Genomic DNA, 115,343 nt, shown 5'->3' with positions numbered 1-115,343 from the left:
ATGGGCAGGAACATGATGGCCTGTGCAAAAATGATGGGCATTACACCTGCAGCATTGATCTTGAGCGGAATGTATTGCCTAACACCACCATACTGACGGTTGCCAACAATACGTTTTGCGTACTGAACCGGAACCTTACGGGTACCTTGCACAAGAAGGATCGTAAGCAGAATTACGATGACCAGGATCACGATTTCGACCAGGAAGAACACCAGTCCGCCTCCTGCTTGCTCCAGACGCGAAACCAGTTCGCCAAAGAGTGCAAATGGCAGGCGGGCAATGATACCGATCATGATGATGAGCGAGATACCATTGCCGATACCTTTGTCGGTGATGCGCTCACCAAGCCACATCACAAAGAGCGTACCTGCGATAAGGATGATGGTATTGCTGATCCAGAAGAACGCACCTGGACGGGCTACAGCCGGGTCGAAGGGTGCGATGGCCTCGTTGGGCAGTTGCGAGATGACGTTGGCAATGTATGCCGGTGCCTGCAATGCCACGATGGCTACGGTGAGGTAGCGGGTGATCTGGTTGATTTTTCGCCTGCCGCTTTCGCCTTCGCGCTGCAACCTCTGGAAATACGGCACGGCCATACCCAAAAGCTGAATCACGATCGAAGCAGAGATATAAGGCATGATACCCAGGGCAAAGATGGATGCGTTGCTGAAGGCGCCACCCGAGAACATATCGAGCAGACCAAGCAGGCCGCCACTGGCCTGAGCTTTCATATTGGCAAGCATGTTGGGATCGATTCCCGGCAGCACCACATACGAACCAAGGCGATAAATCAGGATGATGGCCAGGGTATAGAGAATACGCTGGCGCAATTCCTGAATCTTGTTGATATTGCGTAGGGTTTCGATAAGCTTCTTCATGCGGATCAGATTTTTACGGCATTACCACCTGCGGCTTCGATAGCGGCAGCTGCTTTGGCCGAAAATGCATGGGCTTTTACTTCAACCTTGGCGGTGAGCTCTCCGTTGGAGAGGATTTTCACCAGGTCTTTTTTACCAATCACCCCGTGCTCGTACATTTCGACAGGGCTGATGCTTTCCAGTTTATAGGTTTCGGCCAGTTGCTGGACAGTGCTCAGGTTGATGGCGCGGTATTCCTTACGGTTCGGGTTTTTGAATCCGAACTTGGGTACCCGGCGGATCAGGGGCATCTGGCCGCCTTCAAAGCCTTTTTTCTTCTTTGTTCCCGAGCGCTGTCCGGCGCCTTTGTGTCCGCGTGTCGAGGTACCGCCATGACCAGAACCCTGGCCGCGGCCGATACGCTTTTCCTTCTTGACGGAGCCTTTTGCCGGTTTTAGGTTACTCAAATCCATTGCTGTGTGAATTTCCAGTGATAAACTTATTCTATTTCTTCAATCTTAAGCAGATGTTTTACGGAATCTACCATGCCGGCCACCGAAGGCGAGAGTTCGACTTCGAGGGTTTGGTGCATGCGTTTGAAACCCAGTGCTTCAAGGGTACGTTTCTGACGGACTGGGTGTCCGATACCGCTTTTTACCTGCGTGATTCTTACCTTTTTCATGAGTTTCAATTGATTATCCGTTAAACACTGTGTCGAGTTCAACACCACGCACCTGGGCAATGGTGTAGGCATCGCGCATTTTTGAAAGTGCGTCGAAGGTGGCTTTTACCACTGAGTGGGGGTTCGAAGAACCTTTTGATTTGGCGAGCACGTCGTGAACGCCGACGCTCTCGAGCACGGCACGCATGGCACCTCCGGCGATCACACCTGTACCGGGAGCGGCAGGCTTCAGGTAAACAAGTGCACCACTATACTTGCCATATTGTTCGTGCGGGATTGTGCCTTTGCGAATGGGAACCTTGATAAGGTTCTTCTTTGCATCATCCACGCCCTTGGCGATTGCGGCGGTAACTTCCTTGGCTTTGCCCAGGCCATAGCCAACAATGCCATTTTCGTTGCCTACAACCACGATGGCGGAGAAGCTGAAAGTGCGGCCGCCCTTGGTTACTTTGGTGACGCGCTGGATGCTCACCAGGCGGTCTTTGAGCTCAATTTCGCTCGATTTTACGCGGGAAATATTCAGTTCTGCCATTTTAATTAGAATTTTAATCCGCCTTCGCGTGCAGCTTCGGCCAATGCTTTAACCCTTCCATGATAGAGATAACCGTTGCGGTCGAAAACCACAGCCTCGATACCGGCAGCCAATGCCTTTTCGGCCAGACGTTTACCGGTGATGCGAGCCTGCTCGGTCTTTGTAACCTTGGTCTCATCCAGCCCCTTGTCGCGCGACGAAACTGCCACGAGGGTGTGGCCGGCTTTGTCGTCGATAAGCTGGGCATAAATTTCCTTGTTGCTCCTGAACACACTCAGACGCGGACGTTCGGGCGTACCCGACACGATCTTGCGAATGCGTTTCTTGATCCCAAGCCTTCTTTTAAGTTTTGTATTCTTGATTGACATTGCTCTGATTTTTTACTTTTCTCAAAAAGGAGTCCTAAGCTTACTTGCCTTTGCCTGCAGTTTTGCCAGCCTTCCTGCGGAGCACCTCGTTCTGGAAGCGGATACCCTTGCCCTTGTAGGGTTCGGGCTTGCGCAGCGAACGAATCTTGGCAGCTACCTGCCCGAGAAGTTGCTTGTCGGCACACGACATCTTGATAATGGGGTTCTTACCGCGCTCGGTCACAGTTTCGATTTTGATTTCACTGGGTATCTCGAAAAATACGTTGTGCGAGAAGCCCAACGAGAGTTCGAGCACCTGACCTTTGGCTTCGGCTTTGTAGCCCACACCAACAAGCTCCTGAACTGTAGTAAAGCCTTCCGAAACACCTTTTACCATGTTGGCCAGCAATGCGCGGTACAAACCGTGCTTTGCACGGGGTTCCTTTTCGTCGGACGCGCGCTCGAGGATGAGCTGGTTGTTTTCGACTTTGAGGCTCACCGAGTCGTCGATTTTCTGCGAGAGTGTTCCGAGTTTACCTTTCACGGTGACCATGTTGTCTTTGACGTCGACGGTAACACCGGCAGGTAATGTGATGGGAAGTTTTCCTATGCGTGACATGAATCCTGATCTCCTATCTCGTTAGCTTACATAACATATTACTTCGCCACCAATATGTAGGTTGCGAGCCTCCTTGTCGGTCATCACACCCCTTGAGGTCGAAAGGATAGCGATGCCAAGTCCGTTGAGCACGCGGGGCAGCTCTTCGGCTCCGGCATACTTGCGCAAACCAGGGGTGGAAACGCGCTCGATGCTGGTGATGGCGGGCTGCTTTGTAACGGGGTGATATTTGAGGGCAATCTTAATGATGCCTTGTTTGTTGTCGTCCTCAAACTTGTAGTTGAGGATATAGCCTTTTTCGAAAAGGATTTTTGTGATCTCCTTTTTGATATTGCTGGCAGGTATTTCGACAACCCTGTGCCTTGCCATCACGGCATTTCTGATACGGGTCAGATAATCGGCAATTGGATCTGTATTCATCTTAGATATGCGGTGTTATGTTTACCAACTTGCTTTCTTTACACCTGGAATGAGGCCTTTGAGTGCCATTTCCCTAAAATTGATACGGGAAATACCAAACTGGCGCATATATCCTTTGGGGCGTCCTGTGAGCTGACAACGGTTGTGCAGCCTGACGGGCGATGCGTTGCGGGGGATGTGCTGCAAAGCCTGATAATCGCCGGCTTCTTTCAGCGCTGCACGCTTGGCTGCGTATTTTGCCACCATTTTTTGTCTTTTGCGCTCACGCGCTTTCATCGACTCTTTTGCCATGCTTTATGATTTTTTTTGATTCTTGAACGGAAGACCAAATGCTTTGAGCAAGGCCATTGCTTCCTTATCGGTACGGGCAGTGGTCACAAAAGTGATGTCCATACCGTTGATTTTGTTTACCTTGTCGATATCAATTTCCGGGAAGATGATTTGCTCGGTTATACCGAAGCTGTAATTTCCACGTCCGTCGAAGCCTTTGTCGTTGATGCCGCTGAAGTCGCGCACGCGAGGAAGTGCCACGGCAATCAGGCGTTCGAGGAATTCGTACATGCGGTCGCCGCGCAGTGTAACGCGCACGCCGATGGGGTTGCCACGACGCAGCTTAAAGTTCGACACGTCGCGTTTCGAGATGGTGGGAACGGCTTTCTGGCCGGTGATGGCCGTCATTTCCTCCACGCCATAGTCGATCAGCTTTTTGTCGGTGAGTGCTGCACCGATACCCTGGTTGAGCGAAATTTTTACCAATCGTGGAACCTGCATGATAGTCGTGTAGTTGAACTCTTTTGTGAGTGCAGGCACGATCTCGCTCTGGTAAAGCGTCTTAAGTCTGGGCTGATAACTCATTACTTGATAACCTCCCCTGTTTTAACTGAAATTCGGACTGATTTACCGGTTTTTTCATCCTTGCCACGTCTGATGCGGGTAGGATTGCCCTTTCCATCCAACAGCTTGAGGTTGGAGATGTGAATAGGGGCTTCTTTCTTGATGATTCCGCCTTTAGGATTTTCGGTGTTGGGACGGGTGTGTTTCGACACCAGGTTTACGCCTTCAACGATGGCGGTCTGCTTGCTGGTGTGCACCACAAGCACCTTACCTTTTTCGCCCTTGTGTTCTCCCGAAATCACAACAACGTTGTCACCTTTTTTGATATGGAACTTTGGCATAGTTTTCAAAGTTGTTTAGAGCACCTCAGGTGCCAGTGACACAATTTTCATATACTGCTTCTCGCGCAATTCGCGGGCTACCGGTCCGAAAATACGGGTTCCGATCATTTCGCCGGCATTGTTGAGAAGCACCACTGCGTTATCGTCGAAACGAATATACGAGCCATCGTTGCGGCGTGTTTCCTTTTTGGTACGCACAACCACTGCTTTCACAACCGAACCTTTTTTGATGGTTCCGCCGGGCAGGGCCGACTTCACAGTCACCACCACTTTATCTCCAATGCGGGCATAGCGTTTGCCCGAGCCGCCGAGTACCCTGATGCAGAGTACTTCTTTGGCGCCGCTGTTGTCAGCGACAATGCATCTTGTTTCTTGCTGTATCATTTTACTTGGCCCTTTCGATTATTTCAACCAGTCTCCAACATTTGTTTTTGCTCAACGGACGGGTCTCCATGATGCGCACGGTGTCGCCGATGTTGCAGCTGTTATTTTCGTCATGTGCCATGAATTTGGAGGTCTTCTTGACGAATTTTCCATAAATGGGGTGCTTCACGCGACGCTCAACCACAACAGTGATGGTCTTATTCATCTTGTTGCTGGCAACGACACCTATTCTTTCTTTACGTAACTTTCTGGTTTCCATCTTACTTACCTGTTATTTGTTATCGGCCTGGCTGAGTTCGCGGCGACGCAATTCGGTCAGAATGCGTGCAATGCTGCGACGGTATTCCTTGATTTTGTTGGGGTTTTCGAGCGGCGAAACTGCATGGTTCAGTTTCAGGCGCACCAACTGTTTGCGCTCCTCTTCGAGGCGCTCCAGAAGGTCTGCTGTGCTCAGTTCTCTGATTACTTCCTGCTTCATGGCTGATAACTATTGTGCTTCAACGTAATCTCTTCTGACTACAAACTTGGTGGTAATGGGCAGCTTTTGGGCAGCCAGGCGCAGTGCTTCGCGGGCTACTTCGAGCGGCACGCCTTCGGCCTCAAAGATGATGCGGCCGGGGGTAACAGGTGCAACAAAATATTCGGGAGCACCTTTACCTTTACCCATACGTACTTCGGCCGGTTTCTTGGTCACGGGCTTGTCGGGAAAAACGCGGATCCAGATCTGACCTTCACGTTTCATATGACGGGTCACGGCCTGACGTGCAGCTTCAATCTGACGTCCGGTGAGCCAGGCGCTCTCCAGAGCCTTGATTCCGAAGGTACCAAAGGCAAGCTGATGGCCACGCTGGGCATTGCCCTTCATCCTCCCTTTCTGTTGCCTCCTGAATTTAGTTTTCTTTGGCTGTAACATTGTTACTCAGGTATTTAATTTTTATTACTTGCGTTTCCTTCCGCCACGCGATCCGAAGGCCGGAGCTTTAGGCGCGGCAGGTTTTTTGGCTTGTCCGCCCACAGTGCTGGGCACAAGCTCAGGTTTGCCATAAATCTCGCCCTTGCAAATCCACACCTTGATGCCGATGCGGCCATAGGTGGTGTGGGCTTCTACGAGTGCATAGTCGATGTCGGCACGAAGGGTGTGCAACGGAATACGTCCTTCCTTGTAGGTTTCGCGACGAGCCATTTCGGCTCCGCCAACACGGCCGGAGATCATCACCTTGATGCCTTCGGCGCCAATGCGCATGCTCGAAGTGATGGCGGTTTTAATGGCCCGGCGGAACGATACCCTGCCTTCGATCTGCTTGGCAATGGTGCTGGCAACGATATAGGCATCCAGTTCAGGACGTTTGATCTCGCTGATGTTGATCTGAACCTCCTTACCGGTGAGTTTTTTGAGTTCTTCCTTGATCTTGTCCACTTCCTGACCGGCCTTGCCAATAATCATACCGGGGCGTGCAGTCGAGATGGTCACGGTGACCATTTTCAGCGAGCGCTCGATGTTGATCTTCGAAACGCCGGCTTTGCCCAGACGCGCCATCAGATACTTACGGATCTTGTCGTCTTCGACCAGCTTGTCGGCAAAATTGCGACCGCCATACCAGTTGGAATCCCATCCGCGGATGATTCCTAACCTAAGTCCTATTGGATTTGTCTTTTGTCCCATTCAATTGCCTCTTTAATTGTTCTGACTATTTTCCTGCACGCCGGGCTTGGTATCCAGGTAGATGGTGATGTGGTTTGAGCGTTTGCGGATACGATGTGCACGGCCTTGAGGTGCGGGCAGGATGCGCTTGAGCATACGGCCGCCGTCAACAAAGACGTTCTTCACATAGAGTTTATCGAAATCGGCTCTTGCGCCCTCATTTTTGGCTTCCCAGTTGGCAATGGCCGAACGCAACAGCTTCAGCATATCGATGGCTGCATGCTTTTTGGAGTATTCGAGCGCAAACATGGCGGTTTCCACATCTTTGCCACGAATCATATCGGCAACCAGCCTCATCTTGCGTGGCGAGGTGGGCACATTGCGAAGGCTGGCCATGTATTGCGATTTGCGGGCTTCCTTGCGCTCTTCAGCTTTCAGGTGTTTTCTAGCTCCCATGATATTTCAGCTTATTTTTTTCCTTTGTCCTTTTTTCCGGCGTGGCCCCTGAAGATACGGGTGGGCGCAAACTCGCCGAGTTTGTGGCCTACCATGTTCTCGGTGATGTAAACCGGAATGAATTTGTTGCCATTGTGCACAGCAATAGTCTGTCCTACAAACTCAGGGGCAATCATCGAAGCACGCGACCATGTTTTGATCACCGTCTTTTTGTTCGACTCGATGTTTTCCATCACCCGCTTTTCGAGCTTGTAGTGAATGTATGGTCCTTTTTTTAACGAACGGCTCATATTAAGGTAGTTTTCGGCTTAAGGTTATTTCTTTCTTCTTTCGATGATGTAGCGATCCGAAAGGTTTTTCTTGCTGCGAGTCTTGTAACCCTTGGCAGGAATACCCTTGCGCGAACGAGGATGACCTCCCGAAGCACGACCTTCGCCACCACCCATCGGGTGATCAACGGGGTTCATGGCCACACCCCTTACACGCGGACGACGACCGAGCCAGCGGCTGCGACCAGCTTTACCCGATTTCTCCAGGTTGTGGTCCACATTGCTTACCATGCCCACTGTAGCCTTGCAGGCTTGCAGGATCATGCGGGTTTCGCCCGAAGGCATCTTCAGAATGGCGTACTTACCATCGCGCGACATCAGTTGCGCATACGAGCCGGCGCTGCGGGCAATCTTGGCACCCTGTCCAGGACGCAGTTCAATGTTGTGAACAACGGTACCGAAAGGGATCTCGCTGAGATAGAGCGTGTTGCCCACATTCGGTGCAACACCCTTTCCGCTGAGCACCTGCTGCCCAACCTGAAGTCCGTGAGGAGCCACAATGTAACGCTTTTCGCCATCGGCATAGGTAACGAGGGCAATGCGTGCAGTGCGGTTCGGGTCGTACTCAATCGACTTTACCGTAGCAGGAATACCATCCTTATCGCGTTTGAAGTCGATGATACGATAGCGCTGTTTGTGACCACCACCCATGTGGCGCATGGTCATCTTACCCGTATTGTTGCGGCCACCCTTGCTTTTGTACGGAGCCAGAAGCGACTTTTCAGGTGTGCTGGTCGTAATATCGTCGAACGCACTAATCAGCTTGAAACGCTGACCAGGTGTTGTTGGTTTGTATTTCTTGAGAGCCATTTATCTTAGACTTAGATATTGCTGAAAAAATCAATAGTTTCACCTTCGGCCAGGGTCACCACAGCCTTCTTGAAAGCTGCAGTCTTGCCTGAAAGAATTCCAGTTTTGGTGTAACGCGTCTTGCGCTTGCCGGAGTAATTCATCGTATTTACCGAAACCACGTTGACGCCGTAGAGCTCCTTGATTGCCTTTTTGATCTGAATCTTGTTGGCACGCTTGTCAACAATAAAGGCGTACTGTGGCAGCTTCTCGGTGATTGTCGTCATTTTTTCGGTAATGACCGGTTTGTGGATGATCTGTATCATTTCAGTAAGTTTTTTCGGTTACGAAAGCAGCTGATCAATGGTGTTGAGTGCACTTTCGACTACAAACAGCCTGCTTGCATTAAGAATTTCATAGGTATTCAGGCTTTCGGCTGTCATCACTTTTACGTTCTGGAGGTTGCGGGCCGAGAGCACCACATTGCGGTCAGCTTTGTTCATCACAAACAATGCCCGCCTGCCATCGAATTTCAAATTCTTGAGTGCAGCCAGAACCTGCTTGGTTTTAGGTGCATCGAAGGTGAAGTCCTCAAGCACGGTGATTACCTGGTTCTGAGCCTTATAGGTGAGGGCCGAACGGCGTGCAAGTTGTTTCAGCTTTTTATTCAGCTTGAAGCTGTAATCGCGGGGTTTGGGACCGAAAACACGTCCGCCACCCACAAACAAAGGCGACTTGATGCTACCAGCCCTGGCTGTACCTGTGCCTTTCTGGCGTTTGAGCTTGCGGGTGCTACCCGAAACCTCGCTCTTTTCCTTGGCTTTGTGCGTTCCTTGACGCTGATTGGCAAGGTACTGCTTCACGTCGAGGTATATGGCATGGTCGTTCGGCTCAATACCGAAGATTGCTTCATTCAGGCGAACCTTACGCTCTGTGGCTTCGCCACTGATTTTATGAACTACTAGCTCCATCGCTCAATTTTTAAATATCCGTTTTTAGGACCGGGAACTGCACCTTTCACAAGAATGAGGTTCTTTTCCGGAATTATTTTCACAATCTGCAGGTTGAGTACCTTAACCTTTTTGCCTCCCATACGGCCGGCCATACGCAGACCTTTGACCACACGCGAGGGATAGGACGAAGCGCCGAGCGATCCGGGTGCACGCAACCTGTTGTGCTGACCATGGGTAGCCTGGCCGATTCCACCAAAGTGGTGACGCTTTACAACGCCCTGGAAGCCTTTACCCTTCGATACACCGCTTACGTCAACAAACTCGCCTTCCATAAATACATCTACGGTAAGCACATCTCCGAAGCTTTTGCGCTGCTCAAACCTAGTGAATTCCGACATGACTCGCTTCGGGGTGGTGCCGGCCTTTGCAAAATGGCCTTTAAGGGCATTGGTCGTATGCTTTTCTTTCTTTTCGTCGAAAGCGAGCTGGATGGCTTCGTAACCATCTTTTTCAAGTGTGCGGATCTGTGTTACCACACATGGACCAGCTTCGATGACCGTCACAGGAATATTCTTCCCGTTTCCGTCGTAGATGCTCGTCATTCCAATTTTCTTTCCTAGTAATCCTGACATTTCCCTGGACTTTTAATGGTCATTCAATCGTTTTATGCCTCCGGTCAAACCTTGATTTCAACTTCAACGCCACTGGGAAGTTCCAGTTTCATCAAAGCGTCGATGGTCTGCGAGGTGGAGCTGTAAATGTCGAGCAATCGCTTGTAGGACGAAAGCTCGAACTGCTCCCTTGATTTTTTGTGCACGAAAGTCGAACGCAGCACAGTGTATATTTTCTTGTCGGTCGGAAGCGGAATCGGGCCATTCACAACAGCACCGGTAGCTTTCACGGTCTTGACAATCTTTTCGGCTGACTTATCAACCAGGTTGTGGTCGTACGACTTCAGTTTGATTCTTATTCTCTGGCTCACTTTAGTAGATGATTAAGGTTACCTTTCTTATTTAATGATGCCTCTTGCTTTGTTGATTACTTCCTGCGCAATGTTGTCGGGTGCCTGGGCATAGTGGCTGAATTCCATGCTCGAGGTAGCGCGACCCGAGGTGAGTGTGCGCAGCGAAGTGACATAGCCAAACATTTCGGACAGCGGCACATCGGCTTTTATGACCTGCGCACCGATTTTGGCGGTTACTTCGCGCAGGATGGCACGGCGCTTGTTGAGGTCGCCGGTTACATCGCCCAGGTATTCGTCCGGGGTATTGACTTCCACCTTCATGATAGGCTCCAGGATCACCGAAGCAGCCTTGCGGCAGGCTTCCTTGAAACCGATCTTTGCAGCCATCTCAAACGAAAGTGAGTCGGAGTCGACAGGGTGGAATGAACCGTCGATCAGTCGCACCTTCATGCTGTCGAGCGGGAATCCAGCCAGTACACCATTAGTCATAGCTTCGCGGAATCCTTTCTGAACAGCAGGGATATACTCTTTCGGAATATTACCGCCCTTGACTTCGTCGATAAACTGCAAGCCGGCGGGCTGATCTGCATCGGCAGGTCCGATCTCGAATACGATATCGGCAAACTTACCACGGCCTCCGGTCTGTTTCTTATATACTTCGCGGTGCTGAGCCGAACCCACGAGGGCTTCCTTGTAGGCCACCTGCGGACGACCCTGGTTGCATTCCACCTTGAACTCGCGCCTCAGTCGGTCAACAATAATTTCCAGGTGAAGCTCACCCATACCCGAAATTACGGTCTGGCCGCTGTTTTCGTCGGTACGCACACGGAATGTGGGGTCTTCTTCGGCCAGTTTGGCAAGCGCAGCACCCAGCTTGTCGATGTCGCCCTGCGTTTTGGGCTCGATGGACACATGGATTACCGGCTCGGGGAACGACATGGACTCGAGCACAATGGGGTGCTTTTCGTCGCAAAGCGTGTCGCCTGTACGAATCACCTTAAATCCAACAGCTGCTCCGATATCACCGGCTTCGATGCGATCGAGCGGGTTTTGTTTGTTGGCATGCATCTGCATGATGCGCGAAATGCGCTCTTTCTTACCGGTTGAAGCGTTGAAAATATATGATCCCGACTCCAGGGTACCGCTGTAAACGCGGAAGAAGGCAATGCGACCAACAAAGGGGTCGGTGGCAATCTTGAAAGCCAGTGCTGCGAAAGGCTCATTGGGATCTACCTTGCGAATCTCTTCCTTTTCGGTGTCGGGATTGACGCCTTTTACTGCTTCGATATCGAGCGGGCTGGGCAGGTATTGGGCAATGCCGTTGAGGAGCAGCTGCACACCTTTGTTTTTGAACGAGGCGCCGCACAGCACCGGTGAAATGCGCATTTCTACCGTGGCTTTGCGGATCTGTGCAATCATCTCATCTTCGGTAATGGATTCCGGATCGTCCATAAACTTTTCGAGCAGCTCGTCGCTTTCTTCGGCAACATTCTCAATCAGTTTAAGGCGGTATTCCTCAACAGTATCCTTGATGTCTTCAGGAATATGAATTTCGACCATCACCATGCCCTTGGACGAATCGTCCCACACGTAAGCCTTGTTGGTGATCAGGTCAACCACACCACGGAAGTTTTCTTCTTCGCCAATAGGAATCTGCAATGGAATAGGGTTGGCACCAAGACGTTCTTTAATCTGGCGTACCACGCTGAAGAAATCGGCACCGCTGCGGTCCATCTTATTGACAAAGCACAGCCTTGGCACTTTGTATTTGTCGGCCTGACGCCACACAGTTTCCGATTGTGGTTCTACGCCTCCAACGGCACAGAACAAAGCCACGGCACCGTCGAGCACGCGCAGCGAGCGCTCTACCTCAACGGTAAAGTCAACGTGGCCGGGAGTATCAATGATATTGATCTTATATTTTTCGTTTCTGTAATCCCAGAAAACGGTCGTAGCAGCAGAGGTGATGGTGATGCCTCGCTCCTGCTCCTGCACCATCCAGTCCATGGTGGCAGCACCTTCGTGCACCTCACCGATTTTATGACTTTTACCAGTGTAATAGAGGATTCGCTCGGTAGTAGTGGTCTTACCCGCATCAATATGGGCCATAATGCCGATATTGCGGGTAAGACGGAGTTTATCTATGGTGTTTTTATCGAGTGACATTTCAGTGAATAGATTCGCTTGGTTTTCTAGGTATTAGAAACGGAAGTGCGAGAATGCCTTGTTGGCCTCGGCCATCCTGTGGGTATCCTCTTTCTTTTTAAAGGCTGCACCTTCTTCTTTGTAGGCTGCCAGAATTTCGCCGGCAAGCTTCTGACCCATAGATTTCTCGTGGCGTTTCTTCGAGAAGCCGATCAGGTTTTTCATGCCGATCGACATTTTACGGGCCGGCCTGATTTCGGAGGGAATCTGGAAAGTGGCACCACCAATACGGCGGCTGCGCACCTCTACCGAAGGCGTAACGTTGGCCAGAGCCTTTTTCCATACTTCCACGGGATCCTCGTTGGTTTTCTTGGCCACGATATCCAGTGCATCGTAGAAAATTTTGTAAGCTACATTCTTTTTGCCCCTGCGCATGATGTTGTTCACAAACTTCGACACCAATACGTCGTTGTATTTCGGATCGGGGAGAATGATTCTTTTCTTTGGTTTAGCTTTTCTCATTGCTTGTATGTGGTTGAGCTAAATGGACTTATTTTTTCTTTGCCGGAGCTTTTGCGGCATCAGCTTTGCCAGCCTTCGGACGTTTGGCGCCGTATTTCGACCTTCTCTGGCGGCGGCCATCCACACCCGAAGTATCGAGCGCTCCGCGAATAATGTGATACCTTACACCGGGAAGGTCCTTCACACGACCACCACGGATCAGCACGATCGAGTGTTCCTGAAGGTTGTGGCCTTCGCCCGGAATGTAGGCGTTGACTTCTTTCTGGTTCGTGAGACGTACCCTGGCCACTTTACGCATGGCCGAATTGGGTTTTTTGGGCGTTGTAGTGTAAACACGCACGCACACGCCACGGCGCTGCGGGCAGGAATCAAGCGCAGGTGACTTGCTCTTGTCTACCAGTTTCTGGCGTCCTTTGCGCACCAATTGCTGAATTGTTGGCATTTTGTAACGATTAATTTTGTTCTTTTCTTCCTTACCTGATAGGACTAAAAATCTTATTTAACTGATCTACAGTATCTTAAATCTTCAACTCTTGTTGGGAAATAGCTATCAGGAGGTGAAAAGCCTAATGGGGTTTTAGGCTGCTAACCCCGCAAAAGCCCTGTAAGAACGAGGATGCTTGGCTTTTGCGTCAGAACCTATAACGGTTAAGCTTTTCAGGTTCCTTCTAACTAAATCGTTTCCAGTTACTTCAAATGTCCCACTTCATTGGGGCTGCAAAATTACATCTTTTTTTTGTCTTTCAAATATTTCTGCACTTTTTTTTCAAACAACCTGCTGGTTTTTTCCGGAAGCATGGTCAGGAACTATGTTTTGTACAGCATTTCGCAAGGCAGATCAGTTGCTCTACCCGTCATAGTATTATTAAAGGTGTGCACGACAATGCTGCCATCCGTAGATTATTCAGCCATGCTACCCGGCGATTGCCCCGTGACAGAACTTATTCGTCAGGGTGAGCTACAAACCAAAACACCCCCTATTTTGACTAAATTTGCCCCTCAAAAATTCCCAAGCTTGACTGACATTCTCGCACATCTCAACGATGCACAGCGCAAAGCTGTGGAGCAAACCGAAGGCCCGGTGATGATCATAGCCGGTGCAGGCGCAGGTAAAACCCGTGTGCTTACCTACCGCATTGCTTACCTGCTGCAAAAAGGCGCCGACCCATTCCGCATCATGGCGCTCACTTTTACCAACAAAGCCGCCCGCGAGATGAAGGAACGCATCATCCAGCTCATCGGGCCGGCCAAAGGACGCAATGTGTGGATGGGCACCTTTCACAGCATATTTGCCCGAATCCTGCGCTCCGAAGGGCACCATCTCGGGTATCCGGATAATTTTACCATTTACGACACCGACGACAGCAAGCAGCTCATAAAAAAAATCCTGACCGAACTGCAGCTCGACCCCAAGGTGTATCACCCATCGTATCTGCTCAACAGGATTTCGAATGCCAAGTCGAACCTGTATGCACCGGAAGATTATCTGGCCGATACCGAAATCGTCAATGCCGACCACGCTGCCGGCAGGCCCCTCACCGGAGAGCTCTACCGTACCTACAACTCCAGGCTCAAAAGGGCCAACGCCATGGATTTCGACGACCTGTTGTTCAATACCAACCTGCTTTTCCGCGATTTTCCAGATGTGCTGTACAAATATCAGCACCGCTTCAGCTACATCCTTGTGGATGAATATCAGGACACCAACTTTGCCCAATACCATATAATACGGCAGATGGCAGCCGCACACGAGAACCTTACCGTGGTGGGCGACGATGCCCAGAGCATTTACGCATTTCGCGGGGCCAACATCCAAAACATCCTGAACTTTAAAAAAGATTACCCCGATTACCAGCTTTTCAGGCTCGAACAAAACTACCGCTCTACCAAAACCATCGTTAATGCAGCAAACTCGGTGATCGAAAACAACAAAGACCAGATCAAAAAAAAGGTCTGGACCGAGAATGAGGAGGGCGAACTGATCACAGTGTTGCGCGCAACCTCCGACACCGAAGAGGGCACATTGGTGGCAAACAGCATTTTCGGTTTGAAAATGTCGAAGCAGCTGCCAAACAAGGACTTTGCCATTCTTTACAGAACCAATGCACAATCGCGCACCCTGGAAGAAGCCCTGAGAAAACAAGGCATACCCTATAAAATTTATGGTGGGGTTTCGTTCTACAGCCGCAGGGAAGTCAAAGACCTGCTTGCCTATTTCCGCCTGGTAATCAATCCCAATGATGAAGAAGCCCTCCTGCGCGTCATCAATTATCCTGCCCGGGGAATAGGAAAAACTACCATCGAAAAGCTGCAGGTGCTTGCCAATGAGCGCAATATGAGCATCTTTGAGCTGATCGACCGTCATCCCGATGCGCTTTCGGGCTTTAACCGTGGCACTGTGAACAAGCTGCAGGAGTTTGTGACCATGATCCGCAGCTTTATTGTTCAGCTTGAAAGCAAAAATGCGTTCGAGCTTGCCAGTCATATTACCAAGTCGGTAGGTATCATCAATGCGCTCAAAGAGGAAGATGCCATTGAATCGGTGAACCGGATCGAGAACATCGAAGAGCTGCTCAATGCCATTCAGGAGTTCAGCGAACGCGAACCAGATCCCGACGAATTGGGCAAAGATGGCCGGCCCGCAAGGTCGCTTGGGCATTTCATGCAGCAGGTGGCTTTGCTGACGGATGCGGATAAAAAGGACGAAGAAGGAGGCGATTACGTCAGCCTGATGACCATTCACGCTGCCAAAGGACTCGAGTTTCCGTATGTTTATATTGTAGGACTGGAAGAAAACCTTTTTCCTTCCATTCAATCGCTCGGAACGCGTGCCGAGCTCGAGGAGGAACGCAGGCTGTTCTATGTTGCCCTCACCAGGGCCATGAAAAAAGTAACCGTGAGCCATGCCGAAACCCGCTACCGCTGGGGCAGCCTGAGCCTTTCGGAACCAAGCCGCTTTTTGGAAGAAATTGACCCTGCCTATCTGGAAACACCACGCAAACTGGCAAAAACCAGTCCTGAATCACACCGGACCACCACTTTCATCGCTCAACGGCAGCCTGCCCGGCCTTCCAGCGAGACCAGGGCAGAAAGCGGACAGGACTTCGAAGCTTCCGACACTTCGAACCTGAAAGAAGGCATGCAGGTGGAACACCAGAAGTTCGGTCGCGGAAAGGTGGTCAGCGTGGAAGGCACCGGAGCCAACATGAAAGCGACGGTACACTTCAACGGCATCGGCAACAAACAATTGTTGCTCAAGTTTGCCAAACTCCGGATTATTGGCTGAGGCAGAATTGCGACATTAATCGCAGAAAATTAAGCCTTTGGATATAAAAAGCGTAATTTTGCAACAAATTCCTCCCCGGAATCAAGAACATAAGGTTAGCATGGAATACAATACCTCGCGCGGCAAACTGGTCATTTCGGAATACGGACGCATCATCCAGGAAATGATCAACAAGTTGCTACAAATTGACGACAGGCTGCAACGCACCATGGCAGCCCACTACCTTGTGGGAGTGATGGCGCAGCTTAATCCGCATCTGAAAGAGTCGGAAGATTATCTGCACAAGTTGTGGGATCACCTGCACATCATGAGCGACTTCAAGCTCGATGTGGAAAGCCCCTACCCTGTGCCCGAGCGAAGCAGCATGCGGCTTCAACCGAAACATATCGGCTACGCCAAAAATGAACGGCGGCACGGACATTACGGTTCCATCGTGTTGAAAATGATTAACGAAGGCGTAGGCATTACTGATCCGGCCGAGCGTGAGGCTTTTGCCATCGCATTGGCCAACCAGATGAAACGGCTTTACCTGACCTACAACAAAGATGCCGTGAATGATGCAGTTATTTTGAAAGACCTGCACGACCTCTCAGGCGGCCAACTCACCCTTCCTGAAAACACTAAACTTCAGACCGCTGCTGAGCTGATCACCAAAACGGGTCCGCAGGCCGTTTCGACCCTCACAGGAATGAAAAAAAAGAAGCCCAACAAAAAACAACAACAGCAACAACAGTTTCAGGGCGGGCAAAAAAAGAAACATAAGTAAGGTGTCATCTTTGCTGATGCTATTGTATTGAACAACTCCTGCCGGACCTGCCAGCAGGCGGCTTTGGGCCGTTTGAACACTGTCCGGTTTTTTTATTTATTTGACGAAAACAAGAAAGCATGGAATCGTTTCGGATTGAGGGAGGTCACGAATTAAGCGGTTCGATTGAACCCCAGGGCGCAAAAAACGAGGCTTTGCAGGTGCTCTGTGCCTGCCTGCTCACCGATCAGCCTGTGGAGATTGATAACCTGCCCGACATTGTGGACGTCAACAACCTGATTGGTTTGCTGGCCGACATGGGTGTTGAGGTGGAGCGTCCGCAACGTAGTCGTGTGCGGCTGTGTGCCAGAAACATAGATTTCAGCTTTTTCGATACACCTGCATTTTATCAGACGGCCACCCGTCTGCGGGGCAGCATCATGATAGCCGGACCGCTGCTCGCGAGGTTCGGCCGGGCATACGCCCCATTCCCTGGCGGGGACAAGATTGGCCGGCGCCGGCTGGATACCCATTTTCACGGACTTGTCAGCCTGGGCGCCAAACTTAAAGCCCATGGCCATAATTATTACCAGCTTACGGGCAAGCTCACAGGCACCTATATCCTGCTCGACGAAGCCTCGGTGACAGGCACTGCCAATGTGCTTATGGCCGCCTGCCTGGCCGAAGGCACCACCACCATCTTTAACGCAGCCTGCGAGCCTTACCTGGTGCAACTCAGCCAGATGCTGGTGCGCATGGGCGCACATATTGAGGGTATCGGATCGAACCTGCTGCGCGTGCACGGAGTGAAACAGCTCAAAGGCACCACACATCGCCTGTTGCCCGACATGATCGAAGTGGGAAGCTTCATCGGTATGGCCGCCATGACAGCTTCGGAGATCACCATTAAAAATGCCGGCATTGCACATCTGGGCATCATTCCATTGGTATTCAGACGCTTAGGCATACACATTAAAACCATGGGTGACGACATCATCGTACCACGGCATGCACACTATGAAGTGGAAAGCTTCATGGATGGCAGCATCATGACAATAGCCGATGCGCCCTGGCCGGGATTTACGCCCGACCTGATCAGCATTGTGCTTGTAGTGGCCACCCAGGCCAAAGGCAGTGTGCTCATCCACCAGAAGATGTTCGAAAGCCGATTATTTTTTGTGGATAAACTCATCGACATGGGCGCCCAGATCATCCTGTGCGATCCGCACCGGGCAAACGTCATCGGCCTCGACCGCCGCATTCCTCTGCGAGGTATCCGCATGAGCTCGCCCGACATCAGAGCCGGTGTTGCCCTGCTCATTGCAGCGCTATCGGCCAATGGTGTGAGCATCATCGACAATATCGAGCAGATCGACCGCGGATATCAACATATCGAACAACGCCTCAAGGCACTCGGCGCACACATCGAACGAATTCACAACTGACAAATTGACAAGCTGCACACAGGATGGCAAAATATTTGCGTTACCAGGCACAAAAAAATATATGACAAAGCATAAGCAAGAAACCAAACAGGAAGAACCTAAAATAACAGAGCCGGTTGCCGACAACAGGGAGTCCGGCAATCAGGCCGGCGAAGCTGACATGCCCCAGGAAGAAAAAAAGGAAGATGTCAGCCAACAGCTCGAGGCATTGCAGGCAAACTACAACGAACTGAACGACAGATACCTCCGGTTGTTTTCGGAATTTGACAATTACCGCAAGCGCACCCTGAAGGAAAAAATTGAGCTCAGCAAAACTGCATCGGCGGATGTGATCAAAGCCATCCTGCCAGTGGTGGACGACTTTGAGCGTGCAATCAACAACTTCCCAACGGGCGATACAGACAGCAACCTGGAAGGTATCAAGTTGATTTACAACAACCTGAAACGGATACTCGAACAACAGGGGCTGGAAGAAATCAAGGCCCTGGGTGAGCAATTCGATACCGATTATCACGAGGCTGTGACACACATCCCCGTGAACGACGAACAACAAAAAGGAAGGGTGATCGACGTCATTAAAAAAGGTTACACCCTGCAAGGCAAGATCATTCGTTTTGCCCAGGTGATTGTGGGCAGCTGAAACGCTCGTCAAACTTAAACCCCTATGCACTGATGGCCAAACGCGACTACTACGAAATACTGGAAATTGACCGCAACGCCACCGAAGCCGACATCAAAAAGGCTTACCGGAAGATGGCCCTGAAGTACCATCCTGACCGCAATCCGGGCGACAAGGCTGCCGAGGACAAGTTTAAAGAAGCTGCCGAAGCATATGAGGTGCTGAGCGATCCGGACAAACGCGCCAGGTACGACAGGTATGGCCACGAAGGGCTTGGTGGAGGTGCTTCCGGTTTTGGCGGCGGCATGTCGATGGACGACATCTTCAGCCAGTTTGGCGATATTTTTGGCGGGGCATTCGGGTTTGGCGGCCGCAGCACCGGCCGGCGGGTAAACAAGGGCAGCAACCTGCGCATCAGGGTAAAGCTAAGCCTGCAGGAGATTGCCACCGGCGTGGAAAAGAAAGTGAAAGTGAACAAATACGTGGCATGCAACAGCTGCCACGGCACCGGTGCAAAGCACGGCAGCAGCTACAGCACCTGCAGCACCTGCCGGGGCAGCGGCCATGTAACCAGGGTGACGAGCACCTTCCTCGGGCAGATGCAAACCACCTCGACCTGTCCCACCTGCGGTGGCGAAGGCCGCATCATCACCCAGAAATGCGACGACTGCCAGGGCAATGGCGTTGTACGCGACGAGGAAGTAATCAACATCCGCATTCCGGCAGGCGTGGCCGAGGGTATGCAGCTCTCGCTCAGCGGAAAAGGCAATATGGGTGCACGGGGCGGCATTCCCGGCGACCTGATTGTACAAATCGAGGAAGAAAAGCACCCCGAACTGGAACGAGATGGCAACAACCTGATTCACAACCTCTTCATCAGTATCCCCGAAGCTGCACTGGGAGCAAGTGTCGAAGTGCCGACCGTGGACGGACGCGCACGGGTCAAAATTGCACCTGGTACACAACCCGGCAAAGTGCTGCGACTGAAAGGAAAAGGGCTGCCCTCGCTCAACGACCGCACCACAGGCGACCTGCTCATCAATATCAACGTCTGGATACCAACCGAACTCAGCAAAGAAGAGCGCCGGATCATGGAGCAGCTTCAGTCGTCGGACAACTTCAAACCCAACCCGACCGCAGCAGAAAAAAGCTTTTTTGGCAGGATGAAAGACCTTTTCGGTTAATTTAGCCGCTCAACAAACTGCCATGGGTTTTCTAGTCACCGAAGGCGTATGCAAACAATACGCCAACCACAAAGCGCTCGATAAGGTTAGCATAAGCGTCAGAGAGCAAAGCATTTACGGACTACTCGGTCCGAATGGTGCCGGCAAAACCACCCTTATCCGCATCATCAATCAGATCACGGCCCCCGACGAAGGAAGGGTATTGCTCAATGGCCTTCCGCTTCGCCCCGACGACACCGCAATCATTGGCTATCTGCCCGAAGAACGTGGTTTATACAAAAAAATGAAGGTGGGCGAGCAGGCACTCTACCTGGTGCGCCTGAAAGGACTGGATACGCCCACAGCCAAAAAACGCCTCAAAGATTGGTTCGAACGGTTCGAGATTATGGACTGGTGGAACCGCACCGTGGAGGAGCTTAGCAAAGGCATGCAGCAAAAAATTCAGTTTATCGTTACTGTGCTGCACCAGCCAAAGCTGCTCATATTCGACGAACCATTCAGCGGCTTCGACCCCATCAACGCCAACCTGCTTAAAGAAGAAATACTCAAACTCAGGCAACAGGGTGCCACCATCCTTTTTTCAACCCACAACATGGCTTCGGTGGAAGAGTTGTGCGACGACATTGCCCTGATCAATCGCAGCAAGAAGATTCTGGAAGGCAGGGTTGGCGATATTAAGCTAAAATATCGCGAACATATCTTTGAACTCGAAACCGGCCAACTGAGTCAGGCTCCCGAGACGCTCCTGCCCCCAGGCTATGAAGTGATTGAGCATCAACAGCTTAGCACGGGACTCATCCGCCTCAAAGTGAGAAACCCCCAAGCCCAGGACGGCAACAGCCTGCTGGCGGGCATCATGCAACATACCACCGTATTTTCCTTCAGGGAAGTTTTGCCCTCGATGAACGAGATTTTCATCCGTCAGGTGCAAGGTGTAAACGGAAACTCGCTGCTTTAATTAACCCTGCAAGAATGAACAAAACACTGCTTATCCTTCAGCGCGAATACCTCATCAGGGTGCGGAAGAAAAGTTTTATCATCATGACTTTTCTGGGGCCGCTGCTCATGGCAGGATTGATGGTGGTACCCATTTTGCTGGCAACCCTGCAGGATGTGGGCAAAAAAAGCGTGGCTGTGCTCGACGAAACGGGCTGGTTTGCCGGCAAGTTCGAATCGGGCGACCAGATGAGCTTTATCATTGTGGATGCCCCGCTCGACTCGCTCAAAGCTCAGGTGATTGACGGAAAGTTCGATTTTCTGGTGTATATCCCTGCTACCCAGTTCAATCTACCATCGAATGCTGAATTGTACAGCATCAAGCAACCATCGGTCACAGTACGCTCCTACGTACGCAATGTGATTAAAAATGAGGTTGAAAACAGAAAACTCCTGGCTTCCGGCATCGATCCCGACCTGATACGTCAGGCCCGCACCACGGTAAATGTGCTCACTTACCAGTTGGGGCAGGATGGCGAGCTGAAAAAGAGCTACACGGATGTGCAGGCCGCGTTGGGGTTTATAAGCGCCATACTGATCTATTTTTTCATCTTTCTGTTCGGCTCGCAGGTGATGCGGGGGGTGATCGAGGAAAAAACCAACCGCATTGTTGAAGTCATCATTTCGTCTGTCAAGCCTTTTCAGCTGATGCTTGGCAAGGTGCTGGGCATTGCCCTTGTGGGTCTCACACAGTTTCTGCTCTGGGTGTTACTGACGCTGGGGATTTACTTTGTGCTTGTGGCCATTTTCGGAGGCGATATGGTGCAGCAACAAACCACAATAAGCGGTGAAATGCTCTCGCAAATACCTGATGAACAAATAGATGCGGTTAATAAAGGCATGACCGAGGTTTTCGAGGTGGTGCGGAGCATCAACTTCCCACTCGTGCTGTTCAGCTTCGGATTTTACTTTCTTGGCGGATATCTGCTCTATGCGGCTTTGTTTGCAGCCATCGGTTCGGCGGTGGATAACGAAACCGACGTGCAGCAATTCATGCTGCCCGTGTCATTGCCCCTCATTCTGGGCATTGTAATGATTAACTTTCTGATAAACAATACCGACAGCAGCCTTGCCTTCTGGCTATCGGTTGTTCCCCTCACCTCGCCCATTGTCATGATGGTGCGCATACCCTTCGGTGTTCCCGTATGGGAGCTTGCACTTTCGATGGCAGTGTTGGTAGCCGGGTTTATATTTACCACCTGGCTGGCAGCAAAAATTTATCGCACCGGCATTCTGATGTATGGCAAAAAAGTGAGCTGGGGCGAACTCTGGAAGTGGTTACGTTACTGATTTCTTCTGTAAGCTAATCTTTCACAGGCGCTTGCATTGGTTTCGTCCTGGCGGGAGTGCAGCAGGAACCCTTTACTTTCATCTCTTTCTCAGGCGTGAGCATCTGCGTTTTCGGACTGATGTAAGGTATGCCCAACGCCATGCCGCGCAGGATGAACACAATGCCGAGCATAACGATGAACACAGGGACTACATTTGCCAGCCTGCTTCTGAGTCCGGCTCCTATCATATTGCCAACCAGCGACAAAGCCATCATCACCGGCAGGGTGCCAAGGCCAAAAACAATCATAAACAAGGCCCCATAGGCGACATCATTGGTGTTGACCGCCCCGGCAACAGCCACGTAAACCAACCCACAGGGCAATAAGCCGTTGAGCAATCCGATGATGAACAGGTTGCGGTGCGAGTGTTTGCCAAAAAGCTCACGGAAGCGGCTGATGAGCCGCACCGAGTAGCCCGATGTAAGGTTGGCCAGCTTGATTTTCTCGCGGAATACCACCGGAAACAAAACACTCACAATCATGACCACGCCCATGGCGATGGATGCCCACTGCTGCAGACCGGCAAAATGTAACCCTTTGCCCAGCAGGCCAAACAATGCGCCAATAATGCCATAGGTGAACGCGCGTCCGAAGTTGTATAATGTGCTCCCCAACACCTTATCAGCCCAGCTTTTGCGGCCCAGCGGCAGCGCAACGGCAATCGGCCCGCACATTCCGATACAGTGCAGACTCCCGACCAGGCCAATGGTGAGTGCGGTGAGCAAATGAAAGCTAAGGTTCATGGCAGCAGGAGCGATTTTTCCACATAGTATTCCCTGTCGCCAAACGACCAGGTAATCTTGGCCAGATACCGACCCTTCAGCCCGCCGGCCTCAAACACAAACACACTGTCGTTGTGGTATGCAAACTCGAATGACGCATCCCTTGTGTCGTCCATGCGATTATACATATACAGCTTGCCATTGAGCCCCTCCTTTAGAAATTCAGCTGGCAAAACCATCAGGAGCTGCCCGTCGGACACTTCCACATTCACTGCATCAACATATGGAAGCCCGTTGTCGCGACGCTCGATCTGCTTTTGAAACTCCTGCCCCTTCGGATAATAGTCGCGCTCCACAAGGGGAATCGACTCACGCATCATCAGCACGCCAAACACAATCAGCATGATCATAAACAAAGCAGCCCCGATAAATAACTTTGTCCCCCAGTTCCACTTCATAAGCTCAATTTTTGTCGATGTCATTAGGCCCGATAAATGTAACTTTATTTTTATCGATCAGCCTGTCGCCATGTTTTACACTGATAACCAGAGGAGTACTGCTCATGCGCAGGCTATCGCGCGGAATGACTACCAGGAAGTTGGCTTCAATGAGGCTTCCGCCGGGCACCTTGAGCGGGCCACCCATCAAGATGATTTCGCCGCTGTGGTTTTCGAGCTCAAGTGTTGCTTCCACATCATGCCGGGTTTTGTTCACCAGCTGCACCTTATAAACATTAGACAGTTTGTCGGGGCCGTATTCCTGAAACATGGTACCGGGAACGCGAAGCATAGTGGCTTCCACCTCGCTGCGGAAAAAGAACAACGATGTCATGAGGCTAACCAGAAGCAACAGCACAACGGTGTATGCAATGCTGCGGGCATTGATGAGCTTGTTGTGTCCTTCGGCTATTCCTTTTTCGGAAGCATAGCGAATCAGACCACGAGGAAGCTTTACCTTATCCATGATGGCATCGCAGGCATCCATGCAAGCCGTACAATTGACGCACTCGAGCTGTGTGCCATTGCGAATATCAATGCCTGTCGGACACACAGTTACACAGCTTTTGCAATCTATGCAATCGCCTTTGCCTGTAACTGACCGGTCTTCAAGCGGATTGTGTTTGGCACGGGGTTCGCCGCGCTTGTAATCGTAGGCCACCACCATCGAATTGCGGTCGAGCAAAACCCCTTGCAATCTCCCGTAAGGACAAACAATGATGCAGGCTTGCTCGCGGAAAAAGGCAAACACGAAATAGAATACCCCGGAAAAAATGACTAGGGGAATAAACGTACCCAGATGAGGCAGCGGGCCGTCGGCCACAAGCTGCACAAGCCTGTCGGAACCAATGAGGTAGGCCAGAAATGTATTGGATATCAAAAATGCAATCAGATAAAACACAGCGTGTTTGGTAGTCTTTTTCCATATCTTCTCGAAATCCCAGCCCTGGCGTGCCAGTTTCTTTTGTTTGTGGGCATCGCCTTCGATGAGGTATTCGATCTGCCGGAATACAAACTCCATAAAAATGGTTTGCGGGCAGGCCCAACCACAGAACAACCTTCCATAAACCACTGTAAATAAGATGATAAAGACAATCAAAGTGATCAGGCCAAGCACAATGAGGTGAAAATCCTGGGGCCAGAAGATTTGTCCAAACAAAATGAACTTACGCTGCAAAATGTTGAGCAGCAGAAATTGCTCGCCCTGATATTTCACCCAGGGGGCTATGAAAAAGAAAGCAAGCAGAATGATGGCTACAATCCATCTTTTTGTGTAAAATTTTCCTTTGGGTCTTTTGGGATATATCCATACCCGTTTACCGCCTTCGCCCACGGTTCCAAGCCTGTCGCGAAAGGTTTCCTGTTGGTTGTCGGTACTATTAGTTGTTGTCATGGCCTTAAAATATAAATCGGGTAACCCTCCTCGGCCGGGGAGAGTTACCCGAATTGCTGTTAATATTTAGTTTGAATAGTGATCACAGTATGAAAAGAATAAGGAGATCCGGACGAAATCATTCGTACAGCTCGCCTTGGGGCTCTTTGGGATTGGCAGGTGTGGTACCCTGCAACTTAAGCATGATGAAGCTGATGACTTCGAGACGCTGCCTGGGTGTGAGCTGGTCTTTGTAGGGAATCATTCCCTTCTCGATTACGCCGTTGGTAATCACATCAAACAGGTCTTCTACCCGGTTGCCATGGATCCAGTAGTTGTCGGTCATGTTGGGTCCAACCAATCCGCCGCCGTCTGCAAGGTGGCACACGGCGCAGATCTTGGTCCAGGTTTCTTTGCCGTTGTTGATCGAAAGGTCATCCTCGAGCAGTACCATTGCAAGCTCTTCAACCGGCCGGTTTACTTTCGGGGCAGCTGCCATCTCGCGCTGGAATTCTTTTTCCTGTATGAGGTCGTCGGCGCGAAACACCCACAGCCTCACCAGATATACCAGCGAGAAGACAATGGTGATGATGAACAACCACACCCACCACGAGGGCATGTCGTTATCCAGCTCCTTAATGCCATCGTATTCATGGCCCTTGATGAGGCGCACGTTGGTTGCACTGTCAACTTCGTGCTCCTGTCCGCTGTTGATATGTTTGTCTGTGTTGGTCATGTTTTAAATTTTTTGATGCGTTTGCACATTGTCGTCATTATTTTCCTCCTCGTCCAGCGGAAGGTGGCTGTATTCGTCCACTTGTTCGCGGCTCATCCTTGCCACATGCACGATCAAGCCCACGAACAAGGTGAAGAAAATAATCATCCCGATGATCGGAAATATCTGAATATCAGCCACTCCTTCCAGGACTTTGGTGACAATTTTCATAAGTCAGATTATTTCTGTCCGAGTGCGTTGTTTTCGTGGATATCCACACCAAGACGCATGATGTAGGCAATCAGGGCGATCACTTCCTTGTTTTCGTCCACTTCGATGCCACTCTGTTTGAGGTTGGCAGCAATTTCGCGGGCTTGTTTCATCAGGTCGTCATTGGCCTTTTGGTCATAACCTTCAGGATAGGGCACGCCCAGGGTTTGCATCACCCTGATCTTCTTTGGTGTGCTGCTGATATCCAGGTTGTTTTTGATCAGCCAGGGGTAAGGCGGCATGATCGACTGTGCAACCACCCGCTGCGGGTCGAGGAAGTGGTTGTAGTGCCATGAGGCAGGTTTGTACACCGGACTGGTTTTTACGCCTTCGCGGGCCAGGTCGGGACCGGTGCGCTTTGAGCCAAACTGGAACGGATGATCATACACTGTTTCGCCGGCTTTGGTATAATCGCCATAACGTTCAACCTCGGAGCGGAACGGACGGACCATCTGACTGTGGCACAGATAGCAACCTTCGCGCACATAGATATCCCGGCCTTGCAATTCTAGCGGGGTGTAGGGTTTGACGCTGGCAATGGTTGGCACATTCGACTTCACCATAAACATAGGCACAAATTCCACAATGCCACCGATGAGAATAGCCACCAGGGCCAGCACAGTGAAAAGTACCGGCTTTCCTTCGATGACACGATGGCCGCGGTCGACGCCATGCGACTGGCTCTCGAGGGCCGGTGCCTGGTCTTCTTCGAAAGGTACAAACTTGCCTGCCTGTGTGGTTTTGACCAGGTTATAAATCATGAGCAGAATACCAGTGATGTAGAGTGTTCCACCAAAGGCGCGGATATAGTACATGGGCAAAATCTGCACCACAGTTTCAATGAAGTTGGGGTATTTGAGAAAGCCTTCTTCTGTGAATTCCTTCCACATCAGGCTCTGGGTGAAGCCTGCAAAATAAAGCGGAATGGCAAAGAATAGCATACCGGTGGTAGAGAGCCAGAAATGTGCATTGGCAAGTCCTCTGCTGTAGAGCTTTACACTAAACAGACGAGGCCACAACCAGTAGAGCATCCCGAAGGTGAGCATGCCGTTCCAGCCCAGGGCGCCAATATGCACGTGGGCAATCGTCCAGTCGGTAAAGTGACTGAGGGCATTCACCGATTTGGTGGAGAGCATCGGCCCTTCGAAGGTAGACATCCCATAAGCTGTAACACCAACAACAAACATCTTCAGCACAGGATCCTCGCGCACTTTGTCCCAGGCGCCGCGCAATGTGAGCAAACCGTTGATCATCCCACCCCATGACGGCGCAATGAGCATTACAGAAAATACGACACCAAGCGCCTGAGCCCAGTCGGGCAAGGAAGAGTAAAGCAGATGGTGCGGGCCGGCCCAGATGTAAAGGAAAATGAGCGCCCAGAAGTGAATAATCGACAGACGATAAGAGTAAACAGGACGGTTGGCTGCCTTGGGGATAAAATAGTACATCAGCCCAAGGTAGGGTGTGGTGAGGAAAAATGCCACGGCATTGTGTCCGTACCACCATTGCACGAGTGCATCCTGTACGCCGGCATACACCGGATAGCTCTTTAAAAACGACACCGGAATGTTGATCGAGTTTACAACATGCAGCACAGCCACCGTGACAAAAGTGGCGATGTAGAACCAGATGGCCACATAAATATGCTTGGTTCGCCTGTTGACCATGGTCATTATCAGGTTGATACCAAATACTACCCAGATGACAGTAATGGCCAGGTCGATCGGCCACTCCAGTTCGGCATACTCTTTTCCGACCGTGTAGCCGAGCGGAAGCGTGAGGGCAGCGCTGACAATGATCAGTTGCCAGCCCCAGAAGTGGATCTTGCCCAGCAATTCGCTGTACATAGGTGTTTTGAGCAGCCTTGGCGTGCTGTAATAAACTGCCGTAAAAATCCCGTTGCCCACAAAGGCAAAAATCACGGCATTGGTGTGCAGGGGTCTCAGCCTGCCGAATGAGAGCCATGGAATGTTGGCGCTCAAATGCGGAAAGATAAGCTCAAGGGCAATGGTCAGCCCTACAAGCATGCCTACCAGACCCCATAAGATGGTGGCGTACATAAACATACGCACCAACCGGTTGTCGTAAGTAAACTTTTGCAGCTCCATGCGATGTTGGTTTTATTGGTTATTTGTGTTTGGTTTTTCGTTGTTCGGTTGGTCAGGCTGCTCGGTTGAAGGCTCTCCAAGGCCTGGTTTGCGCGGATCGAACAACATGCGCACCGATGGGGTGTAATCGTCGTCGTATTGCCCGCTTCGCACAGCCCAAATAAAAGCAACCACAAATCCGCCGGCCACCACTATACCAAGAAAAATCAGGAAAATTATTGCGCTCATTTTAGGTAATGGGGTGCTTGATTATGGTTATCACAAGCAAATTTATAAAAGTGTTAACGAAACTTAACACCTTTTAAGTTATTTGGAAAAATTCTAAATAAGACCCCCGAACCTTTTTATCTGGGCAAGTGTCTGTTTGCAAGCCACATTACGCAAAGGGTATCGAAGGCAACTACCGAAACCGAACTCACCGGCATAAGAATTGCCGCAACAATAGGTGATAGGTTTCCGCTGACTGCAAAACTCAGGCCGATAACATTGTAGAGAAATGAGATCACAAAACTCATTCGGATCACACGGAAACTCAGCCTGGAGAAGCGGAAAAAGCGGTGCAGGCTGCCAAAGCGCCCGGCATCGAGGATGGCATCGCAGGCAGGAGAAAAGCTGAACACGTCTTCAGCTATGCTGATCCCTGTGTGACTTTCGGCCAGGGCACCGGCATCATTGAGGCCGTCGCCAATCATGGCTACACGCTTGCCTTGTGCTTTGAGCCTGAGAATGTACTCCTTTTTATCGGTTGGCGACTGACCGAACCGCAAAGCTGTACGCTCGCCGAAAATCCCCCTGAGGTTTTGCGCTTCCGCATCATTATCCCCCGAAATGAGGTGGAGCTCGTAATGCTTCTCAAGCTCAGCCACGAGCGCTTTCAATCCCGGACGGTAAACGTTCGAAAAACGAAAATATCCGACAGGGCTGTTGTCGATAGCCACATAAACTCTTGTTTCGGAGGCACTTTCGTCAGATTCCTGACCAGTAACAAACTTCGACGAACCAAGGGTAATGCGTTTTCCTGATGCTTCGGCCATGATTCCTTGTCCCGGCAGCTCTTCGAAGCGGGAGACTTCCAGTTGTTCCTGGCCGGCCAGATGTTTGGCAATGGCCTGACTTAGTGGATGCGAGGAGTGCCGTACCACCGAATAAATCATTGTGAGTGTGGATTTGTCAGGCAATGTACCCTCCCAGTCCACATGCACACTGCGGTTGAGCGTCAAGGTACCGGTTTTGTCAAAAACGATGGTATTGGTTCGGTAAAGGTCTTCAACCACATCAGTCTTCTTCAGATAGAATCCCCTTCGGCCAAAGGCCCTGAGTGTGCTTCCGAATGTAAACGGCACTGTGAGTGCCAGCGCACACGGACATGCCACAATAAGCACCGACGCCAGCACATACACTGCTTTGCCAAAATCAATCCTCAGCCACCAAGCAAAAGCAGCGAATGCAATAACCAACACAACCACAGTAAAATACTTACTTACATTGTTGATGTGGTTGTTCAGGGTATGCAGCTCATCTTTCCGGCTGCTTTGGTTCCACAACTGCGTAAGGTAGCTTTGCTCCACCGGTTTTTCGACAACCAGATCGATGGAGCTTCCCACCTGGCGACCGCCGGCATAAATAAAATCGCCCTTTGCCCTTGCAACCGGAAGCGATTCGCCGGTAACAAAGGAATAATCGATGTTGCCCTGCCCCTCAACAAGTATGGCATCGGCCGGCACAAGTTCCTGGCTGTGGATGCGAATCCGGTCGCCTTTTTTCAGCGCTGCAATAGGGGTCTGCACCTCCTCATCACCCACCATAAGTGTAACAGCCACAGGGAAATAGCTCCGGTAATCGCGCTCGAACGATAAGGCTTCGTAGGTCTTGCCCTGATACCATTTGCCAATGAGCAGGAAAAACAATAACCCAGCCAGCGAGTCCATGTATCCGATCCCATTGCCGTTGAAAACCTCCCAGGAGCTTTGTAAGAATAGTGCAATGATGCCCAGGGTAATGGGCACATCAAGGCTTATCACCTTGTGCTTCAACCCTTTCCATGCAGCCAGATAGTAATCGCTTGCACTGTAGAACACTACCGGTAGGATGAGAACAAAACTAAGCCAACCAAAAACATGCTTAAAGTTTTCCTCCAGCAGGTGGCCCCCGGGGACATACTCCGGGAAGCTGTACATCATGATGTTGAGAAAACTAAAGGATGCGATGCCGAGTTTGAGCAACAGGCTTTTGTTGTTCCTGACCTTTTCGGGCGCATCAAGGTGGCTCAGGTTGATTTCGGGCACGTAATGAATGGCGGCAAGCAGTTCGGCCACCTGCCGCAGGCTGATTTTCTCGGGACGGAAGCTGATTGTAACTTCTTTGCGGGGGAAGTTGACCGAAGAAAAAACAATACCCTCATTGAGCGATTCGAGGTGTTCGAGCAGCCAGATGCATGAGGCGCAATGTATGGCAGGCACAAAAAACCTGACCCTCGCTGTTTGCCCATCGTTGAACAACAACAACCTCGAAGCGATGTCCTCATTGTCGAGGAAGGCAAACTTTTTGAGGGGCTGACCGGTTTCGATCTTCACCCCGGCCATGGGTTGTATTTCGTAATACTGGGTCAGCTCCTTTTCGTGCAGGATCTGATATACTGTACTGCATCCGTGGCAGCAAAAATTTTTTTCGTTCCACACCACAGGATGGCTGCCACAGTCGGCGCCGCAATGCACGCAGGCATTTTCGCTCATTGGTTGTTCCGGATAGATTTCTTAAAAGTAATCTTCCACATACCGCGCAGTTCCATTTCCCTGAAAGCGATGGCCTTGTCATCCGGATAGAGTGTCCGGATCAGGCTCATGGTTTGTGGCGCAATATCCGTTTCTGGCAGGCCGTGGCATTGCAGGCAGGCCGGCAAAGTAAGGATGGGTGCCAGGTACACAAATTGCCCGCTTGCGTTTTGCAAGAGCGTATCCGGCAGGCTGCCTTGCATAAGATTCATGCTTGCGAACTTCCGCATGATTTCTTCGTCATCAGGCTCCGGAGCATTCTCCGGGTTGCGGTAGCGCATGGCTGTGCGCCTGATGCTGACATCCATGGCCTGCGAGAGCGAGTCGGTGATGGGCAAGGCATGCACATTGCAGAATGCTATGGCGCCTTCGGTGCCTCGCTCACCTATAGCTTGTTGCAACCTGGCGCTGAGTGCCCCGAAGCTCAGCCTGACTACTTCCCTTCCCTGCTGCAAATGAGCCTGGTAAAGGCTGTCGGCTGCACGATCGCTCCCAGATGTTTCATGCCGATTGGCAGTGCGACAACCGCTGATCATCCACACTAAAACTGTGAGAAGCAAAATGTTTTTCATATGCCCGTATTTTTTCAAGGTTGAATGAATGCCTGAATTTCTTCGGTGGTGGCCTGCCGGCATTGAATAACCTTGCCTGTAAACAGCAGGTTGATCCCGGCGAGGTGATGGTTAAAATCCAGCTTTACCTTATCTGTTTGTACCTCAATCACTTTACCATAGTATCTGTTGCCTTGCGCATCCCCCATGGGGAAAATGTTGCCCACCTTTAATGCTTCAAAGTCAAGGTTTCCGTATTCATCAGCGAAATTTTCGATGGGCACAAACACCACAGCCTTCGGATTAACCTGCCCATAAGCTTCTTCGGCACTCAGCTCAAAACTGAATGCTTCACCCGAAGCGCGACCTTCCAGATTTTTCTCGAAGGCGTCCAACAAAAGTCCGTAGCCAAATAAGAGGTCCTGCTCGTTATACTCGCCTATCGTTTGACCGGTTGTGGCATTGCTTAAACTGTAGCTGAGGGTGGCTATGGTTCCTTTGGTAATTTTTGTTGATGTCATATTTATTTAGTGAGCAAAAAGCCTCCCAAGGGACTTCGGGAGGCTTTGACGTAGCTATAGTTTTGATTTACAATCACTTTTGCAGTGAACGAACGTAATGAATGATTTTCCATCTGTTCTCGGGCAAAATCTGTCCCGCGTGGGCGCCCATGAGGCCTGAGAGCGAACCCATGGTGATCACATGATAAATTTCGCCGTCGGGTTTATTTTTCACATAATCGTCCACCAGCGAGGTTGGCTTGGCTACAAAAAGCCCGCTGCTGTAAAGGTGACCGTCGCCTTTGCCCTTCTCGCCGTGGCAGATCTTGCAATAAATATCGTATTGTTCTTTTCCTTTGGCAAGCACCTGATCATCGAGTACGATGGGATTGGTCAGCTCAAGGCCGGCTCTTTGCTGATCTTCGAACGACTTAGGCTTGTAGGGGTAAGGCTCGGGGCCTCCACGAAAGATGGTGCCCTCCGCGGGCAGCCGGTTCGTTTTGCCCTCAGCAAATACAGGATTCTCGGAATAGGTTTCGTAGGCCACAGGATAATGCATATCCGGAAAATAAATATAGCCGGGATGATTCTTGTCCTTGTTGCATGCACTAGCAAGCAGGGCCAGCAATGCCAGCAGGCTGAGGTATTTCAGGTTTTTCATTTGTCGGATCTTGTTTACCATAACGAATCTGCTGTCATTAGTAATTTGTGTGATAATCAAGGCTTTCCTCGTAGTAAGGATGTTTCTCCGGCACGAGGGGAGCTTTGCTCATGGTGTAAAGCGCTACGAGCATAAACAAACCAGCATAACCAATCGTCATCCCAATTTCAAGCAGTCCGATTCCGGCTTTTTCACCACCAACCGCTCCGGGCATAATCATCTGATACAAATCCACCCAGTGACCGATGAAAACGACCAGTGAAACAGGCACCAGAACACTGAAGGTACGCTTCGAATTGCGGGTCATCAGGGCAAAGAAGGGCACCACAAACGAAAGCACAAGATTGAGATAAAATACCGTGGAGAAATCTTTCAAACGGTAATAGTAGTAAACGGTTTCCTCCGGGATGTTGGCATACCAGATGAGCAGGTACTGGGCAAACCAGAGATAGGCCCAGAAGATGCTGAAGCCAAAAAGGTATTTGCCGAGATCATGAAGATGTTCTTTATTGACGTGTTCCATGTAGCCCATCTGCTTCAACACAAAAAGTATGAGGATATACACTGCAATGCCTGAGGCAAGCATCGAGCTGAAGGCATACCAGCCATAAAGGGTGCTGAACCAGTGGGGATCGAGCGACATGAGCCAGTCCCAGGCCGAAACCACGCTCGTGAGGGCATACACCACCACAAAAATGGCCGACCTCACCCTCATCTGGCTGAAATATTTCATGTTCCCGCTGTCGAGACCAAGGGATGATTTGCGGATAAAATGGGCGAGCAGTGCCCAGGCAGTCAAAATGACTACGGCACGAATGTAAAAGAATGGTTCGTTGAGGTAGGGTTGCTTTTTGAGCAGCAATTCATCCAAATGGTCTTCGTGCGTCCAGACATAAATGCTGTGCAATCCGCCCAAAAGGAAGAACAACAACAGCAAAGCCGCACCTACCGGTATGAATGCCGACATGCCTTCGCCTATGCGTTGCACACTGGTATGCCAACCTGACTCGCTGATGGCGTGAACGGCCACGAAGAACAATCCGATCAGACCGAGATTTAGAAAATAGTAATTGTTGAGCAGAAAGTTGGCTGCGATGCGCTTGCCATCGGTGCCCATCACGAAGGCCATCAGGATCGATAAGAGGCCTATACCGATCATGGCCCCCAGGATGGTGTAGGTTTTTTTGCTGACGCTCAGTGTATTATTCATGGCTCAGGTCTTTTAGGGTTATACCTTCGGCTCCGGCCTCGGTCATGACTGTTTTAATTTGTTCCATTTGTTTCTCATCGTCTTCAGGCAAGGCAACGACCACCAGGAAATGGTCGTCGGTTGTGCGCTCGTCGTGGATGAGAGGTTTGGCGCCGGGGCCGATATTGTGGCTGATAAAATAGGCGATGACCATCGAGAATGCGGCAAACAATACAGTAAGCTCAAAGGTAACCGGCATAAACGATGGGGCGGAAAACAGCGGCTTACCACCGAAATTGATGGGATACGCTACGGTGAAAACCCAGGCCTGGAATAAAAATCCCAGGATGCCACCAATGGCACCGCCTGCAAAGGCAACGCGCGTTAGCCGCGAACGCCGCAAACCGAGTGCCTTGTCGAGGCCGTGAACCGGGAACGGACTCAATACATCTGCCACTTGCAAACCTTTGCTTTTCATGTGTTTTACACCTTTGAGCAAGTCGCCTTCGTCGAGATAATAAGCTGTGATATACTTCTTAGTGCTCATGATGATCATGCTTTTGATTTTCGCCTGACGATTTGAGTACGCTCTTCACTTCGGCTATGGCAACCACCGGGAAGACCCTGACAAAGAGCAGGAAAGCCGTAAAGAAAATACCCAGTGTGCCGATGTACAGGCCCACCTCTACCCAGGTTGCCGAATACATCGACCAGCTTGACGGCAGGTAGTCGCGGTGGAGCGAGGTGACCACGATCACAAAACGTTCGAACCACATGCCGATGTTTACGAAGATCGAAATGATGAATACAACCACCATGTTCGTCCGGATCTTTTTGAACCAGAACAGCTGGGGTGTGATTACATTGCAGGTCATCATAATCCAGTAAGCCCAGGCATACGGACCGAATGCCCTGTTTACGAACGCATATTGCTCGTAAACCACCCCTGAGTACCAGGCAATAAAGAACTCGGTGAGGTAGGCAATACCCACAATCGAACCGGTGAGGATGATAATCTTGGTCATCGATTCCACATGGGCCACAGTGATGTATTCTTCGAGGTTGAGTGCTTTGCGGGCAACGACAAGCAGGGTGAGCACCATGGCAAATCCGGAGAAGATGGCACCCGACACAAAATAAGGCGGGAAGATGGTGGTGTGCCAACCGGGAATGACCGAGGTGGCAAAGTCGAAGCTTACGATGGTGTGTACCGAAAGCACCAGCGGAGCTGCCAGACCGGCCAGGATCAGGCTGACTGTTTCGTGACGCGCCCAGTTTTTGGCCGAACCGGTCCATCCAAAACTCAGGAAACCGTAGATTGCCTTGCGAATCTTGTTTTTAGCCTTGTCGCGCACGGTAGCAATGTCGGGGATAAGCCCCACATACCAGAAGACCAGCGAAACCAGAAAGTAAGTGGTGATGGCAAATACGTCCCAGAGCAAGGGGGAGTTGAAGTTGACCCAAAGTGCTCGGGTATTCGGGTAAGGGAAGATAAAAAACCCAAGCAGCAGACGACCCATGTGGATGGTGGGGAAGAAGCCTGCCGCAGCAATGGCAATGAGGGTCATGGCTTCGGCCGAACGGTTGATGGAAGTTCTCCATTTTTGCCTGAAAAGCAACAAAATGGCCGAGATAAATGTGCCGGCGTGACCGATACCGACCCACCAGACGAAGTTGGTGATGTCCCAGCCCCAGCCAATTGTTCTGTTCAAACCCCAGGTACCTATACCTTTATAAACCGTGAGGTAGGAAGTGTAGGCGCCGATCAGGGCTGCGATGCCTGCCAGGGTAATGCCGATGTACCAGTATTTCGACGGTTTGCCCGCCATGGGAGCCAGGATGTCGCGGGTCACCTGGCTGTAGGTCTTGCCTCCCCTGATGAGCGGTTCTCTGATTGGAGATACGTACATTATGGTTTGTTTTTTGGTTATACGCTCGCGTTCTTAACTTTAGTAAGGTAGCCAACCGAAGGCAGGGTGTGAAGCTCTTCGAGCAGGTGGTAATTGCGCTGGTCGGCAAACAGCTTCGAAACCTTGCTTTCTTTGTCGTTGAGGTTACCGAACACAATTGCCTGCGAAGGACAAGCCTGTGCACAGGCGGGCACAACTTCGCCATCGCGCAGCTGACGGCTTTCTTTCTTGGCTTCGAGTTTTTTCTCCTGGATGCGCTGCACGCAGAATGAGCATTTCTCGATTACCCCTTTTGCGCGGACAGTTACATCGGGATTGAGCACCATTCGCCTGAGGTCGGTCGTCATTTCCACCTTATCGTATGTGTTGCCTTTGAATGTATCGGCACCATTGTAATCGAAAAAGTTGAAACGGCGCACTTTGTATGGGCAGTTGTTGGCGCAGTAACGTGTACCTATGCAACGGTTGTAAGCCATCTGATTGATACCCTCCGAGCTGTGGGTGGTAGCTGCCACCGGGCAGACGTTTTCGCAAGGGGCGTTGTCGCAGTGCTGACACATGACAGGCTGACGAACAATGGCCGGGTTATCCGGATCGCCGGTATAATACCTGTCGATTCGGATCCAGTGCATCTCGCGCACCATCAGCACCTGTTCCTTGCCAACCACGGGCACGTTGTTTTCGGCCGAGCAGGCTACCACACAGGCGTTGCAACCCGTACAACTGTTCAGGTCGATGGCCATGCCCCAGTGCAAACCATCGAAGCTTGCCTTGGGATAAAGCGTTTTGAGGTGTTCCTGAATTTCCTTGCGCACTTCATTGCCTGCCATGGGATTTTCTTTCCATTCGGCAAGTGTGGTCTCACGCACAATCGCCCTGCCTTCCATGCTGTGATGGGTTTGTGTGCGGGCCACGGGATACTTGCCACCAACTACCTTAAGGTCAACACCTTTGGTAGCGTACTGGCGCAATCCGTTGGCAAGGCTCATCAGCGGGAACGCATTCTTGCCTACACCTTTGGAGGCTGCACCGCCCACTTCGTGTCCGTAACCAAGGGCAATGCCTAGAGTTTTGTATTCCTGTCCGGGCTGGATGAGTGCAGGCAATTCCACGCCGTTCACATTCACAAGCATCTCGTCTTTGATACCGAGCTCATCGGCCAGCCTGGGCGAAATGGCCACATAGTTGTCCCAGCAAGCCTTGCTAACAGGGTCAGGAAGTTCCTGCAGCCAGGGATTGTTGCCGTGTTTGCCCGTGCCTACGCCGACAGTGGTGTAGAACACAAGCTCAAGCTGGTCGTCGGATGAATCGTAAACCTGGATGGCGGATGCCAGTTCAAGGGCATTTGGTGCTGAAACGCTTTCTTTTTCTCCGGTTACAAACACCCCATCGTGAATGCACTTATTCCAGAACGAGGTAAACGAACCCGCATATCCCGACCTGGGGTACACCGTGTTTTGCCATACTTTTTGCAGAAACTCGCGGTAGTCCTGATCCTGCCCTGCCCATTTGAGCAGGCTCCGTTGTGCAGCCCTGGTATTGAAAATGGGTCGGATAGCAGGTTGTGCGGTAGAGTACACCCCGGTCTTTACCTCCACGTCACCCCAGTTTTCAAGATAGTGGTGGTCGGGGCAGATGTAGTTGCAGACTTCGGCTGTTTCGTCTTTGTGCACGGCCAGTGAAATGCTAAGCGGCACCTTGCTCATTGCATCGGCAAAACCCGCGTAGTCGTAGGCAGGATTCACATCCCACACGATCAGGGCATCCACCTTACCGGCATTCATTTCGGACAGCAGGGTCTGCATCTGGTTATCGTCGGCTTTGCGGAGCTTGAGGTGAACATCGGTTTCGATGGTGTTTCCGTAGTTGCCAAGGATCTGGTTGATGCCGTTGACCAGAAGCTGGCAATCGGTATCATTGCTGCCACAAACAACCAAGGATTTTCCGGCATGGTTCCAGAGTTCATCGGCCAGGCGGTTCACGTCCACCGGCAGCTCAGCGTTTTTCGGGGCTGCCATACCTGCCTTGGTTTTGAGTGCATTAAGCAGACCTGCGAGCACAGCTTTCTGCTGCGAAGGCCGAAGCAAAATACGCTCGTCGGCATTGGAGCCTGTCATCGAAAAGTTGCCTTCGACCTGGATGTGGCGCGACATATGTTTTTTGTCCTCCCCAACCTTGCGGCCTTTGGCATATTGCGATGCAAACTCAACCGGAGAAAGCCAGGTTCCCAGAAAATCAGCTTCAAAGCTGAGAATCAGGTCGGCTTTGTCGAACCTGTAGCCTGGGATGAAAGGCTTGCCAAAAGTAGCTTCGTTGGCCTTGAGCATAGCCGAGGCCGAAAGCACATCGTATTGGATGTGTGTTGCTTCGGGATAAGTTTTCAAAAATTCGGCGATGGCTGCAGCTGATCCGGGACTGGCTATGGTTGGCGTGAGCAAGGCGATGCGTCCACCTTTAGCCTTTACTGTTTCCAGTTTGGCCACGATTTCAGCATCTATGCTTTCCCAGTCGGTATCGTTGCCGGCCATTCTGGGGCCTTTGTAACGGATATCGTCGTACAAATCGAGCACCGAGGCCTGTGCACGGGCGCTCGTGCCGCCGTTGGTTACGGGTGAGAGTTTATTGCCTTCAATTTTGATGGGGCGGCCATCGCGCACCTTGACCAGCACGCTGCAATAATCCACACCATCGAAATAGGAGCTGGCATAATACACCGCCTTGCCCGGGATGATGCCTTCGGGTTGAACCAGCAAGGGAATGGCCTTACGCACAGGCTGTTCGCAGCTGGAGGCAATTGCAGCCGAGGCAATGGTGAAGCCAAATGCCTTCAGGAAATCGCGGCGGGAAGTCCCGGCCGACTTGCTTTCCTGCTGCAATTGCATGATGAATTTTTTATCGCCATAAGTCTTTTGCTCTTCCCTCTCGAGGTCGAGGCTCAGTTCTTCCAGGCTTCTGAAATATTTCTTTTCCATCAGGATGAGTTTTGCTTAGTAATGACACTTCATGCATTCGCCACCACCCACCATATCGGGTGTTACCCTGCGAATCCGTCCTTCTTTGAATTCCTCGTGCAACTTGGCATAGGTTTCATAAAAACCGTTGCTGCCAAACTGAACTTCCTTCGTGCGGTGGCAATCCAGACACCATCCCATGCTCAGATTGCTCACCTGCATTACCTCGTGCATGGTTTCCACCTGACCGTGGCACTCTGCGCAATCGAGTTTGCCGGCATTCACATGCTGTGCATGGTTGAAGTACACATGATCTGGCAGGTTGTGTACACGTACCCATTCGATGGGCTGGCCGGTTTCCCATGCCTTGATAATTTTGGCTATCTCTTCGGTGCCGGTGATTTTGCCCTGACGGACTACATTATGGCAGTTCATGCACAAACCGGCATTGGGTATTCCGGCCTGTTTGCCATAATCCACGCCCGTGTGGCAGTATTTGCAGTCGATCTGGTTTTGCTCGGCATGCACCTTGTGCGAAAACCAGATTGGCTGTGTTGGCTGATAGTATTGTTGCCTGCCGAGCGCTGTGGCTTCTTTGTAAGTGATTTCTAGGATAATAAACACTGCCACAAGGCTCATGGTGATGTGCACAAACCGGGCTTTGACCACCTTGGTGACAAAGAGATCGAAGAGCGCCACAAGCAGGACAATGAGCGAAATGAAGAACGTTGTTCCAAAATTGCGGTTGGCATCGCGCTCAATTTCGAGCAAACGTTGCTGGCGTGCTTCCTGCTCGGCAGCAATCTGGGCTGCAAGCGCTGCCTGTTCGGCCTGGGCTTCCGACTGGGCGGTAAGGTATTCATCGGCAACTTTTCCACCATTCTCGATATACTTGAGAATGTCGATGATTTGCTCGTCCGTCAGATCGTGCGATGGCATGGGTATGCGGTTGTATTCCTCCCATATTTTTACAGCTTCCGGATCGCCGGCCTGTATCATTGCCTGCGAGTTCCGAATGAAGCTGATCAGCCATTCCTGCGAGTGGCGCTGGGTAACGCCGGCAAGATTGGGACCTACAAGTTTAGGGCCTTCGATGTTGTGACAGGCTTTGCATTGCTGGAAGTTTTTTTCCGCCTCAGGGGTTTGTGCCCCCAGCCGGAAAACGGAAAGCCAAAGCATGGCCATGGTCAGAATCATGGCACGCCTGAGCATTCCCACTCTCCCGAAGGATGGTAGCGTTTTCAACATAAGTATGCTGGTTTGATTTTTAAGTTGTTGATGTTTGTTGCAAATAAACACAAAGTGCTCATTCAGAATATGTTGTGAGTGTATCAGAGACAGTGGTTGATAAAAAAGCTTATTTAGACTTTTTTAACACAAAAATACAATTCAGCATCAACATACCACAATTTAGGTATGCACATTGAAAATTTTTTTTTCGAAATACTGGGCATTCAATGGCTTTTGAAGCCATAATGCTGTTTTTCAGCTATTTAAAATCGGGCAAGCCTTCACCAGCTTCCTCCGGCTCCCCCGCCCCCGAAGCTTCCGCCACCGAAACCGCCAAAACCTCCACCCCCAAAACCACGACCACCAGAACCTCCTGAGAATCTGCCCCAACTGCCCGAATGACCTTTGTTGGCCATCGATGCCAACCAGATGAGGGTCCAAAGGTCGGGGCTTTTCATCCGGCCGCCGCTCATATGGTTGCTCTTATTGCCAAAGATGATCAGCAAAACCACAAACAGGATGAACGCCAGCAGTACAAGTCCAAGCGCAGGCGGAAGAGGTTCTTCCTTTCCGGTGCCCTGATAAGTGCCGGCAGCAAGCGCAATGATCGCATCTACGGCTTTGTCAATTCCCTGGTAATAATTGCCATTTCTGAAATAAGGAATCATCTCATTTTCGACAATGCGGCGGGCACGTGCATCGGGCACTTTCTCTTCCATGCCATAACCTGTGGCTATAAAAGCCTGACCACGTGAACGTTCGGTTTTGGGTTTCACAAGAATGACCACCCCATTGTTGAATCCTCTACGGCCCACACCCCAGCTTTCGCCAATGCGGAAGGCATAGTCGGCCGGGTCAAGCCCCTGAAGATCAGGCACAGTGAGTACCAAAATCTGTGTTGAGGTGCTGTCGTCGTAGGCCACAAGCTTACGCTCAAGCGCCTGCTGTTCCGACGAATTCAAAATGCCGGCCATGTCAACCACCAAACGGGGTGGGTCGGGTGGCGAAGGCAATTGCGCCCGAAGCAAGCCACCAAGCAGCAGAAAAACAAGCAGAAGCGGTAACTCAAGCCTTGGTAAACGATATCTCGTCGGATAATTCATTGGTGTCGTCGTCTTGATATGGGAAATGCTTTTTGAGCTTAGCGCCAATGCGCCCGATGGCTTTGATCAATCCGGCCACATATTTGCCCCGCTTGAAGTGCTCGGCCATCATATGCCTGACATCTTCCCAGTAATTGGGTTCCACCACAGCATTGATGCCTGCATCGCCAATGACGGCGAACTTACGGTCTTTGACAGCAATATAAATGAGCACACCATTGCGCTCGGCTGTCTGCATCATACCGAGCTTTTCAAAAAGGTAAGCCGCACGGTCGAGCACCTCGCCCTCGCACCTCTCCTCGAGGTGCACGCGTATTTCGCCCGAGGTGGACAGCTCCGCTTGGCGGATGGCATCCACGATCTGTTCCTTTTGCTCGGGACTAAAAAAATTCCTGGCTCCGGGCATGGCAGCTTCCTGACTAAAACTCAACTTTTGGGGCTTCCTCAGCGCCTTCCTTTGCCTCGAAATATGGCTTTGCTTCGAAACCAAACATGCCTGCCAGCAGGTTCTGCGGGAACGACTTGATGAAAGTGTTGAATTCCCTGGTGGTGTCGTTAAATTTCATGCGCTCTACAGCAATGCGGTTTTCGGTACCTTCGAGCTGCGACTGAAGTTCGAGAAAGTTTTGATTCGACTTGAGTTCAGGATATTGCTCCACCACCACCATCAGGCGGGCCAATGCGCTGCTGAGGCCGGCCTGTGCTTCCTGAAATGCCTTGAGGTTTTCGGGGGTCAGGTTGTCGGCCGATAGGTTTACCGAGGTGGCTTTGGCCCTTGCTTCGACCACCCCAATCAGGACGTCCTGCTCCTGGGCTGCAAAACCTTTAACCGTATTCACCAGGTTGGGAATCAGGTCGGCCCGGCGCTGGTACACGTTTTCCACCTGAGCCCACTGGGCATCCACCTGCTCCCCAAGACGCACCATGTTATTATAGGTGTTCTTGAAGAAGCTGTAAAACAAAAGGATTACAACAACGATTACACCAATGGTGATGAGGGTTTTTTTCATGGCTGTCATTTTTTATGAACGGGCTAAGATATAACAAATGTGTGTTCAGCACGTAAACAAAAAGGCCGGCCGCAAACCGGGCCGGCCTTCAGGCAAACTGGTATCCTCAGGCCAGATTTTCCATACTGGCTTTGATGAAGTCGTTCAACTCTTTACCCCTGAGCAGATTTTTCGACAAACGGGCAAGGTCATACAGATAGCTTACCAACTTTTTACGCCCCTCTTCATCTTTCGACATCAGGCCTGCTACAATCGGATGGTTCTCATTAACTACCAGGTTGTATTGTTCCGGCAGGTCGCCCAGGCCCATCATCGGACTGCCGCCCACAGCCGACATGTCTTTGTAGCGGCGCATGAATTCGTTCTGAGTGATGACCACGGGTGCATCGCTTTCGCTCATGGGCTCGAACAGAACTTCGAAACGGGTCTTGTCCACAACAGCCTCGAATTCAGCTTTTAAGCTCTGCTTTTGCGCTTCGCTGAGCTTGCTGGGCAGCTTGTCGTCTTCCTTTTCGATGAGCTTGTCCACCGTATTGCTGTCCACCCGCACAAAGCGGATCTTACTCATTTTCTGTTCCAGGGTATTGATGAAGTGGGCATCGAGCACACCATCCATCACCAACACATCGTATCCGCGCTCACGGGCAGCTTCGATGTAGCCGTACTGCTCGTCGGTGTTGCCGGCATAGAGCACCACAAGGGCACCATCTTTGTCTTTCTGCTTGTCTTCGATGTGCTTTTTATACTCCTCGAGCGTGAAGTACTTGTCCTCCACGTTTTTGAGCAGCACAAACTTTTCGGCGCGCTCGTAAAATTTCGGCTCGGATATCATGCCGTACTGGATGAAAATTCTGATGTCGTTCCATTTTTTCTCGAAGGCTTCGCGGTCTTTTTTGAAGAGCTCTTCCAGCTTGTCGGCAACCTTTTTGGTGATGTGGCCCGATATCTTTTTGACATTCTGATCGCTTTGCAGGAACGAGCGGCTCACATTGAGCGGAATGTCGGGCGAATCGATGACCCCATGGAGCAAGGTGAGAAAATCGGGCACGATGCCTTCCACCGAATCGGTCACAAACACCTGGTTGCAGTAGAGCTGAATTTTATTGCGCTGAAGCTCATAGTTGTGCTTCACCTTCGGAAAATAAAGTATCCCTGTCAGATTGAAAGGATAATCCACATTGAGGTGGATATTGAACAGCGGCTCCTCGAAGCTGAACGGATACAGCTCGTTGTAGAACTTCCTGTATTCTTCCTCCGTGACTTCCGATGGCGATTTTTTCCAGAGCGGGAAGGTGTTGTTAATAATCCAGGGTTTTTCGACCGTTCTGGTCTTTGGATTTCCATCCTTGTCGGTTTCGCCTTCAATGGGTTCTTCTTCCTTGCGGGTGCCAAACTGAATGGGCACAGGCAAAAACTTGCAGTATTTGTTCAGCAGCTCCCTGATCTTGTATTCTTCAAGGAATTCTTCGTTTTCCTTGTCAATATGCAGCACGACTTCGGTGCCCCGATCAGATTTTTTGGTTTCAGTGATGGTGTATTCCGGGCTGCCGTCGCATTCCCATTTCACCGGTTCGGCGCCTTCGCGGTAGCTCAGGGTAAACAGTTCCACTTTTTCGGCAACCATAAAGGCCGAGTAAAATCCAAGCCCAAAGTGCCCGATGATGGCATTGGCCTCGGCCTGCGATTTATTTTTGAATTGTGCCACAAACTCTTCTGCACTCGAAAAGGCGATCTGGTTGATGTATTTTTCCACCTCTTCGCGCGTCATGCCGATACCCCGGTCGCGCACAGTGATGGTTTTCTTTTTCTTATCCACCTCAACCTGTATGGTAAGGTCGCCCAGCTCGCCTTTCACTTCGCCGGCCGAAGAGAGGGTTTTGAGCTTCTGGGTGGCATCCACGGCATTGCTTACCAGCTCGCGGAGAAAGATTTCGTGGTCGGAATAAAGAAATTTCTTGATGATGGGAAAAATGTTCTCTGTTCTGACGTCGATGGTTCCTTTGTGCATGTTTCCGGAGATTTAGGTTTTGGGCCTGAACACGCAAAGTTTGTGCCAGTTGGCTGCACTGACAAAATGTCAAATCCGATGCAGCCCAAAAAGGAATAATTTCGCATCTGCCCAAAGCAAACGAGCGATGGAATCGACAACCGCAAGTGATCGCCTGTGGAATACCCTGGCAAAATCAGTAGCCGATGCTACTTTCGTCAAGCTTGTCCTGAGCAAACCAAGGCGCAAGCAGGATGAACTCCGCCGCCTGAGCGTGCGTCCTGTACACATCAAAGGCACACGCATGCTCCAGACCACCGAGCATTACGACAGACGGGAAATAGTAAAAAACTATCCCACGGAGGAGGCTGTGGCGTTGTGTATCAGCTATTTTAAGAGCAACTTCCTGGAAGCCAATCTGTTCACTGCCAGCGAACACCTTCAGCTACTCAGCAATCTCAAAGGAAACGCTAAACTGATTGCCAAACCGCTCAAAGAAGCCAGGCAAGCCGATCTGAGTCACGACAGACCAAAAAAACGACTCATCGACAGCGCAGGAATCCACTGGTTGCGCCTTGGGATTACCGACCTTCAGGGCAGGGTATTGCCTTCCATGCAATTCAAATTCAAACAGATACACCAATATCTTACCATCCTGCAGCCCATGCTTGAGCCTTTGTTGAAGAAAGACAAGCTCAGGGTGGTTGACATGGGAGCCGGAAAAGGGTACCTCACATTTGCTATTTACGAATACCTGAGCGCCAACTATACCGGGCAGCTTGAGGTGACCGGTGTAGAGCAGAGGGCCGAACTGGTAGATCAAACAAACCAGATTGCATCCGAAGCCGGTTTCGACAGGCTGAAGTTCGTTCAGGGCCAAATTGCCGGCTTCGATGCCACAGGAACCGATGTCCTCATCGCCCTGCATGCCTGCGACACTGCCACCGACGATGCCATCGGGGCCGGTATCAGGGCAGGAGCGCAACTCATAGTGTGTGCCCCCTGCTGCCACAAACAGGTACGCAACGCCATGCTGCCCCCAGGCACCCTGCCCATGCTCAGTTATGGCATCCTTTGGGAACGCCAGGCTGAGATTCTGACCGATACCCTCAGGGCATTGATTATGGAAAAGCACGGGTACAAATCTCATATCCAGGAGTTTATCGATATGGGTCATACCCCAAAAAACCTTCTTCTGACCGGAGTCAAATCACCTAATCCTACCAATGCAGCCGAAACCGAAGCAAAAATCGCAGCATTGAAAAAACAGTTCGGCATCAGCTGGCACCAGCTCGAACGGATACTATAACCCCAAAAAAACAAGCCGGTATGATAATTCTCGGAACAATTGTCAACGTACTCGCGGTGCTTGCCGGAGGCATTGCCGGACTGATGTTGCATGCGCGCCTGCCCGAGCGATATACAGGCACACTGTTTCAAGCCATCGGGCTGTTTACCCTTGCCCTGGGCATGGTCATGGCTTTCAGGGCACAGGAGTGGATCCTGGTGGTGCTCAGCCTCATTCCGGGTGCATTGGTTGGCGAGTTGCTCAAACTTGAAAGCTTTTTTGACAAGCTCGCAAACCAGATCGGAAAACGCACAGGTGCGGGAGGAAGCCGTTTCAATCAGGGGCTGATGACAGCCTTTCTGCTTTTCTGCATGGGTTCGATGACAATTCTCGGGGCCGTGGAAGAAGGCATTCACGGAAACAGGTCGCTGTATTACATTAAATCCATCATGGATGGCATCAGCGCCATGGCCCTGGCCTCCGGATTGGGTGTTGGGGTGGTGTTTTCGATCGTTCCCCTGTTCCTGTATCAGGCTGGACTCACCCTGCTGGCTGCCTGGTTTGGTGCATCCATGCCCGAACTGATGATCAGCACACTCACTGCCACCGGAGGCATCATCCTGCTCGGCCTCGGCCTCAATATTCTGGAATTAAGCAAGATAAAGGTGCTCAACCTTTTGCCCGCATTGGTCTTTGCGTTGGTTGCCGCATGGCTTTTTCCTTTCTTTTCGTGAAGAAAAACTGTGTTGCGGGAATAGCGGCAAAAGAGTTGCCGATAACTTTTTCATTGTTTATTTATTCACAATCCGATGAGGGGGCTGACATATTTTCTCTAACTTAGCTACATGAAAACAAATAATCCCCTTATGGACACGATTGAAGATATTAACTGGAGCAGCCTGCCATTTGGCTATTTCCGTACCGACTACAATGTGAGGTGCACCTACCGCGACGGCAAGTGGGGCGAGCTGGAAGTAAGCGACAGCGAATACATCAGCATCCACATGGCCGCCACGGGCCTTCACTATGGCCAGGAAGCCTTCGAAGGGCTGAAAGCCTATCGGGGTGCGGATGGCAAGGTAAGGTTGTTTCGCTGGCAGGAGAATGCCCGCCGCATGCGGATGTCGGCCAGCGGAATCATGATGGCCATCCCGCCCGAGGAGCTGTTTTTCGAAGCCATCAACAAGGCAGTGCGGCTCAATGCGCGTTTCATTCCGCCCTATGGCACCGGCTCCTCGCTCTACATCAGGCCATTGCTGTTTGGTTCGGGCGCGCAGGTAGGTGTCAAACCTGCCAAAGAGTACATGTTTGTAGTTTTTGTAACCCCGGTAGGGCCTTACTTCAAAGAAGGTTTCAATCCGGTCAAGGTGCAACTGGTGCGCGATTACGACCGCGCCGCGCCGCTCGGCACAGGCCATATCAAAGTTGGCGGAAACTACGCTGCAAGCCTCAGGGCAGCCGAGCGCGCACATGCCGAAGGATATGCTTCGGTGCTGTTTCTCGACGCCAAAGAGAAAAAATATATCGACGAAGCCGGTCCGGCCAATTTCTTTGGCATACGCGAAAAGGCCTACATTACGCCTAAATCGTGCACCATCCTTCCATCAGTTACCAACAAAAGCATCGAAATCCTCGCAGCCGACCTTGGCCTGAAAGTAGAACGCCGTCCCGTGCCGGTGGAAGAACTCGAAACCTTCGAAGAAGCCGGAGCCTGCGGAACCGCCGCCATCATCAGCCCCTTCAAGTCGATTTACGACCGGGAACTGAAAAAGGAATACTACTACGGCGAAACCGCAGGACCCTGGTCAACAATGCTCTACAAAACACTGAAGGGTATTCAGTACGGCGAAATTGAGGACAAATTTGGCTGGACGACCATACTCGAAGGAATCTAAAACAACAAAAGCCGCCCTTTAAAGCGGCTTTTTTTCTTAAAATTCTCCGCCCCGTCAGGGGCCAAATATCAGCAGCTCCGTAGGGGCGACATATCGGTAGCCCCGTCAGGGGCGTTCCGGAAAACATTATTTTTTAGACCACCCCCTTTTCTTCGAGCAAGGTTTTCATCTCTGCCTGCATCTTCGCGGCTTCGCTGGCTGCCGCTTCTGCAAAGTCGGCGCCATTCGAGGCATAAATAACCGACCTTGAAGCATTTACGATGATACCACACCTCCTGGTCATGGCATATTCAGCAACCTCGGCCAGGCTTCCCCCCTGGGCACCCACCCCGGGCACAAGAAAAAAATACTCTGGTGCAAGGTTCCTGATTATGCGCAGTTCCGCTGGTTTTGTGGCACCTACAACAAACATCAGCTGGTCCGGACCAGCCCATGAGCACGCCTTGCGTACCACCTGCTCATAGAGTTTTTGGCCACGCTCGTCCACAAGCTGCTGAAAATCAGCCGACCCCTCATTGGATGTGGCAGCCAACAGCACCGTCCATCTGTCTTTCCAGGCCAGAAACGGACTCACCGAGTCGAACCCCATGTAAGGGGCAACTGTGACAGCATCGGCATCCATCACTTCAAAAAAAGCGCGGGCGTAGTTGGCCGAAGTGTTACCAATGTCTCCCCGTTTGGCGTCAGCAATCACGAGCATGTCGGGATATTGCTGTTTGATATAGGAAATTGTTTTTTCGAGGCTGGCCCAACCTTTGACTCCTCCTGCTTCGTAGAATGCTGTGTTGGGTTTAAAGGCAACCGCGAAAGGCGCTGTGGCATCGATGATGGCCTTGTTGAAGGCAAACACAGGATCGGGTTCTTTACCAAGGATGGCCGGGATGCGCCCTGCATCGGTATCGAGTCCGACACACAGAAATGATTGCTTGCGGATGATTTGCTCAACAAGGGCTTGCTGGTTCATGGTGGATTTGGGGGCTATCAGGGTGTGATCAGGTATTTTCGAGCTCAGTTTTTAATCGCTCCGCATTTTCGGCCATCTGGAGTTTTTCGATCAGTTCGTCGAGATCGCCGTCGATGATAGATTGCAGGTTATATAGGGTAAGGTTGATGCGGTGATCGGTCACCCTGCCCTGCGGCCAGTTGTAGGTGCGAATCTTGGCCGAACGGTCGCCGGTGCTCACCATGGTTTTGCGCTTTGAGGCTATCTCTTCGAGGTATTTGCTGTATTCCCGTTCAAACAGGCGGGTGCGAAGCACTTTCATGGCTTTGGCCAGGTTCTTGATCTGTGATTTCTCGTCCTGACACGAAACCACAATACCGCTGGGGATATGGGTAAGACGCACTGCTGAGTAGGTAGTATTTACCGATTGACCGCCTGGGCCTGAAGAGCAGAAAGTTTCTTTACGAATGTCTTTTTCGTTGAGTTCGATGTCGAATTCTTCGGCTTCGGGCAAGACCACCACGCTGGCGGCGGAGGTATGGATGCGGCCCTGGGTCTCGGTTTTGGGCACACGCTGCACCCGGTGCACTCCGCTTTCGAACTTCAGGATGCCATAGGCATTTTCGCCTATCACATTGAATATGATTTCTTTAAACCCGCCTACTGTGCCTTCGCTCATATCCACGAGCTCGGTGCGCCAGCCTTTGCGCTCACAATATTTGATATACATGCGGTAGAGGTCGCCGGCAAAAATACTGGCTTCGTCGCCACCGGTGCCTGCCCTGATCTCGACCACTGCATTTTTGCTGTCCTGAGGGTCTTTGGGAATCAGCATCAACCGGATTTCTTCCTCCAGCTGCTCCTTGCGCGCTTCGAGCTCATCGAGTTCCTGACGGGCCATGGCCCTGAAATCTTCATCCTTCTCGGTGCGCATCAGCTCGCGTGCATCTTCCATGCCTCTGAGCACATCCTTGTACTCGGCAAAAGCCCTGACCACAGGTTCAAGGTCTTTATAGTCCTTGTTCAGCTTCACATACCGCTTCATATCGGCCATCACAGCCGGATCGTTGAGCTGTTCGCCCATTTCTTCCCATCTGCGGCGGATATCTTCCAGCTTATCAGTTATTTCCACAATCTCTCTTTTGGCCTGCAAAATTAGCCATTTTGGGCGGGTGCAACAAACCCTGCACCATCATGATCATGATAAGGCTGCAGGAAACCAACAAATTGTATCTGAATAAGCTGTGCTCAGTACACAAACTCGCCAAAAGCGCTGCTGATGGTCAGCTTTTTTCCTTTGAATGGTTCAACATGGCCAACTATTTTAGCCTCGATGCCAAAAGATCCGGCGAGGCTGATCATCTCTCCAGCCGAGGTTTCATCGGTGTAAATCTCCAGCCTGTGACCCATGTTGAATACCCGGTACATCTCGCTCCAGGGTGTGCCCGAAGCCTCCCTGATGATACTGAAAAGCGGTGGCAATCCGAAGAGTTTATCTTTTACAATGTGTACATCCTGCACAAAATGAAGCACTTTGGTTTGTCCGCCTCCGCTGCAATGGATCATGCCGTGGATGGCTCCAGAATGATTTTCCAGGATCTGGCGTACCAGAGGCGCATAAGTCCGGGTGGGCGAAAGCACCAGCCTGCCCATATCCACTCCCTGTATCTCTGTTGGATCGGTCAGTTCCCATGGCCCTGAATAGACAAGTTCGGCAGGCACATGGGGGTCGAAACTTTCGGGATAGCGCTGTGCAAGATATTTCGCAAAAACGTCGTGCCTGGCCGAAGTCAGGCCATTGCTGCCCATGCCGCCGTTGTAGGCATCCTCGTAAGTGGCCTTACCGAAGGAGGCAAAGCCGACAATGACGTTTCCGGGTTTGATGCGGTTTTCTATCACCTTATTTCGCGGCACCCTGGCTACAACGGTACTGTCAACCACCACTGTCCGCACAAGGTCGCCCAGGTCGGCGGTTTCGCCTCCGCTCAGCCAGATACCGATGCCGTAAGATCGCATCTTTTCCAGAAAGAGCTCGGTGCCTTCGATGATGGCGGCAATCACTTCGCCCGGCACCAGGTGCTTGTTGCGTCCGATCGTTGACGATAGCAGCATGCCATCGGTTACACCCACACACAACAGGTCGTCGGTATTCATCACCACTGCATCCTGGGCTATGCCATGCCACACGCTCAGGTCGCCTGTTTCTTTCCAATAGAGGTAAGCCAGGGCGGATTTGGTGCCGGCTCCGTCGGCATGCATGATGTTGCACATTTCGGGATCACCACCGAGCACATCCGGCATCACCTTGCAGAACGCATTGGGATACAGGCCTTTATCCAGATTACGTATGGCCCTGTGCACATCTTCTTTGGCCGCCGATACGCCTCTTTGCTGATAGCGCTGGTGATCGTTCATGTTATTTGAATATCAGCTTGCGTCCACGGGCATCGATCTCATATTCGCCCATCCTGCTGAGCACCGCATGTCCGAAAATCAGAGGAGCTTCCGATTTGTGATTCACCGTAATCGCTACGTCGGTGATCGTTCTGTTGGCTATTCGAATCTCTTTGAGCCGGAATACAGCACCGTCGGCAATACGGCCTGCACCTATAAGTTGCTCCGCATCACCTTCAAGATTATCACGACTGAGGATACCTTTGCGCAACCAATCGAGCGCGCGTTCAAGCGACACTTGCGCTGCCTGGTTGCGAATAAATACAAAATTCTCGTTATAGCCGTCAATCAGGCAAGGTACCACGATGGCCCCGTCGGCATTGGTGTTGAACGACACCTGGTTTTCCTCGGGATTGAGCACAATGCGCACTGCGGTACCCACAGGCTCGTTGGTAGGTTTAGGCACATAGTCCTTGCTCAGAATCCTGAACTCCGTGCGACGGTTTAGCTGGTGCGCAGCTTCCTTTTCTTCGTTGCTTCGCAGGCTGTTGATATATTCTTCAGTGAGCACGGTTCCTGACTTAAAGGTGAACCCATTGACTACCATATCTCTTTCGAGCCTGCGGGGTACCCGCTCGCCATAGCCTTTGGCCACAAGACGCTCAGGCTCAATGCCCCGGGCAATGAGGTAATCAACCACCGATTGGGCACGGCGTTGCGACAGGATGTCGTTGCGTTCCTCGGTGTCGCGGCTGTCGGTATGCGAGGCAAGCTCTATGACAATGGTTGGGTTGCGCTGAAGTGTGAGGATGAGCCCCTGTAACGAATCCTCGAATTGCGGTTTGAGCTCCCAGCGGGCCAGGTCGTACAAAATATCCGGCAGCACAATAGGGGCCTGAGGAATGGGCGACAAAAGGAAATCTTTCACAAGATCTTTGGAAAACTCCAAACCCACGGTAGTTTCTACAGCACTGGCTGTAAAGTAGTTGGGCTTGTCGACGATAATTTCGTATGTGGTGTTGCGGTCAACCTGTGAGTTTCCAAACTTGAAGAACCCCTTGTCGTTGGTGCGGGTGCTCACCGAAGTACCATTTGAGCCAATGAGCTTGACGGTAGCATCTTCGACAAACTGCAGGGTCTTTTCATCTTTCACAGTACCGCTCAATGTAAAGAGCACCGGAGGTTCGATAAAGTAAAACAGGTTATCCACTCCCCTGATGTTGTCGCGATTGCTCGAAAAAAAGCCCTTCTCCTCGGTGGGATGGAATATCACAGCAAAGTCGTCAAACACCGAGTTCATCGGGTATTTCATGTTGCGGGGTTTGCCCCACCGGCCGTTTTCGTCAGGACTGCTGACGAAAATATCGAGCCCACCCATGCCTGGATGACCATTGGAGGCAAAATAGAGGCTGGTGTCGTTGCGAAGAAAAGGAAACACCTCATCGCCGGGCGTATTGATCTCAGGGCCGAGATTGATGGGCCGTCCGAATGGCTGGCTTTTGTTGTCGCGCATGGCCATCCAGATGTCTTTTCCACCAAATCCGCCTTTGCGGTCAGCTGAGAAGTAAATGGTCAGCTCGTCTTTACTCAGGCTTGGATGGCCAATAATATCAAGGCTGTCCACCCCGCGGATCTGAAGTGGGACAGGCTGGCTCCACGAACGGCCCTGCCTGCTGGATACCATGATCTGACAACCAGAGGCCTGCTGGGGCGAGTTGTTGCAACGGGTAAAATAAAGCGTATTAAATGCACTGTTCATATGAGGCGCACCCTCGTTGGCCTTGGTGTTGATGGTTTCGGTGTTGTCGAACGGCTGGGGGGTGCTCCACTTTTCATTGCGGTCGAGCCGGCTGGTGTAAAGGTCGCTGAAGCTCTGATTGGTCCAGCGGTCTTTCTCCTTTCCGGTTGATCCATCGCGGGTGGATGTAAAAATGATCTCATTATATTCCGAGGATGCCCATGTGGCGGCAAAGTCCGACTCCCTGCTGTTGAGCTGTCGAACCAAAGTAACCTCAAAACGCGAGGGATTGGCTATCCATTCCTCAATCTGTGCTGCAATCGCGGCACCTTCCGGTCCACGGGGATCGTCGGGTACAGCTTTGGCATACAGGTTGTAATACTCAATGGCTTCGGGGTATTTCTGTATAGCTTTGAGAAGATCGGCGTAAATAAGATATATCGAAGGGTTTCGCTCGGGCAGGTCCGAACGCATGACACGACGGTAGGTGGCTTCGGCGCGTTTGAAATTGCCCGTGAGCCGGTAGCTCTCGGCAAGGCGCCAGCTGATGCGGTTTTTCTCGTCTTTGTCCTTCACCCTGGAAAAAGCTTTCTTATACCTGTCGATGGCCAGGCTATACTGCTTGCGGTCGAAAGCTTCGTCGGCACTGCGCACCAGCGAGCGTTGTGCCACAGCCACATGGGCCAGAAAACTAAAGGCAAGCAACAATGTTATCTTGAAAACGGTATTCATTCGGGATTTAATATTTCCATGCGTTGAACGAAACGAATCATGTTTTATTGGCATCCATGCCCTCGCTTTGTGCTTCTTCCGGCCCGGGAGCTGAGCCAAAAGGTATGGCACCTGTATCATCATGTAGTTGTATTGGCCCTTGGTCGTCATTCTTTACGTTGTTTTTAAAAAGCGATGCCTGATCGGCAACTTCGTGCAAAGGCTTTTTCAATTCGCGCAAACCTGACTCACGTTCCAGGCGGTCGGCTTCCTTTTGGATCTCGCTTCTGAATCCGGCCGATGCGCGCTTCATCTCATTAATGGCTTTACCCACTGTGCGGGCTACCTCTGGAAGCTGACGTGGCCCCACCACGATGAACAGCACCAATAAGATGAGCAGGATTTCGCCGGTTCCAAGGTCAAAAAACAGAAGCATAACCCTCCGATTTTTAGGCAAAGGTATGTTTTTTGGCAGTTTGCGGCACCAGCCCTGGAGCAAACAGCGCCGGCAGCGGCACAAAAAAAATCCGGCAGGAATGCCCCTGCCGGATATATTGTTGTATCTCGAAAAAGAATTACTTCTTTCTGGCAGCCTTTTCTTCGGCCTGACGGGCAGCCTCTTCCTCTTGTTTCGGTCCGCCGAGCAAGTCGTAAACAATCGGGCTGGCATTGAATACTGAAGAGTAAGTACCGACGAGAATACCCATAAAGAGCGCAAATACAAAGCCCCTGATCACCTCACCTCCAAAGAGGCCAATCATCACCAGCACGAGCAAGGTGGTTCCTGAGGTATTGATCGTGCGCATCAGGGTTTGGTTCAGACCGAGGTTGATGTTCTCTTTGAGCGATTTGCGCGGATGCAGACCGATATTCTCGCGGATGCGGTCGAAGATGATCACCGTGTCGTTGATGGAGTAACCGATGATGGTCAGGATGGCTGCAATAAAGGCCTGGTCAACCTCGAGGCTGAAAGGCAGGATGTGGTGGAACAAGGCAAATAAGCCAATGACAATCAGAGTATCGTGCGCAAGGGCGATCAGACCGGCAAGTCCATACTGCCATTTACGGAACCGGATGGCAATGTAGGCAAAGATGATAATCAGTGCAAACGTTACGGCCAGAACGGATTTGTTACGGATATCGCTTGCGATGGTAGGTCCGATCTTTTGCGAGCTGAGGATACCAACCAGTTTTTCAGCGGAAGTCTCTTCGTCCGAAGTGAACTGGTTGAATGTGATGGGACTGCTGAAGAAATCCTTGAGGCTATTGTAGAGCATCACCTGAATGATCGAATCTGCTTCACGGGTGTCGTCTTCGATCATGTACTTGGTAGTAATTTTCACCTGGCGGTTCGGACCGAAGGTTTTCACTTCAGGTATAGCATCGGTAAACTGCTTGCTGAGAGCAGCCCGCACGTCGGTTACACGCACATCCTGGTCGAAACGTACAAGATAAGTGCGACCACCAGTAAAGTCTACACCATAATTCAGGCCGCGGAAAATGAGCGATCCCAGGCTGATCACAATCAATGCAGCACTAAAGATGTAGGCTTTTTTGCGCAGGCCCAACCAATTGATGTTGACGTCTTTGAGGAAATCCTTTGTAATGCTGGTACTGAAAGTAATATTGGCATTTTTCTCGAGCAGGCGCTCAAATACAATGCGCGAGATGAAGATGGCGGTAAACAATGAGGTGAGGATACCAATGATAAGGGTGGTGGCAAAACCCTGAACCGGACCGGTACCGAAAGTATAAAGTACAATACCGGTGAGCAAGGTGGTTACGTTACCGTCGATGATGGCTGAATAGGCATTTTTATAACCATCTTCGATAGCCAGGCGCAGGCCTTTGCCCATGCTGACCTCTTCCTTGATGCGCTCATAAATGATCACGTTGGCATCCACAGCCATACCCAGGGTGAGTACAATACCTGCAATACCAGGGAGTGTGAGCACGGCGCCAAGCGAGGCGAGTACACCGAAGAGGAAGAAGATGTTGGTGAGCAATGCGAAGTTGGCAACCAAACCGGCTTTGGCATAGAAGAACCACATGTAGAGCAGGATCATGACGAAAGCGATGACGAACGACCACAATCCTGCATTGACGGCTTCACGTCCGAGCGAAGGGCCAACAACAGCCTCTTCGAGGATGCGTGCCGGTGCGGGCAACTTACCGGCCTTGAGGATGTTGGCTAGGTCTTGAGCCTCTTCGATGGTCATGTCACCACCGCTGATGGAGGAACGACCACTGGGAATTTCGTCGTTTACTACAGGATAAGAATACACATAGTCGTCGAGTACAATGGCAACCTGACGGCCAATGTTTTCACCTGTAAGGCGCTTCCAGATCTTGGCACCCTCGCTGTTCATCTGCATGGTCACTTCTACCCTTCCGGCCTGATCATAATCCTGGCGGGCATCAACAATCACATCTCCGCCCAGGGCAGCTTTGCCATCGCGTGAGGTCTTGAGCGCAACCAGTTCGAGCACGCCGGCCTGCGTGGCGCTGCCGCCGCGGGGTTTTACCGTCCATGCAAGCTTCATGTTGCGCGGGAAAATACCCTGCACCTGCCGGAGCATATAATTGATGCGGGCTGTGTCTTTTACAAGCGCTGTGCCAACACGTGCAGTATTTCCGGGGAAAAACCTTCCCTGCTCATCCTGCACATACGAGGGCATCAGGTAAGCATAAAGCGGGTTCTCCTTGGCATATTCGGCAAAGCTTTTATCTTTCGCAGCGGTGGTGTCCGATTTCAGCTGGTCAACCAGACTTAAAGTATCCGACTTTTGTTCTTCAGGCACTTCGGATGTTGAATCGTTCTGAGCCACCTGTTCGTCTCTTGTGGCTTGCAGGGTGTCTTCCGCAACATCAGTGTTTATCTTGGCAAGCCTTTTGTTGGCTTCGTCGAAGTAGGTGTAAAGTTCAGAGAAATTATAGGTTTCCCAGAATTCAAGTTGGGCAGTCCCCTGAAGCAGTTTGCGCACACGTTTCGGGTCTTTGATACCTGGCAGCTCCACCAAAATGCGGCCCGAAGTGGCAAGACGTTGAATATTGGGCTGGGTTACACCAAACCGGTCGATACGTGTGCGCAGGATCTGAAACGACCTGTCGATGGCGGCCTCTGATTCCACTCGGATGGCATCGAGCACCTCCTGGTTGGTGGAATTTACCGTGATCCCCTTGTCCTTGAACTCGAACAGGAAGATGGCCGCCAGCCTGGCGTTGGGATCAATCTCGTTGAACGACTCACCAAAGAGGGTCACAAAATCCTTCTGGCTATTCTTCTGTTTCTGGGTGGCGAGATTCATGGCCTGACGGAAAACCGGATCCTGACTGTAGCCCGACAAAGCATCGATGATATCGCGCACCGAGACCTCGAGTACCACGTTCATCCCGCCCTTGAGGTCAAGCCCCAGGTTTATCTCACGTTCCTTAGTCTGTTGGTAAGTGTACTTTCCGATGAGCAGGTTGTACACAGGCTGGTTTGCCATCGAGTCGAGATAATAAGTTTCCCTGGCCTGCACGATGGAGTCCAGTAAATGTTTGTAAAGCACCTGATCGCCCTTGGCAAGTTCTTTTGCAAGCGCACTGGCCGCTTCACTCTGCGCATACTCCCTGGCCTTGCGCTCTACCCTTGCGGTCACAAAAGTGAACGAAAGCTGGTAAAGCGACACCAGCGCCAGCGCTATTGCAAAAACTTTGATCGCTCCTTTGTTCTGCATTGCTGATATTTATTTGTTTTCGATTTGCTTACCTCAGTTTTTTGAGGGTGCAAAATTAGCATATTATTTTACAAACTTCCAATGATTCAGATTTATTAGCCCGCGTTCGGCAAGGCAGAACTCACAAAACTTCAGGCCCGGCCACAGGTTGTGTACATGTTGAGCCAACAAAATCAGCCGTTGGTTGTTTAAACGCTAACAATAGATGATGCTGAAATCTTTCAGCCCACAATTCAGAAACATTCAAAATAACCTAAATTTGCACCGCAAATGAAAACCAAAAATCACCAGACCATGAAGAAAAATTTCTTTACCCTTCTGTCGGCATCGCTCATGCTGACATTTGCCCTCAGCAGCTGCGGCGGCGGCCAGCAGAGCGCCCAGCAGGAACAGGCAACCAAGGAAGAAACAGCCGTAGTTGAACAGGTAAGCCCCGAAAAAGACTTTGCCCTCGGCGAAAAAATCTTTAACGAAAAATGCATCGCATGCCATCAGGCTAATGGACAAGGCATTCCCGGTGCATTCCCCTCGCTTGTGGATTCCGATTTGCTGCGCAACGATAAACTGGCTGCCATCAACCAGGTGTTGAATGGCGCTCCTGGTGGCAGTATAATTAAAGGTGTACAATACAATGCACCCATGCCGCACCAGGTGGACACCCATGAGGAAGCCGTTGCCGTGATCAACTATGTGGCTAATCATTTTGGCAACGATCTGGGCTATATTTCGCTGGAAGAAGCCAAGAAAGTTGCCATCAACCCAAGATAAGCCATGAAAATCAATCAGTTAACCCTAATCCTTGCATTCATCAGCTTTCCGTTGCTCTTTTCCTGCAGCGGAAACCGCCACAGCCACGATCACGACCACGACCATGACCATGCCACCGAAGCGCTGCCTTCAACAGGTAGCTTCGGCGAAGCCATCACCAAAGATGGCGCCGTGCCAGTGGCCGAGATTGCCGGGCTGATCAGCGAAGACAACCCGATCGAAGTCAAGGTTTACGGCAAAATCGTTGAGGTTTGTCAGCACACCGGTTGCTGGCTTACGCTTGACCTGGGCAATGGCGAAACCATCCAGGTCAACATGAAAGACCATGAGTTTTACGTGCCCATGGATGCTGCCGGAAAGATGGCATGGGTGCAGGGAACGGCCCAGCGCGAACTCATCAGCGCCGAGTTGCTCCGTCATTATGCAGAAGATGCCGGTCGTCCGCAGGAGTACATCGACAGCATCACCGAAGACGCATGGCAATATACTATTGAAGCATTGGGTGTGATCATTGAGGAGGAAGCACCCTCGATCTGAAGCCCGGCTGAATAAACACACAAAAGGCTGATGCCCCGACGCATCAGCCTTTTTTCATTTTATCGGAGGCGAAGCACAGTGCCCGGCTTCACTTCCGATCCTTCGTGAAGGTCGTTCATTTTGAGGAGGCGATGCAGGCGGATGCCATACTGCTGCGACACTCCGTGCAGACTTTCACCTTCGCGCAGCACATGCGTCCGGTGCTTGTGCGAACGCCGGGATTTTTTCTGAAGATAAATCATCTGACCAGGTTCGGGCTCCTCATTCTTCGAAAGCTCATTGTATTTACGTATCTGGTAGCTGTAGATATTGAACTCCGATGCCAGAGAGGCTACCTTGTCGCCCTCACGTGCAAAGACAAGCTTACGGCGGTTGTTTTCAAAGATGAACCTGCCCAGCTTTGATTTACCAACCACTTCATACTGCGAAGGACTGACAGGCAGAAAACGGTGGTCGTCTTTGTGCACCACCAGTGGTGGAGTGGCCTCGATGCTGCGCATGGCCAGGCTGTCGAAACGGTATAGCTGATGGCGCTCAATGATGCGTATGAGCAGCTCCGGATAGCGGGGATTGGTGGCATAGCCTGCCTTGCTTAACCCATAGGCCCAGCCCTTGTAGTCCATCACATCCAGCTCGAAAAGCGGCGCATAGCGCGGACGGGTGGTAAGAAACAGGGAATGATCGTGAAACGACTGCTCAGGATTGTCGTAGGCCCGGAAACACTCATTCTTCTCGTCGTCGTCGGCATAAAAGGTTTTTCCTTCCCAGCCTCTGTGACACTTGATGCCAAAATGGTTGTTGGCTTCGCGGGCCAGCACACTGCTGCCGCTGCCCGATTCCAGGATACCCTGCGAAAGGGTGATGGAAGCCGGTATGTGGTACTCACGCATTTTTTGCATGGCTATCTCACTGAAGCGGTTGATATATTGATCCGCAGCAGGCCATTGCGCCAAAACAGGAGCAGCTGAATAAAGACAAAAGAAAGACAATAAGAGGTAAACGTTTTTCATGGGCAATCTCCTGACATGGCCAAAACTACACAATCGCAGAAATATTGCAGGCCAGGCTGGCAAGCACTTACTGACACGGTATTGTTATTAAAAAGTGTGAAACAGCCGAAACGAACGATTTTATACCTTTACGCGCTTTTGAAAACCATCACTGCATGGAGCTGATCAGGAAGTATTTTCCGGGACTTGAACCCACAAAACAGCAACAGTTCGAAGCCCTTTTGCCCGTTTACGAGGATTGGAACGCCCGTATCAATCTCATTTCGCGCAAAGACATGGCCCATTTTTACGAACGTCATGTGCTTCATTCGTTGGCTATTGCGCGTTTTGTGCAGTTCGTTCCGGGCACACGCCTGCTCGATGTGGGCACCGGAGGCGGATTTCCAGGCATTCCCCTGGCCATCATGTTTCCCGAAGCCCACTTTACCCTTGTGGACAGTATCGGCAAAAAAATCAAGGCCGTCGGCGAAGTCGCTAAAAAACTGGAGCTCAGCAATGTGGAAGCCATTCAGGCAAGGGCTGAAGGGCTTGACATGAAATTCGATTTTATCCTGAGCAGGGCAGTAACCACTTTGCCTGAGCTATATGGCTGGGTGCACGACAAATATACCCGGTCGGGGCGAAACAACAAGGCCAATGGCATCATTTATCTCAAGGGTGGTGAGGTGGAAAACGAAATCCGGCAGCTGCCCCGCAAAGTCATCGCCAACACTTACGCACTTAAAGACTGGTTCGAAGAACCCTGGTTCGAAACCAAACTTCTTATTCATATATTTTAGTTCAAACACCCAAAAACCACACAAAATGACTGAAACCATCAAAAAATCGCTGCGCGAATCCAAAACCGCACGCTGGATTGTGCTGGCCCTGATTTCGCTCACCATGTTTTTTGCCTACTTTTTTGTCGATGTGGCAGCGCCCCTGCAAAGCCTGCTCGAGCGCAATCACGGCTGGTCGCCCGAAACTTTTGGCATGCTTGGCGGATCGGAGTTTTTCCTGAACGTTTTCGCGTTTTTCCTCATCCTCTCGGGCATCATTCTCGATAAGATGGGCATCCGTTTCACTATTCTCACCGCAACAATTGCCATGGTGCTGGGCGGATTCATCAAATACTATGCGCTCACCGACAGCTTTGCAGCAACAGGTTTACACGCCTGGCTCAACGGTTTCTGGACAGCTGTACCTGCCAGCGCCAAGCTCGCATTTTTTGGCTTTGCCATTTTTGGGGTCGGTGTTGAAATGGCCGGTATAACCGTCAGCAAAACCATCGTTAAGTGGTTCAAAGGCAAGGAACTGGCATTGGCCATGGGACTTGAGATGGCAGTTGCCCGTCTTGGCGTTTTTGCCGTATTCAGGCTCTCGCCCATTTTTGCTGAGCAAAGCGGCGTGACCGGAGCCATTTTCTATGGCGTGGCATTCCTGATGGTTGGTTTCCTCACCGCACTGATTTACACCTTCATGGATCTGAAACTCGACCGCGAGATAGGCGAAGATGCCTCCGTGGAACCCGAAGAAGCTTTCCGTGTGAGCGACCTCGGACTCATCCTGCGCAATCCCGGCTTTCTGGCCATTGCCAGCCTTTGTGTGCTGTTTTACTCGGCCATCTTCCCATTCCAGAAGTTTGCCACCGACATGCTATCGACCAAACTCGACATACCTATTAAAGATGCAGCAGCCATGTTTTCGTTTTTCCCCATCGGGGCAATGATTCTCACTCCTTTTATCGGCGCTTTTCTCGACCGCAAAGGTCTGGGCGCAACCATGATGCTCTACGGCTCGATCTTGCTCACCGTTTCGCACCTGATTTTTGCCCTTGTGCCTGCTGCCAGTTTCACCCAGCCGGTGGCCTACGGCACCATTGTCATCCTTGGCATTGCTTTCTCGCTTGTGCCGGCTTCGATGTGGCCATCCATTCCCAAGATTGTTGAAGACCGCTATCTGGGTTCGGCATACGGGCTCACCTTCTGGATTCAGAATATCGGATTGCTGGCCGTGCCTATCCTCATCGGCTGGGCACTGAGTGCGGCCAATCCTGGTGTGGCCGAAGCCATTGCTGCAGGCGATGTCAACGCAAGGTACGATTACACCGTGCCCGAACTCATTTTTGCGGGCTTTGGCGTGCTGGCCATGATCATGTCGGTGGTGCTGCGCGTTGTGGACAAACAACGTGGTTACGGCCTCGACCTGCCTAACAAGAAAAACTGAAATTTCATCACCTGATGCCTTCAACCGCCCCGAAAACCGGGGCGGTTTTTGCTTTTGCCGGTTTACGCAAAGCGCAACAGTCAAAAAACGTATCTTTAGCCCCTAAAAACATTTAAATATTTGCGAAATGACAAAAATCACTGATCTTGAACCTAAAAATGTCTGGAAGCACTTTTACAGCCTGACCCAGATACCGCGCCCATCGAAGAAAGAAGGCCGCATCATCAGCTTCATGAAAGAATTCGGGGAACAACTTGGATTGGAAACCATTGTGGATGAAGTTGGCAATGTGATTATCCGCAAACCGGCCACCCCCGGTTGCGAACATATGCGCGGTGTGGTGTTGCAGGCCCACCTCGACATGGTGCCGCAAAAGAATGCCGGCACAGCCCACGACTTCGAAAACGACCCCATCGAAACTATAGTGGACGGTGAATGGCTCAAAGCCAACGGCACAACCCTGGGTTCGGACAACGGCATAGGTGTGGCTGCTGCCATGGCTGTGCTCGAATCGACCGACATAGCCCACGGCCCTGTGGAAGCGCTTTTCACCATTGATGAAGAAACCGGCATGACCGGCGCCAAAATGCTTAAACCCGGATTGCTCCAAGGCGAAATCCTGCTCAATATGGACTCGGAAGACGAAGGTGAGTTGTATATCGGATGTGCCGGCGGGGTGGACACCACCGGAGAATTCAGCCCGCAATCTGAGCCGGTGCCCGCAGGAAGCAAGGCATACAAGCTGGCTGTGAAAGGCCTCAAAGGCGGCCATTCGGGTCTCGATATACATCTGGGACGCGGAAATGCCAACAAAATTCTGAACACCCTCATGCTCATGGCAGCCGATAAGTTTGGCCTCCGCCTGAGCGAGATCGAAGGCGGCAGCCTGCGCAACGCCATCCCACGCGAAGCTTTTGCCACCGTGGTTGTGCCCGAAAGCCATGCGAATGACTTTGAAGCTTTTGTCAAAGAATTCGAAGCCATTTCGAAAGAGGAATTTAAGGAAGCCGACCCTGGGCTCAGCATTACCGCCCAGTCCGCCGAACTGCCCGAAAAGGTGATTGACGCCAAAACACAGGAAGGCCTGTTTGAGGCCGTGGCACGCTGCCCCAATGGGGTGATCAGCATGGTGCCGGATATGCCCGAGGTAGTCGAAACCTCAACTAACCTGGCCATCGTAAAGAGCAGCGGCGATAAAATCATCATCGCCACATTGCAACGCAGCTCCGACGATGCCAGCAAAGCCCGACTTGCCGTAAACATCCGCAAGGTATTTTCCGATGCAGGTGCACATGCATACTCTTCGGGCGATTATCCCGGCTGGAAACCAAACGTGAACTCGCCCATCCTGGCCACCATGAAAAAGGTGTATGCCGACAAATACGGCAAAACCCCGGAAGTCAAGGTGATTCATGCCGGACTGGAATGCGGCATCCTCGCAGGCGCCTATCCGCATTGGGACATGATCTCGTTTGGCCCCACCATCAGGCACCCCCACTCGCCCGACGAAAAAGTGCATATCGGCACCGTAGGCCTGTTCTGGGATTACCTGGTGGAAACCCTGAAACATATTCCGGCCAAAAACTAGTCCGCACATCGCTTTCACGCGCGCTGCCGTGGCCCGGGTTCACGGCAGCGCGCCTGCTTTTTACACACTGATTACAAGATATTTTTGCAAAAAATCGCAGGTACAGTTTGGTGGTATGAAATAAATCCCTACCTTTGCACTCCCAAAATAAGACACCATGAAACGTACTTATCAGCCGTCGAACAGGAAGCGCAGAAATAAACACGGGTTCAGGGAACGCATGTCCACTGCAAACGGACGCCGCGTGCTCAAGGCAAGAAGGGCCAAGGGAAGAAAAAAACTTACAGTTTCTGACGAAAGATAATCCCTGCGTTTTCAACATAAAGACTTACCGAAGGCGATGGTACATCCATTGCCTTCGTTGTTTTTGTGCCTCAGGCTTCATGCTCCGATAATAAGTTTTAATTTCGCGAGGCTGCCACAGCCCGTTTTTTAAACTTTATGGAACAATTCCTGACTTTTCTCTTTTACTTTATCCTGGGAATCTACCTCCTCAGGCTGGGTTTTACCTACCTCCTGCCCTGGCTCCTGCGCCGATGGATTAAACGCATGGCCAGACATATGGAGCAACAGCAGCAATATCACCAAAACCAAACCTCCGACTTCAACCCGCCACAAAAGAACAAATCCGGAAAGCTTGATGACGTTGGAGAATATGTTGATTTCGAAGAAATTAAAGACGATAAACCCTAATCAGATGAAGCAACTGCCCCAGTTACTCAGGTCGGGCTGGCCCTTCTATACAGCCATCCTGGTTTTTGTCATGGTCACTTTTGCCTACCTTCACCCACTGCTCGAAGGCAAACAGATTGAACAACATGACATCGCCATGTACAAAGGCATGTCGAAAGAAATCAGCGACTTCAGGGAACGAACAGGAAAGGAACCGCTCTGGACCAATTCGATGTTCGGCGGCATGCCCTCCTGGCAGATCTCTGTGGTTTACACCGGCAACCTGATTAGGCATGTGAAAAAGGTGATCAACCTTGGGATGAGCTATCCGGCTTCGACCGTGTTCATGTACTTTTTCGGATTTTACATCCTGTTGCTGGTGATGCGTGTGGATCCCTGGCTCAGCATTGCCGGTGCACTGGCCTTTGGCTTTTCGTCGTATTTTTTCATCATACTCAATGCCGGTCATAGTTCCAAAGCCAATGCCATCGGGTACATGGCGCCTGTTCTGGCCGGCATCATCCTGGCATTCAGAGGCAAATATGCCGAAGGAGGATTGCTCACAGCCATCGCCCTGGCCCTCCAGCTCGAGGCCAATCACCTGCAGATCACTTATTACCTTCTGTTGCTGGTGGTTGTGCTGGGTATATTTCAACTGGCTGATGCCATCCGATTCAAAACACTGCCACAGTTCTTCAAGGCCTTTGGCGTGCTGCTCACGGCCGCCATCGTCGCAGCGCTTACGGTGGGCACCAACCTCTACGCAACCTGGGAGTACGGCAAAGAAAGCATGCGGGGCAAACCAGTGCTTACGAAGAACGTGGAAGACCAGACCAAAGGTCTCGACCGAAGCTATATCACCCACTGGAGTTACGGCATTGGCGAAACCTGGTCGCTGATGATCCCCAATGCCAAAGGCGGAGCTACCAAAGCCATCGGCTCCGACCATCCTGCACTCGACCAGGCCAGCCGGGAGTTCAGGCGTGCGTTAGCTCAGCAGAATGCCTACTGGGGCGACCAACCCGGCACCTCAGGCCCGGTTTATACCGGAGCCATAGTGGTGTTCCTCTTTGTGCTCGGACTGTTTGTGGTCAAAGGCAGGTACAAATGGATCCTGCTTTCCGGAACCATCCTCTCCATCCTGCTTAGCTGGGGAAAGAATTTCATGCCATTTACCAACTTTTTCCTCGATTATGTGCCCGGTTACGACAAGTTCAGGGCAGTGTCGATGACGCTGGTGATTGCCGACCTCACCATGCCGCTGCTCGGATTTCTGGCTTTGTGGGAAGTGTATAAAAATCCCGGGCTGCTCGGTCAGAAAAATAAATGGCTGTATATCGCGTATGGCGCTACGGGCGGCCTGGCGCTGTTGTTCTTCCTGATGCCCACAGTGTTTTTCAACTTTTTCAGCCAATACGAACTCGAGCAGTTTGCCCGCCTCCGGCAGGAAAACCCCGCCGATGCCGGTCAGGTGAACCTGTTCATGCAGGAGCTCGAAAAAGTGCGTGTGGCCATCTTCAAAAAAGATGCCATACGGAGCTTCCTGTTCATTACCCTCTCCGCCGCCTTGATTTTCGCTTTCACCAGACAAAAAATCAAAGCACAATGGCTCACAGCAGCCCTAACCGTGCTGGTGTTGCTCGATATGGTGCCTGTGGATACACGCTACCTGAATGCCAGCGACTTTATCCCCCGCCGTAAATTCGAAAATCCTTTTGAGGCCACCACAGCCAACCGCGAAATCTTGCAAAGGCAACAACCCAATGAGCGCGTGCTCGATCTGACCCACAGCACTTTCAACGATGCCACAGCCTCCTATTTCCATCATTCGGTAGGAGGGTACCATGGCGCCAAACTGCAACGCTATCAGGATCTGATTGAACATCACCTTCAACCAGAGATATCAGCCATTGCCCGCACGCTCAACAACAACCCTACCCTGGCCTCGATTCAGCAAACTATGCGCGACTGGCAGGCACTCAACATGCTCAATACCAGATACATCATTTTCAACCCCGACGCTTCTCCCATCACCAACCCCTACGCTTACGGCGATGCCTGGCCGGTGCATTCGCTGGTGTGGGTGGATAATCCAAACAACGAGATTGACGCCATCAGCGAACATCAACTTGATAAGGTTGCCATCGTGCACCGGGAATTTGAGGGACTGCTTGCAGGCCTGCCCGCCTCCGATAGCCTCAGCGGGAAGGTCGAACTCCTAAGTTATGAACCTAATCACCTGGTTTACAAAGCCGAACTTGAGAAGGAGTCGTTTGTGGTCTTCAGCCAGATCTGGTACACCGCCGGCTGGAAAGCTTATGTGAACGGTGAGGAAAAGCCGCTGATCCGGGCCAATTATGTGTTGCGTGGTTTGAGGTTGCCTGCCGGCGAATCGCAGGTGGAGATGAAGTTTGAACCCAAAGTTTGGCGAACCGGTCAGGCCATCTCGCTGGCCTCCTCAGGCCTGCTGATTTTGCTGCTTTTGGGCTGGTTGTTCACCAAAGTCAGACAACTGCGCCAAAATCAGGCATGAAAAGGGTCCTGATCATCACCTACTACTGGCCGCCCTCGGGAGGCTCGGGGGTGCAACGCTGGCTGAAATTCGTGAAATACCTGCGCGAATTCGGCTGGGAACCCGTCGTTTACACCCCTGCCAATCCTGAGATGCCTTATGAAGACAGCTCGCTGCTCCGCGACGTACCTGATGAGCTGGAAATACTGAAAACCAGGATCTTCGAACCTTACCAACTTTATAACCTGTTTACAGGTAAATCCCGTAATGCAAAATTCCAGCACGGCTTTTTGCAGTCGGATACCAACGAATACCAAAGCCTGAGCCAGAAGCTCTCGGTGTGGATCCGCGGCAACCTTTTTGTACCCGATGCCCGCATGTGCTGGATTAAACCATCTGTGAGGTTCCTTACAAAATACCTCCGCGAGCACCCTGTGGATGCCATCGTAACTACCGGCCCGCCGCACTCGTTGCACAGGATTGGTCTTGGTCTCAAAGCCAGAACCGGACTGCCCTGGCTGGCCGATTTCAGAGACCCGTGGACAGGCATCTACTATTTCGATAAGCTCAGGGTAGGAAAAACGGCACTGAAACGCCACAAACGGATGGAGCGGGAGTGCATGGAAAACAGCGACTTGCTTGTGACAGTGGGGAGAACCATGCAGAAGGACTACGGCCGGCTCACCTCCACCCCCGTGGAGGTGATTACCAACGGATACGACGAGGCCGACCTGCCGGCCACAGGCGACATCAAACCTGCCGGTTTTACAATCATGTATTCCGGAATTTTTCTGCCCGACCAGAATCCCTCGGAACTTTGGCCGGTATTGCAGGAGATGCGCAAAGAAGATGCTGAATTTAACCACAACCTCAAACTGCATTTTCTGGGAAAGACTGATGCCGGCATTTTATCCGACATCAAAAAACACGGCCTGGAAGATTGCCTGAAACTTACAGGTTATGTGCCCCATACCGAAGTACCCGTGCAACAGCAATCGGCAGCCGTCCTGCTGCTAAGCATCAACCGCATCGACAATGCGCCATATATCCTGACAGGCAAGGTGTTCGAATACCTTGCAGCCCGCAGGCCCATCCTGGCCCTTTGTCCGCCCGAAAGCGATGTGGCCGAAATCATCCGGCAAACCAAAGCCGGCTGGGTGGTGCCTTTTGGCGAGGTGGAAACCCTGAAACAGGCATTAACTGAAGCCTACCACTGGTTCAAAAGCGGCGACGCCTGGCCCTCGGTCAATATCGAACAGTATTCGCGCAGGGCATTGACAAAGCGCATGGCTGAATTGCTCGACCGGCTGGTCAGCAAGAAATAAATCAGCTCCGTTCGAGGATGTTTTTTACAAATTTCTTGATATCGTAGGCCGAATTGAACACCTTATAGAGTTCAGCCACAATAGGATAGTCAGATTCGTCCTGCCCCATACCGGCAAGCAGCTCATAAAAAACATTGGTTGCTATCCTTCCCTCGAGCACAACCTTTTCGCTGATGCCGTGGGTGAAAAATCCCTTGCCGATAAGCAATCCGAGGGTGCGGTTGCGGCTCAGGTCGTTGAGTGCGGTGAGCGAAAAGTCGCCAAAACCACAGTAGTTGAAGATGGTTTGTTCCTTTCCGCCAAAACGCACCAGCAAGCTGCGCATCTCGTTGATGCACCGGGCTATGACCAGCGAACGCAGATTGGGTGAATCGAAGTTTGCATCCACTATGCCGATCACAATGGCGTAGATGTTTTTCAGGATGCTGGCATATTCCACACCGCGGATGTCGTTGCTGAAGTCCAGATAAACCGGGCTGTTGTCGAACAACTCGCTCATGAGCGCGAGGGTGTCGTGATGAACAGAAGCAGCGGTGAGCGCCGTGGGCTGACGGTTCAGAATTTCACGTGCAAACGAAGGCCCTTTGAGCGAAACCAGTTTGTTTGGCACGATTGCGCCTATGGCATCGGGAAGCAGGCTGCGCTCCGGACCAAAGCCTTTGGCCAGGTTGACCAACACTGCATCAGGTGAAAGCAAGGTTTTGTGCGCATCAAGGTACGAAACCACCGCCACTGAAGGTATGGCCAGAAATACCACATCGGCCGATTGCAAAACCTGTTTGTCATCCGTGGCTTTGAGCAAAGGCGAGAGCTGAATATTCGGGAAATATGACGCATTGACATGCTCCGTATTGATAGATTCGATCACCTCTGGCTCCTGCGACAACAACACTACCTCGTAATCCTCGTCGGAAGCCAGCACATTGCCCAGGGCCGTGGCAATAGCGCCACTGCCAATAAATACAATATGCTGATTATAGGGCTGTTTCATTCTTTCCGTTTTGGCGGGGGCGAATTTACGACAAAAAATCAAGCCTGCCCGATGGCCGATCAGCGGGCTATTTTGTCAGCTGAAATCTCAAAAAACTGATAAACAGCAGCTTATTTACTCAACAAAAGTTCAATCTCCTCCCTGAGGCGCCTTTGTCGTTTGGCACAGTCGAAGCGAGGCAACACCCTTTGCTGAATGTCGCTGAGTTGCGCCCCGGTCATCTGCAGGGCGGCACGTATAGCGCTTGCAGCCTGCCCGGGTTCGTATTGGTCTATGGCGGGCACACCGGAACCTGCAAACACTTCGGCCGGACCGCAACGATTGGCAATCACGGGGACACAACCAAAGGCCAGCGCCTCGAGCAAAGCAATGCCAAAGGATTCCTGACGCGAGAACTGACAGATCACCCTGGTGCGAAGATAGATCTGCTTCAATTCGTCGAATGAAACCGGCCCGGTCAGGTTCACATTGGGTGCGGCCATACGTTTTGCCTCGGCCAGGGCCTCGCCACTTAGCCCCACCACCTTAAAACTGAGTTCAGGCAAAAGCGAAGCCGCCTTCATAAACACGTCCACACCTTTTATATAAATGGTATTGCGTGAATGGGCCATGGCCACGCAAAGCACCAGACTGCGGTTTTGCGGTTGCGGCACAACAATGGCCTCAGGCGTGTAGCAATTGTGCACCACCACAGCTTTTGCGGCAGCACAGGCCGACACATTGCGCTGCAACTGATTGAGGGTAAAATGTGAAACAGCAAACAGGCGATGCGCAAGCCGCACGGTGAGCCACAAACTCAGGCGTCCGGGCAGGCGGGTCTTCGTACCGTATTTGTATTCAGGCAGATAAGCCGCATCCACACCACCAATCACCACCACGCACTTTCGCCCGGTGAGGCGGGCAAAAAGCGCCGGAAGCACCGCATGAAAATCGGCAAACCACACGTATATCAAGCTGCTTTGCCAGATGTTCCTCAAAAGAAACACCTTTAACCTCAGCAAATCCCACAAGATGCCCGGTCCTTTCCTGCGCCTGAACCTAAACACTTTCACCGGAGCAAATGTGCGAATCAAATCCTCATCCCGCTTCACAAAGGTGGATGCGTGCAGCTCGACCATCAGTACAGGCGCCAGCTCAGCTTTCATTGGTCTGGTTTTCAAATGAGCGCTTTGCGCGCATGATGCTGGCATTAAGTTCGTAGCCAATCAAAAGTATGTACGCATTAAAGAAAATCCACATCAGCAGGATGATAAGTGTTCCGATGGAGCCATAAAGGGCATTGTAGCTGCTGAAATTCGTGATGTAGTAATTGAAGCCCAGGGTGCCAAACAGCAGCAACACAGTTGCCAGAATAGCGCCCGGACTGAAAAAATAAAAATACTTGCGGTTTGCCGGGGCGAAGTAATAAAGTATGGAAGTACTAAAAAACACCAGGGCAATGGAAACCAGCCACTTGACAAGCCATAGCGCCAGTATGGTAATTTGTCCGCTGATCCAGTTCTTTTGGATTAACCAATCGATGATATACCCCCCTGTGGTGAGCAATGCGATGGCAAGGATAAGCATAACCGAAAGCACAATGACCAGCACAAACGACAGCAGCCGTTGCTGAATCCACGAACGTGTTTCGGTGGTGTGCATGCTGGCATTGAAGCCATCGATGATGGCGCTTATGCCATTGGTGCTGAACACAAAGGTGAGGAAAAAGCTCAACGAAAGCAGGCTGCTATTTTGCTTCATGATGATGCCATAGATGGTGCTTTCGACCATGGCAAAGGTGTCGGACGGTATCACCCCGGCCAGCAATTGGAACAAGTTGGATTGAAAATCTTTGACCGGCACATATGGAATCAGGGTGAACAAAAAAAGGATGAATGGAAAGATGGCCAGAAAAAAGTTGAAAGCCACTGCCGAAGCCCGGAGCGACACCGCACCCTCGAACAAGCCCCGTGCATACAGGCTCAGCACCTGCTGGAGGCTGATTCCGCCAAATCCGGGCAATTTTATCCGACTGAGAAAGTTGTTGAGGCGGGCTTTGTGGTGCACGTAGCGCCCGATCAGACCCTCTGCGGCGGCTGCAATCCGCTGGTAATAATCCCTGTATCCCATGCGTTCAGGTGATTGCCCTCAGGCTCATGTCGAGGCTGCGGATGTGATGGGTGAGTGCACCCACCGAGATGTAATCGACACCTGTGAAGGCATACTCGGCAATGTTGCCGGCAGTGATGCCGCCGGAAGCCTCAGTTTCATACCGGCCACCAATCATTTGCAGCGCCCTGCGCAGGTCGGCAGGACTGAAATTGTCGAGCATGATGCGCCGGAAACCGCCACATTGCAAAGCGGACTGCAGCTCATCGAAATTGCGCACTTCCACCTCGATGTCGAGGTTTTTTCCATTCACTTCGAGGTAGGTGCGTGCAGCAAGGATGGCTTTGGCAATGCCTCCTGCAAAGTCCACATGGTTGTTTTTGATCATCATCATGTCGAACAAGCCGAAACGGTGGTTGAGGCCTCCGCCGATGGCCACCGCCATCTTTTCGAAGATGCGGTTGTTCGGGGTGGTTTTTCGGGTGTCGAGCAGCCTGGCCCGGGTGCCTGCGATGAGCCTGACGTATTCCCTGGTCCGCGTGGCAATTCCGCTCATGCGTTGCATGTAGTTGAGCACGAGCCGCTCAGCCGAAAGTATGGACCGCGCACTCCCGCTTACCACAAAAGCACGGTCGCCGGGTTGCACCTCCTGACCGTCGTGCATGTAGGGCTCAAAAACAATATTCTGATCTACCTTCTGAAAAACTTTTCGGGCCACCTCAACGCCTGCCAGCACTCCGGGTTCCTTCACAAGCAAAAATGCCTTACCCATGGCATCCGGAGGAATGGTGGCAAGGCTGGTATGGTCGCCATCGCCAAAATCTTCGGCAATGGCCAGTGATATCAGATGATCAATTTGGTTCTCGGGCGTCATTTCGGCTGTATGCTGAGGAAAAAAATCTTGTGTCCGTCGTCCTGCTTTTCGGCCTGAATGTATAGCCGGTAGTTTTGCTCGCCGCTTGTATAAGTCCCAATAAAAAAGTCGTTGCGGTGGTTGAGTGCCCCCTGTTGGTCAATGGTGATGGCCTTGGGCGGGTATTGCCTGAAAAAACCGGCGAGAGTGCCCTGCAACTGATTGTGATTCAATGCTCCGCGATGCGTGGGCAGATCCACCTCTACCATGGGCGACATGTGGTTGAGCAACTTCCGGGCATCCGACTGAAGCATCAGCTTCACCCAGCCCGTCTGTCCACCGGAAGTAGTCAGCTGCGCTGAAATATCCTTTACAGAAATCATTACCGCCACCCAGAGCAGCAAAATGCGGGCAAAACGCATGTAAATTTTTATTTTGCGCAGTAAAATTAGCATGTTTTGCAGAGGATTGTCCGCATGCATTCAAGCAAAATTCATACCCTTTTTCAGAATAGCCCCATGTTGCTGACATGTATTTTCCCCGGGGCACAGCTAAAAAACCTAATTTTGAAAACTGAAAAGCCCAGGTATCATGCCACATTTCAATCTTATTATCAAGTATTTAGCTAAATTATCGCTGCTTATTCTTATCGTTTTGTTGGTGGCGTGCGAACCACCGAAACAGGAATCGGAAACCGAAAAATTTGAGCGTGAGCTGAAAAGTTTTAACAGCCAGATGGACAACCTGGGCCAGCAGGTAAAGCTGCTTGAGGCCATGCAGGACGAATTGGACCAGCTTGAAAAACAGCGTGCGGCAGGCGAAATCAGCGACGAAGAATTCAGGCGCAAAACCAGCATGGTCAAAGACACTTATGGCAGGGCCTTGTCCAAAGGCAACACAAACCCAAACATCACCGACCTGCCGGGATGGGCCATCGAGCTGGGGCTGAGCACACCCAACGGCATGCAGCTTGATCAGGCTTTCTCACAGATTACCTCGGTGAGCAATCCCGACGAAGGCTTCAACTCCCTGTTGCTGGTTTACAATGGCGACTACCAGACAGCCATGAAGGAAGCTGAGCGTATTGCCCGTCAGGCACGTATCCCGTTGAGCAAAGACTTTCAGGAAGCCCGCGAAATTTCGGAAAAGTTTGGTAGCACCCCGCTCAAGGGAATTGCCTACATGAATTTCGAACCTTTCAAGAATGATGCCCCCATCAACGTTTCCATCACGGTGGACGAAAACGGTGTGCTCACCATAAGCGCTGTGGATGTGCAACAAATGAACCGCCAGCTCGAACGCAGCAGACTCAACAACACGCCCAATCCATGAACATCGTACTTACCGGCGCCAGCAGAGGCATTGGCTATGAGCTTGTTATCCGCTTTTTGCAGTTGCATCACCGGGTGATCGCCGCCTCGCGCAATGTGGCGCCACTGGAACTGCTGGCCCAATCAAACTTTCAGGGTAATCTGATCCCCCTGCAACTCGACCTGGAACAACCTGGTTTTGAACACCTGCTCCGCCAAACCGTTGAGGCACATTTCGGCCAGCTTGACCTGCTGGTCAACAATGCCGGACTGTTGATCAACAAACCATTCGAACAGCTTGATGAGCGAGACTTCGACCGCCTTTTTCAGGTCAATACCAAAGCCCCTTTCACCATCACCCGCACACTCCTGAACCAGCTATCCTCCGGAGCGCACATCCTGAACATCGCCAGCATGGGAGGATTTCAGGGCAGCGCCAAGTTTCCCGGACTCTCGCTCTACAGCGCAAGCAAAGGCGCCCTGGCCATACTCACCGAATGCCTGGCCGAGGAACTCAGGCCCAAAGGCATCAAAGTGAACTGCCTGGCCCCCGGAGCAGCCCAGACCGAGATGCTGAACGAAGCCTTCCCGGGCTATCAGGCCCCGCTTTCGGCAGGCGAAATGGCCGATTTTGTGGCATGGTTCGCAATCAACGGCCATAAGTATTTCAACGGCAAAATATTACCCGTCTCGCTTTCTACCCCATGACAACAACAACCGAACTCATCGAACATCCCGGCATCGTGACCAAAGTGCACGAAAAACATGTGGAAGTGATGGTGCTGTCGAAATCGGCATGCAGTGGCTGCCATGCCAAAGGGGCATGCACCATGGCCGATATGGAAGAAAAAAAAGTTGATGCGCTCAAAACACCGGGCATGAGCTACGCCGAAGGCCAGCAGGTGACGGTTTATATGCGTAAGAACCTGGGCAACCTGGCGGTCTTTTTCGGGTATATCCTGCCTTTCCTGCTGCTGATGGTCCTGCTGTTCGGGCTCACCAGCCTTGGTTTTGGCGAAGGCAAAGCGGCGTTGATCGCATTGGCTTCGCTTGTGCCATATTACCTGATCCTTTATCTCAACCGGAACAGGTTGGACAAAACCTTTGTTTTCTATGCCAGGTAAGCAAACGGCGCCTGGTCGTTAGTCCCCTGCGTGTATGCGAACAGTGAACAGCCCGTCGCCACTCACCCTCCGGCATACATGCTTATATTTATATATGTTCTAAATTGCTGATAATCTGTTAATTTAGAACACTTCTAAACAATTTTCCAGCCTACTGATTATCAATCTGTTTTGCTTGACATATGAAAAATGTCATGCAAAACAGTTTTTGTATTTTACTGATTTACAAGCTATTATCCACCCTTTTTGTGCAGGATCGAATTATATAGCTATCCTGCCAAACTTCCTATTTTTGCTTTGCTGTTTACGCGTGAACAGTAAACAGCGCCGGATTGTGTAACCAAACATCCAGAGCCGTGAACGATATCATTATCAACGCATTGCTTTTGCTCGGCCTGCTAGGTGGAGTGATGGCAGTGATACTTTACTTTGTAGCTCAGAAGTTCAAAGTCATCGAAGATCCCCGCATTGACCAGGTGGACGAGGTGCTTCCGAAGGCCAATTGTGGCGGATGCGGCTATCCGGGCTGCCGCAATTTTGCTGAGGTCTGCGTCAAATCGGCGAGCGAGCGCCAGAGCCTCGACGGGCTGAACTGCCCGGTGGGCGGCAATGCCGTGATGAAGCAGGTGGCAGCGCTACTTGAACTCGAAGTTGCCGAGCAGGAACCTCAGATTGCAGTGGTGCGTTGCAACGGCAGCCATACCAATCACCCTTCGCGGGTGACTTACGAAGGCGCTTCGTCCTGTGCCTTTGCACACAACCTTTTTGGGGGCGAAGGCGGATGCCAGTACAGCTGCCTTGGCCTGGGCGACTGCGTGGCGTCCTGCGATTTCGATGCCATCCATATGGATCCTGTGACCGGTCTGCCGGTGGTCAACGACAAATGCGTGGCCTGCGGCGCCTGTGTCAAAGCCTGTCCACGCAACATCATCGAGCTCAGGCCACGCGGCAAGAAAGACCGCCGCATCTTTGTGAGCTGCGTCAACAAGGACAAAGGAGGCATTGCCCGCAAAAACTGTGAGGTGGCCTGCATAGGCTGCTCCAAATGTTTCCAGGTGTGCCCCTTCGATGCCATCACCATGGCCGATAACCTGGCCTATATTGACCCCGAAAAATGCAAACTCTGCCGCAAATGCGTGGAGGTGTGTCCTACCAATGCCATTCACGAGATCAATTTCCCGGCACGGAAGCTTAAAGTAGAAACCGGCGATGGCGCTGTGGCCGCCGAAGCCGCAGCCGCACGCAAAGCCGAAAGGGTGGTGAAACCCAAGCCCGATGCCGGCCAGACTGATCAACCGTCCGAACCCACCGCATAAGACCTTCAGAACCTATGAAACTAAAGACATTTGCACTGGGCGGCGTTCATCCTGAGGAGCACAAGCTGTCGGCCAATGCGCCCATCGTGAACCTGCCTCTGCCAGCCCAGCTCGTTGTGCCACTCGGCCAAAACCTGGGCGCTCCGCCAAAACCCATCGTCAAAAAAGGTGATGAGGTAAAAACAGGCCAGCTCATTGCTCGGGCCGAAGCCTTCATTTCGGCCAACCTGCACGCTCCTGCCACAGGTAAGGTGGTGAAAGTGGATGAAGCCACCGACACCTCAGGCTACAGGCGGCCCGCCATTTATATTGAGGTGAGCGGCGAAGACAAGTGGGCCGAAGGCATCAATCCCACCAATGAGCTGGTTACCCGGCTCGATTACAGCCGCGACGAAATCATCGCCAAAGTGAAAGAAGCCGGTATTGTAGGGCTGGGGGGCGCCACCTTCCCCACACATGTCAAACTCATGCTGCCGCCGGGCAAAAAAGCCGACTACCTCCTCATCAACGGTGTGGAATGCGAACCCTACCTGACTTCGGACCACAGGCTGATGCTCGAAAAAGCACAGGAAATCATGCAGGGCATCCGGCTGATGATGATTGCCCTCGAGGTGAAACGAGCCATCATCGGGGTCGAAAACAACAAACCCGACGCCATAGCCCACCTGGCTGCCATGGCCCTCGCACACCCCGGAATCAGCGTGCAGGCACTGAAAGTAAAATACCCGCAAGGCGGTGAAAAACAACTCATTAAAGCCCTTGTAAATCGCGAAGTCCCCTCAGGCAAACTGCCCATCGAAGTGGGCTGCGTGGTCTCGAACGTGGGCACCGCCTTTGCAGTGTACGAAGCCGTGACCAAAAACAAACCGCTGATCGAACGGGTGGTCACCGTAACCGGTCTCGGGCTAACGAAACCATCCAATTTCCTGGTTCGCATTGGCACCCCAGTTTCGGCCCTTATCCAGGCTGCTGGCGGCATGCCCGAAAACAGCGGAAAAATCATCAACGGCGGCCCTATGATGGGCAAGGCCATGACCACACCCGAAGTGCCTGTCGTCAAAGGTTCATCGGGCATCCTGATCATGCCCCGCGAGCTGAGCAGCCGCAAAGAACCCCAGGCCTGCATCCGCTGCAGCAAATGCACTACCGTATGCCCCATGGGTCTCGAACCTTACCTGCTGGCCAGGCTTTCGAAGCTCGAACGATACGAAGACACTGAACGTGAGCAGATTATGGACTGTATCGAATGCGGATCGTGCCAGTTTACCTGTCCATCCAACATTCCGCTGCTCGACTACCTGAGGCTGGGTAAATTCCGCACAGGTCAATTGATAAGAAACCGAAAATAAGAACACGCATGAGCAAACTGATCATTTCCGGCTCACCCCATGTGCATGGCGACGAGAGCGTCAGCAAAATCATGTACACCGTGGTGCTTGCCCTGGTGCCGGCCATGCTGGTGTCGGTATATTTCTTCGGCTTTGATGCCATCCGCGTGCTGGCCATCTCGGTAGCCGCCTGTGTATTTTTCGAATGGCTGATACAGAAATACCTTATCAAAGGACCACTCACCATCAACGACGGTTCTGCAGTGGTCGCAGGGGTGCTGCTGGCCTTTAATGTGCCCGCCAACCTGCCCTGGTGGATATTGGTAATTGGCGCATTGGTAACCATTGGCGTCGGCAAGATGTCGTTTGGCGGGCTGGGCCGCAACCCTTTCAATCCTGCCCTGGTCGGACGTGTGTTTATGCTCATCTCCTTCCCGGTGCAAATGACCTCGTGGCCGGTGCCCAAACCTTTGTTTGCTCCCCAGCTTACCGATGCCATCACCGGCCCGACTGCCTTGGGCATCCTCAAAGAAGGCATTGGCGCAGGGAAAACCATCGACCAGATCATGGCCGACCCGCATATGCCGGATTACATCGACAGGCTTACCGGCAATATGAGCGGCTCGCTGGGCGAAATGTCGGCCATGGCCCTGATCCTCGGCGGCATCTTTATGGTCATCCGTAAGGTGATCGACTGGCAGGTGCCGGTCTCTATCATTGCCACAGTGTATGTGTTTGCCGGCATCTTTCACCTTATCGACCCGCAACACTATATCGAACCTGCATTTCACCTGTTCACCGGCGGCCTGATGCTGGGCGCCATCTACATGGCCACCGACATGGTTTCGTCGCCCATGAGCATGAAAGGCAAGGTGGTTTATGGTGTAGGCATAGGCTTGCTTACCATCATCATCAGGCTGTGGGGAGCCTACCCCGAAGGCATCTCGTTTGCCATCCTGATCTTGAATGCATTCACACCGCTCATCAACATGACGATGAAACCCAAACGTTTTGGAAAAGCAACCGCTTGAACGACTGAAAAACTAAGACAATGGCAAAGAAATTAGCATCCACTTTTCTGAATATGGTGATCGTGCTGCTGGCTGTGGCCTCGGTGGCAGCACTGAGCCTCGGGGCAGTGTACAACATCACCAAAGCGCCCATCGAAGCTGCACAGAAAAAAAAGCAGGAGGATGCCATACGACAGGTGTTGCCCGAATTCGACCGCATCGAGGCAGCTAAAGCCATCTCCGCCCGCGGCACCGACTCCCTGAGCCTGTTTTACGCCTTCCAGGGCGACCAACTGGTTGGCGTGGCTGTGAACACTTACACCAACAAGGGTTTTAGCGGATTGGTAAGGCTGATGGTGGGCTTTTTGCCCGACGGCACCATCAACAATACGGCCGTACTCGAACACAAAGAAACACCCGGACTGGGCGACAAGATGCAGCAAAACAAATCGGACTGGAGCCTGCAGTTTAAAGGGAAAAATCCCGGAACGAACAACATCAGGGTAAAGAAAGACGGGGGCGAGGTGGATGCCATCACGGCAGCAACCATCAGCTCGCGGGCTTTTGTGGATGCCGTGCTTCATGCACACGAAACACTTACCAAAAATCAGGGAGGACAGCACTGATGAACAGAATGCAAAACTTCACCAAAGGCCTGATCAAAGAAAACCCGGTATTGGTGCTCCTTTTGGGGCTGTGCCCTACCCTGGGTGTGACCACCTCGGCCATCAACGGACTGGGCATGGGCCTGGCCACCACCTTTGTGCTCGTGATGTCGAACCTGGTGGTTGCATCCATCAAAAACCTGATCCCCGACAAGGTGCGTATCCCGGCCTTCATCGTCATCATCGCCTCGTTTGTGACCATGGTCGAACTGCTGATGCAAGCCTATGTGCCGGCGCTCTTCGAACAGCTCGGCCTGTTCATCCCCCTCATTGTGGTCAACTGCATTGTGCTGGGACGTGCCGAGGCCTTCGCTTCGAAAAACAAGGTGCCGGATGCAGTGATTGATGGCCTGGGCATGGGTCTGGGCTTTGCCCTTGCACTAACCATATTGGGTGGGGTGCGCGAGCTGCTGGGCAGCGGCGCCCTGTTCAGCATCAAGCTCATCCCTGGCGACCTTATGCTGGTCTTTGTGCTGGCCCCCGGAGCCTTCATCGCCTTGGGATACCTGATTGCCCTCAGCCGGAAGTTTAACAAATAAACACTGCAGCCATGGAATACATTATCATCATCATATCGGCCATCTTCATCAACAACATCGTGCTGGCACAGTTTCTGGGCATCTGCCCCTTTGTAGGCGTGTCGAACAAGCTCAGCACCGCAGCCGGCATGGGTGGGGCCGTGCTTTTTGTAATGACCGTTGCCACCATCGTCACCTGGCTTATCCAGACCTACCTGCTGCAGGCGCTTGGCATACAGTTCCTTCAGACCATTGTGTTCATCCTGGTTATTGCCTCGCTGGTGCAGATGGTCGAAATTATCCTGAAAAAGGTAAGCCCCTCCCTCTACTCGGCCCTGGGGGTTTTCCTTCCGCTGATCACCACCAACTGTGCCATACTTGGGGTGGCCATCCTGACCATCCAGAAAAATTTCAACCTGCTCGAAGGCGTCACCTTTGCCATTGGCAATGCTGCAGGATTTTCGCTCGCGCTGGTGGTCTTTGCCGGCATTCGCGAACACCTCGACCTGATGGAAGTGCCCGAAGGCATGCGCGGTGTACCCATTGCCCTGGTGGTAGCCGGCATCCTGGCCCTGGCCTTTATGGGCTTTACAGGACTGGTGTAAAACATAATCGTCTGACCGACAAACAAAAAAAACCACCGGCTGCTCCGGTGGTTTTTTTTCTTAGGATGGGTGTGATAATTTGTTTACAGCGGTTCATGAGCCGTCAGCCGCTCAGGGCAGTGGCAGATTGCGGAGCGCTGTATTAGACACAGCGGATAGATCGGGGCGGAAAAACGCTTGATTTAAGCGCTGCATCGCCAATAGTTCTTTGTTGAAGCTTAATTGCTTTGTGAAAATTCTATTGTTCAAGTTGGTTGACATAAATAAATACGTCCGCCATGTATTTGCTGAGTTTGTGATGAGTAACACCAAGGTACAACTTTAAAACTTTCAGCGCATTCTCCCATTCCTGTTTCGATTCAGGTCCGGAGACAGACTTATCTCCAATGAAGTAGATATTTAGTTGATATACAACGCTATGTTGATTTCGCGCAGAGAATTGTCGGTGGCGGAGAAATATTTTGCTGTTTTGGTTGTTTTGCTCAAACATGTAAAGACCTGGTACCGGTAAAGCCAAACGAAAACAAATGTCGGGCAAAGGATGATGACTTTCACGATGCAGGGCGAGGGCATGGTTTGCGGGTATTATTTTGAGCATTGAATTGCGGAGCAGGCGAGCATTTTGGTTATTTTGCAACATCAAAGTTTGTCCTGTCATGGAGTTTTTTCTGGCCATAGGCGCATTTATGGCGTTTTTTCTGGCCTGGCTGTTGCAGATCAAAAAGGACAGAAGCCGCGCCGATTCAGCATTATCGGTGGTTTTTCTTGTCAATGGCATCACCATTCTACTGGGCCTGCTCGAGGTAGTCAACCGCGAGGCGGGCTATCCTTTTGCTTTTATTCTGCACACTTCCACGCCGCCAATTTTACTTCACGGCCCACTGATGTGGCAGTATGTACGCCTGCTCACCCACCCTCAATCGAAGCTGAAACCAATGCATCTGCTTCATTTGCTGCCGTTTGTGCTGGTTTTGGTTCTTTTCGTTGCTAAAAACTACGTACTTCCGGCCGAACAACGCATTGCCCAGGAACAAACAGAGGCTTTCAGGCAACAATTGATGTTTCCGGTGGTGGTGGCCATGATTTTCGCTTCAACGCAGGCCTATTACTGGTATTGTTTGTTTCAGCTGCGCAGGCACCGCGCCACGCTCGAACGTTATTACGGCAACCTGGAGGGCAAAGACCCCGCCTGGCTTCGCCAGATGCTGATTGCAGCCATTGTGTTTTATGCGCTTATCAGCCTGTTGTATGTTGCCGATTACCTGTTCAACCTGATGCCTTATGGCAGCCTGCAGGCCACCGGCTACCTGTTTGCTGCCGTTTACACCATTTACCTCGGCTGGTTTGGGTTCAGACAGGGCGATGTGTTTACGCGCAACAAACCCGAAGTGGACCTCGACAGCCTGAACGAATCCGCCACTGCCACACCCAGTCCGGAGCAGGGGGAAGTGGCTGCCCTGTTGCGGCTCATGGAAACCAAAAAGCCCCACACCGACCCCGAACTCACCCTGGCCCAGCTGGCACGCATGGTCGGACAGCCGCCCCAACGCCTCTCCGGACTACTGAACCAACAAATGGGGATGAACTTTTTTGAGTTTGTCAACCGCTGGCGCGTGGACGAATTCAAACAACAAGCCCTGACCGAAGAGGGCAAAAAACTCAGCCTGATTGGCATTGCCTACAACTGCGGCTTCAACAGCAAGCCCACATTCAACAGGGTGTTTAAATCGTTTACCGGAAAAACCCCCAGCGAATGGCTGGCAGAGCAGAAAAGCTGAAAAACACTGAAACGCAGGGCAACCCACAGCGCGAGTCGTTCGCACTGTTTGCCGCCAGGCTTATGCCCCATGAGCTGGAATACCTGCGAAATATCCAACAGTTTAAAACCGGCGAAAACCTCTCGATACTCCGCCAGCTCCGTGAGGCCGTGCTGAAGCCGGAGCATTTTGCCGGATTCGACCGCAGCATCGACAAACGCCACTATTCGTACATGAAAAAATGGATTGAGGAAAAACTCCTGGCCATCGATGCCGATGCATACTTCGAAAAACTGGCGGAACTCGACAAAAAAATCATGACCGACGCCCTGGATGCTGCAGATGAGCGAATGATGCTCCGCATGATCCGGGTGAGCCGAACAACCGATTATTATTTTGTGCGGTTTTATGAGCTCGTGCAAAACTACCGCTATTACCTGCTCATCAGGATGCGGCACAACTACCTCAGAGCCACCAACAACTACCTGGAAACCAACAGGGAAGCCTGGCTGCGCTCGAAGACCATCAACCAGGAACTGCACGAAGCCACCCGCGACATTGTGGACCAATATGCCCGCTCGTCGGTCGATTCAAGACAATGGGAAACAAGGCTGATCAACATCTTTGAGGATGCCACGCTCGATGGACTGAACAGATACTATGCCATCGTGCGCCTGACATTTATGTATTACAATTACAAGGAATACGCCAAACTGCTGGAGCTGTATTCCCAACTCGATCAGCTCATGCACAAGGGCATCATTTACAGCAGGCGGATTCTGGCAAACTATTATGCCAACCGCCTGCTGGTGCACTCGCGCCTGAACGACAACGAGCTGGCTCTGTATTACGGCAGGCTGTCGGTGCGGCACAAGGGCAGCGACTTCCTGTTTTACCTGACCAACCTGTGCAGCGTGTTGCTGCGGAGCGGAAAATACGCCGAATCGCTCGACCTGCTGCGCGCCCACATGGGCGAATACCGCAATGCCATCAGTCCGCACAACCGCATTGGCTTTGCTTCGCTCTATATCCAAAGCCTTGTATTCAACGGCAAAGCCCCGCAGGCGCTGACCTTTGCGAGGCAGTTTCTCGACGACAGCCGCGAAGAGCTGTTCCAGTTCAGGTGGCACCTGTTTTTTTCGTCTCTGCTGCTGGCGCAATTGCGGCTTGAACGATACCGCGATATTATCCGTACCGTAAAGAGATACGACCTGTTGCGGCTCGAGCATGGGCGGGCCTCAAGGGCAGGCTATATCCCTTACCTCCAGTGGTTTTATGCTCTGGCCCGCTACAAGGAATGCCAGATTGACGAACACGATCTGAGGCTTGGCCTCATGCAGTCGTCGGCCGATTTGTGGCGCGATCCGCACCGCGCAAAGCTGTTGGAAGATCTGTTTAAAGAACTTAAACCCCATGTGCCCGACCTTCAGCTGAGCGACATATCAGGGCAATAAGGCAAGTGCAGAAATGGTTACTTTTGCCACCAAAGACCCTGCATTATGGATCTGCTCATCAACTACCTGACTACCTTGTGGCATCTCACCGTTGACATGGCGCCTTACCTGCTGTTGGGCTTTCTGGCAGCCGGTGTGCTCAGGGTTTATTTTCCGCGAACGCTGCTAATCAGATACATGGGAGGCTCGCCGGCCAGGGCGTCGTTCAATGCCAGTCTGCTGGGCGTGCCCATGCCCTTGTGCTCGTGCGGCGTATTGCCTGCAGGAATATCGCTCCACCAAAACGGCGCTTCAAAAAGCGCAACCACTTCGTTTTTGATTTCTACGCCCCAAACAGGCGTCGATTCCATTTTGGTCACCTATGCCATGCTTGGCCTGCCCATGGCCATCATCAGGCCTGTGGTGGCACTGCTCACCGGATTTGCCGGAGGTGTGCTCACAGGTAAATTCGACAAAACCCCTCCCGCTTCCACACAACAAACTGAAGAAGAAGCAATTCCGCGGAAGCTGGGCTATATGCTCCGCTATGCCTTTGTCGATTTTATGGCCGACATCAGCCGGTGGCTGGTGTATGGGCTCCTCATAGCTGCCCTCATTGCCGTACTGCTTCCCGACGACTTTTTTGCCACTGCCGTGGGCAACCCCAACCTGCAGATGCTGGTGGTGCTGGCTGCCAGCATTCCGATGTACGTTTGTGCCACCGGCTCGGTGCCTGTGGCCGCAGTGCTGATGCTCAAGGGCATCTCGCCGGGCGCCGCACTGGTGTTCCTGATGGCCGGTCCGGCCACCAATGCCGCTTCCCTGACCGTGCTGCACAAGGCACTTGGCCGAAAAACCACATTGATCTACCTTTTTACCATCATCGCAGGAGCGCTGCTTTCGGGAATGATCATCAACCTTCTGCCGGCTTCCTGGTTCCAGGTGATGCACCAGCATCACCATCACCAGCATGGCTTGTTGCCCGGCTGGTTAGGCACAACCTCTGCAATTGTACTTATCGCATTGATAGCCAATACCTTTATCCAAAACATCCGAAAAAGAAACCCCAAAACAATAGTTCCGATGACACAGAACAGCATACTGGTGGGAGTGGAAGGCATGACGTGCAACCACTGCGCAAAAAATGTGGAAAACAGCCTGAAAGCCCTTGGCAATGTCACGAATGTGCAGGTGAACCTCGAACGCAGGGAGGTAATGCTCGAAGGTGAGGATATTGATATTGAAGCTGTTAAAAATACCATCGAGCGCATCGGCTACACTTTCACCGGCAGCAAGTAAATCTGAAATCAATGCTTATGGCATCCCTGAAAAAAATAAAACTGACCTCAGGCCTGATGTGCCTGCTCCTGTCGGGCGCAATAACGGTTCAGTTTGCAAAAGCGCAGACTGAGGTCTTTGTTTTTCAAAACGAAAACACTTCGATACAACTGGTGCACAATCCGGCACATCAGACTGCCGGCCTTTCGTGGAACCTGTCAGGAAAAACCGGCTTCGCCCTCCTGCAAACAGGTGAAACGACAGAAAGCGCTTTGACATTTAGTGGGAGCGACGGACAACTGGTAGCCCAGGCCCGCAGGCTGGACAACACATTGGATTTCAGCCTTTTTTATGAAAGCGCTCCTCTGCAGTTTACACTCCGTAAAAAGCCATTCAATTTTGACGAGCGCTGGCAGATGGTAAAGGCAGAAGGCAGTTTTCGTCACCCCAACGACAAGGGCACAGGAGCAATAATTGAGCTCAACTATTTGTTTTCAAAAGATGCGGACGATCCGCTCAATGCGCAACTTGCCGCATTCTATGGTCTGGACACCAGGGCAACCGAGCTGGAGGCCATGATGCAGGCCGATGTGGCAACGTTTGTTGACCGCTACCGGCAGGCAAGCACCACAGCCGAAGGCAACACCTTGGATATCAACTGGATGAAAGCCGCCAATTCCTTCCCGGTATTTGTCAGCGAAGCATTGATGTGCATTGCCAAAACTTCGGTGGTGAGCACAGGCAACCAAATGGTGAGGCGGCACAACGAGTTTGCCATTGTTGACACCAGAAACCGGCAGGTGCTTGCCTACGACGACATCTTTTTGCCCGACAGCAGGGAGGCGCTGGCGGAATTGCTGAGTACGGCCTTGCGCAAAATGGCTGGCCTCGAAGCGGGAAGCGACCTCCGGCAGGCAGGCTTTTTTGTCGAAAAAGTGCTGCCCAACACCAACCTGATCGCCGGCGCAGGAACGCTGGGCTTTGCATACAACCTTTACGAGCTTGGACCGCCATCAAAAGGACAGCCGGTAATCATGCTTCCTCTGGATGCAGTGAAAACCCTGCTTCAAGCCCGGTTTCATGCCCTCATCATGTCCCCCTGAGCCTAATCCCGACTGCCCATGAGTACACTTCTGGTGCTGCTGGATGTGTTTGGCGCCATGGCCTTGTTGCTTTTTGGCATCAAGCTGCTGTCGGAATCGCTCCAAAAACTCGGAGGAAGACAGCTTCGCAACTGGCTTTCGGTGGTAGCCGGCAATCCTGCCAGAGGTTTGCTCACAGGTTTTCTGCTCACTGCCCTGCTGCAATCCTCTTCGGCCACCACTGTGCTTCTGGTAGGCTTCGTCAATTCCGGTCTCATACCGGTGTACAATTCCATCGGACTTGTCTTCGGGGCAAACATTGGCACTACCGTTACCACCTGGCTGATCACTTTTTTTGGCTTCAGCTTCAACATCAACGGCCTGCTTCTTCCGCTGATGGCACTGAGCATCCCGCTGTTTTTTTCATCACGGTCCGTGCATAAAAGCCTGGCCGAACTGCTTATCGGATTTTCCCTGCTGTTTTTTGGATTGTCGTTGCTTCGCGAGGCGCTCCCTCCGCTTGATGCCTCAAGCCCTGTATTCAACTACGTGCGATCGATCGAACCCGCAGGCTTGTTCCCATTGCTGGCTGCTGGCATCACGGGCCTGGTGGTTACACTGCTTGTGCAGTCGTCCACGGCTACTATCACCCTCACCATCATCCTGCTCAGCGAAGGCTATATCGGATTTGAGACTGCAGCGGCCATGGTGGTTGGCGAAAACATCGGCACCACAGTTACAGCCAACCTGGCGGCGCTGATTGCCAACCGGAATGCCAAACGTACTGCACTGATACACACGCTTTTCAACCTGATCGGAGCATTGTTGCTGATTCCTTTCTTCCTGCCGGCTGTCGAAGCTGTGCAGCAACTGGCGCTTTTCCCGGATCAGGGGCAATCAAACGATATGCAACTGATGTCGGCCCTGTCGGTGAGCCTGTTTCACAGCCTGTTCAATATCGTTTTTGCATTGTTGTTCCTACCTTTTGCCAGACTCTTCGAAAAAGCCGCCGAAAAACTAATCCCACTCAGTTCAGCCGGTGAACAAGCTGGTCTTTATTTTGCCGACAGCTTCATAGCTCCGGTATCGGAATTGGCTGTTATCCAGCTTAATACCCCCTTAAAAACCATGAGTCGCACCGTTGGCGAGATGTTGGAAGTTTTTCCCCTGCTGCTCACCGAAAAAAATCAGGAAACCTTTGCATCCATTGCAGAGGGCATCCGCAAGCGCGAAATCTTTAACGACGAGCTCGAAAAAACCACACAACAATACCTCTCCCGACTGGGTGAGAGCAAGCTCAGCCACGAGGCTTCAGGCATGATCAGCGCCGTGCTCATCGCCATCAGCAATATGGAAAGCATAGCCGACATCTGTTTCAAAATCAACGCCACCATCGAGCGGAAAAACGCAGAAAATGCCTGGTTTACACAGGATCAGCGCAACGACCTGATGCTGTTGTACGAAAGGGTTAAAACTGCACTCGGGCTGATGGCAATACAGATCAATCAGCCATCCAACGATACCATGCAGGCTGCGCTGGAAGTCGAAGCACAGATAAACCAGCTCAGATACAGCATCATAGAAAAACAGGTGGACGAACTTCGGTTGAAAAAATACCCGCTCGTCTCGGCCAACTATTTCAGGCAGCTGGCAGGTTATCTCGAGAAAATTGCAGATCACGCCCTCAAAGTCACCACAACACTCAATGGTAGGCATGCCTGAGCAACTAGGGCAGAATTTACCTGCAGACCGGAATTACCAGCCGAAAGCCTCACGGCCCTTCCGCAAATCCTTTGGTGCTTGCTTTGCTTCAGCCGTCAACCGGAGGTCTTTTTGGCAATAGAATTAAGGATTACCAGCCAGAGGCCAGGATATCAACCAGATGGATAACCTGAATGGGGAGTTGTTGTTTCCGGATGTAGCTATGCATCTGCATCAGGCAGGAGCTGTCGGTCGAAACGATGTATTCGGCGCCAGTGCTCAGGGCGTTTTGCACTTTTTGTTCGGTCATGGCCACCGAGATGGGTTCGAAACGGGCGGCAAAAGTTCCGCCAAAACCACAGCACACATGCCTGTCGGGCATCTCGACCAGCTCGAGGCCTTTTACCTGTGCCAGCAACATGCGGGCTTCGCCGGTCAGGCCATATTCGCGCAGCGCTGCGCAACTGTCGTGGTAAGTGACCTTGTGCGCGAAGGTGGCGCCAAAGTCGAGAAAGCCGAGCTTGTTTACAAGAAAATCGCTGATTTCGAATACATTGCGCACAACGCGCTTGTATTCCATATGACTACCGGTATTGTGAAACAGCTCTGAGAAATAGTTCTTGATATATCCTGTGCACGAAGCCGAGGGGGCAACAATCGGCCGGTCGTGCGGAAAATCGTCCATAAACTTCTCACCAAGTTTCTTTGCCTCGTCCCAGAAGCCGGCATTAAAAGCCATCTGACCGCAACAGGTCTGCGCAGGATTGTAATGCACGTTCACACCGGCCTTTTTGAGCAGCTTGACGGTGTTCATCCCGGTTTCGGGGAACATCTGGTCGATAAAACACGGGATGAAGAGGTCGACAGTCATCATATGTCAATATGGCACAAAGATAAATTATTTACATAAAAGCTATTTTCCGGCACCAAATTCCTGAATCGGGAATATTTGAAAATAGTTCCAGGGTGGTGAGGCAGGGGGATTGGCTTCCACGAACAATTCCTGTTTGCTCACAGGATGGATCAGCCGGAGGCTGCGGGCATGCAGGGCAATGGCTCCTTTGGCGAGGGTGCGGCTGTCGCCATACTTGAGGTCGCCGGCTATAGGACATCCCATGGCAGCTAGCTGTACGCGGATCTGATGGTGACGGCCGGTGTGCAGCTTTACTTCCAGAAGGAAGAACGACCTGCTGGTATCCAATAGCTTGTAGTCCAGATGCGCAGGCTGTGCGCCGGGTTTGGTGGCATCCACCACAAACGATTTGTTGAGTTTTTCGTTTTTCAAAAGAAAATGTTCGAGGCGGCCTGCGGTGTTTGGGGGTGCGTTGCGTACTACAGCCCAGTAGGTCTTTTCTATCTCCCTGTTCTTGACCATATTGGTAAGCCTGCTGAGCGCCTTGCTGGTTTTGGCATAGATCACACATCCGCTTACCGGCCGGTCGAGGCGGTGCACCAGGCCCACAAAAGCCTCTCCGGGTTTGTTGCGGCTGATTCGGATGTAGTTTCTGACCTCTTCGAGCAGGGTGAGGTCGCCGGTTTTGTCGCCCTGCACCAGCTCCGAAGGCAGTTTGTTAATGATCAGAAGATGGTTGTCCTGATACAGGATTCTTTCGCTCAGCGGGATGCTCACCTATAATTAATATTGCTCGCGCTCGTTCGGAAAATCGAGGGTTTTTACATCGTGGATGTAGCTGCCAACGGCTCCGCGTATTTCTTCGTACAGGTTGTGGTAGCGCCTGAGGAAGCGGGGCGAAAATTGCTGGTTGATGCCCAGCATATCGTGCAACACCAGCACCTGTCCGTCCACGCCGCTGCCCGCCCCTATGCCGATGGTCGGGATGCGGAGCGAGGCCGTAACCTCGGCCGCCAGGGCAGCGGGAATTTTTTCGAGCACGATGCCAAAGCACCCCGTTTCCTCAAGCAGTTTGGCATCGCTGCGCAGTTTTTCAGCTTCGCGCTCCTCGCGTGCCCGAACCACGTAGGTACCAAACTTATTGATGCTCTGAGGCGTAAGTCCAAGATGACCCAGCACCGGAATGCCTGCGCTCAGGATGCGCTCCACCGACTCGACGATTTCGGCTCCGCCTTCCAGCTTGACCGCGTTTGCGCCAGATTCCTTCATGATGCGGATGGCCGACTGCAGCGCCTCTTTCGAATTGCCCTGGTAAGTCCCGAAAGGCATATCCACCACCACGAGCGAACGCTTGACCGCCCGCATCACCGACGAAGCATGATAGATCATCTCGTTGAGGGTGATGGGCAGGGTGGTTTTATGTCCGGCCATCACATTCGAGGCGCTGTCGCCAACCAGGATGACATCGATACCTGCCTCGTCCAGAATCTTGGCCATGGAATAGTCGTAGGCCGTGAGCATGGCTATCTTCTCGCCCTTGAGCTTCATCTCCTGAAGCACATGGGTGGTGATTTTTGGAATATCTCTTGAAAGATACATGTTTAATCGGTGTTGAAACTGCCGGCAAAGGTAGGGCAAATAAAAGCCCTTTAACAAGAGCCGGCCGGCCGATAATTGACCAGCCGCAACAAAACAAACTGATAAACGTTACTTTTGCACCCTTCAATGAATGTTTAATCTTATGTTTTACCGACTTGCAGGCATTGTTTTGCTGACCACCACATTACTCATAAGTGCGTGCAGTACCGATGTGGACAACTTTGCCGACTATAAAGATATTACCATAGTTTACGGCATGCTCGAGGCAGGCGCCGACACTACCTTTATCAAGATAACCAAGGCTTTTCTGGGGCCGGGCAACGCCCTGCTCATTGCCCGCATCCCCGATTCGAGCAATTATCCCGGCAAGCTCGAGGTGCAGCTCCAGGGTAAAGTGGGCAGCAATACGCTCCCACCCATCACGCTCGACACCATCACCATACACAACAAACTGGCCGGCGACTCGGTGTTTTATTTCCCCAGCCAGAAAGTTTATTACACCAAAGCCGCCCTCAACCCCAATGCCACCTACACCCTCACAATCAACAAACCCAGCGGGGAACCGGTGACATCGACTGCAAACATCGTTAGGGATTTTGCAATTCTGCAGCCCACCAACCGCATCAACTTTGCTGCAACCACACCCGCACTCATCAGATGGAACTCGGCCGAAAATGGCAAGCGGTATGAAGTGAAACTGGTGTTTCATTACGAAGAACTTATACCAGGTGTAGCCGATACGGTAAAGAAAACCATGGAATGGAACCTTGGGATGCGACGTTCGGAAACCCTTGGTGGTGGCGAAAACATGGAAATCAGCTACCTGGGTCAGGAATTTTATAACCGCCTGGGCGGACAGCTCACCAATCAGCTGAATGTACGCCGCTTTGCCGGCCCGGTGGACGTGGTCATTGCCTGTGCGGGCGATGAGCTCAGCACCTACATCGATGTGAACAGCCCCAGCAACAGCGTGGTCCAGGAGCGGCCGCAGTTTACCAACATTAACAACGGTACCGGCATCTTTTCGTCGCGCCGCACTGTGGTGCGTACCTACCGACTGTCGGTGCAGAGCGAAGTGAAACTGGTGGAAGACTTCAACTGGGGTTTCGAAATCAAACCTGTCCCCTGACCCTTCTTCCTGACCTCACCGCTGCCATTTGTCAGCCAATGTCGCGGATTCCGGCCCCTTGCTTTTATGCGTTTCTGCCTTTTTGTCAGCATTACAGCATTGGGGAATTGTTATATCTGTCCAAATCTTAACACGCTGGTTTACAGTTAGTTAATAAGACAAAATTGGTTTTATTGATAAAAAGCACCCCTGAATATTGATTTTCAGCCTGATGAAGACCTGCTTGGCATAATCATTGACGGCGGAAGGGAAATTTAATTCAGGAGGAAACAATATGGGAAAAATTATTGGAATAGACTTAGGAACGACAAATTCATGTGTGGCCGTAATGGAAGGTAACGAGCCTGTGGTGATCCCCAACAGCGAGGGACGCCGCACCACACCTTCGATTGTGGCTTTTACAGATAGCGGTGAGCGCAAGGTGGGCGATCCGGCAAAACGCCAGGCCATCACCAACCCGAAGCGCACCATCTTTTCGATCAAACGCTTTATGGGCGAGACCTTCGACCGTGTGACCAAAGAAGTTGAAAGGGTGCCCTATAAAGTTGTGCGCGGCGACAACAACACCCCGCGTGTGCAGATTGACGACAGAATGTACACCCCTCAGGAAATTTCGGCTATGATTCTTCAGAAAATGAAGAAAACAGCCGAAGACTATCTGGGTCAGCCTGTTACAGAAGCTGTAATCACCGTGCCGGCTTATTTCAGCGACTCGCAGCGTCAGGCCACCAAAGAAGCCGGAGAAATTGCCGGTCTCAAGGTGCGCCGCATCATCAACGAACCCACAGCTGCAGCCTTAGCCTACGGTCTGGATAAAAAGAAGAACGACATCAAAGTAGCTGTATATGACCTTGGCGGCGGTACGTTCGACATCTCGATCCTCGAGCTTGGCGACGGGGTGTTCGAAGTAAAATCGACCAACGGCAACACCCACCTCGGTGGCGACGACTTCGACCAGAACATCATCAACTGGCTGGCCGAGGAGTTTATGAAAGACGAAGGCGTTGACCTGCGCAAGGACCCCATGGCCCTGCAGCGCCTTAAAGAAGCTGCCGAAAAGGCCAAGATTGAGCTTTCGAGCTCCACCGAGACCGAAATCAACCTGCCTTACATCATGCCGGTTGACGGTGTGCCGAAACACCTGGTACGCAAGCTGACCCGTGCCAAATTTGAGCAGCTCAACGACCACCTGATCAGGGCTACCATCGAGCCTTGCCGTCAGGCGCTCAAGGATGCCGGCCTGTCGGCTTCCGACATCGACGAAGTAATTCTTGTTGGTGGTTCCACTCGCATCCCTGCCATCCAGCAGATTGTGCGCGACTTCTTTGGCAAGGAACCTTCGAAAGGCGTGAACCCCGACGAAGTAGTAGCCGTTGGCGCTGCCATCCAGGGCGGTGTACTCACAGGCGAGGTTAAAGACGTGCTTCTGCTCGACGTAACCCCCCTCTCGCTGGGTATAGAAACCCTCGGCGGTGTGATGACCAAGCTGATCGAAGCCAACACCACCATCCCGACCCGCAAATCGGAGGTGTTCTCGACAGCATCGGACAACCAGCCCTCGGTAGAAATCCACATCCTGCAGGGCGAAAGGCCCATGGCCCGCGACAACAAGAGCATCGGCCGCTTCCACCTCGACGGCATCCCACCGGCACCGCGCGGTGTGCCACAGATCGAAGTAACCTTCGACATCGACGCCAACGGCATCCTGCATGTGTCGGCCAAAGACAAGGCCACAGGCAAATCCCAAAGCATCCGCATCGAAGCCTCTTCGGGACTCACCGAACAGGAAATCAAACGGATGAAGGAAGAAGCCGCAGCCAATGCCGAAGCCGACCGCCGCGAAAAAGAAAGGGTGGACAAGCTCAACGCAGCCGATGCACTGATCTTCCAGACCGAAAAACAACTGAAAGAATACGGCGACAAGCTGCCTTCGAACAAAAAGGCTGAAATCGAAAGCAGCCTCGAGCAACTTCGCAATGCCCACAAGAGCCAGGACCTGAGCGCCATCGACAGCGCAATGAACAAGCTCAATGCCGTGTGGCAAAGCGCAAGCGAGGAGATGTACAGGGCCACCCAGCAACAACAGCAGCAGGCACCGAATCAGGATGCCGGAACCAACACCGGCAACCGTGGTGGCGATGACGAAGTGACCGATGTTGACTTCGAAGAAGTAGATAAAAAATAAGTCACATCCACGTGTTATACATAAGGTCGCATTCCCTTGGGATGCGACCTTTCTGTTTTTATCCAACATCCCGTCAAAAAAGGCGACATATCGGTAGCCCCGTTAGGGGCGACACGTCAATAGCCCCGTTAGGGGCGACACGTCAATAGCCCCGTAGGGGCGACACGCCAATAGCCCCGTAGGGGCGACACGTCAATAGCCCCGTAGGGGCGACACGTCAATAGCCCCGTTAGGGGCGACACGTCAATAGCCCCGTAGGGGCGGCATCACAAACACATTCCACGCGTTTCCATATTATAATCCTCAAAAAATACATTCCTCATACAAACCTGATTCACAATGTCTTAAAAAAAGTGATACCAGTCCGGCGACAAAATGAAACCAGGTAAAAGCAAGTTGAGACCCCATTTGGCCACGGCACGGGTAGTTTTGCCGGCAGAAACCAAAACCTCTGCCCATGCCAACACAAAGGCCGCTCAAAGTTCAAATGATTATCCTTGTCGCGCTATGTTCGGTGATATTTTCTCTGCCTTCCTGGGGCAAGACAGTGCGGCAAGCCCATAAGCCCGATGAGATCCCCTACCCATTTGCAATAAGGTTCGACCCCATCAAACGCATCTTGCTGGTAAATTTTACAAACGACCCCGATTCAATCTACGAGGGTTTCGAACCACAGGTGATGAGGTTGTCTGATGGTAACGAAGCCCACCTTGTCATTGGCTGGAGGCTGGACGGACGGGTAGATGTGTATCATGACCCCCGCTTGCAACCGGATTCCACGACCTACCGCATTGCCGGCAAAGGCCTGTCGAAGCTGGTTCCTACCGTGTTTGCCGAAGCTGAGTTCCGGATGACGACCACAGGAATCACTGCTTCATATGATTTTCGGGATGCCTTTGACAGGCAGGTCTCTGTTGTGGTATCAGAGCACGGCCACAAAAAGCGTAAGCCTTTCAGCCTGCTCGCACCCATGGGACTTGCCGCATCCGAACCCCAGGCTTTACCCTTTCTGCTGCTTCACGACTTTTATTTTGTCAGACGCAAAAACACTGAGCTGCACATCCGAATCGGCGGTAGATTGCATGAGGCCGACAAACTGGCATTTCCCATCGATGGAAAACGCATGTACTTTACCCGCTACAGCATGCGACCGGTGATTGCAAGCTTTCTTCCGGCAGCCGAAAGCACATTGCCTCTTCATACAATACACCAGAACACTGACGTGGAGCTGAACCATGACGCTTCCGGCCAGCTTATATCCGCAACCTGGTATGGAGCCGATTATCCGGTTACGATGCATCTTGACCAGGCTATGCCACCTCTGAATGTGCTTTTCCAGCGGCATACCCCTTACGAATCCCGCTTCACACTCAGCGGCCACAAATCAGCCGGAATGATCGGCGGCACCATCAAGGCCCGACGTGATGGCGACACCCTCCACCTCGTTTTGCAACCAACCGATGGCTGGAAACCCAGACCGGACCGCCTGAGTCTGAGAATTCTATATCGCGCCGCAGCTATGTTTCGCCACTGGCCGAAAAACTACCTCTGGCAGGCAAAGATTACGAAGGATGCGGCAGGAAAGCTTTTCATTCAATCGCATTGGACTAACCACAAACCACAATGAATCATATGATGCAGGCAATGATGAAGATTGTGCTTCCACGGTTCACCCGTGGAATGCTAAAGGCCTTTGAATGTCTAATAACTGATTTTCAACAAACTAAATCATACATACCATGAAACATCTTTTGCGTTTTCTTTTTCCGGTCCTGCTGCTTTCGTGCAGTGCCGGACAGCAAACCACCAAAACCAGAATTTCCGCAGTGGCAGGCATCAACTTGGGCGGCATGACCGAAAACACCGACATGTCGGCATTGGACAAACAAGCTGATGCGTACACCGGGGCAACACGTGCGGGCTTTCACGCCGGCTTACGCGCAGCGCAAAGCCTTGGACCGGTTGAGTTCGAGACTGGGGCCGAGCTCATGAACAACCGTCAGCATTTTACTTACCACGACGCCGACTGGGGCTACGAAGGCCGGAGAGATATCAGCCTGAACCAACTCAACATACCTTTTACCATTGGATTTCCGGTACTACCAGGCTTGCTTCCACAGGCCGGACTCAGAATTTCGGCGGGTTACCTCCTGCAATTCAATCACCTGCATGCAGTGGAGCACGGCCTATTGCCCGATTACAGCATAAACAAGCGCAGCTCGGGCGCCACGCTTAGTTTTCAGGGCAACCTGCTCAACGAAAACGGCAAGCCCAGAATTGGGCTTTACGGATCGCTTTACCGCGGCTCACGTGTGTTCACCGATCCCTACAACCCAACGGATGCCGAAATGCCCGGAACCTCGTTTGGAGCCATTGGCCTGAGATTTTATTTGTTTTCACGCTAAACCTTGACAATATGTTCAGACACCTTTTCGCACTGCTTATCCTGGTGCATGGGAGCATTCACCTGATGGGATTTCTTAAAGCCTTTGACCTTGTCAGGATCGAAGAGCTTGAACTAAGCATCGGCAGAGCCGCCGGAATGGGCTGGCTGGTGTCGGCTTTGCTTTTTGTTGCAGCTGCCCTGCTTTTTTGGGCAGGTCACGAAGCCTGGCCATTTGTGAGCCTGGCCGGAGCCGCAGTTTCGATGGTACTCATCCTGTTTTCGTGGCAGGCAGCCAAATATGGCATGATACCTAACCTGCTGATTTTGACCATTGCCTGGATGTGGTTTGGCATGCACAGGATGGATATTGCCAACCGGAATGAGCTTCACGAACTGCTGGCTACCCGGAACCATTATGAAGCCGATGCAGGTAAAATGAATCATATGACCGACAGCCTGCCCGAAGCTGTGCGCAATTGGCTCAGGCAAAGCGGGGCTGACTTCAGCACGGAGGTAAGTGCAATCAAGGTGAGCCAAAAGCTGCAAATGAAGCTGAAACCTTCTCAAAAACAGTGGTTTGAGGCGCAGGCCGAGCAATACGCACTTGTGCATCAACCGGCTTTCATCTGGAAAGTGAAGCTAAATGTCAGTCCGTTGATCCACATACAAGGCCGCGACCTTTTTGCATCAGGCAAAGCCGAGATGCACATCCGGGCCAACGGGCTGGTGGATTTGGTCAAAGCAACGGGGCCAGCCACCGCCGATGGCAGCCTGATCCGCTACCTGGGCGAACTGGTGTGGTATCCCTGGGCAGCGCTCAGCGATCATATCAGCTGGCAGGAGATTGATAACCAAAACGCCGTTGCCACCATCCGAATCCACGACATGCAGGCATCGGCACGATTTACCTTCGACGAAAAAGGGCGATTTCTGATGCTCTCGGCCATGCGGCTGATGAACGAAAACGATCCGCAGCGATACGAATGGGTCACCGAAGCTTACGAATGGCAGCGCTTTGATGGAATCGATTTGCCCTCGCGTGTGCGGGTAAGCTGGATCCTGCCCGAAGGAAAATGGACCTGGCTCGACGTGCAGATAACCGGCCTTGAACGCAATCCGGATGGCTTTGTCAATGATATTTTCTGATTGCGCAATCTGCACAGGCATTTTGAAAAAATGTTTAAAAGACTGTTGACGAGACCCCCTGAGTTTGCCTGACTTCGGCCAAATGGCTACCTTAGCGCCAAATGCAAAAACCGCAACATGGAAAATATTAAACCTTACATCGAAAGTAACAAAGACCGTTTCCTGGAGGAGCTTTTCGGTCTGATCCGTATTCCTTCCATCAGCTCGCAGAGCGAACACAAAGCAGATATGATACGTGCTGCTGAGTACTGGCGCGACAGCCTGCTCAAAGCCGGAGCCGACCGTGCCGAGGTGATGCCCACCGATGGCAACCCGGTGGTGTATGGCGAAAAAATCATCGACCCTGCCCTGCCGACTGTGCTGGTTTACGGACATTACGATGTGATGCCCGTAGATCCGATTGAGTTGTGGAAAAGTCCGCCTTTTGAGCCGGAGATCCGCGATGGCAAGATTTACGCCCGTGGGGCCGACGACGACAAAGGTCAGGCCTTCATGCACGCCAAGGCATTCGAAACCCTGGTGGCCACAGGCAACCTGCCCTGCAATGTAAAATTCATGATCGAAGGCGAGGAAGAAATCGGCTCGCCCAACCTTGGAAAATGGTGCACCGAGCACAAAGACATGCTCGCAGCCGACATCATCCTGGTATCGGATACCAGCATGATCGGACCTGACATTCCGTCGATAACTACCGGTCTGCGCGGACTTTCGTACTGGCAGGTGGAAGTGACCGGCCCCAACCGCGACCTGCACTCCGGACTTTTCGGCGGCGCCGTGGCCAACCCGATCAACACCCTTGCCGAGATGATCGCAGGCATGCTCGACAAGGACAACCGCATCACCATCCCAGGATTTTACGACGATGTGCTCGAAGCAACCCCCGAAGAGCGTGAGCTGCTCAACAAGGCCCCGTTCAGTCTCGAAGCCTATAAACAAGCCCTCGACCTCGAAGAAGTAAGGGGCGAAACCGGCTACACCACCATCGAAAGGGTTGGCATCAGGCCCACCTTCGATGTATGCGGCATCTGGGGTGGATACACCGGCGAAGGCGCCAAAACCGTACTGCCATCCAAGGCTTATGCCAAGATCTCCTGCCGCCTGGTGCCCAACCAGCATCACGAAAAAATCGGCAGGCTGTTTGCCGATCACTTCACCAGCATCGCACCAAAAACGGTTAAAGTTAAAGTGGAATACCTGCACGGTGGACAGGCCTACGTGTGCCCCATCGACCTGCCGGCTTACAAAGCTGCTGAAAAGGCCTACATGCAAACCTTTGGCAAACAGCCCGTACCCATGCGCAGCGGCGGAAGTATTCCCATCATTTCGACCTTCGAACAAATACTTGGCCTCAAAACCATCCTCATGGGATTCGGCCTCGAATCGGATGCCATCCACTCGCCCAACGAAAACTACCCGCTCGAAAATTTCTACAAAGGCATCGAAACCATCACCTGGTTCTATCACTACTTTGCCTCAAGCAAGGCCTGATCACCGGAAGAATACCCATAAACAAAAGGGCTGTCCCATGCGAGACAGCCCTTTTTTATTCACATTCTTTCGCGTTATGAAGGGATACGGAAAACAGAGGTGCCTTCGCGGAAATTCTTCACCCCATCCTGCAAAAACCTGACAAAAGCATCGCGGTTGAGGTCATAGGCACGGGGTTGCACCAGCACCTCGCCATTGTGGCCCATAATCACATAAAACGGCTGGGCGTTTACGTTGAACTTGCTGATCTGGAAATCAGCCCATTTGCGCCCGATGGTCTTTTTCACCTTGCCATCATAAGTGGAGGTGACCCACTCCGATTCGGGCAGGCTGGTTTTGTCGTCCACATACAGGGCAATAATCACATACTCGTCCTGAAGCAGTTGCAGCACCCTCGGATCGCTCCACACATTGGCTTCCATCTCGCGGCAGTTGACGCAGCCATGTCCGGTAAAATCGATGAAGATGGGCTTGTTGAGCGCTTTGGCGCAGGCCAGACCTTGTTCGTAGTCGAAGTAACCTTCCAGTCCGTGGGGCAGATGAAGTTTATCGGCATATTTGGGCGGCTCACATTGTTCGAGCCTGCTTTGCCATTGCGCTGCACCACCGGCCGCCCTGGCCTGCTCGCGTATGATCCTGTTCAGGTCGAAATCGTGGGTGGCCATGGGAGGCATGTAGCCCGACAATGCCTTGAGCGGGGCTCCAAACATGCCCGGAATGAGATACACCACAAATGTAAAGGTGATGATGGCCAACATCAATCGTGGCACACTCAGGTAAGGCACTTCGTCGTCGTGCACAAAACGCAGTTTGCCAAGCAGATACATGCCCATCAGGAAGAAAATCACTATCCAGAATGCGATGTAAATCTCCCGGTCGAGGATGCCCCAGTGGTAGGTTTGGTCGGCAACGCTCAAAAACTTAAGCCCGAGCGCCAGCTCGATAAAGCCCAGCACCACCTTCACCGAATTGAGCCAACCGCCCGATTTTGGCAGATTGCTCAACCAGGATGGGAAGAAAGCAAAAAGCGTGAATGGCAGGGCAAATGCCAGCGAAAAACCAAACATGCCGATGATGGGCTTGAGCACCTGACCTCCTGCCGATTCCACAAGTATGGCGCCCACAATTGGTCCGGTGCATGAAAACGAAACGAGCACCAGGGTAACCGCCATAAAGATGCTCCCCACATATCCACCCTTATCTGCCTGCGAATCAGCTTTGTTGATCAACCAGTGAGGCAGTGTGAGTTCAAACATACCGAAAAAGGAAGCGGCAAAAATGACGAAGATGAGAAAGAACAGAATATTTGGCAGCCAGTGTGTGCTGAGCCAGTTGGCAATGTCAGGCCCAGCTACCACAGCCAGGATGGAACCAATCAGGGTGTATATAGCGATGATCGAAATGCCATAAACCAGGGCCTGAAGCTTGCCCTGCACTTTCTTGTCCTTGTCTTTCATGAAGAAAGAAACCGTCATCGGTATCATAGGGAAGACGCAAGGGGTGAGTATGGCAGCCAGACCGGCCAGAAATGCCACAAAGAAGAAAATCCAAAGGTTGGAATCGCCACCCAGTATGTCGGCGCGCCCGGCCTCGCTTACAACTTGCGCGGGTGCTTCGCCGGCCACCAACAACTGCTGCCCGTCGTACACCAGGTCGAAGTCTTCGTAAAGCGCCACACAACCTTTGTCGTCGCATACCATGTACGAAATCTCACCTTTGATGTTAAAAGGCACATCTGCCAGGGGCCTGATGCGCTGACGGAACTGAGCTTTCCCTTCAAACGTGCCGATCTGCATCTCGAATACATCGTCGTATTTTATCCTGGGTGCAATGGCTTCGACCACTTCTCCCACCAGTTCGAAATTGCCGGAGTTCTCAAATGAAAAAGCTGTGGGCAGGGGGCCGTTTTCAGGAATGTCCACAGAATACAGGTGAAATCGCTCTTCAATCTGTGTATCAAAAATTAGTTCAATGATGCCGGCATCAACTTTTTCGGCCGAGAATGCCCAGCGAACAGGCTGCAGCGGCCCTTGTGGAGCAACGGCCTGCTCAACGGCTGGTTGACCTGAGGCCTGAACGCCTCCCGGGTTGAGCGTAAACTGAAAATCCTGCTCGGTGGGTGGTGTGCATCGCGTGTCGTCGCAGGCCATAAATTCAATGCTGCCCCTGACAGTTACCGTTCCTTCGGCATTGAGTTTGACCCGCTGACGAAAAGTTGCCTGCCTGGAGAACCATTTGAGCTTCATCTCAAAGTTCGGATCGTATTGCACTTCGGCTTGTGGCTCCACAACCTTGCCAACAAGGGTGAACGCATCCGAAGGCTCGAAAGTGAATACCGTGGCCGGCGGACTCATGGGAATGTCCTGCGAGTAGAGGTGCCACTTTGGCTCGATATCGGCAATAAACAAAAGGTCGAATTCTTTATCTCCGATTCTCTCGGTACTGAAGCGCCACTTTACCGGCTCCAGAATCTGCGCTTGCAAAGGTGCAAACCACAAAACAAACATTAAGGCAACGAATGCTAGGAAGCGTTTTTCCATCGTCTTGATTTATAAGGTTGCAAAAATACAGATTATGAGGTTTGGATAGTGATATTAATGCGATTTATCACTCAGTAGCATCGTCCGTTCTGACACCGACATGTTTCGACCTTATCACAAGCACTTTTCTGGTTTGGGCGCTTATGCGGTAAGGGTGTGCAATACGGTGCCCGCACAGCCACACAATCTGCCCGTTTGCATCCGCAATTACCAGTGCCTTTTTTTTCATTTGACGCGTAAAGTGGTTGTTGACAAAAAAATCGCTCAGCAACTGTGACCCCTTCATGCCCAGGGGAAAAAAGCGGTCGCCCTTGCGCGGACACCTTAGAAAAAGCGGCAGGCGCAGGGTGTCGTAGTCGAGCCAGGCCTCTTCCTTGTTGCGGGAATATTCCATACCCCGGTGCCAGTTTATCAGTTCAATTTGCAGTCCGCTTTCGCTTTTCTGTTCGGGATATATTTGTATTTCAGGCTGTTCTGTTTCGTTTTTCCGGCTAATTTCCAAAAATTCGCCCGCGATGTACACCTCATATTCCGGTGAAGAAAACACCTTGCCCGGCTGCGCATCAAGCACATTGGACAATTGCAAAACCTGGCTGCTGTTGAAGCCGAAAGGCGAGAGAAGCTCATACAAAACTGCCATTGGCGAGCTAAATGCGTTGATGCTTCCCTTGTCAATCCGGAAAACCCCTTCCCCGGTTGGTCTCAGCAAATCCTGCCGCAGCTTATCAGAAAACTCCCTGTACAGATTCGACTGGTTTGCAATAAGTTGCACACTTTTTTCCAGACCTCCGCGCTCATTTCCGGTCAACTCGTTGAGTACCGGAATCAGATGATGCCGGATTCTGTTGCGCAGGTAATCGTCCTTTTGGTTTGAGCTGTCGTCGCGCCAGCTGAGCCCGTGTTGCCGGGCATAGGCTGCAATTTGGGCTGAGCGTGCCCACAGAAGCGGACGGATGATTTTTCCGTTCACAGGCCGCATGCCCGTCAGACCTTTAATTCCGGTGCCCCGGATGAGGTTGATCAGCATGGTTTCGATCTGGTCGTCCTGATGATGCGCCACGGCCACGGCCGGTAAATTTCGACTATTGAGAAGTTCATCGAACCACGCATATCGAAGTTCGCGGGCTGCTTCCTGGAGCGAAAGCCCCTTTTCGTGCATAAATGCGCTGGTATCGAACCGTCTCACATGACATGGAATGCCCGCCTTGGCGCAAAGTTCCCTCACAAACTGCTCATCTTCATCGCTTTCGGCGCCTCTCAGTCCGAAGTTGGCATGAGCAGCCTCCAGGAAATAACCAGCCTCCTGAAGCAGCTTAAGCAAAACCACCGAATCGCGCCCGCCACTCACGGCCACCAGCAGGTGGCTGCCCTGCAAAGGCATCTTGCACAAGCGCATGAAGCTAAGCATCTGGCTTTTCATGGGATAAAGTTAGAAGAAAAAAACCGCCCCCTACGGAAGCGGTTCTATTTGGCTTTGGTTCAATGATTAATCAATTGTCCATGTTGGACTGCTTTGCAGCAGGTCGTCAGCAGTTTTGAATTTACTTGTCTGTTTTTCATGCTCAATCAGGTCCACGAGACTTTGGTCGAATGTGGGCGCTGCCACCGATCGGATAACACCGAGTGCAACCGGATATTCAGGCGGCATCATGCGGGCAATCATCATGTGGATGCCGGGGTCTTTCTCGTATTGGTCGTGCACCAGTATGTCGGCCTCGGTGACGCCATTTTCGCCTATGGTTACCACTTCGAGCCGGGTTCCTTTGAGCACAATACCTTTATTCCGGTCTTTACCAAAAATGAGCGGCTTGCCATGTTCGAGCCAGAGCTGATTATCGTCGCGGGTTTCCTTGCTGGTGATCAGGTCGTGGGCCTTGTTGAAGAAAATGACGCAATTCTGCAGTATCTCGACCACCGAAGTGCCTTTGTGTTTGGCAGCTTCCATGAAAACGGACGTCATGGCTTTGGGATTGGTGTCGAGCGCACGTGCGAAGAAATTGCCCTGCGAGCCGATTACCAGTTCACCGGGGTTGAAAGGCCTTTCGATGGTTCCCTGAGGGCTGGTTTTGGTTTTTGAACCCTGCGGCGTGGTGGGCGAATATTGCCCTTTGGTCAGGCCGTAGATTTTATTGTTAAACAGGAGTATGTTGATATCAATATTTCGCCTGATGGTGTGAATGAAGTGGTTACCTCCAATGGCCATGCAGTCGCCGTCGCCGGTAATCATCCACACACTCAGCTTTGGATTGGCCAGCTTCACGCCGGTGGCCAGTGCTGCTGCCCGGCCATGGATACCATGAATGCCATAGGTATTCATGTAATAAGGAAAACGCGAGGAACAGCCAATGCCCGAAACCACCACAAAGTCTTCTTTTGCGATGCCGAGATTGGGAAACACGTTTTCGACCGCATGCAGGATGGCATGGTCGCCACATCCTGGACACCATTTCACCATCTGGTCGCTGGCAAAATCGTCTTTTGTCAGTTGCATTACCGGGGTATCTATTTGCGTATTTTCCATGGGTTAGGCGTTTAAAAGTTTTTCGAATTGTTCCTGAAGCTCGGCCACCAGGAAGGGCAGACCCTGAATCTTGTTGTACTGGTGGTATTTGAACTGCGGGAAGTTCATTTTCAGATACTTGACAAACTGTCCGTTGTTGATCTCGCAGACGATGATCTTTTTGTATCTGCCCAGAACTTCTTCGGTATTGCGGGGCAGGGGCATGATGTGTCTGAAATGTGCCAGGGCAATGGAGTAGCCTTCCTGTTGCATTTTTTCTACCACAGTGCGCATCACCCCATAGGTACCTCCCCAGCTCACCACCAGAAGTTCGGCTTCATCCGGACCGATCACTTTTTGTTCCGGCAAATAATTGGCTACGCGCATCACCTTTTCCTCGCGCAGCAGGGTCATTTTTTGATGGTTAAGCGGGTCGTGCGACACATTGCCGCTCACATCTTCTTTCTCAAGCCCTCCCACACGATGACGCAAGCCGGGTGTGCCGGGGATAGCCCATTTGCGGTTGAGTTTTTCCGGATCGCGGCGATATGGTTTGTACTCGGGATCGTTGGCTTGTGCAATGGGTGGGTGAATTTCCGGCAGGTCGGCAACGGCAGGAATCCTGAAGACTTCCGAACCATTGGCCAGCGAGCCATCGGTGAGCAGGATAACGGGGGTCATGTGTTCCATGCTCAGCTTGGCAGCTTCGTAAGCACTGTAAAAACAGTCGGTCGGACTCTGGGCAGCCACGATGATGACAGGAGCTTCGCCATTGCGTCCAAATAGCGCCTGCATCAGGTCGCTCTGCTCCGACTTGGTTGGCAGTCCGGTGGAAGGACCGCCACGCTGCACATCCACAATCACCAGGGGCAACTCGGTCATCACAGCCAGTCCGATGGCTTCCGATTTGAGCGAAAGCCCTGGACCACTGGTGGTGGTGATGGCCAGCGAACCAGTGTAGCTTGCGCCTATGGCGCTCACAATGCCGGCAATCTCGTCCTCGGCCTGAAAAGCTTTCACACCAAGGTTTTTATGGTAGCTGAGCTCCTGCAGGATTTCCGTTGCCGGGGTGATTGGGTACGAACCCAGAAACAGCGGTCGGCCGGCCCGCTCTGCCGCGGCTATGAAACCCCATGCTGTGGCCACATTGCCGGTAATATTGCGGTACTTACCTTTGCTCAGGGGCGCAGGGTTTACCTTATATACATGGCCAACAATTTCCATTGTGTCGGCATAGTTGTACCCGGCGGCAAGCACGGACTTATTGGCCTGAACTACAATAGGATTGGCTGCAAATTTTTTCTCGAAATACTGGTAGATGACTTCTGGTTCGCGGCTGAACATGTACATGACCATGCCCAGGGCAAACATATTTTTCGTTTTGAGTGTGGTTTTAGGGTCAAGGTTGAGGTGTTTAACGGCCTCTTTTGTCATGCTCGATATCGGGGTGCGAATCACCCTGTAACCGCTCAGGCTGCCATCGGTGGTGGGGTCGGTCGTGTAACCGGCCTTTTCGAGCCATTTGTCGTTGAAGTTGTCGCTGTCGATGATGATGAGGCCTTGCGGCTTGATCCAGCGCATATTGGCTTTGAGCGAGGCCGGATTCATGGCCACAAGCACATCGGCCAGGTCGCCCGAGGTGTACACATTCTTGCGACCAAAATGAATCTGAAAGCCCGAAACACCGGACACAGTGCCCTGAGGAGCCCTGATCTCGGCCGGATAGTCGGGAAAAGTGGCAAAATCGTTGCCTGCAAATGCCGTCGAATCGGAAAAGAGCGATCCGGTGAGCTGCATTCCGTCGCCGGAGTCGCCGGCAAAACGAACCACTACCTGTTCCAGTTCAACAACTTTGTTATTGTTGTTTGCCATACCGTTGTGATTGATTTTCAGGCAAAGGTAGTACTTAATTGCCAAGGCTTTCAGACCCCAAACCGAGCCAATAAGCTATCCGGAAGGCAGCCAAGGAACACACTAAAAATATCCCTTTGTAAATCAGCAAATTAATAAATAGACTGCAACAGCTTAAATGCATCCGGCAAGCATAAATTAAAATCAGTCTAAATTCCGGATAAGCCGCGGGGCTTCATTTTCAATACATTTGAAGCGCAGTTTAGATTTGCTATAAATTAACATTTACCCTGTTTTGGGTATTGACTGTTGTATATCTTTGCACCACATAACGTTCATCAAAACCAAAACAATACCACTATGGCTTACAAAATTACCGACGCCTGCACAGCATGTGGCACCTGCATTGACGAATGCCCTGTTGATGCCATTTCCGAAGGCGATATCTACGTGATCGACCCCGATATCTGCACCGACTGCGGTTCGTGCGCCGATGTTTGCCCCGTAGAAGCCATCATTCCGGAATAAGGAGATTTGCCAAAGCCCACGCGGCATCTTATTCAAAATCGATTTACTGTGGAGCAGCCACCGAACCGGCTGTTCCTTTTTTTGTTTAGCCTGTAGCCCCGGCGGCAGTCAGGCGCAAGGGGTTTTGTGCTAATTTTGCAGATTAAACACAGCCCAGGCTTCATGGACGTTTATAACTATCTGAACAGCAGCGACCCTTCAGTGATCGAAGACCTTTATCTGCGCTTTCGCGAAAACCCGCAAAGTGTGGACGAAGGCTGGCGAAAGTTTTTCGAGGGATTCGACTTTGCAGCCCGTAACTACAGCAAACGCCCGGTACAATCAGGCGATGCTGTCAAAACCGTCAAAGAGTTCAAGGTACTCGACCTGATCAACGATTACCGCAAGCGCGGTCACCTCTTTACGCAAACCAACCCGGTACGCAAACGCCGTCAGTACCGGCCCACACTCGATATCGAAAACTACGGCCTGACCGAGAAAGACCTCAACACAGTTTTTGAGGCAGGTAGGGAAATCGGCCTGGGGCCGGCAAGTCTGGCCTCCATCGTGGATGCGCTCAAAGAGACCTATTGCCGCAGCTTTGGCGCCGAATTCATGTTTATCCGCAATGTGGATATTGTGCAGTGGCTGCTTGCCCGCATGGAGCCTGTGCGCAATCTGCCATCGTTCACCCGTCAGGATAAAAACTGGATCTTCGTCAAACTCGACAGGGCAGTCAATTTCGAGAAGTTCATTCACAAAAAATTCCCCGGTCAAAAGCGTTTCTCGCTCGAAGGAGCCGAATCGCTCATTCCTGCCCTGGAAGCCATATTAGAAAAAGGTGCAGAACTCGGCACCGAAGAGCTGGTTATCGGCATGGCGCACCGCGGCAGGCTCAACGTTCTGACCAACGTGCTGCGTAAGCCCTACATGGACGTATTCAGCGAGTTTGAGGGCAAGGAATATGAAGACGAAACCCTGCTGGGCGACGTGAAATACCACCTGGGTTATACCTCAGTCCGCAAAGCCACCAATGGCAAATCCGTCAAACTCACCCTCTCGCCCAACCCCTCGCACCTGGAAGCCGTTGACCCTGTGGTTGAAGGCATCACACGTGCCAAAATTGACCAGATTTACAAGGGCGATTACAAAAAAGTCGTTCCCATCCTCATCCACGGCGACGCTTCCATAGCCGGCCAGGGCGTGGTGTACGAAGTGGCACAAATGTCGGAGCTTCGCGGCTACAAAACAGGCGGCACCATTCACCTGGTGATCAACAACCAGATCGGCTTCACAACCGATTACCTCGATGCCCGCTCGAGCACCTATTGCACCGACGTGGCCAAAATAACCCACTCGCCCGTGTTTCACGTGAATGGCGACGACCCTGAAGCAGTGGTGTATGCCGTACAGCTTGCCATGGAGTTCAGGGAGAAATTCCACAAAGATGTGTATGTGGATTTGTTGTGCTACCGCAAATATGGCCACAACGAAGGCGATGAGCCAAGGTTTACACAACCACTGCTCTACAAAATCATCGAAAAACATCCGAATCCGCGCGACATCTATGCCAAAAAACTCATAGAGGAAGGCGTACTCAGTCCGGAACAAGCCCAGCGCATCGAAGCCCATCACCTTCAGGTACTCGAAGACAGCCTGAGCGGTGCGCGCGCCAAAGAAAAGACGCAAATCACCAACTTTTTGCAGGAAGTATGGGATCACGTCCGAAAGGCCCGCGAAAACGACTTTCTGGAATCGCCCGAAACAGGGGTTGATGAACAATTGCTCCGACAGATAGCCCACGGCCTCACCCAACTTCCCGACAACAAACAGTTTTTCCGTAAAACTGTCAAGCTTCAGGAACAGCGTCGCGAGATGGTGTTTCAGCAGGGCGTGGTCGATTGGGCCATGGCCGAACTGCTGGCCTACGGCACCTTGCTCACTGAAAAACATCCCGTGAGGCTGAGCGGGCAGGATGTGGCCAGAGGCACATTCTCGCACCGGCACGCCACGCTCAGGGTGGAAGACAGCGAAGAAGAATTCACCCCGCTGAATCACATAGCGCCCGATCAGGCAAAGTTTGAAGTGTACAACTCCTTGCTGAGCGAATACGGCGTGCTTGGTTTTGAATACGGTTACGCGCTCGCTTCACCCGATGCACTCACCATATGGGAAGCCCAGTTTGGCGACTTCAACAACGGCGCCCAGATCATCTTCGATCAGTTTGTGAGCAGTGCCGAAGAAAAATGGAATGTGATGAACGGACTGGTGATGTTTCTGCCGCATGGCTACGAAGGCCAGGGACCAGAGCATTCCAGCGCCCGCATCGAGAGATTTCTGACGCTTTGTGCCGAACAAAACATGCAGGTGGCCAATTGCACCACCCCGGCCAACTTCTTCCACATCCTGCGCCGCCAGCTGAAAAGGCCCTTCCGTAAGCCTCTGGTTATCTTCACACCCAAGAGCCTGCTGCGTCATCCCTTGTGCATCTCCAAACTGAGCGAGCTCACCAATGGCAAATTCATGGAGGTGATCGACGATGCAGCTGCTGACCCTGAAAAAGTTAGCAAGCTGGTGTTTTGCAGCGGAAAGATTTATTACGAACTCCTCGAAGAGAAACAAAAACGCGGCAGCGACGACATCGCCCTGGTGCGCATTGAGCAGCTCCACCCGCTTCCGGTGCATCAGATGCGCCAGGTAGTAAAAAAATATCACAAAGCCCGCACCCACCTCTGGGTGCAGGAGGAACCCCTGAACATGGGTGCGTGGCGCTATATCCACCACGAATTCAAAGATGTCAATCTCAGGTTGGTGGCCAGACCTCAAAGCGGAAGTCCGGCCACAGGATCAGCCAAATTTCATGTGATCAGCCAGCAAAAGCTGATTGATAAAACTTTTGAAAAATGCGACTGCCCCATGCTCGAAAAAGAATGCGGCATGATCTGCATTGGCAACAAATGGCGTTCGTTCGAACAAGAGCTCAAGGATATGAATGTGGATATGGTGGACAGCAAGTTCCACTCGGCCACTAAAAAACTGGAATAATCAGCCAAGACCATGACAATAGAAATAAAAGTACCAAGTCCGGGTGAATCCATCAGCGAAGTAATCCTCTCCAACTGGCTGGTTGACGACGGTGCCTACGTGGAGAAAGACCAGGATATTGCCGAGGTTGACTCCGACAAGGCCACACTTAGCCTTGCCGCCGAGGCAGCCGGCATCATCCGCCTGAAAGCCAAAGCCGGCGACACGGTCGAGGTAGGTGCAGTGGTTGCCGTGATTGAGCTTACAGACGAAAAACCGCAAACAAGCGCACCCGCGCCTGCACCAAAAAAAGAAACTGCGCCCGCTCCGGTGGAAACCAAAAAAGCAGATGCAGTGGTCAATGAAGCGCAAAAGGCAGTGGAGAATCAGGATATATCGCTGCATATCAGCCCTTTGGCCCGAAAAATAATGGAAGTTGAAAACCTGAGCGAAGCCGACCTGATCGAAGCAATCCGGCACATGCGTATTGGTCGGAAAGACATCGCATTCCTGAAAGCGCAGAAAGACAAACAGCCGGCAACACCACCCCTACAGGCAGAAGTGCCGGGTGTCGCCCTGAGCTCGTGGCCAGGCCAGCGCAGCGAAGAGCGCAAACGCATGACTCCCCTGCGCAAAAAACTCTCCGAAAGGCTGGTATCAGTCAAAAACGAAACCGCCATGCTCACCACCTTCAACGAGGTGAACATGAGCCCCATCATGGAGCTGCGGAGCAAATACAAGGATGCTTTCAAACAGAAACACGGCGTCAACCTGGGCTTTATGTCGTTTTTCACCAAGGCGGTCACCGAAGCCCTGCGGCACTTTCCGCAGGTGAATGCACAGATTGATGGCGACGATATTCTTACTTTCGATTACGTGGATATGAGCATTGCGGTATCTGGCCCGAAAGGACTGGTAGTACCTGTGATCCGCAACGCCGAGATGCTCAGCCTGGCCGAAATTGAGCTGGCCATCAAGGACCTTGCCACCAAAGCCCGCGAAAACAAGCTGACACTTGAGGAAATGAGCGGCGGCACCTTCACCATCACCAATGGGGGGGTGTTCGGTTCCATGTTGTCCACACCTATCATCAATCCGCCACAGTCGGCAATCCTCGGTATGCACAACATTGTAGAGCGTCCGATAGCCGTGAAAGGCAAAGTGGAGATTCACCCTGTGATGTATGTGGCATTGAGTTATGACCACCGCATCATCGACGGGCGCGAGTCGGTGAGTTTTCTGGTCAAAGTGAAAGAAATGCTCGAAAACCCCAACAGGATGTTGTTTGGCGGCAAAGACCCCGCCGAAATTCTGCTTGACCTGTAAACCGATGCGTATTCACACTGATTTTCTGGTGATTGGCAGCGGCATTGCCGGTTTGAGCTTTGCCATCAAGGTAGCCGACCACGGCCGGGTGCTGGTGGTGAGCAAATCGCAGCTCGACGAAACTGCCACAGGCTATGCCCAGGGTGGCATTGCCGCAGTGATGTACACCCCGGACACCTACGAAAAACATATTGCCGACACCCTCAAGGCAGGAAGTTACCTGAACAATGAGGAAGTAGTAAGATTCACCATCACCGAATCGACCGAGAGGGTGAAAGAGCTCATCGAATGGGGGGCGCAGTTCGACAAGGAACGCTCCGGCCGTTACGCCCTTGCCCGCGAGGGCGGCCATTCCGAGCACCGGGTGTTGCACCACCAGGACAAAACAGGCGCCGAGATACAACGGGCGCTCACTGAAAAGGTGCGCAGCCATCCCAACATTACCGTACTTGAGAACCATTTTACTGTCGACCTGATCACCCAGCATCACCTGGGGCAGATTGTCAGACGAACCCACAACGACATTACCTGCTTTGGCGCTTATGTGCTTGATCCCCTCACCGGTGAGGTGCATACCGTGCTGTCCCGCAAAACCATGGTTGCCACCGGTGGGGCCGGCAATGTATATCAAACCACCACCAATCCGGTTATCGCTACCGGCGACGGCGTGGCTATGGTTTACCGGGCCAAAGGGATTGTGGACCACATGGAGTTCATCCAGTTTCACCCCACCAGCCTGTACAACCCGGGCGAAAAACCCTCTTTTCTGATCACCGAGGCCATGCGTGGCGCCGGCGCAGTGCTCAAAGACATCAACGGCAAAGAATTCATGCACCGCTACGATGCCCGGGGCAGCCTCGCCCCGCGCGACATAGTGGCCCGGGCCATCGACAACGAGATGAAACTCTCGGGCAGCGAACATGTGTATCTCGATGCCAGGCACCTCAAAGAAAAAGAAATACTCGAACATTTTCCTGCCATCCACGCCAAATGCCTCAGCCTGGGTATCGACATCCGCAAGGAGATGATTCCGGTGGTGCCCGCTGCCCATTACATGTGTGGAGGCGTCAAAACCGACAGTTTCGGCCGCACAAGCATCCACCATTTGTATGCATCCGGTGAGGTGAGCTCGACCGGACTTCATGGCGCCAATCGCCTGGCTTCCAATTCCCTGCTCGAAGCTCTTGTGTTTTCGCACCGGGCAAGTCAGGATGCCGTTAAAGACTTGAGCCATATCAATTTCCGCGAAGATATTCCCGACTGGAATGCCGAGGGGACGGTGCTCAACGAGGAGATGGTGCTCATCACACAATCGCGCAAGGAGCTGCAGGCCATCATGAGCAGTTATGTCGGAATCGTGCGCTCAAATCTGCGACTCAAACGCGCACTCGACCGCCTCGATATTCTCTATCGCGAAACTGAAGACCTCTACGACAAATCCATACTGACAGTAGAAATCTGTGAGCTACGAAACATGATCAACGTAGCCTATCTAATTACCAAATTTGCCTCACAGCGACGCGAAAGCATCGGACTCCATTACAACATTGATTATCTTCCAAAACCTGAGAACAACCAAACTAACTGAAATCATGGCAATTGTAAGAGCTGTCAACGGCATTGAGCCCAAATTCGGAGAAAACTGTTTCCTTGCTGAGAACGCCACAGTGGTGGGCGATGTGGTGATGGGCGACAACTGCAGCGTGTGGTTCAACGCGGTGGTGCGGGGCGATGTGCACTACATCCGCATCGGAAACAATGTAAACATACAGGACGGGGCCATCATCCACTGCACCTACAAAAAGGCCCCGGTCGAAATCGGAAACAATGTGAGCATTGCCCATAATGCCATCGTTCATGGCTGCACCATACACGACAATGTGCTTGTGGGCATGGGAGCCATTATCATGGATGGTGCGGTGGTCGGCAGCAACTCCATCATTGCTGCCGGAGCATTAATCTCCAAAGATACTGTGGTGGAGCCCGGTTCGGTATATGCAGGCGTGCCGGCCAAAAAAATCAAAAGCATTGACCCGGCACTGCTCGAGGGTGAAGTGATCCGTATTTCGAAGTCCTACACCACTTATGCAAGCTGGCACGACCCTTCGATCAAACCCATAGCCAAAATCTGATTGCATAAAAAAACCGGGTTGAACCCGGTTTTTTGTACCCGAGGCCGGGCTCGAACCGGCACAGCCGCAATGGCCAAAGGATTTTAAGTCCTTCGTGTCTACCTATTCCACCACTCGGGCACTGGCTTATAAAAAAATCCCGACGGGGGCATCGGGATTTTATTTCTGGAGCGGAAAACGAGACTCGAACTCGCGACCCCGACCTTGGCAAGGTCGTGCTCTACCAACTGAGCTATTTCCGCAGAACTGTTTTGAGGCTGCAAAGGTAACATCATTTCGTTGAATCAGGCAAGAGTTTGGGTGAATTTTTTTTCACTTTCCAAGCAAGCGTTTGATTTCGTGAAGCTTCAGCAAAGCTTCGACCGGCGTAAGGGTGTCGATGTTGGTATTGAGGATTTCGTCTTTAATCTGCAGCAGCAGCGGGTCGTCGAGCTGAATAAAGCTCAGCTGGATGCCGTCTTTTTCTTTGGGGCTGTTGCCGGCTTGCTGCAAGGCCTCCTGCGAGTGCGATTTTTCGAGCATGGCCAGCAACTTGTTAGCCCTTTCGATCACCCTGGGGGGCATGCCTGCCATGGCGGCCACATGGATCCCGAATGAGTGGGCGCTGCCGCCCTTTTTCAGTTTGCGCAGAAAAATCACTTTATTGCCCGCTTCTTTCACCGACACATGGTAATTTTTGATCCTTGGGAAGGTAGCGGCCATTTCGTTGAGCTCGTGGTAGTGGGTGGCAAACATCACCTTAGGTCTGTAGAGTGGGTGCTCGTGCAGGTATTCGGTAATGGCCCAGGCAATGCTGATGCCGTCGTAGGTGCTTGTGCCACGGCCAATTTCGTCGAGAATGACCAGGCTGCGTGTGGAGATATTGTTGAGGATGCTGGCAGTTTCGTTCATCTCGACCATGAAGGTAGATTCGCCGGATGAAATGTTGTCGCTGGCCCCGACACGGGTAAATACCTTATCCACGATACCGAGCGAAGCCGACTCGGCCGGCACAAAACTGCCCATTTGCGCAAGCAGGACGATGAGGGCCGTTTGGCGCAGCAAGGCCGATTTACCAGACATATTCGGGCCGGTAATCATCATGATCTGCTGGCGTTCGCTGTCGAGAAACACGTCGTTGGCCACATAGCTGTTGCCCGGGGGCATCTGTTGTTCAACAACGGGATGCCTGCCCTGCCGGATATCGATGGCAAAACCATCGTTCATTGCAGGGCGCACGTAGTTATAACGATGAGCTACCTGAGCAAAAGCACCCAGGCAATCGATGCGCGACATCACGGACGCATTTTGCTGCACCGGTCCGACATGCGCAGCCACCTTGCCAAGCAATTCGGCATACACCTGATTTTCAATGGCCAGCATGCGTTCTTCGGCACCGAGAATTTTTTGCTCATATGCCTTCAGTTCTTCGGTGATGTAACGTTCGGCTCCTGTCAGGGTTTGTTTTCTGATCCAGCCCGAGGGCACTTTGTTTTTGTGCGCATTGGTCACCTCAAAATAATACCCGAACACATTATTGAATCCGATTTTGAGGCTTGGTATGCCGGTCAGCGAAGTTTCGCGCTGAAGCATATCGGCCAGATAATCCTTTCCGGAGCGGGCAATCTGGCGCAGTTCGTCGAGCTCGGCATGGATGCCCGGAGCAATCACATTGCCCTTGGCAAGGCTGGAAGCAGGTTCAGGCAATAAGGTGGTGGTTATCAGGCTGCTCACCTGGCTGCAGTCGGTAAATTCCTGTGCCAGTTTGTTCAGGCTTGGGGCATCGGCTGATGCACAGAGGTTTTTTATGATCAAAGCCTGATCGATGGCACGGGCCACCTGAAGCAGTTCGCGGGGGTTGGCTTTCATCAGGGCGACCTTGGAGATGAGCCTTTCGAGGTCGCCTGCAGTTTTGAGCGATTCGGACAGTTGGCTGAGCAGTTCGGGTCGGTTCACCAGGGCCTCCACCACCTCGTGCCTTTCTTCGATGGATTTCCGGTTTTTGAGCGGCAGGGCCAGCCAGCGCCTGAGCAGGCGGGCACCCATGGGCGTGCGGGTATGGTCGAGTACATCCATCAGGGTGCGTGCCTCAGGATGAGGCGAAGCCCACAGCTCAAGATTGCGGATGGTAAAACGGTCGAGCCAGACATAGTCGCCCTCGTCAATGCGCGACATGCCGGAAATATGACTGATCTTGTCGTGATGTGTTTCACTGAGATAATGCAGAGCAGCACCGGCTGCCACAATGGCGCGCGGCAGCTCCTCCACGCCATACCCTTTGAGCGAACTGGTTTGAAAATGGGTGCAAAGTTTGTCGTAAGCGTAGTCGGAACTGAACACCCAATCATCAAAGACATTGATGTAAAAACGCTCGCCGAATTTCTCGGTAAAGTTCCTGCGACGGTTACGCTGTATGACTACCTCGCTTGGGCTGAAGCTCTGGATGAGTTTGTCGAGGTATTCATCGTTGCCCTCGGCCACATAAAACTCACCGGTCGAGATGTCCAGAAAAGCAATGCCGCTCAGGCCTTCCTGAAGGTGGATGGCTGCCAGGAAGTTATTCTCCTTTTGCGAAAGCACATTATCGTTGTAGGAAACTCCGGGTGTCACCAATTCGGTTACACCTCGCTTCACCACGGTTTTGGCAGTCTTGGGATCCTCAAGTTGATCGCAGATGGCCACCCTGTATCCGGCTTTCACAAGCTTGGGAAGATAGGTATCAAGCGCATGGTGCGGAAAACCAGCCAGCTCGACAAATGCTGCGGCTCCGTTGGCCCGGCGGGTGAGCACGATACCCAGCGTTTCGGATGTTTTTATGGCATCCTGTCCGAAGGTCTCATAAAAATCGCCCACACGAAAAAGCAGCAGGGCGTCGGGATAACGCGCCTTGATCTGGTTGTACTGCTTCATCAGCGGGGTTTCGGCTGCTTCGGCGGATTTGCTCATACTTACAGCGTAACGATTTTCGGACAGGCAACAAAGATAGGAGATTGCCCGGGAATGCACCTGCTTTCGTAATTTTGCCACACATTTCAACTGAATGCGCAAGCTTACGTCAGAAGAACTGGGCAGACCGGATGCAGAGCAATTCCGCCGGTTGGAAAAAATGCCGGCGGTAGCCGTGCTCGACAACATTCGTTCGCTGCACAATGTGGGCTCCATTTTTCGCTCGGCGGATGCTTTTGCACTAAAAGCAATCTATCTGTGCGGCATCACTGCCTGTCCGCCGCATCGCGAGATTCATAAAACCGCGCTCGGCGCCACTGAAACCGTGGAATGGCACTATTATCCCCAAATAACCGATTGTCTGAAACAGCTGGCCGCGGAGGGATATGAAATTGTTTGTGTTGAACAAACAAACCAAAGCATTAAATTACAGGATTTTGCGCCCAGCAGACCCGTTGCGCTCGTCTTTGGCAACGAGCTTGACGGGGTGTCGGATGCTGCCCTGCAATGGTGCCAGCGTGCGGTGGAATTGCCCCAGGCAGGCACCAAACACAGCCTGAACGTAAGCGTTTGTGCAGGTATTGTTTTCTGGCACCTTTTCAATCTGACACATCTCGACAAGAAATAATGAATTCTCATGAATAAAACCCCAGAGAGATTTGTGATTGACTTCATGTTTTTTTTACACTTGCTCTTTAGTTCAAGATTTTTTTTGATAATCTAAAAAAAAACATAAACCGCTTGTAAAGCAGCGCTTTTTACCTATTTTTGTCACAATTTATATGTATTTTAAAATTCGGAGATTAACTCAACGAATCATAACAAATCAAATCAACACTTATGAACAAGAAACAGTTACGCCCGGGTATCGTTTTGGTTTTGCTGTTTGCGCTTTTGCCTGCCCTGCTTTTTGCTCAGCAGGATAAAACAAAGAAAGGCACAGGCAATCCTGCTTTCGACAAGCATCTGTATCTGATTGGCGACGCCGGCCTCAGTCTTTTTCATGGCGACCTCAATCAGTACGGTTTTGCCCCCGACCCCCGTTATTACAAGCTAAACGGTAACCTCGGCCTGGGCTATCAGTTCTCACCATTGTTTGGTGCTTTTGGCCGGGCTGGTGCCGGTCGGTTTGGTGGTGAAAAAGACTGGCGCAACGCCAAACTCTCCGAAGGCGATCACATCCAGTTCAACCTCAACCTATCGTTCAACCTCGTGAACGCAATCTGGGGATACAATCCCGACAGGCTGTTCACATTTGCCCCGCACATTGGTTTCGGACAAACAAATTTCAGGGCAAGAGCAATTGACCTGACCACCGGCGCCTTCCTGCAGGAAGTAGGATACGCTTCCAACACTCCGGAAAAAGGCTGGATGGGCAACCGTGCTTCTGCGCTCACCCTGCCCATAGGTGCTGAC

The 115,343-nt window shown here is 51.8% G+C and carries 112 protein-coding genes and 2 tRNA genes (2 of these 114 cut by a window edge); 46 read left to right on the top strand and 68 right to left on the bottom strand.

The window, feature by feature from the left end; genetic code table 11:
* The 25 genes in view from secY to IPM52_13990 are tightly spaced (at most 44 nt apart) and all read right to left on the bottom strand, a layout consistent with a single transcriptional unit that may run on beyond the window.
* Positions 1 to 878 carry the 5' portion of a preprotein translocase subunit SecY gene (secY, locus tag IPM52_14110; GenBank protein ID MBK9292742.1) on the bottom strand. It extends 484 nt beyond the left edge of the window, so 878 of the gene's 1,362 nt are visible here — the first part of the coding sequence; it begins with the start codon at positions 876 to 878; its stop codon lies beyond the left edge, outside the window.
* Positions 879 to 883: 5 nt separating this feature from the next.
* Positions 884 to 1,330, bottom strand: coding sequence for a 50S ribosomal protein L15 (gene rplO, locus IPM52_14105; protein MBK9292741.1), 447 nt, complete (start codon positions 1,328 to 1,330; stop codon positions 884 to 886).
* Positions 1,331 to 1,356: 26 nt separating this feature from the next.
* A complete protein-coding gene (gene rpmD / locus IPM52_14100; protein ID MBK9292740.1) occupies positions 1,357 to 1,611 on the bottom strand; it encodes a 50S ribosomal protein L30 in 255 nt (84 codons plus the stop codon).
* Positions 1,553 to 2,071 carry a 30S ribosomal protein S5 gene (gene rpsE / locus IPM52_14095; protein MBK9292739.1) on the bottom strand — a complete coding sequence of 173 codons (519 nt, stop codon included), beginning with the start codon at positions 2,069 to 2,071 and terminating at the stop codon, positions 1,553 to 1,555. Before rpsE ends, rpmD begins: the two co-directional genes overlap by 59 nt.
* 5 nt (positions 2,072 to 2,076) lie before the next feature.
* Complete coding sequence (locus tag IPM52_14090; protein MBK9292738.1) at positions 2,077 to 2,439, bottom strand: 50S ribosomal protein L18; 363 nt, start codon at positions 2,437 to 2,439, stop codon at positions 2,077 to 2,079.
* Between the two features lie 40 nt (positions 2,440 to 2,479).
* Positions 2,480 to 3,037, bottom strand: a complete 558-nt coding sequence (rplF, locus tag IPM52_14085) for a 50S ribosomal protein L6 (protein MBK9292737.1) — start codon at positions 3,035 to 3,037, stop codon at positions 2,480 to 2,482.
* A gap of 21 nt (positions 3,038 to 3,058) precedes the next feature.
* A complete protein-coding gene (rpsH, locus tag IPM52_14080) occupies positions 3,059 to 3,457 on the bottom strand; it encodes a 30S ribosomal protein S8 (protein ID MBK9292736.1) in 399 nt (132 codons plus the stop codon).
* Positions 3,458 to 3,478: 21 nt separating this feature from the next.
* Entirely contained in the window at positions 3,479 to 3,748 is a 270-nt protein-coding gene (gene rpsN, locus IPM52_14075) for a 30S ribosomal protein S14 (protein MBK9292735.1), read from the bottom strand.
* A gap of 3 nt (positions 3,749 to 3,751) precedes the next feature.
* A complete protein-coding gene (gene rplE / locus IPM52_14070) occupies positions 3,752 to 4,312 on the bottom strand; it encodes a 50S ribosomal protein L5 (protein ID MBK9292734.1) in 561 nt (186 codons plus the stop codon).
* On the bottom strand, positions 4,312 to 4,632 hold the full coding sequence (rplX, locus tag IPM52_14065) for a 50S ribosomal protein L24 (GenBank protein ID MBK9292733.1): 321 nt from the start codon (positions 4,630 to 4,632) through the stop codon (positions 4,312 to 4,314). Before rplX ends, rplE begins: the two co-directional genes overlap by 1 nt.
* A 15-nt stretch (positions 4,633 to 4,647) precedes the next feature.
* Positions 4,648 to 5,016 (bottom strand): 50S ribosomal protein L14, encoded by a 369-nt coding sequence (gene rplN / locus IPM52_14060; protein MBK9292732.1) that lies wholly within the window; start codon positions 5,014 to 5,016, stop codon positions 4,648 to 4,650.
* Position 5,017: 1 nt separating this feature from the next.
* Entirely contained in the window at positions 5,018 to 5,275 is a 258-nt protein-coding gene (rpsQ, locus tag IPM52_14055; GenBank protein MBK9292731.1) for a 30S ribosomal protein S17, read from the bottom strand.
* Positions 5,276 to 5,287: 12 nt separating this feature from the next.
* On the bottom strand, positions 5,288 to 5,494 hold the full coding sequence (rpmC, locus tag IPM52_14050) for a 50S ribosomal protein L29 (protein ID MBK9292730.1): 207 nt from the start codon (positions 5,492 to 5,494) through the stop codon (positions 5,288 to 5,290).
* Between the two features lie 9 nt (positions 5,495 to 5,503).
* Entirely contained in the window at positions 5,504 to 5,929 is a 426-nt protein-coding gene (rplP, locus tag IPM52_14045; protein ID MBK9292729.1) for a 50S ribosomal protein L16, read from the bottom strand.
* A 24-nt stretch (positions 5,930 to 5,953) separates the two neighbouring features.
* A complete protein-coding gene (gene rpsC, locus IPM52_14040) occupies positions 5,954 to 6,679 on the bottom strand; it encodes a 30S ribosomal protein S3 (protein ID MBK9292728.1) in 726 nt (241 codons plus the stop codon).
* A 12-nt stretch (positions 6,680 to 6,691) separates the two neighbouring features.
* Positions 6,692 to 7,114, bottom strand: a complete 423-nt coding sequence (gene rplV, locus IPM52_14035) for a 50S ribosomal protein L22 (protein MBK9292727.1) — start codon at positions 7,112 to 7,114, stop codon at positions 6,692 to 6,694.
* Positions 7,115 to 7,125: 11 nt separating this feature from the next.
* The gene (gene rpsS, locus IPM52_14030) at positions 7,126 to 7,404 is read right to left on the bottom strand and encodes a 30S ribosomal protein S19 (protein ID MBK9292726.1); all 279 of its coding nucleotides are present in this window, start codon (positions 7,402 to 7,404) and stop codon (positions 7,126 to 7,128) included.
* Positions 7,405 to 7,428: 24 nt separating this feature from the next.
* The gene (rplB, locus tag IPM52_14025) at positions 7,429 to 8,253 is read right to left on the bottom strand and encodes a 50S ribosomal protein L2 (GenBank protein ID MBK9292725.1); all 825 of its coding nucleotides are present in this window, start codon (positions 8,251 to 8,253) and stop codon (positions 7,429 to 7,431) included.
* 11 nt (positions 8,254 to 8,264) lie between these two features.
* Positions 8,265 to 8,555: a 50S ribosomal protein L23 gene (gene rplW, locus IPM52_14020; GenBank protein ID MBK9292724.1), complete on the bottom strand. Its 291-nt coding sequence runs from the start codon at positions 8,553 to 8,555 to the stop codon at positions 8,265 to 8,267.
* A gap of 21 nt (positions 8,556 to 8,576) precedes the next feature.
* Positions 8,577 to 9,203, bottom strand: a complete 627-nt coding sequence (gene rplD, locus IPM52_14015; GenBank protein ID MBK9292723.1) for a 50S ribosomal protein L4 — start codon at positions 9,201 to 9,203, stop codon at positions 8,577 to 8,579.
* Positions 9,194 to 9,817 carry a 50S ribosomal protein L3 gene (gene rplC / locus IPM52_14010; protein MBK9292722.1) on the bottom strand — a complete coding sequence of 208 codons (624 nt, stop codon included), beginning with the start codon at positions 9,815 to 9,817 and terminating at the stop codon, positions 9,194 to 9,196. The genes rplD and rplC overlap by 10 nt, the downstream gene beginning before the upstream one ends.
* A gap of 44 nt (positions 9,818 to 9,861) precedes the next feature.
* A complete protein-coding gene (rpsJ, locus tag IPM52_14005; GenBank protein ID MBK9292721.1) occupies positions 9,862 to 10,167 on the bottom strand; it encodes a 30S ribosomal protein S10 in 306 nt (101 codons plus the stop codon).
* A 27-nt stretch (positions 10,168 to 10,194) separates the two neighbouring features.
* A complete protein-coding gene (gene fusA / locus IPM52_14000; protein MBK9292720.1) occupies positions 10,195 to 12,315 on the bottom strand; it encodes an elongation factor G in 2,121 nt (706 codons plus the stop codon).
* 33 nt (positions 12,316 to 12,348) lie between these two features.
* The gene (rpsG, locus tag IPM52_13995; GenBank protein ID MBK9292719.1) at positions 12,349 to 12,816 is read right to left on the bottom strand and encodes a 30S ribosomal protein S7; all 468 of its coding nucleotides are present in this window, start codon (positions 12,814 to 12,816) and stop codon (positions 12,349 to 12,351) included.
* A gap of 28 nt (positions 12,817 to 12,844) precedes the next feature.
* The gene (locus IPM52_13990) at positions 12,845 to 13,258 is read right to left on the bottom strand and encodes a 30S ribosomal protein S12 (protein MBK9292718.1); all 414 of its coding nucleotides are present in this window, start codon (positions 13,256 to 13,258) and stop codon (positions 12,845 to 12,847) included.
* A 468-nt stretch (positions 13,259 to 13,726) separates the two neighbouring features.
* On the opposite strand from IPM52_13990, the gene IPM52_13985 reads away from it, so the two are divergent.
* The 7 genes from IPM52_13985 to IPM52_13955 all read left to right on the top strand — a co-directional run bounded on the left by IPM52_13985 (position 13,727) and on the right by IPM52_13955 (position 22,381).
* Positions 13,727 to 16,102, top strand: coding sequence for a UvrD-helicase domain-containing protein (locus IPM52_13985; GenBank protein ID MBK9292717.1), 2,376 nt, complete (start codon positions 13,727 to 13,729; stop codon positions 16,100 to 16,102).
* Positions 16,103 to 16,202: 100 nt separating this feature from the next.
* Positions 16,203 to 16,868, top strand: a complete 666-nt coding sequence (locus IPM52_13980; protein MBK9292716.1) for a DUF4290 domain-containing protein — start codon at positions 16,203 to 16,205, stop codon at positions 16,866 to 16,868.
* A 119-nt stretch (positions 16,869 to 16,987) separates the two neighbouring features.
* A complete protein-coding gene (gene murA, locus IPM52_13975) occupies positions 16,988 to 18,292 on the top strand; it encodes a UDP-N-acetylglucosamine 1-carboxyvinyltransferase (GenBank protein ID MBK9292715.1) in 1,305 nt (434 codons plus the stop codon).
* Between the two features lie 61 nt (positions 18,293 to 18,353).
* Complete coding sequence (locus IPM52_13970) at positions 18,354 to 18,932, top strand: nucleotide exchange factor GrpE (protein MBK9292714.1); 579 nt, start codon at positions 18,354 to 18,356, stop codon at positions 18,930 to 18,932.
* A gap of 32 nt (positions 18,933 to 18,964) precedes the next feature.
* Positions 18,965 to 20,095 (top strand): molecular chaperone DnaJ, encoded by a 1,131-nt coding sequence (dnaJ, locus tag IPM52_13965; protein ID MBK9292713.1) that lies wholly within the window; start codon positions 18,965 to 18,967, stop codon positions 20,093 to 20,095.
* Positions 20,096 to 20,117: 22 nt separating this feature from the next.
* The gene (locus IPM52_13960; protein ID MBK9292712.1) at positions 20,118 to 21,053 is read left to right on the top strand and encodes an ATP-binding cassette domain-containing protein; all 936 of its coding nucleotides are present in this window, start codon (positions 20,118 to 20,120) and stop codon (positions 21,051 to 21,053) included.
* Positions 21,054 to 21,067: 14 nt separating this feature from the next.
* A complete protein-coding gene (locus tag IPM52_13955) occupies positions 21,068 to 22,381 on the top strand; it encodes an ABC transporter permease (protein MBK9292711.1) in 1,314 nt (437 codons plus the stop codon).
* A 13-nt stretch (positions 22,382 to 22,394) separates the two neighbouring features.
* Here the strand turns inward: IPM52_13955 and IPM52_13950 are convergent, their stop codons facing one another.
* The 20 genes from IPM52_13950 to htpG all read right to left on the bottom strand — a co-directional run bounded on the left by IPM52_13950 (position 22,395) and on the right by htpG (position 43,990).
* The gene (locus tag IPM52_13950; GenBank protein MBK9292710.1) at positions 22,395 to 23,165 is read right to left on the bottom strand and encodes a sulfite exporter TauE/SafE family protein; all 771 of its coding nucleotides are present in this window, start codon (positions 23,163 to 23,165) and stop codon (positions 22,395 to 22,397) included.
* Complete coding sequence (locus IPM52_13945; protein ID MBK9292709.1) at positions 23,162 to 23,602, bottom strand: FixH family protein; 441 nt, start codon at positions 23,600 to 23,602, stop codon at positions 23,162 to 23,164. The genes IPM52_13950 and IPM52_13945 overlap by 4 nt, the downstream gene beginning before the upstream one ends.
* A gap of 4 nt (positions 23,603 to 23,606) precedes the next feature.
* On the bottom strand, positions 23,607 to 25,034 hold the full coding sequence (ccoG, locus tag IPM52_13940; GenBank protein MBK9292708.1) for a cytochrome c oxidase accessory protein CcoG: 1,428 nt from the start codon (positions 25,032 to 25,034) through the stop codon (positions 23,607 to 23,609).
* A 118-nt stretch (positions 25,035 to 25,152) separates the two neighbouring features.
* Positions 25,153 to 25,749: a c-type cytochrome gene (locus IPM52_13935; protein MBK9292707.1), complete on the bottom strand. Its 597-nt coding sequence runs from the start codon at positions 25,747 to 25,749 to the stop codon at positions 25,153 to 25,155.
* Between the two features lie 3 nt (positions 25,750 to 25,752).
* Positions 25,753 to 25,959 (bottom strand): cbb3-type cytochrome c oxidase subunit 3, encoded by a 207-nt coding sequence (locus IPM52_13930; GenBank protein ID MBK9292706.1) that lies wholly within the window; start codon positions 25,957 to 25,959, stop codon positions 25,753 to 25,755.
* A gap of 8 nt (positions 25,960 to 25,967) precedes the next feature.
* Positions 25,968 to 28,106, bottom strand: a complete 2,139-nt coding sequence (gene ccoN, locus IPM52_13925) for a cytochrome-c oxidase, cbb3-type subunit I (GenBank protein MBK9292705.1) — start codon at positions 28,104 to 28,106, stop codon at positions 25,968 to 25,970.
* Positions 28,107 to 28,118: 12 nt separating this feature from the next.
* Positions 28,119 to 28,334 (bottom strand): cbb3-type cytochrome oxidase assembly protein CcoS, encoded by a 216-nt coding sequence (gene ccoS / locus IPM52_13920; GenBank protein ID MBK9292704.1) that lies wholly within the window; start codon positions 28,332 to 28,334, stop codon positions 28,119 to 28,121.
* A 116-nt stretch (positions 28,335 to 28,450) separates the two neighbouring features.
* Positions 28,451 to 30,838 (bottom strand): heavy metal translocating P-type ATPase metal-binding domain-containing protein, encoded by a 2,388-nt coding sequence (locus IPM52_13915; GenBank protein MBK9292703.1) that lies wholly within the window; start codon positions 30,836 to 30,838, stop codon positions 28,451 to 28,453.
* Entirely contained in the window at positions 30,835 to 31,449 is a 615-nt protein-coding gene (locus tag IPM52_13910; GenBank protein MBK9292702.1) for a DUF3365 domain-containing protein, read from the bottom strand. Before IPM52_13910 ends, IPM52_13915 begins: the two co-directional genes overlap by 4 nt.
* A gap of 14 nt (positions 31,450 to 31,463) precedes the next feature.
* A complete protein-coding gene (locus tag IPM52_13905) occupies positions 31,464 to 31,949 on the bottom strand; it encodes a peptidylprolyl isomerase (protein ID MBK9292701.1) in 486 nt (161 codons plus the stop codon).
* Between the two features lie 73 nt (positions 31,950 to 32,022).
* Entirely contained in the window at positions 32,023 to 32,589 is a 567-nt protein-coding gene (locus IPM52_13900; GenBank protein MBK9292700.1) for a c-type cytochrome, read from the bottom strand.
* A gap of 37 nt (positions 32,590 to 32,626) precedes the next feature.
* Entirely contained in the window at positions 32,627 to 33,799 is a 1,173-nt protein-coding gene (locus IPM52_13895) for a quinol:cytochrome C oxidoreductase (GenBank protein MBK9292699.1), read from the bottom strand.
* Positions 33,792 to 34,325: a DUF3341 domain-containing protein gene (locus tag IPM52_13890; protein MBK9292698.1), complete on the bottom strand. Its 534-nt coding sequence runs from the start codon at positions 34,323 to 34,325 to the stop codon at positions 33,792 to 33,794. Before IPM52_13890 ends, IPM52_13895 begins: the two co-directional genes overlap by 8 nt.
* Positions 34,315 to 35,691: a polysulfide reductase NrfD gene (gene nrfD / locus IPM52_13885; GenBank protein ID MBK9292697.1), complete on the bottom strand. Its 1,377-nt coding sequence runs from the start codon at positions 35,689 to 35,691 to the stop codon at positions 34,315 to 34,317. The genes IPM52_13890 and nrfD overlap by 11 nt, the downstream gene beginning before the upstream one ends.
* Before the next feature lie 14 nt (positions 35,692 to 35,705).
* Positions 35,706 to 38,660 carry a Fe-S-cluster-containing hydrogenase gene (locus tag IPM52_13880; protein MBK9292696.1) on the bottom strand — a complete coding sequence of 985 codons (2,955 nt, stop codon included), beginning with the start codon at positions 38,658 to 38,660 and terminating at the stop codon, positions 35,706 to 35,708.
* A 15-nt stretch (positions 38,661 to 38,675) separates the two neighbouring features.
* On the bottom strand, positions 38,676 to 39,887 hold the full coding sequence (locus tag IPM52_13875; GenBank protein ID MBK9292695.1) for a c-type cytochrome: 1,212 nt from the start codon (positions 39,885 to 39,887) through the stop codon (positions 38,676 to 38,678).
* A 263-nt stretch (positions 39,888 to 40,150) separates the two neighbouring features.
* Entirely contained in the window at positions 40,151 to 40,972 is an 822-nt protein-coding gene (locus tag IPM52_13870; protein ID MBK9292694.1) for a TPM domain-containing protein, read from the bottom strand.
* Complete coding sequence (locus tag IPM52_13865) at positions 40,935 to 41,378, bottom strand: TPM domain-containing protein (GenBank protein MBK9292693.1); 444 nt, start codon at positions 41,376 to 41,378, stop codon at positions 40,935 to 40,937. The genes IPM52_13870 and IPM52_13865 overlap by 38 nt, the downstream gene beginning before the upstream one ends.
* A 13-nt stretch (positions 41,379 to 41,391) precedes the next feature.
* Positions 41,392 to 41,982, bottom strand: coding sequence for a LemA family protein (locus IPM52_13860; protein ID MBK9292692.1), 591 nt, complete (start codon positions 41,980 to 41,982; stop codon positions 41,392 to 41,394).
* Between the two features lie 106 nt (positions 41,983 to 42,088).
* Positions 42,089 to 43,990 carry a molecular chaperone HtpG gene (htpG, locus tag IPM52_13855; protein MBK9292691.1) on the bottom strand — a complete coding sequence of 634 codons (1,902 nt, stop codon included), beginning with the start codon at positions 43,988 to 43,990 and terminating at the stop codon, positions 42,089 to 42,091.
* 127 nt (positions 43,991 to 44,117) lie between these two features.
* On the opposite strand from htpG, the gene IPM52_13850 reads away from it, so the two are divergent.
* The 3 genes from IPM52_13850 (at position 44,118) to IPM52_13840 (ending at position 47,152) form a co-directional block, all read left to right on the top strand.
* Complete coding sequence (locus IPM52_13850; protein MBK9292690.1) at positions 44,118 to 45,278, top strand: SAM-dependent methyltransferase; 1,161 nt, start codon at positions 44,118 to 44,120, stop codon at positions 45,276 to 45,278.
* 26 nt (positions 45,279 to 45,304) lie between these two features.
* Positions 45,305 to 45,991, top strand: coding sequence for a DUF554 domain-containing protein (locus IPM52_13845; protein MBK9292689.1), 687 nt, complete (start codon positions 45,305 to 45,307; stop codon positions 45,989 to 45,991).
* A gap of 111 nt (positions 45,992 to 46,102) precedes the next feature.
* A complete protein-coding gene (locus tag IPM52_13840; protein ID MBK9292688.1) occupies positions 46,103 to 47,152 on the top strand; it encodes a branched-chain amino acid aminotransferase in 1,050 nt (349 codons plus the stop codon).
* 133 nt (positions 47,153 to 47,285) lie between these two features.
* Here the strand turns inward: IPM52_13840 and pyrF are convergent, their stop codons facing one another.
* The 6 genes from pyrF to secDF form a co-directional block, all read right to left on the bottom strand.
* The gene (gene pyrF, locus IPM52_13835) at positions 47,286 to 48,116 is read right to left on the bottom strand and encodes an orotidine-5'-phosphate decarboxylase (GenBank protein MBK9292687.1); all 831 of its coding nucleotides are present in this window, start codon (positions 48,114 to 48,116) and stop codon (positions 47,286 to 47,288) included.
* Between the two features lie 28 nt (positions 48,117 to 48,144).
* Entirely contained in the window at positions 48,145 to 49,221 is a 1,077-nt protein-coding gene (gene prfA, locus IPM52_13830) for a peptide chain release factor 1 (protein ID MBK9292686.1), read from the bottom strand.
* 122 nt (positions 49,222 to 49,343) lie between these two features.
* Entirely contained in the window at positions 49,344 to 50,510 is a 1,167-nt protein-coding gene (locus tag IPM52_13825) for a phosphoribosylformylglycinamidine cyclo-ligase (GenBank protein MBK9292685.1), read from the bottom strand.
* 1 nt (position 50,511) lies between these two features.
* On the bottom strand, positions 50,512 to 52,959 hold the full coding sequence (locus IPM52_13820) for an OmpA family protein (protein ID MBK9292684.1): 2,448 nt from the start codon (positions 52,957 to 52,959) through the stop codon (positions 50,512 to 50,514).
* 37 nt (positions 52,960 to 52,996) lie between these two features.
* Complete coding sequence (locus IPM52_13815; protein ID MBK9292683.1) at positions 52,997 to 53,374, bottom strand: twin-arginine translocase TatA/TatE family subunit; 378 nt, start codon at positions 53,372 to 53,374, stop codon at positions 52,997 to 52,999.
* 139 nt (positions 53,375 to 53,513) lie between these two features.
* The gene (gene secDF / locus IPM52_13810) at positions 53,514 to 56,660 is read right to left on the bottom strand and encodes a protein translocase subunit SecDF (protein MBK9292682.1); all 3,147 of its coding nucleotides are present in this window, start codon (positions 56,658 to 56,660) and stop codon (positions 53,514 to 53,516) included.
* Between the two features lie 270 nt (positions 56,661 to 56,930).
* Between secDF and IPM52_13805 the strand changes: the two genes are divergently transcribed.
* Positions 56,931 to 57,428 (top strand): cytochrome c, encoded by a 498-nt coding sequence (locus IPM52_13805; protein MBK9292681.1) that lies wholly within the window; start codon positions 56,931 to 56,933, stop codon positions 57,426 to 57,428.
* A gap of 3 nt (positions 57,429 to 57,431) precedes the next feature.
* Positions 57,432 to 57,965, top strand: a complete 534-nt coding sequence (locus IPM52_13800) for a DUF4920 domain-containing protein (protein MBK9292680.1) — start codon at positions 57,432 to 57,434, stop codon at positions 57,963 to 57,965.
* Positions 57,966 to 58,024: 59 nt separating this feature from the next.
* Here the strand turns inward: IPM52_13800 and IPM52_13795 are convergent, their stop codons facing one another.
* Complete coding sequence (locus IPM52_13795) at positions 58,025 to 58,855, bottom strand: glucosaminidase domain-containing protein (GenBank protein ID MBK9292679.1); 831 nt, start codon at positions 58,853 to 58,855, stop codon at positions 58,025 to 58,027.
* A 275-nt stretch (positions 58,856 to 59,130) separates the two neighbouring features.
* Between IPM52_13795 and rsmG the strand changes: the two genes are divergently transcribed.
* The 7 genes from rsmG (at position 59,131) to IPM52_13760 (ending at position 67,277) form a co-directional block, all read left to right on the top strand.
* On the top strand, positions 59,131 to 59,754 hold the full coding sequence (gene rsmG / locus IPM52_13790; GenBank protein ID MBK9292678.1) for a 16S rRNA (guanine(527)-N(7))-methyltransferase RsmG: 624 nt from the start codon (positions 59,131 to 59,133) through the stop codon (positions 59,752 to 59,754).
* A 25-nt stretch (positions 59,755 to 59,779) separates the two neighbouring features.
* On the top strand, positions 59,780 to 61,180 hold the full coding sequence (locus IPM52_13785; protein MBK9292677.1) for an MFS transporter: 1,401 nt from the start codon (positions 59,780 to 59,782) through the stop codon (positions 61,178 to 61,180).
* Between the two features lie 127 nt (positions 61,181 to 61,307).
* Positions 61,308 to 62,768 carry an aminoacyl-histidine dipeptidase gene (locus tag IPM52_13780; protein ID MBK9292676.1) on the top strand — a complete coding sequence of 487 codons (1,461 nt, stop codon included), beginning with the start codon at positions 61,308 to 61,310 and terminating at the stop codon, positions 62,766 to 62,768.
* Between the two features lie 157 nt (positions 62,769 to 62,925).
* Complete coding sequence (rpmH, locus tag IPM52_13775) at positions 62,926 to 63,072, top strand: 50S ribosomal protein L34 (protein ID MBK9292675.1); 147 nt, start codon at positions 62,926 to 62,928, stop codon at positions 63,070 to 63,072.
* Positions 63,073 to 63,209: 137 nt separating this feature from the next.
* Positions 63,210 to 63,461: a DUF4834 domain-containing protein gene (locus tag IPM52_13770; GenBank protein ID MBK9292674.1), complete on the top strand. Its 252-nt coding sequence runs from the start codon at positions 63,210 to 63,212 to the stop codon at positions 63,459 to 63,461.
* 4 nt (positions 63,462 to 63,465) lie between these two features.
* Complete coding sequence (locus IPM52_13765; GenBank protein ID MBK9292673.1) at positions 63,466 to 65,973, top strand: YfhO family protein; 2,508 nt, start codon at positions 63,466 to 63,468, stop codon at positions 65,971 to 65,973.
* Positions 65,970 to 67,277: a glycosyltransferase family 4 protein gene (locus tag IPM52_13760; protein ID MBK9292672.1), complete on the top strand. Its 1,308-nt coding sequence runs from the start codon at positions 65,970 to 65,972 to the stop codon at positions 67,275 to 67,277. The genes IPM52_13765 and IPM52_13760 overlap by 4 nt, the downstream gene beginning before the upstream one ends.
* Before the next feature lies 1 nt (position 67,278).
* On the opposite strand, the gene IPM52_13755 is transcribed toward IPM52_13760, so the two are convergent.
* From IPM52_13755 to IPM52_13735, 5 genes are all read right to left on the bottom strand, one after another.
* Positions 67,279 to 68,268, bottom strand: coding sequence for an NAD(P)-binding domain-containing protein (locus tag IPM52_13755; protein MBK9292671.1), 990 nt, complete (start codon positions 68,266 to 68,268; stop codon positions 67,279 to 67,281).
* 110 nt (positions 68,269 to 68,378) lie between these two features.
* On the bottom strand, positions 68,379 to 69,413 hold the full coding sequence (locus IPM52_13750; GenBank protein ID MBK9292670.1) for a glycosyltransferase family 4 protein: 1,035 nt from the start codon (positions 69,411 to 69,413) through the stop codon (positions 68,379 to 68,381).
* A complete protein-coding gene (locus IPM52_13745) occupies positions 69,403 to 70,377 on the bottom strand; it encodes a YihY/virulence factor BrkB family protein (protein ID MBK9292669.1) in 975 nt (324 codons plus the stop codon). The genes IPM52_13750 and IPM52_13745 overlap by 11 nt, the downstream gene beginning before the upstream one ends.
* A 4-nt stretch (positions 70,378 to 70,381) precedes the next feature.
* Positions 70,382 to 71,230, bottom strand: a complete 849-nt coding sequence (gene nadC, locus IPM52_13740) for a carboxylating nicotinate-nucleotide diphosphorylase (protein MBK9292668.1) — start codon at positions 71,228 to 71,230, stop codon at positions 70,382 to 70,384.
* A complete protein-coding gene (locus IPM52_13735) occupies positions 71,227 to 71,664 on the bottom strand; it encodes a DUF4783 domain-containing protein (GenBank protein MBK9292667.1) in 438 nt (145 codons plus the stop codon). Before IPM52_13735 ends, nadC begins: the two co-directional genes overlap by 4 nt.
* A gap of 136 nt (positions 71,665 to 71,800) precedes the next feature.
* On the opposite strand from IPM52_13735, the gene IPM52_13730 reads away from it, so the two are divergent.
* From IPM52_13730 to rsxA, 9 genes are all read left to right on the top strand, one after another.
* A complete protein-coding gene (locus IPM52_13730; GenBank protein MBK9292666.1) occupies positions 71,801 to 72,541 on the top strand; it encodes an SHOCT domain-containing protein in 741 nt (246 codons plus the stop codon).
* Complete coding sequence (locus tag IPM52_13725) at positions 72,538 to 73,227, top strand: SDR family oxidoreductase (GenBank protein ID MBK9292665.1); 690 nt, start codon at positions 72,538 to 72,540, stop codon at positions 73,225 to 73,227. Before IPM52_13730 ends, IPM52_13725 begins: the two co-directional genes overlap by 4 nt.
* Positions 73,224 to 73,643 (top strand): SoxR reducing system RseC family protein, encoded by a 420-nt coding sequence (locus IPM52_13720; protein ID MBK9292664.1) that lies wholly within the window; start codon positions 73,224 to 73,226, stop codon positions 73,641 to 73,643. Before IPM52_13725 ends, IPM52_13720 begins: the two co-directional genes overlap by 4 nt.
* 356 nt (positions 73,644 to 73,999) lie before the next feature.
* Positions 74,000 to 74,959, top strand: coding sequence for a Fe-S cluster domain-containing protein (locus IPM52_13715; protein MBK9292663.1), 960 nt, complete (start codon positions 74,000 to 74,002; stop codon positions 74,957 to 74,959).
* Positions 74,960 to 74,973: 14 nt separating this feature from the next.
* A complete protein-coding gene (gene rsxC, locus IPM52_13710; protein ID MBK9292662.1) occupies positions 74,974 to 76,308 on the top strand; it encodes an electron transport complex subunit RsxC in 1,335 nt (444 codons plus the stop codon).
* Positions 76,309 to 76,316: 8 nt separating this feature from the next.
* The gene (locus IPM52_13705) at positions 76,317 to 77,318 is read left to right on the top strand and encodes an RnfABCDGE type electron transport complex subunit D (GenBank protein MBK9292661.1); all 1,002 of its coding nucleotides are present in this window, start codon (positions 76,317 to 76,319) and stop codon (positions 77,316 to 77,318) included.
* 20 nt (positions 77,319 to 77,338) lie between these two features.
* Entirely contained in the window at positions 77,339 to 77,923 is a 585-nt protein-coding gene (locus tag IPM52_13700; GenBank protein MBK9292660.1) for an RnfABCDGE type electron transport complex subunit G, read from the top strand.
* Positions 77,923 to 78,501 carry an electron transport complex subunit E gene (locus tag IPM52_13695; protein MBK9292659.1) on the top strand — a complete coding sequence of 193 codons (579 nt, stop codon included), beginning with the start codon at positions 77,923 to 77,925 and terminating at the stop codon, positions 78,499 to 78,501. Before IPM52_13700 ends, IPM52_13695 begins: the two co-directional genes overlap by 1 nt.
* An 11-nt stretch (positions 78,502 to 78,512) precedes the next feature.
* The gene (rsxA, locus tag IPM52_13690; protein MBK9292658.1) at positions 78,513 to 79,085 is read left to right on the top strand and encodes an electron transport complex subunit RsxA; all 573 of its coding nucleotides are present in this window, start codon (positions 78,513 to 78,515) and stop codon (positions 79,083 to 79,085) included.
* Positions 79,086 to 79,323: 238 nt separating this feature from the next.
* Here the strand turns inward: rsxA and IPM52_13685 are convergent, their stop codons facing one another.
* Positions 79,324 to 79,761, bottom strand: a complete 438-nt coding sequence (locus IPM52_13685; GenBank protein ID MBK9292657.1) for a hypothetical protein — start codon at positions 79,759 to 79,761, stop codon at positions 79,324 to 79,326.
* Here IPM52_13685 and IPM52_13680 point away from each other — a divergent pair.
* From IPM52_13680 to IPM52_13660, 5 genes are read left to right on the top strand one after another with little or no spacing between them, the layout of a single operon-like run.
* A complete protein-coding gene (locus tag IPM52_13680; GenBank protein ID MBK9292656.1) occupies positions 79,742 to 80,863 on the top strand; it encodes a helix-turn-helix transcriptional regulator in 1,122 nt (373 codons plus the stop codon). The genes IPM52_13685 and IPM52_13680 overlap by 20 nt on opposite strands.
* Positions 80,839 to 82,296 carry a hypothetical protein gene (locus IPM52_13675; protein ID MBK9292655.1) on the top strand — a complete coding sequence of 486 codons (1,458 nt, stop codon included), beginning with the start codon at positions 80,839 to 80,841 and terminating at the stop codon, positions 82,294 to 82,296. The genes IPM52_13680 and IPM52_13675 overlap by 25 nt, the downstream gene beginning before the upstream one ends.
* A gap of 45 nt (positions 82,297 to 82,341) precedes the next feature.
* Positions 82,342 to 83,574 carry a permease gene (locus tag IPM52_13670; GenBank protein MBK9292654.1) on the top strand — a complete coding sequence of 411 codons (1,233 nt, stop codon included), beginning with the start codon at positions 82,342 to 82,344 and terminating at the stop codon, positions 83,572 to 83,574.
* A gap of 17 nt (positions 83,575 to 83,591) precedes the next feature.
* Positions 83,592 to 84,656, top strand: coding sequence for a DUF3298 domain-containing protein (locus IPM52_13665; GenBank protein MBK9292653.1), 1,065 nt, complete (start codon positions 83,592 to 83,594; stop codon positions 84,654 to 84,656).
* Positions 84,657 to 84,674: 18 nt separating this feature from the next.
* The gene (locus IPM52_13660; protein MBK9292652.1) at positions 84,675 to 86,357 is read left to right on the top strand and encodes a Na/Pi cotransporter family protein; all 1,683 of its coding nucleotides are present in this window, start codon (positions 84,675 to 84,677) and stop codon (positions 86,355 to 86,357) included.
* Between the two features lie 130 nt (positions 86,358 to 86,487).
* Here the strand turns inward: IPM52_13660 and IPM52_13655 are convergent, their stop codons facing one another.
* Genes IPM52_13655 through panB form a run of 3 tightly spaced genes read right to left on the bottom strand, consistent with a single transcriptional unit; the run spans position 86,488 to position 88,788 of the window.
* Positions 86,488 to 87,207 carry a (Fe-S)-binding protein gene (locus IPM52_13655; protein ID MBK9292651.1) on the bottom strand — a complete coding sequence of 240 codons (720 nt, stop codon included), beginning with the start codon at positions 87,205 to 87,207 and terminating at the stop codon, positions 86,488 to 86,490.
* A gap of 42 nt (positions 87,208 to 87,249) precedes the next feature.
* Positions 87,250 to 87,942: an RNA pseudouridine synthase gene (locus IPM52_13650; protein MBK9292650.1), complete on the bottom strand. Its 693-nt coding sequence runs from the start codon at positions 87,940 to 87,942 to the stop codon at positions 87,250 to 87,252.
* Between the two features lie 30 nt (positions 87,943 to 87,972).
* Positions 87,973 to 88,788: a 3-methyl-2-oxobutanoate hydroxymethyltransferase gene (gene panB, locus IPM52_13645; GenBank protein MBK9292649.1), complete on the bottom strand. Its 816-nt coding sequence runs from the start codon at positions 88,786 to 88,788 to the stop codon at positions 87,973 to 87,975.
* Between the two features lie 142 nt (positions 88,789 to 88,930).
* Here panB and IPM52_13640 point away from each other — a divergent pair, with 142 nt between their 5' ends.
* The 6 genes from IPM52_13640 to IPM52_13615 all read left to right on the top strand — a co-directional run bounded on the left by IPM52_13640 (position 88,931) and on the right by IPM52_13615 (position 97,122).
* Entirely contained in the window at positions 88,931 to 89,917 is a 987-nt protein-coding gene (locus IPM52_13640; GenBank protein MBK9292648.1) for a DUF4249 family protein, read from the top strand.
* Positions 89,918 to 90,191: 274 nt separating this feature from the next.
* Positions 90,192 to 92,102, top strand: a complete 1,911-nt coding sequence (gene dnaK / locus IPM52_13635) for a molecular chaperone DnaK (GenBank protein ID MBK9292647.1) — start codon at positions 90,192 to 90,194, stop codon at positions 92,100 to 92,102.
* 457 nt (positions 92,103 to 92,559) lie between these two features.
* Positions 92,560 to 93,729, top strand: a complete 1,170-nt coding sequence (locus tag IPM52_13630; protein ID MBK9292646.1) for a hypothetical protein — start codon at positions 92,560 to 92,562, stop codon at positions 93,727 to 93,729.
* A 112-nt stretch (positions 93,730 to 93,841) separates the two neighbouring features.
* Positions 93,842 to 94,507, top strand: coding sequence for a hypothetical protein (locus IPM52_13625; protein MBK9292645.1), 666 nt, complete (start codon positions 93,842 to 93,844; stop codon positions 94,505 to 94,507).
* 11 nt (positions 94,508 to 94,518) lie between these two features.
* Positions 94,519 to 95,634 carry a hypothetical protein gene (locus IPM52_13620; protein MBK9292644.1) on the top strand — a complete coding sequence of 372 codons (1,116 nt, stop codon included), beginning with the start codon at positions 94,519 to 94,521 and terminating at the stop codon, positions 95,632 to 95,634.
* 117 nt (positions 95,635 to 95,751) lie between these two features.
* Positions 95,752 to 97,122 (top strand): dipeptidase, encoded by a 1,371-nt coding sequence (locus IPM52_13615; GenBank protein MBK9292643.1) that lies wholly within the window; start codon positions 95,752 to 95,754, stop codon positions 97,120 to 97,122.
* 74 nt (positions 97,123 to 97,196) lie between these two features.
* On the opposite strand, the gene IPM52_13610 is transcribed toward IPM52_13615, so the two are convergent.
* From IPM52_13610 to IPM52_13595, 4 genes are all read right to left on the bottom strand, one after another.
* The gene (locus IPM52_13610; protein ID MBK9292642.1) at positions 97,197 to 99,272 is read right to left on the bottom strand and encodes a thioredoxin family protein; all 2,076 of its coding nucleotides are present in this window, start codon (positions 99,270 to 99,272) and stop codon (positions 97,197 to 97,199) included.
* A gap of 457 nt (positions 99,273 to 99,729) precedes the next feature.
* Entirely contained in the window at positions 99,730 to 101,082 is a 1,353-nt protein-coding gene (gene tilS, locus IPM52_13605) for a tRNA lysidine(34) synthetase TilS (GenBank protein MBK9292641.1), read from the bottom strand.
* 66 nt (positions 101,083 to 101,148) lie between these two features.
* A complete protein-coding gene (locus IPM52_13600; protein ID MBK9292640.1) occupies positions 101,149 to 102,183 on the bottom strand; it encodes a 2-oxoacid:ferredoxin oxidoreductase subunit beta in 1,035 nt (344 codons plus the stop codon).
* Positions 102,184 to 102,186: 3 nt separating this feature from the next.
* Positions 102,187 to 104,034 (bottom strand): 2-oxoacid:acceptor oxidoreductase subunit alpha, encoded by a 1,848-nt coding sequence (locus IPM52_13595; protein ID MBK9292639.1) that lies wholly within the window; start codon positions 104,032 to 104,034, stop codon positions 102,187 to 102,189.
* Between the two features lie 339 nt (positions 104,035 to 104,373).
* Here IPM52_13595 and IPM52_13590 point away from each other — a divergent pair, with 339 nt between their 5' ends.
* From IPM52_13590 to IPM52_13570, 5 genes are all read left to right on the top strand, one after another.
* Positions 104,374 to 104,541: a 4Fe-4S binding protein gene (locus IPM52_13590; protein ID MBK9292638.1), complete on the top strand. Its 168-nt coding sequence runs from the start codon at positions 104,374 to 104,376 to the stop codon at positions 104,539 to 104,541.
* Between the two features lie 162 nt (positions 104,542 to 104,703).
* Entirely contained in the window at positions 104,704 to 107,565 is a 2,862-nt protein-coding gene (locus tag IPM52_13585) for a 2-oxoglutarate dehydrogenase E1 component (protein ID MBK9292637.1), read from the top strand.
* Positions 107,566 to 107,577: 12 nt separating this feature from the next.
* Positions 107,578 to 108,870, top strand: a complete 1,293-nt coding sequence (gene odhB, locus IPM52_13580) for a 2-oxoglutarate dehydrogenase complex dihydrolipoyllysine-residue succinyltransferase (protein MBK9292636.1) — start codon at positions 107,578 to 107,580, stop codon at positions 108,868 to 108,870.
* A 4-nt stretch (positions 108,871 to 108,874) separates the two neighbouring features.
* On the top strand, positions 108,875 to 110,458 hold the full coding sequence (nadB, locus tag IPM52_13575; protein ID MBK9292635.1) for an L-aspartate oxidase: 1,584 nt from the start codon (positions 108,875 to 108,877) through the stop codon (positions 110,456 to 110,458).
* Between the two features lie 4 nt (positions 110,459 to 110,462).
* On the top strand, positions 110,463 to 111,002 hold the full coding sequence (locus tag IPM52_13570) for a gamma carbonic anhydrase family protein (GenBank protein ID MBK9292634.1): 540 nt from the start codon (positions 110,463 to 110,465) through the stop codon (positions 111,000 to 111,002).
* A gap of 35 nt (positions 111,003 to 111,037) precedes the next feature.
* Here the strand turns inward: IPM52_13570 and IPM52_13565 are convergent.
* The 3 genes from IPM52_13565 to mutS form a co-directional block, all read right to left on the bottom strand.
* A tRNA-Leu gene (locus IPM52_13565) sits at positions 111,038 to 111,122 on the bottom strand.
* Between the two features lie 46 nt (positions 111,123 to 111,168).
* Positions 111,169 to 111,244: transfer RNA gene (locus tag IPM52_13560), tRNA-Gly, on the bottom strand.
* Positions 111,245 to 111,314: 70 nt separating this feature from the next.
* Positions 111,315 to 113,927, bottom strand: a complete 2,613-nt coding sequence (gene mutS / locus IPM52_13555; GenBank protein MBK9292633.1) for a DNA mismatch repair protein MutS — start codon at positions 113,925 to 113,927, stop codon at positions 111,315 to 111,317.
* 94 nt (positions 113,928 to 114,021) lie between these two features.
* Between mutS and IPM52_13550 the strand changes: the two genes are divergently transcribed.
* Both IPM52_13550 and IPM52_13545 read left to right on the top strand, forming a co-directional pair.
* Complete coding sequence (locus IPM52_13550; GenBank protein ID MBK9292632.1) at positions 114,022 to 114,555, top strand: RNA methyltransferase; 534 nt, start codon at positions 114,022 to 114,024, stop codon at positions 114,553 to 114,555.
* Positions 114,556 to 114,767: 212 nt separating this feature from the next.
* Positions 114,768 to 115,343 carry the start of a hypothetical protein gene (locus IPM52_13545; GenBank protein ID MBK9292631.1) on the top strand. 1,899 nt of this gene lie beyond the right edge of the window, so 576 of the gene's 2,475 nt are visible here — the first part of the coding sequence; the start codon lies at positions 114,768 to 114,770; the stop codon falls past the right edge of the window.

Source organism: Bacteroidota bacterium (assembly GCA_016715945.1).
Classification (GTDB): Bacteria; Bacteroidota; Bacteroidia; order Bacteroidales; family F082; genus JALNZU01.
The sequence above is the reverse complement of the archived record's forward strand: the minus strand, read 5'-3'. Positions and strand labels throughout refer to the sequence as shown.

Excerpts from the sequence above, each read along its gene's own strand:
- IPM52_13880 (MBK9292696.1), bottom strand. The coding sequence starts at position 38,660 with ATGGAAAAGAAATATTTCAGAAGCCTGGAAGAACTGAGCCTCGACCTC.
- rpsH (MBK9292736.1), bottom strand. The coding sequence starts at position 3,457 with ATGAATACAGATCCAATTGCCGATTATCTGACCCGTATCAGAAATGCC.
- dnaK (MBK9292647.1), top strand. The coding sequence starts at position 90,192 with ATGGGAAAAATTATTGGAATAGACTTAGGAACGACAAATTCATGTGTG.
- tilS (MBK9292641.1), bottom strand. The coding sequence starts at position 101,082 with ATGAAAAGCCAGATGCTTAGCTTCATGCGCTTGTGCAAGATGCCTTTG.
- fusA (MBK9292720.1), bottom strand. The coding sequence starts at position 12,315 with ATGTCACTCGATAAAAACACCATAGATAAACTCCGTCTTACCCGCAAT.
- IPM52_13795 (MBK9292679.1), bottom strand. The coding sequence starts at position 58,855 with ATGCGTGAGTACCACATACCGGCTTCCATCACCCTTTCGCAGGGTATC.
- panB (MBK9292649.1), bottom strand. The coding sequence starts at position 88,788 with ATGTATCTTTCAAGAGATATTCCAAAAATCACCACCCATGTGCTTCAG.
- rplO (MBK9292741.1), bottom strand. The coding sequence starts at position 1,330 with ATGGATTTGAGTAACCTAAAACCGGCAAAAGGCTCCGTCAAGAAGGAA.
- ccoG (MBK9292708.1), bottom strand. The coding sequence starts at position 25,034 with ATGACAACAACTAATAGTACCGACAACCAACAGGAAACCTTTCGCGAC.
- rplX (MBK9292733.1), bottom strand. The coding sequence starts at position 4,632 with ATGCCAAAGTTCCATATCAAAAAAGGTGACAACGTTGTTGTGATTTCG.
- IPM52_13905 (MBK9292701.1), bottom strand. The coding sequence starts at position 31,949 with ATGACATCAACAAAAATTACCAAAGGAACCATAGCCACCCTCAGCTAC.
- IPM52_13750 (MBK9292670.1), bottom strand. The coding sequence starts at position 69,413 with ATGAAAGCTGAGCTGGCGCCTGTACTGATGGTCGAGCTGCACGCATCC.
- IPM52_13705 (MBK9292661.1), top strand. The coding sequence starts at position 76,317 with ATGAGCAAACTGATCATTTCCGGCTCACCCCATGTGCATGGCGACGAG.
- IPM52_13630 (MBK9292646.1), top strand. The coding sequence starts at position 92,560 with ATGCCAACACAAAGGCCGCTCAAAGTTCAAATGATTATCCTTGTCGCG.
- rpsG (MBK9292719.1), bottom strand. The coding sequence starts at position 12,816 with ATGAGAAAAGCTAAACCAAAGAAAAGAATCATTCTCCCCGATCCGAAA.
- IPM52_13915 (MBK9292703.1), bottom strand. The coding sequence starts at position 30,838 with ATGAGCGAAAATGCCTGCGTGCATTGCGGCGCCGACTGTGGCAGCCAT.
- rpsC (MBK9292728.1), bottom strand. The coding sequence starts at position 6,679 with ATGGGACAAAAGACAAATCCAATAGGACTTAGGTTAGGAATCATCCGC.
- IPM52_13700 (MBK9292660.1), top strand. The coding sequence starts at position 77,339 with ATGGCAAAGAAATTAGCATCCACTTTTCTGAATATGGTGATCGTGCTG.
- IPM52_13960 (MBK9292712.1), top strand. The coding sequence starts at position 20,118 with ATGGGTTTTCTAGTCACCGAAGGCGTATGCAAACAATACGCCAACCAC.
- IPM52_13570 (MBK9292634.1), top strand. The coding sequence starts at position 110,463 with ATGGCAATTGTAAGAGCTGTCAACGGCATTGAGCCCAAATTCGGAGAA.
- IPM52_13780 (MBK9292676.1), top strand. The coding sequence starts at position 61,308 with ATGACAAAAATCACTGATCTTGAACCTAAAAATGTCTGGAAGCACTTT.
- rplB (MBK9292725.1), bottom strand. The coding sequence starts at position 8,253 with ATGGCTCTCAAGAAATACAAACCAACAACACCTGGTCAGCGTTTCAAG.
- pyrF (MBK9292687.1), bottom strand. The coding sequence starts at position 48,116 with ATGAACCAGCAAGCCCTTGTTGAGCAAATCATCCGCAAGCAATCATTT.
- IPM52_13640 (MBK9292648.1), top strand. The coding sequence starts at position 88,931 with ATGTTTTACCGACTTGCAGGCATTGTTTTGCTGACCACCACATTACTC.
- IPM52_13770 (MBK9292674.1), top strand. The coding sequence starts at position 63,210 with ATGGAACAATTCCTGACTTTTCTCTTTTACTTTATCCTGGGAATCTAC.
- IPM52_13800 (MBK9292680.1), top strand. The coding sequence starts at position 57,432 with ATGAAAATCAATCAGTTAACCCTAATCCTTGCATTCATCAGCTTTCCG.
- rplE (MBK9292734.1), bottom strand. The coding sequence starts at position 4,312 with ATGAGTTATCAGCCCAGACTTAAGACGCTTTACCAGAGCGAGATCGTG.
- IPM52_13610 (MBK9292642.1), bottom strand. The coding sequence starts at position 99,272 with ATGGCCTGCGACGACACGCGATGCACACCACCCACCGAGCAGGATTTT.
- IPM52_13955 (MBK9292711.1), top strand. The coding sequence starts at position 21,068 with ATGAACAAAACACTGCTTATCCTTCAGCGCGAATACCTCATCAGGGTG.
- IPM52_13725 (MBK9292665.1), top strand. The coding sequence starts at position 72,538 with ATGAACATCGTACTTACCGGCGCCAGCAGAGGCATTGGCTATGAGCTT.
- IPM52_13850 (MBK9292690.1), top strand. The coding sequence starts at position 44,118 with ATGGAATCGACAACCGCAAGTGATCGCCTGTGGAATACCCTGGCAAAA.
- IPM52_13720 (MBK9292664.1), top strand. The coding sequence starts at position 73,224 with ATGACAACAACAACCGAACTCATCGAACATCCCGGCATCGTGACCAAA.
- ccoS (MBK9292704.1), bottom strand. The coding sequence starts at position 28,334 with ATGAGCGCAATAATTTTCCTGATTTTTCTTGGTATAGTGGTGGCCGGC.
- rpsN (MBK9292735.1), bottom strand. The coding sequence starts at position 3,748 with ATGGCAAAAGAGTCGATGAAAGCGCGTGAGCGCAAAAGACAAAAAATG.
- IPM52_13820 (MBK9292684.1), bottom strand. The coding sequence starts at position 52,959 with ATGAATACCGTTTTCAAGATAACATTGTTGCTTGCCTTTAGTTTTCTG.
- rpmH (MBK9292675.1), top strand. The coding sequence starts at position 62,926 with ATGAAACGTACTTATCAGCCGTCGAACAGGAAGCGCAGAAATAAACAC.
- IPM52_13990 (MBK9292718.1), bottom strand. The coding sequence starts at position 13,258 with ATGCCAACAATTCAGCAATTGGTGCGCAAAGGACGCCAGAAACTGGTA.
- IPM52_13805 (MBK9292681.1), top strand. The coding sequence starts at position 56,931 with ATGAAAACCAAAAATCACCAGACCATGAAGAAAAATTTCTTTACCCTT.
- IPM52_13655 (MBK9292651.1), bottom strand. The coding sequence starts at position 87,207 with ATGACTGTCGACCTCTTCATCCCGTGTTTTATCGACCAGATGTTCCCC.
- rpsE (MBK9292739.1), bottom strand. The coding sequence starts at position 2,071 with ATGGCAGAACTGAATATTTCCCGCGTAAAATCGAGCGAAATTGAGCTC.
- IPM52_13615 (MBK9292643.1), top strand. The coding sequence starts at position 95,752 with ATGGAAAATATTAAACCTTACATCGAAAGTAACAAAGACCGTTTCCTG.
- rplN (MBK9292732.1), bottom strand. The coding sequence starts at position 5,016 with ATGATACAGCAAGAAACAAGATGCATTGTCGCTGACAACAGCGGCGCC.
- rplP (MBK9292729.1), bottom strand. The coding sequence starts at position 5,929 with ATGTTACAGCCAAAGAAAACTAAATTCAGGAGGCAACAGAAAGGGAGG.
- IPM52_13970 (MBK9292714.1), top strand. The coding sequence starts at position 18,354 with ATGACAAAGCATAAGCAAGAAACCAAACAGGAAGAACCTAAAATAACA.
- IPM52_13950 (MBK9292710.1), bottom strand. The coding sequence starts at position 23,165 with ATGAACCTTAGCTTTCATTTGCTCACCGCACTCACCATTGGCCTGGTC.
- IPM52_13675 (MBK9292655.1), top strand. The coding sequence starts at position 80,839 with ATGGCTGGCAGAGCAGAAAAGCTGAAAAACACTGAAACGCAGGGCAAC.
- odhB (MBK9292636.1), top strand. The coding sequence starts at position 107,578 with ATGACAATAGAAATAAAAGTACCAAGTCCGGGTGAATCCATCAGCGAA.
- IPM52_13730 (MBK9292666.1), top strand. The coding sequence starts at position 71,801 with ATGCCACATTTCAATCTTATTATCAAGTATTTAGCTAAATTATCGCTG.
- IPM52_13900 (MBK9292700.1), bottom strand. The coding sequence starts at position 32,589 with ATGAAAAACCTGAAATACCTCAGCCTGCTGGCATTGCTGGCCCTGCTT.
- rpsS (MBK9292726.1), bottom strand. The coding sequence starts at position 7,404 with ATGAGCCGTTCGTTAAAAAAAGGACCATACATTCACTACAAGCTCGAA.
- IPM52_13665 (MBK9292653.1), top strand. The coding sequence starts at position 83,592 with ATGGCATCCCTGAAAAAAATAAAACTGACCTCAGGCCTGATGTGCCTG.
- rplF (MBK9292737.1), bottom strand. The coding sequence starts at position 3,037 with ATGTCACGCATAGGAAAACTTCCCATCACATTACCTGCCGGTGTTACC.
- IPM52_13865 (MBK9292693.1), bottom strand. The coding sequence starts at position 41,378 with ATGCCCGGAGCCAGGAATTTTTTTAGTCCCGAGCAAAAGGAACAGATC.
- IPM52_13695 (MBK9292659.1), top strand. The coding sequence starts at position 77,923 with ATGAACAGAATGCAAAACTTCACCAAAGGCCTGATCAAAGAAAACCCG.
- IPM52_13660 (MBK9292652.1), top strand. The coding sequence starts at position 84,675 with ATGAGTACACTTCTGGTGCTGCTGGATGTGTTTGGCGCCATGGCCTTG.
- IPM52_13595 (MBK9292639.1), bottom strand. The coding sequence starts at position 104,034 with ATGGCAAACAACAATAACAAAGTTGTTGAACTGGAACAGGTAGTGGTT.
- IPM52_13985 (MBK9292717.1), top strand. The coding sequence starts at position 13,727 with ATGCTACCCGGCGATTGCCCCGTGACAGAACTTATTCGTCAGGGTGAG.
- IPM52_13590 (MBK9292638.1), top strand. The coding sequence starts at position 104,374 with ATGGCTTACAAAATTACCGACGCCTGCACAGCATGTGGCACCTGCATT.
- IPM52_13875 (MBK9292695.1), bottom strand. The coding sequence starts at position 39,887 with ATGTTGAAAACGCTACCATCCTTCGGGAGAGTGGGAATGCTCAGGCGT.
- rpmD (MBK9292740.1), bottom strand. The coding sequence starts at position 1,611 with ATGCCTACACCATTGCCCAGGTGCGTGGTGTTGAACTCGACACAGTGT.
- dnaJ (MBK9292713.1), top strand. The coding sequence starts at position 18,965 with ATGGCCAAACGCGACTACTACGAAATACTGGAAATTGACCGCAACGCC.
- nadC (MBK9292668.1), bottom strand. The coding sequence starts at position 71,230 with ATGACGCCCGAGAACCAAATTGATCATCTGATATCACTGGCCATTGCC.
- IPM52_13870 (MBK9292694.1), bottom strand. The coding sequence starts at position 40,972 with ATGAATTATCCGACGAGATATCGTTTACCAAGGCTTGAGTTACCGCTT.
- rsxC (MBK9292662.1), top strand. The coding sequence starts at position 74,974 with ATGAAACTAAAGACATTTGCACTGGGCGGCGTTCATCCTGAGGAGCAC.
- IPM52_13680 (MBK9292656.1), top strand. The coding sequence starts at position 79,742 with ATGGAGTTTTTTCTGGCCATAGGCGCATTTATGGCGTTTTTTCTGGCC.
- rplC (MBK9292722.1), bottom strand. The coding sequence starts at position 9,817 with ATGTCAGGATTACTAGGAAAGAAAATTGGAATGACGAGCATCTACGAC.
- IPM52_13840 (MBK9292688.1), top strand. The coding sequence starts at position 46,103 with ATGAAAACAAATAATCCCCTTATGGACACGATTGAAGATATTAACTGG.
- IPM52_13550 (MBK9292632.1), top strand. The coding sequence starts at position 114,022 with ATGCGCAAGCTTACGTCAGAAGAACTGGGCAGACCGGATGCAGAGCAA.
- rpsQ (MBK9292731.1), bottom strand. The coding sequence starts at position 5,275 with ATGGAAACCAGAAAGTTACGTAAAGAAAGAATAGGTGTCGTTGCCAGC.
- IPM52_13815 (MBK9292683.1), bottom strand. The coding sequence starts at position 53,374 with ATGCTTCTGTTTTTTGACCTTGGAACCGGCGAAATCCTGCTCATCTTA.
- IPM52_13620 (MBK9292644.1), top strand. The coding sequence starts at position 94,519 with ATGTTCAGACACCTTTTCGCACTGCTTATCCTGGTGCATGGGAGCATT.
- IPM52_13860 (MBK9292692.1), bottom strand. The coding sequence starts at position 41,982 with ATGAAAAAAACCCTCATCACCATTGGTGTAATCGTTGTTGTAATCCTT.
- secDF (MBK9292682.1), bottom strand. The coding sequence starts at position 56,660 with ATGCAGAACAAAGGAGCGATCAAAGTTTTTGCAATAGCGCTGGCGCTG.
- IPM52_13685 (MBK9292657.1), bottom strand. The coding sequence starts at position 79,761 with ATGGCCAGAAAAAACTCCATGACAGGACAAACTTTGATGTTGCAAAAT.
- IPM52_13945 (MBK9292709.1), bottom strand. The coding sequence starts at position 23,602 with ATGAAGTGGAACTGGGGGACAAAGTTATTTATCGGGGCTGCTTTGTTT.
- rpmC (MBK9292730.1), bottom strand. The coding sequence starts at position 5,494 with ATGAAGCAGGAAGTAATCAGAGAACTGAGCACAGCAGACCTTCTGGAG.
- IPM52_13825 (MBK9292685.1), bottom strand. The coding sequence starts at position 50,510 with ATGAACGATCACCAGCGCTATCAGCAAAGAGGCGTATCGGCGGCCAAA.
- ccoN (MBK9292705.1), bottom strand. The coding sequence starts at position 28,106 with ATGGAGCTGCAAAAGTTTACTTACGACAACCGGTTGGTGCGTATGTTT.
- IPM52_13585 (MBK9292637.1), top strand. The coding sequence starts at position 104,704 with ATGGACGTTTATAACTATCTGAACAGCAGCGACCCTTCAGTGATCGAA.
- nadB (MBK9292635.1), top strand. The coding sequence starts at position 108,875 with ATGCGTATTCACACTGATTTTCTGGTGATTGGCAGCGGCATTGCCGGT.
- IPM52_13600 (MBK9292640.1), bottom strand. The coding sequence starts at position 102,183 with ATGGAAAATACGCAAATAGATACCCCGGTAATGCAACTGACAAAAGAC.
- IPM52_13760 (MBK9292672.1), top strand. The coding sequence starts at position 65,970 with ATGAAAAGGGTCCTGATCATCACCTACTACTGGCCGCCCTCGGGAGGC.
- IPM52_13785 (MBK9292677.1), top strand. The coding sequence starts at position 59,780 with ATGACTGAAACCATCAAAAAATCGCTGCGCGAATCCAAAACCGCACGC.
- IPM52_13930 (MBK9292706.1), bottom strand. The coding sequence starts at position 25,959 with ATGAAAATTGTCACCAAAGTCCTGGAAGGAGTGGCTGATATTCAGATA.
- IPM52_13895 (MBK9292699.1), bottom strand. The coding sequence starts at position 33,799 with ATGAATAATACACTGAGCGTCAGCAAAAAAACCTACACCATCCTGGGG.
- IPM52_13980 (MBK9292716.1), top strand. The coding sequence starts at position 16,203 with ATGGAATACAATACCTCGCGCGGCAAACTGGTCATTTCGGAATACGGA.
- IPM52_13670 (MBK9292654.1), top strand. The coding sequence starts at position 82,342 with ATGGATCTGCTCATCAACTACCTGACTACCTTGTGGCATCTCACCGTT.
- rplV (MBK9292727.1), bottom strand. The coding sequence starts at position 7,114 with ATGGGAGCTAGAAAACACCTGAAAGCTGAAGAGCGCAAGGAAGCCCGC.
- IPM52_13935 (MBK9292707.1), bottom strand. The coding sequence starts at position 25,749 with ATGACCAACACAGACAAACATATCAACAGCGGACAGGAGCACGAAGTT.
- rsmG (MBK9292678.1), top strand. The coding sequence starts at position 59,131 with ATGGAGCTGATCAGGAAGTATTTTCCGGGACTTGAACCCACAAAACAG.
- IPM52_13910 (MBK9292702.1), bottom strand. The coding sequence starts at position 31,449 with ATGAAAAACATTTTGCTTCTCACAGTTTTAGTGTGGATGATCAGCGGT.
- rsxA (MBK9292658.1), top strand. The coding sequence starts at position 78,513 with ATGGAATACATTATCATCATCATATCGGCCATCTTCATCAACAACATC.
- htpG (MBK9292691.1), bottom strand. The coding sequence starts at position 43,990 with ATGCACAAAGGAACCATCGACGTCAGAACAGAGAACATTTTTCCCATC.
- murA (MBK9292715.1), top strand. The coding sequence starts at position 16,988 with ATGGAATCGTTTCGGATTGAGGGAGGTCACGAATTAAGCGGTTCGATT.
- rplD (MBK9292723.1), bottom strand. The coding sequence starts at position 9,203 with ATGGAGCTAGTAGTTCATAAAATCAGTGGCGAAGCCACAGAGCGTAAG.
- IPM52_13745 (MBK9292669.1), bottom strand. The coding sequence starts at position 70,377 with ATGGGATACAGGGATTATTACCAGCGGATTGCAGCCGCCGCAGAGGGT.
- IPM52_13755 (MBK9292671.1), bottom strand. The coding sequence starts at position 68,268 with ATGAAACAGCCCTATAATCAGCATATTGTATTTATTGGCAGTGGCGCT.
- IPM52_14090 (MBK9292738.1), bottom strand. The coding sequence starts at position 2,439 with ATGTCAATCAAGAATACAAAACTTAAAAGAAGGCTTGGGATCAAGAAA.
- IPM52_13765 (MBK9292673.1), top strand. The coding sequence starts at position 63,466 with ATGAAGCAACTGCCCCAGTTACTCAGGTCGGGCTGGCCCTTCTATACA.
- IPM52_13625 (MBK9292645.1), top strand. The coding sequence starts at position 93,842 with ATGAAACATCTTTTGCGTTTTCTTTTTCCGGTCCTGCTGCTTTCGTGC.
- mutS (MBK9292633.1), bottom strand. The coding sequence starts at position 113,927 with ATGAGCAAATCCGCCGAAGCAGCCGAAACCCCGCTGATGAAGCAGTAC.
- IPM52_13890 (MBK9292698.1), bottom strand. The coding sequence starts at position 34,325 with ATGAGCACTAAGAAGTATATCACAGCTTATTATCTCGACGAAGGCGAC.
- IPM52_13735 (MBK9292667.1), bottom strand. The coding sequence starts at position 71,664 with ATGCTAATTTTACTGCGCAAAATAAAAATTTACATGCGTTTTGCCCGC.